This window comes from Deferribacter autotrophicus (assembly GCF_008362905.1).
In the GTDB taxonomy this organism is placed as follows: domain Bacteria; phylum Chrysiogenota; class Deferribacteres; order Deferribacterales; family Deferribacteraceae; genus Deferribacter; species Deferribacter autotrophicus.
The window spans coordinates 1-115,343 of the sequence record NZ_VFJB01000005.1 but is presented as its reverse complement, the minus strand read 5'-3'; the positions used below and the strand labels follow the sequence as shown (position 1 = coordinate 115,343).

The window sequence follows — 115,343 nt, the reverse complement described above, 5'->3', positions numbered from 1 at the left end:
AAATGCTTTCAAAAGTTTTCCTTTTCGAAGCATTAAGTAGTGGTGAAAAATTTAAAAACCTTTATTTTAGATTCAAAAAAAATATAAGAGATATGTTATCAAAAGTTTTATCGGAAGAAACAAATAACTACAATGAAACTACCGTTTCAATAATATCAGGTTTTTTGAAAGAATTAATCGAATATTACATACTCTTTTTAAATGAAGACTTGGATACAATTCTAAAACATTTATATGAAGGATTAGAAAAAATAGAAGGGGCCAGGTATGAAAAAATATAAAAAATATCTTATTTTGCCTTTGTTCATATTTTTATCTTTAAACAATATTTATGCCTTAACTTTAGATGAGGCTGTAAATAAAGCCTTAAAAAATAACTTTTACCTGTTATCAAAAGAAAAAGAACTAAACAGTAAGAAATATGAAATAAATGCTGCTGATGCAGCAAAATACCCTTCACTTTTTTTCAATGCTACTTACACATTACTGGATGAAAAAAAGACCCAGCCATTCACAACCCCTTTTTTCTCACAAGAAATAACAATGAGTGAAAAAGAATATTTTGACATTTTCACTGGACTAAAACTAAACCTTTATACAGGGGGATTAATAACTTCTAATATTAAAATTAAAAAGCTTGAGTATGAGTCAGCAAAATCAATGCTAAGTGAAGAACAACTAAATATAATATTCAATACCAAAAAGGCATATCTGGATATACTAAGACTCTATGCGAATAAAAAAATTGCTGAAGATTATATAAAATCATTAACCAGGCACCTTCATGATGTAAAATTGATGTATGACCAGGGACTTGTCCCTTATATCGACATATTACAAACGGAAGTAAAACTGAGTGAAGCAAAGCAAAAACTTACTATAGTAACTAACAATATCAAAGTAGCAAAATCTCATCTTTCAACACTCATGGGTGAAAAACTGAATGATAGTTATCAAGTGGAAAGTATAAGCTATAAAATTCCTGATAAGTTGTTAATTAACCATCTTTACAGTATAGCAGAAAAAAATAGGCCAATTTTACAATCCCTAAAGACTCAGATAAAGTTAGCTGATCAGATGGTAACAGCCACAAAATCACAATTTAAACCAAAAATATATCTTTTAGGCGGGTATAAATATTCCGATATGCTGGAGAATGTTGATCCTAAAGGGAATTTTCTCATTCAGGCTGGTATTTCTTTCAATCTTGACTGGAATAAACCTTTCAAAGAAACAGAAGCGAAAAAAGAAATTAAATATGCCATCATAAAAAATAAAGAAGATATAAAACTCAAAGTGCTTCTTGAAGTTAAAAAAGCAATTGAAGATTTGAACAGTGCCGAGGATAATCTCAAAGTGGCTAAAGATGCGGTGGCAAAAGCAAAAGAATACCACAGAATTTTAAACTTAAAATATAAAGAGGGGTTAGCAAATAACTCTGATCTTCTTGATGCAGAAGCTATGCTTACCGAGGCTTTGATGAGAGAAAAAAATGCATATTACGATATTATTGAAAAATACTTTGCTATAGAAAAAGCAATTGGAAAAGAGTTGAGGTGAGGAAAATGGGGAAAAAAGCAAAAATAGCACTTTTACTTTTAGTTGTAGGTCTAATCGTATTTGTTTATTTCGCATACCGATATCTTACTTTTATAAAAGAGTTTGCTACCACTGATGCTATGTTTGTAAAGAGTAACAAAATTACAAATGTAAGTTTTAAAAGAGTAGGAGGAAAAATCATAAAACTTTATTTTACCGAAGGAGATACTGTAAAAAAAGGGGATTTACTGGCGGAAATTGACCCAACAGATTATATCGTCAAACTTGAAGGTATTACTAAAAAAATTGAAAGTCTTGAGAAGAAAAAAGAGCAACTTGATATTCAAATTGATAGGATATCAAAAGAACTTATCATAAAAAAACAGAGTGCACAGAAAAATGTAGAATACATTGGAAAAGAGATAAAATCAATAAAATTCAACATCGCGGAAATTGAAACAAATATCAAACAGTTAACAAGAGATTACAATAGATATAAAACTCTGTATGAACAAAAAGCCGTATCAAAACGCTCTTTTGAAGATATTGAAACAAATTTGCAAGGCTTAAAGCAAAAAAAGAAATCCTTAGAAAGCAAACTTGAAGGATTGATTAAACAAAAAGATATAGCAAACAACAACATTAAAATCATCGAAGAAGGATTTAAACAGATAGAAGAGCTAAAAAAGATGAGAGAATCTTTGATAAAACAGATTGAAGCGGCAAAACAGGAGAAAAAAGATACCAAAAATCTCATAGAATATTGTAAATTGTATGCTCCTTTTGATGGTGTTATAGGTAAAAAGTATGTTGAAGTGGGTACTGTCATTAATAGCGGTTTTCCGATTTACTCCATCGTAGATACAAAAGATTTATATATTGAAGTGCTCCTTGAAGAAACCAAAATGAAAGGTGTAAAAATAGGCTCTCCTGCCACCTTCAGAGTGGATGCTTACCCAGATATAGAATTCAAAGGTGAAGTTGAATCAATTTATCCTGCTTCAGCTGCTACATATGCTCTTGTCCCTAGAGATATCTCCGCAGGAGAATTTACAAAAGTTGCTCAACGTATCCCTGTAAAAATTAAAATTACAGAGGGAGACCTGTCATTTTTAAAAGTAGGCATGGGTGGTGAAATAAGAATCAAAAGAATCTATTAATATCGGATGTGTTGATGGCTACTGAGCAATTACCTCTTTACGAAAGAATTGATAATGTAAGTAGAGCAATCATAACATTTATCGTAATGACCGGTACTTTTATGGCAATTCTTGACACCACAATTGTGGATGTGGTCGTCCCAAAAATGATGTCCCCCTTAAAAACCGATCTTTACGGTGTCCAATGGGTCATCACATCATACATGGCAGCAGCTGCCACAGGTCTTTTGCTAATCGAATCACTCACAAAGGTTCTTGGGCTTAGAAATCTATTTCTAATAGGTATAACACTTTTTACCCTTTCAAGCGCCGCTTGCGGAATGGCATCAGATTTAGCACAGATGATTATTTCAAGATCTCTTCAAGGACTTGGAGAAGCCTTCATCGTAGCCACTGCTCAAACAATCATGTTTTCAATTTTTCCCCCAGAGAAAAAAGGGATCGCGATGGGTATATTCGGTATGGGGGTAAGTTTTGCTCCGGCTCTTGGACCCACAGCCGGTGGCTATTTGACAGAACATTTTAACTGGCGTTATGTTTTTTATGTAAATTTACCCGTCGGACTTCTAGTGGTTGTTCTTGGTCTCTTTATACTACCTAAGGTTTTAGAAAAAAGGGAAAAATTACATTTTAACTTTGTCAGCTATACATTTTTTGCTATTTTCACAATCCCACTGCTAATTATGCTGTCAAAAGGGCAGCAAAAGGGTTGGTTTCAGTCTCCATTTATTGTTAAACTACTGTTTATATCAATCTTTGGTTTAATAATGTTTGCCATATCCGAAATACTTTCAAAAAGAAAACTTATCGACTACACAATTTTTAAAATCAAAGAGTATGCTGTAGCGATACTGATTTACGCTTTCACCCTTGGTTTATCAATCTATCAAATCTTCTATCTTATACCTTTGTATTACGAAAACTTAAAAAGTTACACTACCCTACAAACCGGGCTACATATGCTCGCTTTCGCCATTTTTATAGGTTTTACATCATTTTTTGCAGGCGCCTTATCTGATAAATATGGAGAAAAAAATATTCTTCTAATTAATGCATTCTTATATTTTACCACTTCCATTATTCTTATTCCTAAACTGAATTATTACACACCTTCAATCAAAACAATATTACTTACCATACCATTAGGATTTTCTTTAGGCACCTTTTTCGCACCCGTATCTACCTTAGCTATGAGAAAACTGGGACCAAAAACCCAAATGGGAGTAAGTTTTTTACATTATATAAGGTTTATGGGAGGTTCATTTGGTACAGCTATTGCAACCAATACACTCCAATCAAAAATATCTTTCCACTATGACGAAATAAGTGCCATTCAAAATTATTCATACATATCAAACTATCTATATCAAGCTAAAACTTATTTAACTCAAATAATGCCGGAACACGTAGCTGAGCTAAAAAGCTATGCACTTTTTGGAAAAGTGCAATACCTTATGAGTTCTTCCCATGCTTTCCAAGATACTTTTAGACATGCAGGATACTTTGGTATCCTTGGGCTATCTTTTCTGGTTTTTCTGTTCATACCAAATAAAAAGAAAGATTAATCTTTAGTTGTAAGAAAAATACCTGAAAAAACAAGAAAAATGGATACTATTTGATATAAATAAAGCTTTTCTTTCAAAAAAATTATAGACATTATAGTTCCAAAAACAGGCATTAGATGAACAAAATTTCCACCTTTGTTGGCACCTATCTCCCTAATACCTCTGTTCCAGCAGATAAAAGCAAGAACAGATGCAAAAATACCAACGTAGAAGATTACAATTACATTTTTATAATCCAATGCAAAACTTTTCTCTGAAAAGAGATAAATTGGAAAAAGCAAAATTAACCCTAAAATAATGATTACTTCTAAAAATACGAGAGGATTTAATCTTTTGTCAAGATTCCTCAGTAATACCGAATAAAGAGCCCATGAAAAAGCTGCAAGTAATACCAATAAATCCCCAGGATTAAACTTTAGTGATAAAAGTCTGCTAATATCCCCCTTAACAATAATTATCGCAACCCCAGTCAATGAAATAAATGCTCCCAGTAATTGATATCTACTTGCTCGTAATCCTTGCAAAACAAATGAAACAAGAAATATCATTATCGGAACAAATGAATTTATTAGCAGAGCATTTATAGCAGTCGTATAATGCATTGCTTTGTATATCAATGTGTTGAAAAGAGTTACTCCTAAAAATCCAAAGAGTAACAAAAACTTAATATTTTCCTTTATCAACTCCATTTGTTCTAAAATTTTCTTATAAGTAAAAGGAAGAAGGATTAAAAAAGCAACAACCCAGCGCCAGAAAACAAGAGCAACTGGAGGGATGGAAGCAGCAGCCCATTTACTTAAAACAAAATTGCCTGCCCAAAATAATGCACTTAACGTAAGTAATAAATAGGGCATAATTTATTTTGCGGAATCTACGTATTCTACAATCTTTTCAGCCAATACCTTCACCGTATGCTCAAATTTATCCACATCTTTTTCAAGCAGTGTCATCCTAAAGCCTGGAAGAGGAGTAAAAAAGGATGTAAGAGGTACAACACAGATTCCAGTGGAAGCTAAAAGATAGTAAACAAAACGTTTATCGTTTTCTATAGGTTCACTAGTAATCTTTTCCACATACTCTTTAACAGCTTTATTTTCAATCGGTAGTGTTTGTCTGTTATTCAATACTGCTTCAATAAATACCACAGACATGTAAAATGCACCGTTAGTCCTGTTTACCACAATATAAGGGACGTCTTTCAATATATTGTAAGCAATATTTGAAAGTTTCTCATAATGTCTCAATCTGTCTTTAAGATAACTTTTATACTCTGGATGTGTCATTATCTTAGGTATCGCCATCTGAGGAAATGTTGTAGAACACACTTCTGCCATTTTTTGCTGTAAAATCGCATTAATATACCTTTCAAAAGCCGGATCATTTTTAGCATTATAAACCTCTATCCAGCCACATCTAGCACCAGGCCAAGGTAATTCTTTTGAAATCCCTTTCATACACATTCCTGGCACATCACCAATAATTTCTGCCAAAGAAACCGTACTTTTACCATTATATACCATGTTATTATAAATTTCATCAAACACCAGAAACAAATCATAGGTTTTAGCTATTTCAACAATTCTTCTCAAAGTTTCCTCATCGTATACATACCCCGTTGGGTTATCTGGATTTATTACAAGAATACCCACAATGGATTTATGACTTTTGACCTTCCTCTCAAGTTCATTCAAATCAGGTGCCCAGTTATTGTAAGGATTCATCCTATAAGTATTTGGAGGAAATGATGCATGCAAAACTTCAGCCAGAAGGTGAGTAGAATATGTAGGCTCTGGCATAATAATCCTGGCATCTACTCTAATGGCACTATAACTTCTTGCAATCGCATCACCTAAGCCATTAAAAAAGATAATATCTTCTTTTGTTATTTGAACTCCACCCTTTTTATTAACCTGAGCAGCAATAAACTCCCTTGTTTCATCCACACCTTTTGTAGGGCTATAACCATAGCTTTTATCATTTTCAATTATCTCTTTTAATATCTCTTTCATCCAATCTGGTAGCTTCTCGCCTTTCAAAATAGGATCACCAATATTTTCCCAGTAAATCTCCATACCACTTTTTTGAAGTTCATTTGCAATATTCACGATATTTCTTATTTCATATGTCAAGCCATTGCCACTCTTAGCGATATCAAAGCGCATCTACCAACCTCTTAATGTTTATTCAAATTTTACTTTTTTTATCAAATTTAAAAAAAATTACAACTCATATTTATATTTTTTGGAAATAAATCACTTACTAAGCTTTGAATTTATTTTATTTACATATTCATAATAAGCTAGACTTCTACCTCTTTTTTCCATAAGGATATTAAATCTTAGCTGTTTTTCGGTGAGCTTACGTTTTAGTACTCCCCTCTCCTCATCATCAAAACAGTATTCTAATAAATCTTCGATTTGTTTAATTTCTCGTTGCATCTGCAACTCTTCTGGTAAAACACCTGCATTCTTCAAAATTTTATAGGAAGCTCGCAGCTCTTCAGGTACAAAACTTAGATCCTCAATTTCTATCTTTTTCCCTTTACAACTGAGATTATCTAATTCACCTTTTTCAATAGCTTCTTTGATTTTTTGTTCAGCTAAAAAAGTAATAATATCCATCCTTAATAACCAATAAAGTAAATATTTTTATTTTTATCATCCATTTCCACATTATTAATCAAACGAAACATTTTATTTTCATACTTTAAAACCAAAAACTTACTAAATTTTTCTTTGTTTTTAAGATAATAACTATTCAAATTCATCACATCATAAATTTTTTTGCAAATTATAAACATACAAGACTTTCTTTCGGCTTTTAAAAAACTATGAATAAACTTATCAAAATTAGTATAAACATAAAAATTAGACAGTATCAATATAAATATATTAAAAATAGTCCACATATACATAATAGTTAAAATTAAAGCTGAAAATGAACCATAAAGCACATTGTAAATAGACTTATTAATGAGTATAAAATAAAATTTACTAAACACTCCCATAAAAATCAAAGATATTGCAGAAACCAGCATTAAATTTTTAAATCTAGCTTCTCTTTTTAATATAACAAACAAAAGTAAAGTTAAAAATATCCAAATTACAGCATAATAAATCAGTTTAAAATAAAACTGCTGCAAAACTCCTAAATTAATATAATCTGAAACAAAATTAAAAACAAAAGAAGATAATGTCTCGATAAGAATTAATAATACTAAAACTAAAACAAGAAAAAAAATACTTAAAAATGATACAGTCCATTTACTTTTTACTTTCTTTCTATCTATCTCAAAGACATAAATAACTGTATCAAAAAATCCTCTTATAAATATTGTCGAGAATATTATTGCTGTAAAAAAACTAAAACTACCATAACCTAATATTGTCTTACCAAACTGAGATAAAGATAAACCTAAATTATCAATGACCTTGATACTTACTAACCTTTGCAATTCTGACACTAATAATTCATAATATTTTGTCTTAATAAATAAAATATTTAACAACAACATTATAATCATTAAAGCGGGAAACAAAGATAGAATTAAATATATAGCTAATGAAGAAGCATAAATCGAAAGTTTTTTTTCTTTAAAGTACATTAAAGAAAAAATAAAAGCAAAAATAAACTTCAAAGCATATTCTCCATTTTAAAAAATCATATTAATACTACTGCTTTATTTCCTTAATTTTAAAGCTTCCTATATATTTAATCCACTAATATTAGTTACAACACTATAATTCTACAATACTGTTTTATTTGATTTTTACTTAAATATATTTTATATACTATCAAAATTATATCGAGATGCAAACAAAATGATTGGCAGATTATTTAAAATAATTAAAAACAAAAAACAAACATTTGTTGACCCTTTATCTGGCTATATAAATAATTTGGTAAGTAGTATTAACAATGATGAAATTTTTAAGAAAGATATTCATGAGGCTACCTTTTGTGTCATTGATACTGAAACAACAGGTCTTGAAATTAAAACGGCAAAATTGATTAATGTTGCTGCAGTAAAAGTTGTAGATTTTAAAATTAAAGACTTTTACAATGTTTTTATAAATCCTGAAATGGACATTCCTGAAGATTCAATTCAATGGCATGGAATAACTAATGAGATGGTAAAAGATAAACCCATCATCGCTGAAGTACTGCCAGAATTTTTGAAATTTATTTCAGATTCAGTTATTGTGGGACATCATGTAAATTTCGACCTAAAAATGATTAATAAAGAATTGCAAGAAGCTTTTAATGCTGAAATAAAAAACATATGGATAGATACAATGCTTCTTTTTTCGAAAAATATCTTAAACAGGGATGAGCTTGTAAGTCTCGATTATCTTTTAAGGCTTTACAATGTGAAATGTCAGGGGCGCCATACTGCATTGGGTGATGCTCTCGCTACAGCTGAAGTGTTTAATAAACTTGTGATAAAAATAAAACATAAATTTCAAACTGTGGGAGACTTATATCAATCACAATTTAAGGTATTATCAAATCAATAATTATTAACCACGTAAATTCTCTAGCTCTTTTTCAGAAAATGGCTCAACATATATTGTCTTATAATTTTTATAAATAACAAACCCCTCTGGTGTTCCCTTCGGTTTTTTAACATATTTCCGTAAGGTATAATCCACAGGCACCCTTTTTTCATTTTTATACTTTGAAAAAGCTGCAGTAATACGAGCAGCAGTAATTATATCCTCCTCATCAACAGGGCTTTCTTTTCTCAAAATCAAATGTGCAGAAGGTATTTCATGAGCATGGAACCAATAATCATCGGGATTAGCAACCTTAAAAACAACATAATGATTTGAACGACTATTTTTACCTAAAAAAAACAGAGTATCATCTTTTTTAAAGGTAAGATATGGAATGCTTCCAACCTCCTTAACTTTATTACTTTTTAAAACAAAAAGCTCTTCATAAAGTTTATTAATCTCATCCATACTCATATTTTCCAAATTAAACATTTCCTCGTCATAGTAAGATATCATTCTTTTTACTTCATCAATCCTATTTGAAAGTTTTTCTAACGACCTTTTCAATTTTTCAGCACGACCATATAAATTTTCAATTTTTTTTAAAACAGATTCACCCGGATCAATATAATATTTAACCTGTTCAACACCATTCTCATTAAATTTATCAAGTAGTACCTCTCCCGTTTTGCCTTTTATTTTAGAAAGATTGTTTTTTAAAAGCTCTGCTTCTTCATGATATTTTTCATAATTCCTAGCTTCTTTTAAATCTTTGTATAAGTTCATTAACAACTTTTCATAACTTGCTTTCTTCTTTACATAGAAATTTTTTATTTTCAAAAACTTATGATCACTACGATTATTGACTTTCTTTAAAGAAACAAGATATTGATCTAATAAATCAATTTTAATTTTCTCTTTATATGACAATATCTTAAAAGGTATAAGTTTATTCTGCCCATCTAGGTAAAAAGAATCATCAGAATTAAGCGAATTTAAAATAAAATCTTTAGCCTTTTCACAATTACCAAAATTATTATAAATTTCAGCTGCATGTTTTGCTGTTATTCTATAAAATCCTTCAAGTTGCTCAAAATCATCACATTCTCTAATATTAAGTAAGTTATATTTTTTATTACTTTTAAAAGGTATATACTCATTTCCTAGATTAATTTCCCTATCACCGTCAATATTGTTATCATTCCACCTAAAAATTATTTTCCCTTTCTCATCCAATAAAAAAACATTCGATATTTTACCCACTACCTCAAAAATCAATTTCATCTGTATCAATTTACCACTTGGCTTCCTTTTTACCAAACTTAACGTTAATAACCTATCAAATCCTCGCTGCTTGATTTCAACAATTTTTGCATTTGAAATATGTTGAAGCCTATTTCTACCTTTTTTCAAATCTTTTGATACAAAGATATAAGAATTTAATAATAAATCAAAAATCAGGAAAAAGCTTCTGTTTTTATAAAGACTTAAAATAAACCTATCATTATCATACTCACACCAGTTAATGCGTGCATCAATCAACTGGGGCTTAAAAAAGTTAATTAATTTATATAAAGATAAACCGTCCATTTAGCTCTATTGTTTCAAAAATCTCTCAAATGCTTTTTTATCATTAGCCTTTAAATAGGCTTCTTCAGGAGACACAATCTTTTTCATTAATAAATCCATAATTGATTGATCCATCAATTGCATGCCATCAGCCTTCCCTGTTTGAATAACAGAAGGTATTTGGAAAGTTTTACCTTCCCTAATTAAATTAGCCACAGCACTATTGACAAACAAAATCTCCAAAGCAGCTACTCTTCCCGGCTTATCACATCTTTTCAAAAGTTGCTGAGCAACAACCCCTTTTAGTGATTCTGAGAGCATGGTTCTTATTTGTGCTTGTTGCCCTGCTGGAAATGCATCAATTATTCTATCCACTGTTTTAGCTGCAGAATTAGTATGCAAAGTTCCAAAAACTAAGTGCCCGGTTTCAGCTGCTGTTATTGCAAGCTCAATGGTCTCAAGATCTCTCATCTCGCCTACTAAAATTACATCTGGATCTTCCCTCAACGCAGCCCTTAATGCAGAGGCAAATGAGTTTGTATGGTTCCCAACTTCTCTCTGATTGATAAGACAACCTTTTTTCTCATGCACAAATTCTATTGGATCTTCTATAGTAAGAATATGATCCTTTCTTGTTCTGTTTATATAATCTATAATTGCAGCCAAAGTTGTTGACTTACCACTCCCAGTAGGTCCTGTTACGAGAACTAACCCTCTTGATAAATCAGCAAATTTCAATATCTGAGGTGGAAGGCCAAGCTCCTCAACAGACAAAATCTTAGCTGGAATCTGTCTAAAAACAGCTGCAATCCCTCTTTTTTGAAAAAAATAATTTGCCCTAAATCTTGCAACACCTTTTATTTCATATGCGAAATCTAAATCACCTTTTTCCAAAAAGAGCTTTTTCTTTTCTTCATCTATAATCTCAAATAGTAGTGCTCTTAATATTTCATCGGTCAACTCCTGATATTTAATCTCCACTAGCTCTCCATGAATACGAATCATAGGTTTACAACCTGAACTCAAATGAAGATCACTACCACCTTGTTCAATTAAATATTTAAAAAAAGCATCAATTTTAGCCATTTTTTAAACCCGAAAGTTTTTTTAACTCAGCTTTTGTATAATAACCTTCTAATTCTTCAAATAAATAACCTAAATTATTACATTTATCACATCCTTTATTATCACAATCGCATCTTTTTGGAATATAACCAATAAAATAAAATTTTCTATCATCACAGATGTAATCAACCGTTGTAAAAGTTTTATTATAATTATTTTTTATATCAAGAACAAAATTACTGTATCCAGGAACATAAGTTTTAGATGAAAACAAAAAGTTTTTAGAAAAAACATTTTTATCCAAACAAATTAAAATATCATCATTTATCAATCCAAATCTTGTTACTACAATTAAATCATTATCAATTTCACAGAAATATGACCTATCAATGGGAAATACTGTAATCATCTCACAACTTTCATTGCTGAACTTTTCAAAACATATATCATACCCTTCTTTTACAAAATATTTTTTAATATTATCAATCAATTCACCGTTTGAATTATAGGTAAAAAGTTCTTTTTTTAAGCCAAAACCAAAGGCAAAAACCTTTATATGATTTTCTTTTCTAATAAAATCTAGTCTATAGAAAGAAGTTTTCTTTAGTTTTTTTAACCAGTCTTTTAAAAAAACATCTAACTCACTTTCATCTTTTATAATCTTTTCTAAAAGCTCTTTAATTTTTCTACCATTGGCTAAAGACACCTGAACTTTTTTCTGCTTTAGTTTTTCCAATTCATTAATAAGCTCACTGTTAAATGGATCATCCGTGACAATGGCTAAAATATCCCCTGTTTCATAAAGGGGGATAAAATTGAATTTCTTGAGTAAAGTTGGTGGAAAAGTTTTAATATAATTTTTATCAAGAATCTTTTCATTTAAAATCACAAACGGAATATCTAACTGTTTACTTAAAATATATTCAATATCATCATAAGATACCTTACCAAGCTCAACAAGAGCTTCCCCCAATCTTAAATCACGTGATTTCTGATAATCTAACCCTTCTTTTAAGTCTTTTTCATTTATCAACCCATATTCAACTAATAATTCACCTATATTTTTTTTAGTCATCGAAATCCTCTAATTCATCTGCAATTTTATCTAACTCATAATTGTAAAACATATTTAATTCACTAGTAAATTCTTCAATAATATCCTTGTAATTAGCATTCACCATGTCCACAGCTTTCTTTAAGGTATTTTTATTAATATTATAAAATGTCGCTACCGTATTTAAAGTAAAATCCGTATCAGCAATACTCAAAGTAGTAAAATATTCACATACTGCTGCTAACAAATTACTATTTGAAAATACAGCTTTCTCTTTATGCAAACTACCTAGCAACTCTAAACCTTTTTCTATTTCAAATCTAAAGTATCCCCTTATGCACATCCCTTCAGTGAGAATGGTTGCAGCTCTTAAATACAGTTTATTATCTATTGACTGTAAAAATGGGAATAGAATATTCTTTTTAATATCTCGCATATTTTCTTCAATGTCGGTAAACTCATCGTAAGCATCGAGAAGAACAAAACTATCAGGGTATTTACTTAAAGCTTTGATTATAATCTTTTTGGCTGACTTAAAATCTTTATTTACAACATAACCATAAGCATAATCTACAAAAGACTGCTCATCAAGGTCAGTTTCTTTTAATATTTTCTCAAAGATAAATCTTGCATGAGCTATATCTCCAACAAAGGCATAGCAACTTCCCAACTGTCTCAGCACTTCTTTCTTATACTTCTGATACTTTAAATAATTTTTTAATAACTTAATTGCATCATAATATCGATTTTCAATAATCAAAATGTTCCCAAAATTAAGCAAAGCATTACTATTTTTTACATTATATTTAAGAGCTAAATTATAATATCTTTTCGAAAGCTTGTAATTGCCTGTTTGAAATTTCAAGACTCCTAAAAGCTCATAAATTTTAGACTTATCTACAGCTGAGATATCTCTACGCTTTAAATAATTTTTCAGCAACAATTCAGCTCTATTAAATTCTTCGCTTTGCATTAAAAAATGTACTTTTTTCTTGTAAAAATATTTAACTTTCTCTTTCATAATTATACTCTACAACATACCTCAAAAATTGACAATCTTTATTTCTATAAACAAACCACAAAAATTTAAATTTATGCTATAATAAAAAAAGAAAGGAGGTAAAAAGATGGCTACAAAAGTGGGAGAAACATATTATTGCTCTATATGTGGCAACAAAGTAAAAATCGTTGAAGCAGGTGAAGGTACACTGGTATGCTGCGGCCAAGAAATGAAAAAAGTTTAGTCATTCTAAAATCTAATTTTCTATTTGTTAATGACATATCTGACTTAAATAAATATCTTTGTTGTTAAAATAAGTTATATTTTTTAACTTTTTTACTTGACATTAGCAAAATATTTTATATATTAACATTCAGATATTTTAAGGACCCTCCTCCCCCCTCCTTAAAATATATTTTTTGCCAGCCACATGGCTGGCTTTTTTAATATCTACTTGTTAATTTTTTCGCTTTAGATTATATTAAACAATAAATCAATTTAGGATAATTTATGTATAGACCTAGCTTTATAGTGTACAGAATATGTGTAAATATTGTGGCAATTGGATTCGCTGCCATAATTTTTAAACATATTGTTATCAACTCATTTTTATCTTTAATCATCGCAGGAGTTCTTTTAACCATTTTAAATATTATATTAAAACCTATTATACTTATAGTTACCTTACCTATTCAGATATTATCTTTTGGATTTTTTTATCTTATCACCAATGCATTTATCTTAAAATTGACATCAGTAATAATTGGTGGTTTCTTTATTGATGGCTTTTGGCCTGCTGTAGGTGGAAGTATAATAATAGGGATTGTAAACTTTGTTTTTGATATTTTTGTCACAAACTCAGAAATAAGGTTTTTTGAATGGAAATAAAAGAGATACAAGAGGACCTTGAAAAGTTTGAAAGTCTAATAAAGTCATTTAATTTTGAATACGCTAATTTTTTTGCGGGTAATATGAAATTCCCTCCTGTTGTAAGAGAAAGAGAAATTAACAAAATTATTAGAAAATACAACTTATCCCAGATAACAAATCCTACGCTTCGTTTCAAATTTAACAATTTAGTTGCTAGATTTTTGACTTACAGGGAAAAATGGAACAGAAAAATGATGGAAAAGGAAGGTATTAAAAGAACTTTTGTAAAAAGAGGCTCTTTAGATGCTGAGATTCAAAAAAACAAAATTGAACTAAACATAAATAAAAAAATTGATAAAGAACTTGAAAAACTTTCAGATTCCTATAATAAAGATAAGATCAAAAAGGTGATAAATAAGAAAGTGAAAGAGATGCAAGCAAAAGGTTTTAATGATTTTGATATAAAAATAAATATTGTTAATGGAAAACCAAAATTATTGATAAGGCCGAAATTATGAAAAAGAAATTGTTTAAGATTACTTTTTTAAATGATAAAAAAGAAATTCTTACAATTCATGCAAGCAAAGTTAATACCTCTTCGTTTTTGGGGCTCATAGAAGTATCAGATATTGTTTTCCTTGATACTTCAGAGATTTTGTTCACCCCAAATGATGATAAAATAAGAAGTGAATTTAAAGACGTAGAAAGAACCTTTATCCCGATAAACTATATCGTCAGAATTGATGAAATTATTTTAGAGAAAGAAACACCCATTATTAGGCTCTATAAAAACGATTCATGAAATTAATAGAAAAATATATTATTAAAGAATTAATACCAATATTTATCCTTGGTAATTTTTTTTTCATTTTTCTTTTATTGCTAGACAAACTAATTTCATTATCTGATTTAATATTTACAAAGAATGTTCCTTTTTTCTTCATTATCGAATTAATAATTTTCTATATCCCCTCTTTCCTTGTTATTACAATCCCCACATCTACTTTATTAGCATCTTTGATAGTTTATGGACGACTTTCTGATGATTCTGAACTGATTGCTATCAAATCTTTTGGTGCAAATAAAATTTCACTTTATAAACCCACCATCATTTTCGGTACATTGTCTTTAATATTAGCTATTTTAATGAGCACATATCTCATGCCACTCGGTAATGAATTCGCAATAAAAAAACTTTTCGAAGTCTCAAAGTTTGTCTCAATAAAAGATTTTAAAGAACATGAACTATATACAGAAATACCAGGTTTTATTCTTTATGCTGACAAAAAAATAAATCATAATAAATACAGTGGACTTATAATTATCAACAAAGACAAAAATGTAGTAATAACTTCTAAATTAGGTACTATTACAAACACAAATGATGGAAATTTAATTTTTAACTTAAAGAAAGGATCTCTATTAAATATGAGTAAAACTACTCCCTCAAAAATAGAGTTTAGCAATTTTCTTATAAATATTCCTATAATTGCGAAAAATAAAATAGATATTAAGTCAGAGAGACTGATGACTTTGAAAGAATTAAAGAGTAACTTTAAAAAAAATACGCTTTATAAATTTGAATATTCAAAACGGTTTGCACTCCCTTTTGCCTCCATAATTATGGCTTTTTTCGGAGCCATTTTAGGTTCATTTTTTCATAGAAGTGGAAAAACTTTTGGACTTTTTATGTCTATCTTAGTAGTTCTTGTTTACAACTCATTATTTATCTTTTCCCAAAACATGATTAATACCATGCCTCCGTTTCTAGCTGCTTGGATTGCAAATATAATTTTTTGCTTATTATCAATTTTAGCATTGAAAAAGGTTTAAAATGAAAAAATTTAATAAATATGTCCTAAAAATATACATATTAAATCTGATTTCAGTGCTTGCCCTAATATTAATTTTATATACTTTTTTCCAGATAATCCAGCACACAAAATACATATCAAAATATAATACATCTCTATTTGATATAATAATATTTGATCTTTTAAAAATCCCTTATTCTATATATCAAGTTTTTCCTGTAGCCGGAGCAACAGCTGTTGTAATTACCATATTGAGACTAATTAAAAACAATGAACTTATTGCATATCTCAGTCTCGGCGGTAAAATCAAAGAATTAGCCTCATTAATTGTAATTTTAAATTTATTTTTTACTGGAATTTTAATCTAGTTCTTCAGGATACAATGCTTGACCTTTTTGATACAGGAAAACTCAGCTTCGCATCTGCAACATCATTACCTCTATCAAACGACGGATTTAAGAGATTCTTTGATAAATTTGAGGAATATAAGTCATTTTTGACATAACAATTTATAAAATTAAAGACAACAATATTGTAAAAGTAACAAAGGCTGACAAAGCAATTTATAATGGTAATAATGCTTGGACATTTTACAATTATCAATCTTTTGATACAACTGATATTCCAAAGCTTGATAAATCATCTACAAGTTTGATAACTGTAAACGACACATTGACTCAACTAATAAAACTACCATCAGATGAACCCAAAAAACTCACTTTTAAAGAACTAAATAAAATTATTAAAACTTATGAATCGAAAGGGCTTAATGCTGATAAATATAAACTCATCTATTACAGCAAAATATCTGTACCATTAATTTTGATTGTTATGGTCATTTTTTTAATTCCTTTATCTATTGATATTTCGAGAAATTATCAGTACATAAAAATAGCTTCTAAGTCTTTGACTTTTAGTGTGTTATTTTGGATATTACAATCAATATGTCTTTCATTAGGGAAAAATGGAGTTTTAACCCCCATATTAGCAAACTTTACTTCACATTTAATTTTCACATTTTTTGGTTTATATCTAATTACAAAAAAAGAAAAAGGCTTATAAGGCTGTTTATTATAATTGAACATTACAACAGTTTTTGTACTTTTTATCCTTTAATTTCAATAAAGTTACGAACATTGATTCAATATAACTAAACTAAAACAAAAAGTATTTGATTTTTTTATTACTTCAAATAATAATGATGGCCTGAAAACTTATCGGAGGTCTAAATGCCAAAAGTAATTATCGATATCGAAAAATGCAAAGGTTGTGGTCTCTGTATCACTGTATGCCCAAAAGAGATTTTGAGTTATTCAGGGAAATTTAATACCTCAGGTTATAATTACGTAACATGTATAGATGAAAACAAATGCATTGCTTGTAAAAGTTGTGCACTGATTTGTCCTGATGTTGTATTTACGATTTTAAAAGAAGAAAAGGTTAAGGGGTAACATATGAGTAATAAAATATTAATGAAAGGTAACGAAGCAATTGCAGAAGCTGCAGTAAGAGCTGGACTTGCGGGTTATTTTGGTTATCCCATCACTCCCCAAAATGAAATTACAGCATATATGTCATGGAGAATGCCTGAGCTTGGCAGAGCTTTCGTTCAGGCAGAAAGTGAACTTGCTGCCATAAATATGGTGTATGGTGCTGGTGCCACAGGAGTCAGAGTAATGACTACATCTTCAAGTCCAGGTATTGCACTTATGCAGGAAGGAATTTCCTACATGTGTGGTGCAGAAGTACCTGCTGTAATTGTTAATATTACAAGAGGTGGCCCAGGTCTTGGTAATATAGGTCCAAGCCAATGTGACTACAACCAAGCCACAAGGGGCGGAGGTAATGGTGATTATAAACTAGTTGTTTATGCACCCCATACAGTCCAGGAAGCTATAGATATGGTCTATAAATCTTTCGATATCGCTGAAAAATACAGAAACCCTGTACTTATCCTTGGTGATGGCGCCCTTGGTCAAATGGCAGAAGCGGTAGTCTTACCGGAAATGAAAGAAATCATTGATGAGGACAAAGGGTGGGAGTTGAATGGTGCAAAAGGTAGGCCTCCACGTTCAGTCAAATCTCTGCGCCTTGCTGAAGGAAAACTAAAAGAACATAACTGGCATTTGAAAGACAAATATAACGAAATTGAAAAAAATGAAATAATGTATGAATACAACGAAGATAATTACGATGTTCTTGTTGTCGCTTTTGGAACTGCTGCTAGAGTGGCAAAATCTGCCATAAAAGAATTAAGAGAAAAAGGGATAAATGCAGGACTCTTTAGACCCATCACTTTATGGCCATACCCTTATCAAGCTCTTAGAGCAGCATCAAAAAATGCAAAAAAAATTCTTGTGGCTGAAATGAATACAGGACAGATGCTCTTTGATGTGAAACTTGCTGTTTGTGATGATGAAAGAATTGATTTTCTTGGCAAACCTGGTGGAGAAGTTTTTTCACCAGATGAAATTGTAAATAAAGTAAAAAATATGGTGGGTGATTAAAATGAAAGTAGTATTTGAAAGACCTGAAAGTTTGCTTGATAACAAAACAATATACTGTCCAGGTTGTAATCACGGTATTATACATAGAATCGTTGCTGAATGTATTGATGAATTGGGGATTAGAGAACAAACTGTTGGTGTTGCTCCTGTAGGGTGTGCTGTTCTTTTATATGACTATTTCAATTTTGACATCGTAGAAGCTCCTCACGGCAGAGCTCCTGCAATGGCTACTGCAATGAAAAGGGTTAGACCAAATTTAACAATATTTACTTATCAGGGTGATGGAGACCTTGCTTCCATAGGAATGGCTGAAATCATGCATGCTGCAAATAGAGGAGATAGTCTCACTGTGGTATTTGTAAACAATGCAAATTATGGTATGACTGGTGGGCAGATGGCACCCACAACACTCCCAGGACAAAAAACTACTACTACACCTGCAGGTAGAAATACAAAACAGCATGGATTCCCTTTTAGAATGGCTGAAATTATCGGATCGTTGCCTGCTGTTGCTTTTTCATGCAGAACATCTGTTACAAATCCTAAAAATATCATGAAAACAAAAAAAGCCATAAAAAAAGCTTTCCAAAATCAACTAGAAAATAAAGGTTTTTCCTTTGTAGAAGTGTTATCCACTTGTCCAACAAATTGGGGGATGAGTCCTATTGAGGCATTAAAATGGGTAGATGAAACAATGACAGCCTTTTACCCCCTTGGCACTTTTAAAGATATAGATGAAGAGGTGTAAAATGTTTTTCGATTGTATTATGGCAGGATTTGGAGGACAGGGAATTTTAAGTGCAGGTATGATTCTTGCTCAACTAGCTGTAAGAAAAGACTTAAATGTAACATGGTGGCCTTCTTACGGTGCAGAGCAAAGGGGCGGCACTGCTAACTGCACTGTTATAATTTCAGATGAAGAAATTGGTTCTCCTATTGTTTCAAAACCAAGTTATGGGTTTATAATGAACAGACCCTCTTTAGATAAATTTCAACCAAGATTTAAAGAAGGTGCAAATGTTATTCTTGATACCTCCCTTGTAGATACAGATCTAATCAATAGAAATGATATAAACTTTTATGGAGTGAAAGCCACAGAAATAGCAAATAAACTCGGTAACACAAAAGTAGCAAACATGGTAATGATAGGTTCACTGCTTGCAATATCAAATCTTTTTGAACTTAAAGATGCTGAAGATGTTTTGTACTATGCCATACCTAAAAAATACCATTCATTGCTTCCTATAAATAGAGAAGCTCTAAAATCAGGATATACTGAGGTTGCTAAACTTTAGAGGTTGGCAATGTATAAGCGTTTGCATGCAGTAGTTTTTGGAAAAGTTCAGGGTGTAGGGTATAGAGCCTTTATTTATGACAAGGCTCTATCCCTTGGTCTGAAAGGATTTGTTAAAAATCTTCCCGATGGAACAGTGGAAATTGAAGCAGAGGGTGATGAAATATATCTTTTTCAATTGTTAGATAAAGCTAAAAAAGGTACTCCCCTTACAAATGTAACTAATGTTGATTTTAAGATATATGATGATTTAAAAGGTTATACCACCTTTAAAATAGCATACTAACTTTAACCGAGCTAAAACTCATTATAAAAAATACTAGTCAGTTGTACTTAAATATTAAATACATGTATTGACGGAGGTTAATGTGATTGAAACTATTTATTCTGAATTTAATTTTAACAGAAAACATATTGATAACCTTATAAAACTTTACAAAGATGGAAACTCTGTTCCCTTTATCGCAAGATACAGAAAAGAGATGACCGGTGGTATGGATGAAAATGTAATCAGAGAAATAATAGAACGATACGAATATATTGAGAAGCTTGAGCAGAGAAAACAGGAAGTCATAGAACACATCAAAGAAAAAAACAAACTCACCGAAGAATTAAAAACGAAAATTTTGCAGGCTAAGACACTCAAGGAAGTGGAAGACCTTTACGCTCCTTATAAATCGAAAAGAAAAACAAAAGCAGATATTGCAAGAGAATTGAAGTTAGAACCTCTCGCAAATTTTATAAAAAATGAATCCAATACTGATAATATAATTACTGAAGCAAAAAAATATATTAGTGACAAAGTGCAAACAGAAAAAGACGCCATAGATAAAGCTCTTGATATAATAATTGAAGAAATTGCACATAATATTGAAATAAAAAACAGACTCAGAGAATTTTTCTGGAAGCATGGCAGTATTTTAAGTGAAAAGAGAAAAAAAGATATTACAGAAAGAACTAACTATGAAGATTACTATAATTACAAAGAGTCTTTAAAAACTATTCCACCACATAGAATTCTTGCCATATTTAGGGGTGAAAAGGAAAATATACTTAAGGTTAAACTTGATATTGACGCTGAGTTGTGTGAGCAAATCATTAAATCAATTTTAGTAGAAAATAAGTGGATTGTGAATGAATTGGTTGATGATAGCATAAAGAAAGCATTTAAAAGAATGCTTTTACCATCATTAGAACTGGAAATCAGAAAAGAATTGAAAGAAAAGGCAGAAGATAAAGCAATAAAAGTCTTTGCCGAGAATTTAAGAAATCTACTACTGACCCCTCCTGTTAAAGGGAAAAAAATCCTTGGAATTGACCCTGCCTACAGAACAGGGTGTAAATATGCCTGTGTGGATGAAACCGGTAAATTATTAAGCTATGGAGTAATTTACCCTACCGAACCACAGAATGACTATGAAAACAGCAAAAAAACAATTTTGAAAGAGATAACAACTCATAATATAGATATCATTGCTATTGGTAATGGAACTGCAAGCAGGGAAACAGAAGAATTTATTTCAAAAGTCATTGAAGAAGAAAACCTGCCGATTGTTTACACTATTGTAAATGAAGCTGGTGCAAGTGTTTATTCTGCAAGTGAGGTAGCAAATAAAGAATTCCCTGACCTTGATCTTACAATCAGAGGAGCAATTTCCATAGCAAGAAGAGTTATTGACCCTCTGGCAGAACTTGTAAAAATAGAACCAAAATCCATTGGTGTAGGTATGTATCAGCATGACGTAAATGAAAAAAGATTAAGTGGAAAATTATTTGAGGTTGTGGAGGACGTTGTAAATAATGTTGGAGTAAACCTTAACACAGCCAGCGTTTCCCTTTTGAAATATGTATCTGGGATAAATGAAGGAGTTGCCGAAAAGATTGTAGCCTATAGAGAAGCAAATGGTAAATTTAAAACCAGAAAGGAACTTTTGAATGTGGATGGAATTGGTGAAAAAATCTTTGAGCAGGCAGCTGGTTTTTTAAAAATTTATGATGGAAACGAACCTCTTGATTCCCTTTTCATCCACCCTGAAAATTATGATAATGTTTATCAACTGTTATCAGAACTGCATCTATCCATTGAAAACGCAAATTTGATAAAGTTAACTTTAAAGGGTAAAGATTTGAAAGAGCTTGGGGAAAAATGTGGCATTGGTGAATTAACATTGAAAGATATTATTGAAAATCTTGAAAAGCCTGACAGAGACATAAGAGATAATGTGGACCCTCTAATTTTTAAGCAATCTGCTCTCACAATTGATAATCTTAAGGAGGGTATGACTGTAAAAGGGAAAATTACAAATGTGGTAGATTTTGGTGCTTTTGTAGATATTGGTTTAAAAAATGATGCACTAATACATATTTCAGAGCTTGCAGACAGATTTGTCAAACATCCCCTAGAAGTGGTAAAAGTAGGACAAACTGTATCTGCTAAAATCATAAGTATTGACAAAGAAAGAGGACGCATAGGACTTTCTTTGAAAAAATAAAACTTTTAATATTAATATGAAAAAAATATTTGATTTTATCATTAAACAAAATTAACATAAGCAAATGGAAGATCACACGAAACCTGTTAAAATTGCAGAAGATATTTACTGGGTGGGTCATAAAATCGAAAATGACCCATTCCAGTGCCATGTCTATTTAATAAAAAATGGTAAAGAATCCATTTTGATTGATCCAGGTTCAAACCTTACTTTTAAAGATACACTTTATAAAATTGAACAGATAATCCCTTTTTCTCATATAAAATATTTTATCTGTCATCATCAGGATCCAGACATAACAGCTGCTTTAGAAACAATAAAACATATTTTAAACAGAGACGATGCTCAAATAATAAGTCACTGGCGTGCAATTGAACTTATCAAGCATTACAATCTTAACATACCTTTTATATGCGTTGAAAGGAATAACTGGGAATTAAATGCCAATGGAAGAAAATTAAAGTTTATTTTTACACCATATCTACATTTCCCCGGTGCTTTCTGCACATACGATGTAAAATCAAAAATTCTTTTTTCTAGTGACTTATTCGGTGGCTTTACAGACGAATGGAAAATCTTTGCTGAAGATGAAAGCTATTATGATTCCATAGCTGCATTTCACGCACATTACATGCCTTCAAAAGAGATTCTAATTCATTCATTGAAAAAAATTGAAGAGTTAGACATTGAAATGATTGCTCCACAACACGGTTCAATCATTAAAAAGCATCTTATACAACCTATAATAAAAAGGCTTAAAAACCTTGATTGCGGAATTTTTCTTCTTACACAAACAAGTACTGAGATAGAAAAACTTAGAAAATTAAACAAAATGCTAAGTGCATTCTTACAAACAATGGCCACTTATAAAGATTTTAGCGAATTGATAAAAAAATTCTCAAAAGAAATAAATGATATTTTACTTATAAAATCTATAGAATTTTATACATATTTTTTAAACAAGTATTATTATTTTAACCATCATACTCCTCTCATGTGGGAAGAAATATGTATTGATAACCACATATTAAAATATCTTGGTAAAAGCAAGTCTGAATATTTAAAGCAAAATCCTTATATAATATTATTTGATAACTCATTGATGATGCCAATCTTTGATTCAGAAAACAATGTTATTATTGCTTTTATTCAAATAAAATTTGATGAAAGTTTCTCTTTAGATTTAGAAACTAAAGAAATATTGCAAAAAATATCCAACTTTTTTACCATAGCTTTCGAAAGAGAATTTATAAGAAGAAAAATCCTTATTGAAAAAGAAAAATACTATGAAATTTCTATAAAAGATCCTTTAACAAACTGCTACACAAGACACTATCTACACGAAGCTGTAAAAAGATTTATTGCTCTACAGGACAGAGGAGAGATTAAAGCTTTAGGAATCACTTTTATTGATATTGACGATTTCAAACGCATTAATGACACCTATGGTCATGATGTTGGCGATATGGTTCTTATGAAAGTTGGTAATATTCTACTTGAAGAAGTAAGAACTGGTGATATACCAGTGAGATATGGTGGTGAAGAGTTTTTAATAATGGCAATCTGCGATGATGTTTCTAAACTTTATACAATTGCCAAAAGAATAAGAGAAAAAATTAAAAATATAAAATGGCCACCTCCTTTAGATAAAGAGAAAATAACAGCAAGTTTTGGAATTGCCCTAAGAGAAAAAGGTGAAGAATTTAAAAAAACCTTAAAGAGAGCTGATATTCAATTATACAAAGCAAAACAATCTGGGAAAAACAAAATCTGTGTAGACTCTTCAACTTGATGTTTAAAAGAATTAATAATAATTCATGTTACGAACCAAAAAGATTCTTACTAATCGTAAATAGTAACAAAAACATCACACATCAGAGTGCTGGCACACAGTACGCCAAGAATAGTTATGTAAAAGAAGTTTTCATAGTTAACGTCATTAGCTTTTTGTAAGTTTTTTTAACGATTCCTTCAGAATTTCTTCAAAATTTTTATTTTGATAATCAATTTCTTTCAGTACCGCTGTACACTCTTGCTTTTTATACCCCAAATTCATTAGAGCACTTATTACATCATCAACAACACTATTATCAACAACTTGATATTCTTCAATATCACCCAACTTATCTTTTAATTCCAAAACAATTCGTTCTGCGGTCTTCCTTCCAATTCCTGGTATTGTAGAAAGCCTTACAGCATCTCTTGATAAAATACATTCTTTCAATTTTTCAGTATCAAAACCTGACAAAATAGCAAGTGCCAGTTTAGGCCCAATCTTGGAAACTTTATTTAGCAAATTAAAAATTTTTTTCTCCCCTTCTGTTAAAAAACCGTATAAAAAAATTCCATTATCCTTCACAAATTGTTGAATAAGAATTAATACTTCACTTCCTTCAGAAGGGAGACTTGAATATGTAGTTAAAGATACATAAATCTGATACCCTATTCCACAACTTTCAACTACAATATAATCCGGTTTTTTAACAGTGAGAATACCCTTAATATAATTTATCATAAAGTTTCCCGTTTAAAAACACACCTAAGCATATAGCACAAGCAAGAGCATCTGACGCATCATTTAAAACACCATCAAGAGTGATACCAAGCTGCATCTCTACCATCTTTTTAACCTGATTCTTATCTGCCTTACCATACCCAACTACTGCCTTTTTAATCTGCAAAGCTGTAAACTGATGAACATTCACACCTTTGCTAAGCAATGTAGCAATAATAGCTCCCCTTGCAACACCTAAACTTATAGCTGTCTTAACATTTACAGAATAAAAGCTATCTTCTAGAGCTGCATATTCTGGTTTATATTTTAAAACAAAATCTTCTATTTTGTTTACAAGATTTTTTATCTTATCAACGGGTTCAATACCCTGTTTATTCTTTATTACAGAATAATCTATACAGTTTAACTTATTATCTTTATTCTCTAATATACCTATACCTGTCTTATTTAGGCCGGGATCAATTCCAAATATTATCAAATAATTATGCCCCCATCTCCTCCATTACTTTATCTTCTATGTCAAAATTAGCATATACTTCCTGGACATCGTCCAAATCTTCAAGAGCTTCAATTAAAGCCAGCAATTTTTTAGCATCTTCCCCTTCAACTTTCACTGTATTTTTAGGTCTCATAGTTAGCTCAGCATATTCAATGGCAATCCCTTTCTCTTCCAGAGCTTTCTTAACATTGTAATATTCAGATGGTTCAGTAACTACTTCATAATTTTCATTCTCTACCTTCAAATCTTCTGCCCCAGCCTCAAGAACAATATCCATCAATGTATCTTCATCTATAATATCTTTCTTAATCCCAATAATACCTTTCTTCTCAAAAAGCCAAGATACACATCCAGCCTCACCTAAGCTTCCACCTTTTTTTGTGAGAGTACTTCTAACCTCTGCCACTGTTCTATTTTTATTGTCTGTTAAAGCCTGAACCATTATAGCCACACCACCTGGGCCGTATCCCTCATAAATTACATCTTCATAATTTGCTTCATTACCTTCACCAGTTCCTTTTTTGATTGCCCTTTCAACATTCTCTTTTGGCATATTTGCAGCCTTTGCCTTTTCAAGTGCTACTCTCAATCTTGGATTCATTTCTGGGTCACTACCGCCCATTTTGGCTGCAACGGTAAGTTCTCTTGCTATTTTAGTAAAAATTTTACCTTTCTTTGCATCCTGTGCTGCTTTTCTATGTTTTATATTAGCCCATTTACTATGACCTGCCATTAAAACCTCCTAAATTTTAGTGCGCTTGTATATAAATTAATTCTATCATATTTTCAATAAAAAGATTACTGGCGTCATCCCATTTTTTTCAAAGTCTTAAATTTATGAGTTTATGGAAAAACATTTTTCGGGTTCAAGTTCCCATAAAACCGCCACGGATGGCGGTTTTAGAGGAACTTGCCTCGGAGCAAAACTGGACGTTTTGCAAGAATGAGAAAAATGTTTTTCCATAAACACTTCAATATAATTTTCTGATACATCTATATAATTTAAAACAATTTCCAAAAAAATGGGGTGACTCCAGATTTTTATAATATAGCATTAACCTTATCCTTAACCTATTTTAAACTCTTAACTTTGAGCCGTAAACCTTAACCTTTTTCTACTTCCCCATTTCCCAACTTCTCTATTTCACCCTTCTTTCACAAAATGGGGTAACATCAGATATCAATTTATTAGCTTTTTTCAGCAAAACATAAATAAAGTTAGCCCTCATATAAAGGGCTAACTCAGATTATTAAACGGTATCACTCAGCATTTTTTTATTACCTTTTCTACTCATATATCTATTTAGTGCATGCAAGTAAGCTCTTGCACTGGCCACGACTATATCTGTGGAATAACCTTTTCCTGTTATTTCAACACCAGAATCTTCAAATTCAACACTAACTACCACTTCACCCTGAGCGTCTTTTCCGGCAGTCACAGCATTTATCCTGTATTTTTTAAGCCTACCTTGTATACCAGCTATCCGCTCAATTGCTTTAAAAGCTGCATCCACAGGTCCGTCACCGATTGATGCATCAACAATAACGTTGCCATCATCTTTTAAAAGCTCCACTGTTGCAGTAGGTATGGCATTAACACCACTCACTATTGTAAGATTTTCCAAAGAATAATATTCTTTCACCTTGCTCATCTGATTTTCCACGATTGCTTCTAAGTCCTCATCATATACCTCTTTCTTCTTATCAGCCAGCTCCTTAAATTTTGCAAAAGCTATCTCTAGCTGCTCTCTTGAAAGCTCATAGCCCAGTGATCTCAGCCTTTCCATAAAAGCATGACGGCCAGAGTGTTTACCAAGTACCAGTTTATTAGAAGGAAATCCCACACTCTCTGGAGTCATTATTTCATAGGTTGTTCTTTCTTTCAACACACCATCCTGATGAATACCAGCTTCATGAGCAAAGGCATTTTTCCCAACAATTGCTTTATTTGGCTGCACATCAACACCTGTAATTGAAGTCAAAAGTCTGCTAGTCCTATAAATCTCTTTTGTATTTATATCAGTATGAACATAATTAAATTCATCCTTCCTTACATTCAAAGCCATAACTATTTCCTCTAAAGATGCATTTCCAGCTCTTTCACCTATACCGTTAATTGTACATTCCACTTGTCTCGCACCTGCTGCAACAGCTGCAATGGAGTTTGCGACAGCAAGACCAAGGTCATTATGACAATGAACGCTTATAATGGCCTTATCAATATTTGGAACTTTATTTAAAAGAGTACTTATAATCTTTTCAAATTCCATAGGCACAGTATAACCAACTGTATCAGGAATATTTACAGTTGTTGCCCCAGCATCAATTACCACTTCTACTATTTTACAAAGAAAATCGAGATTTGTTCTTGTAGCATCTTCTGCACTGAATTCCACATCATCACACAAATTTCTAGCAAATTTTACAGCATCTCTCGCAATTTCAATTACTTCATCAGGGTCCTTTTTAAGCTTATACTTCATATGAATATCCGATGTTGCAATAAAGGTATGGATACGCGGTCTTTTTGCCTCCTTCAAGGCTTCCCAGCCCACTTCAATATCCTTTCTGTTTGCTCTACAAAGTCCAGCAACTGCAGGATTTTTAACTGTTTCAGCAACCCGCTTAACTGCCTCAAAATCTCCAGGCGAGGATATAGGAAAACCTGCTTCAATGACATCCACCCCTAACTTTTCAAGCTGAATAGCCATCTTTACTTTTTCATCAACATTCATGCTAAAACCAGGTGCCTGTTCACCATCTCTTAATGTGGTGTCGAAGATTATCAACTTCTCACTCATTTTATAACCCCCTAGCGTAGTTAATCTAAAAAAAAAGGCCTCAGCCCTGAAGGCTGAGGCCTTTATATGCTAATCTGCACGGCCTTCTTTGACCTCCAGGGCCCGATACTTCAAAAATTTTAATAGTTGGAGGAGAAGACCAGAAAAAGTGTATCCAATAAAGAAAACAAACAGAAATATTTCTGGATACATTCCAATAACAAATATAAAAAGAGCAAACCCTACCAATAAGCTAAAAGGTTTTATACCATGTAACTCAAGCTTTTTAAAACTGTAATACTTCACATTACTCACCATCAAAAATGCAAGCAGATATATAAACAAAACAAAACTTAATGGGATTGATATACCTTCAGGTTTACCAAAAACCTCTTTCACAAAAAGAACACTAGATGCAATTACACCAGCTGCTGCAGGTATTGGCAATCCTATAAAGTATCTATTATCAATCTTTTTGGTCATAACATTAAACCTTGCTAATCTCAAAGCTCCGCAAGCAACAAAAAGAAAAGAAGCCATCCACCCAACTCTACCATAAGGCGTTAAAACCCATTTATATATCAATAATGCTGGAGCAAGGCCGAATGCTACTAAATCGCTCAATGAGTCCATTTGAATACCAAATTCGCTTGTTGCATGAAGCATCCTTGCAACTTTCCCATCAAGCCCATCAAATACAAAGGCAAAAATTATAGCATAAGCTGCTAATACAAAATTGCCATTAATACTCGCAATAATAGAGTAGAAACCAGAAAATAAGCTCAATAATGTTATAAAGTTTGGTAGTAAATATTCACGTTTAATCATTTATTTTCAAACCTCGCAATTATAGATTCGCCAGCCTTAACCTTGTCATTTAAATCCACAACAATATGTGCATTAACAGGTAAATAAAGATCCACTCTTGAAGAAAATTTAATAATGCCTAATCTCTCACCTATCAATGCTTTATCCCCGGGCTTCAAATATGACACTGTTCTGCGTGCCACAAGACCTGCAACCTGTTTTATTATCACTTCGCCATATTCAGTAATCATCTTTATAATATTTTGTTCATTTTCTATAGAACTTTCAGGCTTATTTGCTGCTAAAAACTTTCCTGGTTTATGCTCAACACTAACAACCTCACCTGTAAGAGGAACCCTGTTAACATGCACATCAAACACATTCATAAATATTGATATTTTTTTAAATTCTTGTCCATCTACTTTCTCTTCACTAATATCAACAACCTTTCCATCCGCAGGAGAAACCACAATCCCTTCAAAAGGTGGAATATCCCTTTCAGGATCTCTAAAAAACCACACAAACAGCGCAAGCAAAATAATTATCATTAACAGAAGCAGTTGCTTAGGGATAATTAATACCACCAAAAAAGCAACAACAGCTGTTAAAATAAATGGAAAACCTTCTTTTGCTATCAACTAAAACTCCTTTTTTCGGTTATTATAATTCACAGATTAAATATTAGCAATAGAAAAAAATGGGGGCAAAAGCCCCACCTTAATTTTTCTCTGTATCAACTATTTTACTTTTACCAAGCCAACTCATCATTTCTCTAAGTTTCTTACCCACAATCTCAATCTGATGATTTTCATCAGCCTTTGTCAAGGCATTGAACACTGGTCTTCCTGCTTTATTTTCCAACAGCCATTCCTTTGCAAACTGGCCACTCTGAATCTCATAAAGAACCTGCTTCATATTTTCTTTCACTTCAGGTGAAATAACTTTTGGACCTCTTGTTAAATCTCCATACTGAGCCGTATTACTGATGGAATATCTCATATTTGAAATTCCACCTTCATAAAGTAAGTCAACAATAAGTTTTACTTCGTGAAGACACTCAAAATAAGCCATTTCAGGTGCATAACCAGCTTCTACCAATGTTTCAAAACCATATTTAATAAGCTGAGTTAAACCACCACATAGCACAGCCTGCTCACCAAAAAGGTCAGTTTCAGTCTCCTCTTTAAATGTGGTCTGTAAAATCCCAGCTCTTGCACCACCAATTGCAGCAGCATAAGAAAGAGCAACTTCTAAAGAATCATCGCTATAATCCTGAGCAACAGCAACGAGACACGGAACACCACCACCTTTTTCATATTCAGCACGTACAAGATGCCCTGGTCCTTTTGGTGCTATCATAATTACATTTATATATTCAGGAGGAACAATCTGCCCAAAATGAATATTAAAACCGTGCGCAAAAGCTATATAATCTCCCTCTTTAAGATAAGGAGCAATTTTCTCTCTGTATAGATCACCCTGAGTTTCATCAGGAGTAAGAATCATAATAACATCAGCCCATTTTGCGGCTTCTTCCACTTCCATCACTTTTAAACCAGCTTTTTCAGCCTTCTCCCAGCTCTTACTCCCCTTTCTCAAACCAACAGCCACATCTACACCGCTATCTTTGAGATTGTTGGAATGACCATACCCTTGGCTTCCATAACCAATTACTGCTACTTTTTTGTTTTTAATTAAATCAAGATTTACATCTTTTTCATAAAATACCTTCATCCTTCCACCTCTTAAATATTTTTATATTTTATGATGTTTTGCTATAATCAGGCGTTGCTTTACTACCTCTTGCTATAGCAACAAAGCCCGTTTTTATTACTTCAATAATTCCATAAGGCTCTAACACCTTTAAAAATGCTTTATTTTTATCATCTGTCCCAGTTATTTCAACAATAAGTGATTCACCTGTAATGTCAACAACTTTCCCCCTAAAAGTATTAACAATGTTAAAAATATCAGGTCTTGTTTTAGAGGTTGCATGAACTTTCACAAGCATCATCTCACGTTCTATGTGATCCATAGGGGTTACATCGCGAACTTTTATCACATTTATTAGTTTTCTCAATTGCTTGATTATCTGCTCTATTATTCTCTCATCACCACTCGTTACAATTGTCATTACTGAAAATCTTGGGTCATGAGTTGTATTTACAGATAAACTCTCAATATTATATCCTCTACCACTAAAAAGACCTGCAACTCTCGATAAAACACCGAATTTGTTTTCCACTAACACCGATATAATATGCCTCATATTAGTCCCCCAATATCATTTCATTTAAAGCAGCACCGGCAGGCACCATAGGGAAAACATTTTCTTCTCTATCAACTACAAAATCCATAAGAACAGGTAAATCCTTAATCTTCATAGCTTCCCTTAAAATTGGTTCTACATCTTCTGGTTTTTCAGCTCTAAACGCTGGACATCCATAACTTTCTGCAAGCTTGAGAAAATCAGGCTGACATTCCAAACAAGAATATGAATATCTGTTATTATAAAAGAGACTCTGCCACTGTCTAATCATCCCTAGAAATTTATTATTTAAAATTGCAACCTTAACACCTACTCTATACTGAACAGCTGTACAAATTTCTTGCACGTTCATAAGAAAACTACCATCTCCTGCTATATCAAATACTTCCTTTTCTGGCCTACCAATTTTTGCTCCAATAGCCGCAGGAAAACCAAACCCCATTGTTCCAAGACCACCGGAAGATATAAATTGACGATGATCTTTAAATTTGTAGAATTGTCCTGCCCACATTTGGTTCTGTCCAACTTCAGTACAGATAATAGCATCACCCTTTGTCACTTCATATATCTTCTCAACCACAAATTGTGGTTTAATAACTCTATTACTCCTTTTATAACTAAAAGGATGCTCACTATCCCATGCTTTTATCTGCTTCAACCAGGACTCTCTCTCTTTTGCACGTCTATCCCAATTGTAATCACCTAGATATTTAGACATCTGGTCCAATACTACCTTACAATCTCCCACAATCGGTATATCTATAACCACATTTTTACTAATGGATGCCGGATCGATATCAATATGAGCAATTTTTGCATTTGGAGCAAAACCATCCAATCTACCTGTTGATCTATCAGAAAAACGAGTACCTATAGCAATAATAAAATCTGTTTCTGTCATTGCCATATTTGAAGCGTAATTACCATGCATACCAAGCCAGCCAATAAAATTGGGATGATCACCTGGAAAACCGCCAAGCCCCATAAATGATGAAATCACGGGCAAATTAATTTTTTCCACAAACTCCACAAGCTCTTTAGTGGCACCACTAATCCTAACACCACCCCCCATATAAACCACAGGTTTTTTTGCAGATTCCAATGCTTTTAATAACTTTTTAATTTGCATTGGATGTCCTTCATAGTTTGGATTATAACCGAGCAATTCTACTTTTTCAGGATATTTAAACTTCGTTTTTGCTGCTACAACATCTTTAGGTAAATCTATAACTACCGGCCCAGGTCTCCCTGTCCTTGCAATATGAAAAGCTTCTTTAATTGAAGGAGCAAGTTCTTTTATATCTTTTATTAAATAGCTATGCTTCACGATAGGTCTAGTAATTCCTATAATATCTGCTTCCTGAAAAGCATCCCCACCAATCAAAGATGTAGGTACCTGACCAGTAAAAACCACTAATGGAACAGAATCCAGATACGCGTTAGTAATGCCTGTTACAAGATTTGTAGCTCCTGGCCCACTAGTAGCCATACAAACACCCACTTTACCTGTTGCCCTGGCATACCCGTCCGCAGCATGAATCCCGCCCTGTTCATGTCTTGGTAAAATATGTCTAATATCAGTATCAAATAATGTATCATAAATACCCAGTAAAACCCCACCTGGATATCCGAAAATTACATCTACATTTTCTTTTTTTAAACATTCAACTAATATTTCGGCACCTGTCATCATAATTTTCTCCTACTGCAATTTTTTAAAAATAGCTCCTTCAGCGGCACTACTAACATTTAAAGCATACTTATACAGATAACCTGTTTTAATTTTAGGCTCAGGTTTAACCCATTTCTTTTTTCTCTCTTCCAGTTCTGTATCTGAAACAAGTAGTTCAATCTTTCTCTCTCTTATATTGATATAAATTTCATCGCCCTCCTGAATCAAAGCAATGACTCCGCCTTCGGCGGCCTCAGGAGAGATATGCCCGATACAGGGTCCCCTGGTGCCACCAGAAAACCTCCCATCCGTAATGAGAGCAACTTTATTTAACCCTAAACCTGCAATGGCTGCTGTAGGTGCAAGCATTTCCCTCATACCAGGACCACCTTTAGACCCTTCATAACGTATTACCACCACATCACCATTTTGAATTTTTCCACCCATAATGGCATCCATAGCCTCTTCTTCAGAATCGAAAACTTTTGCTTTGCCTGTAAATTCTAACATTTCAGGATCCACAGCAGATTGTTTCACCACGCAACCATCAGGAGCAATATTTCCTTTCAATACTGCTATTCCACCCTCTTTATGATATGGATTATCTATCGGCCTAATCACATCCTCATTAAAAACAATTGCAGACTTTGCAATTTCCTTTACTGTCTTCCCCGATACGGTAAGATTATCTTCAACTAACATTTCAAGTCTTTTCAAAACTGCAGGTATTCCTCCTGCATAATCTAAGTCTTCCATGAAAAACTCGCCACCTGGTCTCAAATTGCTAATATGAGGAACTTTTTTGCTTAACTCATCAAACAACTCCAAATTAAGTTTCACACCAGCTTCATGTGCAATTGCAGGTAGATGCAATGTAGTATTTGTAGAACCTCCAAGGGCCAAATCCACAATAACTGCATTCCTAAAAGCCTTCTCATTCATAATATCCCTTGGCCGTATATTATTCCTTACAAGCTCACATATTTGCACACCACTATCAAAGGCAATATGCTTTTTCTTTGACATTATAGCTAAAGCCGTCCCACAACCTGGCAAACTCATTCCCATGGTTTCTGTAAGACAAGCCATCGTATTTGCAGTATAAAGTCCTTGGCATGACCCTGCCGAAGGACAAGCACATTGCTCTAAATTACTCATCTCAAAATCATCAATTTCACCTTTTTTATATTTTGCCATCGCCTCAAATGTATCTCTTACAAAAGACCTTCTTTGCCCTCTCCAGTGTCCACTTAACATTGGTCCGGCAGTTACAAAAATTGAAGGAATATTTAGACGAGCAGCTGCCATTAACATGCCAGGAGTAATTTTATCACAGTTTGTCAAAAAAACTACACCATCAAGCTGATGAGCTTCCACCACGCACTCTATTATATCAGCAATTGCATCTCTACTGGGTAAAGAATAATGCATCCCTTTGTGCCCCATTGCAATACCATCACAAATCCCTGGTACTGAGAACAAAAATGCATATCCCCCACCAGTATGAATACCTTTTTCAATAAATCGCTCCAAATCTCTCATCCCTGAATGGCCAGGAATTAAATCAGTAAAACTAGAACAAACCCCTATAAAAGGTCTGTTCATTGAGCTTTTTGGCACTCCACTTCCATGTAAAAGTGCCCTATGTGGAGCTCTTTCCAACCCTTTTTTTACATTATCACTTCTCATAAAGATCTCCTGTTAAATCTTACTTAAAATTGTTCAATAATTATCACACTAAAACTTTATTTTCAATTATTTTTTTCTGGTGTCACCCCATTTTTTGCAAATAAGGAAATGTAAGGTAGTAGGGGTAGTAAAAGTTGTAGGAGTTGTAGCAATAAAGAACAGCTAGTGAATCGGTAAATCGTTTTAAGTTTTAAGTTTTAACGTTCCAACGTTCTAACGCCTTAACATGTAAACGTTCCAACGTTGAACTTTGAACGTTGAACGTTGAACTTTGAACCTTGAACGTTGAACTTTGAACCTTGAACATTGAACTCCCCCCCATTTCCCTACTTTCCTATCTCACTAATCCCCATAAAAATGGGGTGACACCAGTATTTTATTTTATTTTTAACGCCATCATTGTAATATCATCTTTTTGTTTTGTATCGTTTGTAAACTCAAGTAATGATTCATAAATATATGCTATCAAATCGTTTGGAGATGTTCCACAATTATTTATAATAACTTTTTCAAGTCTCTCATAGCCAAAAAACTCACCTTTTTCATTCTCTGCTTCTGTAATCCCATCGGTATAGAGAAAAATCATATCATTTGGTTGAAATTGAGTCTCAGATTGAGAATATTTATAATCTTTCAATACTCCCAATAAAAGATCACCCTCTGTTAATTCAAATGATTGAGATTCTCTACATATAACGGGTTTAGGATGACCTGCATTTGTGTATATTATCTTTTGATTCTTAAAGTCTACTCTCAAATAAACCAGAGTTATTATAAATTCTAATTTTTCCAAATCCTCATAAATTTCACTATTCAGTTTAGTAATTATATCTTTTGGCTCACAATCTGGATTAGTGGCTATAATACTTTTCAATAAAGTCCTAACCTCTGACATTATAAGGGCGGAAGCAACATTATGTCCAGAAACATCCGCTATAACAATATCTAATATATTATCAGAAATCTCGAAATAATCATAATAATCCCCACCAACAAATTCATAAGTGTAACAAACACCTGCAAATTCTACATTTGGTATATCAGGTGGTTTATCAGGCAATAATGAACTTTGAATTGTTCTAGCAATTTCCAATTCTTTCGAAATTTCTCTCATTTTTATCAATTCTCTTGTTTGTTCATGGCTTTTAATAGAAAAAGCAATTTGATGAGCAACACTTTCTAGCAATGCAATAAACTCGTTTGTATACATCCCTTTATAAATTTTTGAAAAAAATGAAATAACCCCTTTAACCTCTCCTTCAATAATTAGTGGTAAATGACAAAAAGATATAAAACCGGCTTCTTTAATATCAATAACTTTTTCATTTAGAGCAATCAAATCGATATCATTAATAGCAATAGGTTTTTTCTCTTCAATTGACTTCCCTAAAAAAGTATCTTTTACTTCTTCAACAGTTCTATCTAAATCCAAGTTCTGAGCCAGTTGACCAGCGTAAGCTGTCATCTTTAACACATTCCCTTTCATGACTCTTAAAACAACCAAATCAAATTTAAAAGTTTTCTTTAACAAGTTTAAAGACTTGATAATTTTTTGATTCAAACCACCAGTACTTGAAAATATCTTAGAAATTTCTAGTAATACATTTAGCTCAGACACCCTTTTTATTAACGTATCTTTAGATTCACTAATAGAATATGAAACCAAATCTTTAAAAATATCAATAACTTTATCCTCACCTTTACCAAGCATCTCAAGATAAGACTCCACTACTAATTTTGAAGCACTTGGTCCAACTACTTCCGAAATAATCTTTTCAGTGTAATCCCTTAAGTCAGCAATATCAGCTAGGGTTAGCTCACCAACACCTTTTCCTCTCATTTCAAGATGAGATTTTAATTTTTCTTCAGCAATCTTTTCCCCAATAAATTTAGAAAGGAGCGAATGTATATCCTCATAACTCAAATCAACAATAGTTTTCTTTTTTACTTTCAATAGTTCTCTTAAATAAAATTCTTTTTCGAATATAAGAGATGTTTCAATTTCAGTTTCTGTTTGTTTAGTGTAAAGAGAAACTATTACTATAGCCGTAATATTAAAAAACATACTCCAAAAAAATGAATGAGACCATATATCTAAACTATCCAAACCAAATAAAGAGTAAGGTCTTAAAAAAGAGAGACCAAACAGTCCATCAAACATAATTTTTTCAGATAAAATACCAGCATTCACCATATCTGGAACAATCAAAGTATAAAACCATATTAAAAAACCTGTTATTATACCTGCAATAGCACCTTTTTCATTAACCTTACTCCAAAACATTCCTAAAAATACTGTAGGAGCAAACTGGCTTACTGCAGCAAAAGATGTTAACCCTATACTGACAAGAGAAAAATGAGCCCCAATATATTTATAGTAAAAAAAACTAACTAACACTATCAAAACAACGAGTAATCTTTTAAAAAAGATAAGAATGTATGTTAAATTAATCTTTACTAGTTTTTTTACAAATAAAGGTACCAAAATATTATTTACCACCATATGTGTAATACTGACTGAAGAAACAATAATCATACCAGAACCAGCAGCCAATCCACCTAAATAAACTAACAAAGCAAACAAATATTTGTGATTTGAAACAAAAATATTAATAATATAGTAATCTGGATCTCCTGTGTTGTTAAATATCAAAATTCCTGCAAAGGCGATAGGTACAACGAATAAATTAATCAAGAAAAGATAAAGAGGAAACATATACATAGCTTTATCAACATGTTCACTATCCATATTCTCAACAACAGTAACATGGAATTGTCTAGGTAAAAACATTACTGCAAACATACTCATAATCAACATTGTAAACCATTGAAAATAACTGGATGGAGAATCTTTAATAGTTATGAGATCATCAAATTTGTTTGAAATTAAAAAATTAGAATTATCGGCCATTTTATTAAAAATATCTTCAAAACCATTAAACATAAAAAAAGTTATATAAATTCCTGCAACCAAAAAAATTGCAAGTTTTACAATTGACTCAAAGGCAATAATACTTATTAAACCAGGGTGTTTCCTTGCTTCAGTTACATGACGAGTTCCAAAAACAGCACCAATTAAACCTATTGTTAAAGAAAAATAAAAAGAAAAATCTTTTACTAAACTTTGATCATACCTTAAATTTGCTTTCGTAATAATGGCATAAGTTTCATTAATTGCTTTCAACTGCAATGCAATATATGGAATGATCCCAAAAATACAAAATAATGATACAATAACACCTAAATACTTTGATTTTCCGTATCTAAAACTGATAAAGTCAGCAATTGAAGTAATATTATGTTCTTCAGAAATTCTTATTACATGTTTAAGAAAGATCCACCATGTAAAAACAACCAATGTTGGCCCAATATATATAGTTATAAAATCTAGACCAGTAGTTGCTGCTTTACCTATAGAGCCATAATATGTCCATGTAGTGCAAAAAACACCTAAAGTTAAAGAGTAAATATATGGATTAGAAATAAGTTTTTTATTTTTTTTAAAGATTTTTTCCCCATAATAAGCAATCAAAAAAAGTAAACCAAAATAACCAAACGTAATTAAGAGAATAGTATTCATTTCATCTTTTTCTCATTTTCAAGGATTTTACAAAAATAAATACAACTATTATCGAAATAAGCCATCCCAGAAAAAAATATAAATAAATTAAAGGTATCCCTCTCACAAAAATTCTTTTATCAAATATTGTGATGAATGGATAATTAATAAAGGTACATCCAAGCACAAAAAGAAATACCCAGACCGCAGTTATCCTACTCATAATAAAATTATATCATTGAAATACGTTTTATCAACAAAAATATACGACCGGTATCACGTCATTTTCAACACAATAAGTTGTGCAATAACCACCGAAAAACCTCTTTTAGACAAAACTTAGAGTTACACTCTAAAAAGTGAAAATGAGTGTGAAAATGTGAATATAAGTGAGATTGATAATAAAATAAAATTATTTCAAATATGTAAGGACAACCTCTGCGGTTGTCCTTACATTAAAATGCTTTCTCTTAACAAATTTACTCAACAAGTTTTTTTATCTTATCCAGAATATCATCAAAATTAAAGCTATATATCTCAAATACCTGACCTTTAAATGGTATATAAAAGTCACCTTCTTTGTCTTTGTAAATATCAAAAGAAAACTCATCATTTGATGTTTTTACTTTTAAATAACCCACTTTCTTAGCACTATCAGGTAATTTATTATCATCAGCAAATGTGTTTGCTTCCAGTTTTGAAATTAATTTTTTTAATTCATCAACCTTTTCTTTCGCCACTTCCTTCCCATTTAAAACAAATATCTCTCCATTTTTCTCAACTTTCAAAGACTCATTATCAAATTTTAAATCGTATAAAACCACCTCATCATTAAATGAATAAACGGTTTTATCCTTTATTTGATTTACTGTAAGGGGTAAATAGTTTGTAAACGACGCATCTACAAGGAGTATTTTTTCATCACCATCAAGCTTTACATACTGCAATCTGTAAGATTTGTCTTTCTTTCCCAAAACTATTTTATAATTCTTATCTTTACCATTAAGCTCTATGTATTCACCTTTATCCAAACCGTACTGTTTCTCTTCCCCTTTTTCTATGGTCGTAACCACTTCTGTATCTTTAAGTTTATCAACCAGATTATTAATAAGTGTAGAATTGACAGGCCATTCTTCAGGTTTTTCTAAAAACCATTTTTTATTTTTCTTTTTCAGTACAATATCAAGGTCATCGCTTTTATAATGTATTTTCTCAATATTTATATCTTTATCAATCAGATACTCTGTTTTAACCTCATTTTTTTTACCTGTGGCAAAATAGAAAACAACTAGAATTAATGCAATTAACGGGAATAAAATATCCTTTCTTCTCACAGTCTAACCCTCCTTTTCCCAAAAATTCTGATTATAACAAAGCCAATAATAATGACAAACAATGGAGGGGCAAAAAGTATTACGTATTTTAACAATACTGCATTTGCAGGATTATCTATCTTTATTGGATGAAATCTTACAACTTTGCCTCTCAACTCAAGTAATTCAGGGTCAGAAAGCAGAAAATCCACTAAATTTTGCATAAATTTCAAATTATCCCCTGATACGATGTAATCATCCTTAAACATTTCCCCATCAGCAATTAAAATGAGCTTACCTTCCCCTTCTTTTCTGAAATTGTCTTTATATTCATTCAAAGGTTTTTTAAATTCACTAACAAACTTACCTTCCAACATAAAAGCAAGAGGGATTTTTGAATATTTAAAATCATTCAAATCGTATTGCCTATCAAGAGAAACATTGTATGGTTCTTTTTCAAAACCCGCTTTTTCCGATGAAAACATTATCGGTGTAACAATCAAGTGATCTTTTTTATCTATTTTTATCTCCGTAGGAAATATCATATTTACAGCAGACAGCCCTTTTGTAATCATTAACTCTCTATTAAAATTGATTACTTCAGGGAAAAATGGATATTTAACAGCAGTAGTAATAATAAACCCACCAGCATTACGAGAAACATTTATTAGTGTAGCATTTGCATCAAAAACCAGATTGTCGGTCAAATTAACACCATTTTTACTAAAAAACTTCTCGAGCCCTGTCTCCTTTTTAAAAGCATAACCGGATTGAACTGCTCCATCCACTTTATCAACAGCCAAAATCACACTTTTACCTGAAAAAAGAAATTCTTCTATCGGATAAACCTCTTCAGGTTTTAACTCTTCAATAGGAGAAACAAGTATTGCCACATCATACTTTTTATCAATTAATTTGCCTTTTTCGATTTTTACGCTTTCTACTTTATAGTTTTTACTTAAAGCCTCAAAAACTGTTCTCATATTTGAGTATGGATTTGCACTCTTACCGGCATCAATAATTGCAACATACTTTTCCTTTTCACTGCTCATTCTTTTTATCAATGAGGTAAGCTCATATTCAGGTACCCTGATATTTGCAATAACAGGTATCGTTTCCGTTTTATCTTCATAAATGAGAACCGCCCCCATATAAATTTTCTTTATCTGAAGGCTATCACTTTCAATGGCATTTACCTGAACAGGTGGTATTCCATAAAGGTTTGCAGCCTTTTCTATTATTTGAGGAGCATCCTGAATAATATCGATTTTCACCTTGTCAGCTGCCACCGACTTGTATTCATTTAATACATCAAGAAAAAACCTTACAGACGTATTATAGGGGGAAGGAATATCATCACTCACAATTACTTTCACATTTAATGGGCTTCTCAATCTGAATAAAATTTTCTTTGTGGCCTCAGAAACTGTATAAACCTTATTCTCCGTTAAATCTATTTTGTAATAATATCTTACAGCTATCAAGTTTAAAAAAATCACAATTATAATCACCGAAACAAGATTAATCCATCTTCTTACACGCATCTTCCACCTCTCTAGTCGAGCCTAGACTCTATCACATCATTTGCAATATGAAGAAAAAAAGCTATCCCGGTCAAATAATATACCACATCCTGCAACGTAATAACCCCCATAGTAAACTTTTTAAAATGACTTGCTGACGACAAATATAATACCACATTTTGATAAACAGGAGGTAAAAATATGGCAACTCTTTGAAGAAGATAAAAACAGAAAATAAGTGAAAATGATACTATAAATGCGACTATCTGATTGTACGTTATGGCAGAAGCAAAAATCCCTATGGAAACATAAAAAGCTGATAACAAAATAATACCAATATATGTTGCTACCATCTGCCCTACATCAGGGTTACCTATCAGCATTAAAATTATAGGATAAAAAAGTGTCATACCTATAAAGAAAAGCACCGTTATTAAGGATGAAGAAAATTTACCAAATATAAACTGAGAATCTTTAACCGGATTTGTAAGAATAAGCTCAATGGTGCCTTGCTTTCTCTCCTCAGCAATACTTCTCATTGTAATTGCAGGGATAAAGAACATCAATAAAAATGGTACAACTCCCACAAAATCTCTTAACTCAGCCTGTCCAATGAGAAATAGGGTGCTCGAAAAAAACCATCCAGTGATAATTAAAAAGAAAAAACCAAGAACATAAGCCGTTGGATGAAAAAATGTTTGTTTTAAATCTTTTACAGTGATGGCTCTTATTGCCATTTTACCCCTCCACCATTGTAAGCTTTCTGAAAGTCGTTTCAAGGTCATCAAATTCAACTTTCAGTTCTAAAATAAGAATTCCATTGTCAAAACAGTATCTTGAAAGTTCCTTCCTAATGTCATCATCTGTTTTTATTTCAAATCTGTTAGTACCTACTGTCTTCACAACCCCAAACCTTTCAAAAAACTTCTCATTCACATCTCTGTCTACTTCCACAACAACCCTTCTGTTTTTTCCTTGCAAATTCTCAATTTTATCATCAGCCACTATTTCCCCTTTATTAATGATTATCACCCTTTCGCAGGTTTGCTCCACCTCCTGCATTATATGAGTGGATAAAATCACAGTTTTTTCTTTTCCAAGTTCCTTTATCAAATTCCTAATTTCAACAATCTGGTTCGGGTCAAGTCCAGTAGTGGGCTCATCAAGAATTAAAATCTCTGGATCTCCAAGTATTGCCTGAGCAAGCCCCACCCTCTGTTTATAACCCTTCGACAACGTATCAATCTTTCTATTTAGAACATCTTCAATTTTTGTAAGGCTTACAACTTTTTTTATCTCTTCTTTACTATTACCCACCTTCTTTAAATCTGCAAAAAATTTCAAATAATCATAAACTGATAAGTCATTATAAATAGGGTTATTTTCTGGTAAATATCCTATTTTTCTTTTAACATTCATATTATCTACAGAAACATTTTCGCCATCAACTTTTACTTCTCCAGAGGTGGGACTCAAAAAACCAGTGATTATCTGCATTGTGGTGGTTTTACCTGCACCGTTTGGCCCAAGAAAGCCTACAATTTCACCTTTTTCCACATTAAAACTTACACCTTTCAAAGCCTTCACTTCACCATAATGCTTTTCAAGTTTTACAACTTCTATCATGCTTCATCCCTCCATTTTCCCAGAAAAAAATGATAATTTCACAAACAAAAAGTTCACCAAAATTTCTCGAAAGTATCAGGTAAATTTAAATTTGTTTTTAAATTATAATAGTAAACTTGCCCAAGAGAAATACCACCATCATTAGGTGGAACTTTTCTATGAATATATATCTCAAAACCATTTTTTCTCAATAAATCCTTAACCTTTGAAAGTAGCAACAGGTTTTGAAAAACACCACCTGTAAGTGTTACTTTATTTACACCGGAAAACTCTCTGATTTTTTCACACCCTTCTCTTATTATTTCAGCTACACTGTTGTGAAACTTTGCTGCAATCACCTCTTTTTCAACACCAATTAATAAATCTCTGCAAATCCCAGACACAATCCCACCAAAATCTATCTCTCCATCTTCATTAAAATAAAATGGATAACTCCTTTTCTCAGGGGGTCTTTTTTCAGCAAGCGATTCAAGCAACATAGCAGTATGCCCTTCAAACTCATTTTCAACACGCCCAGTTATAAGTGATCCTATCCCTTCAAAAAATCTACCCATACTTGAAGTTTCAATTGTATTAATTCCTCTTTCTATAACTTTGACAAAAAAATCTAACTCATTTATAGTCATATCCCATTTTTTAATAAGCAAATCCTGCATATCTTCCAGCAATCTATACTGATTTAAATACGAAAGTATCATTAAAAACGGCTTTTTCGAAGAAGCATCTCCAACCTGTCTTGCATATTTCAAGTGAAAAACCCTTTCAATCTTATCATCCTTAAAAACAAAAAACTCAGATCCCCAAACCTTTTTATCACATCCAAGTCCAAGCCCATCAAAGGACACACCAATACAGTTATCTTCAATCCCATTTTCAGCCATGCATGAAAAAAAATGCGCAATATGATGTTGCAATTTCAAAACTTTTAAGCCAAGTTCTTCTGCATATATCGACGAATAATAATCAGGATGAAGATCCCTTATTACCACTTTCACATTGGCATCAAAAAGATTTTGTAATTTATGCACAACCTCTTTAAAGAATTCACAACATTTAACATTATCAAGATCTCCAATATACTGAGATGGAAAAATATAATTTTTTTTACCAAGGCTAACACTGTTTTTCAGATGAGCACCAACTCCAAGAACATCTTCTTTAAAATTGTTTTTCAACATAATAGGATATGGTGCAAACCCTCGCCCCCTTCTTAAAACATATATTTCATTTTCAACGAGAGCTGCTACAGAATCATCCACTCTGTTGTGAATTGGCCTATTATGATGTAAAAATCCGCCATTTACAAAAAACAGTGTCTTCTCAGCATCTCTCTCATCTATAACTATAGGCTCATCCTTTTGATTTCCACTAGTGGCTACAATAAAATCAGTCTTTGTAAAATGCATAATCAACTGGTGCAACGGTGTATAGGCAAGCATAATACCTATTTTATCATTCATAGGATTAATATATTTTGACAATGGGTGATCTTTCCAGTTTATTAATATTATAGGTGCTTCTGGAGAGTTCAAAAATCTACTATATACACCTTCACAATTTAGCTTGTATTTTTTTAATGTATCCACATCTTTTACCATCACAGCAAAGGGTTTTTCATTCCTTTTTTTACACTTTCTAAGATAAAGTACAGCATCATCATTTGTTGCATCACAAATTAGGTGATACCCCCCTAGCCCTTTAACAGCCAAAAGAGCCCCTTCATCTATCCTCTTTGCTGCCTCTTTTACCGCAGTAATACCCTTTAAATTATCCATATAAACATCAGGACCACACAACAAACAACAGTTTGGCTGTGCATGAAATCTTCTATTATCAGGCTGATTATATTCCTTTCTACAGTCATCACACATTTCAAAGACTTTCATAGTCGTATTTACCCTGTCATAAGGGATCTTCTCAATTATGGAATACCTTGGACCGCAGTTTGTACAATTTATAAAAGGATAAAGAAATCTCCTATCATTTGTATCAAACAGCTCTCTTTTACAATCATCACAAATTGCTGCATCTGGAGACACAAAGGTAATATCATTTCTTTTTTCAGAATGAAGAATTTTAAAACCATGAAAATGTTTTTCTTCAATTTCTTCGTAGTTTATTTCCACAATATGGGATAAAAGGGGTGCTTCTTTTCTGATTTTATTTATAAACAATTTCAGCAGTTCTTCATTATCAACATTTGCCTCAATTTCCACACCCTTAGTGGAATTTTTCACACAACCTGAAATCCCAAGTTCATTTGCAAGACGGTAAATAAAAGGTCTAAATCCAACTCCCTGAACAATACCTTGAATATTTATATAATAGGTTTTCATTTCTTCCAAAAATGTGGTGTAAAAATCACAAGAACAGTATAAATCTCAAGCCTTCCAATCATCATGGCAAAACTTAAAACCCATTTAGAAAAATCTGAATAAAATGCATAATTTTCAGTGGGGCCAATCCTTCCAAATCCTGGGCCAATATTCCCTACTGTAGCAAGCGCAGACGATAAAGAAGTAACTATATCAATATCTTCCAGAGATATAATAAGCGCTACAGCAAGCACAATGGCAATATAGAGAAAGAAAAAACCGGAAATGGCATACACAATATCCTTCTTTACCACATTGCCACTGAGTCTCAAAGTAAAAATTCCTTTTGGTCTAATAAGGTATTTCATTTCAATTAATGCCTGTTTGAATAAAGTATATATCCTAATAATTTTTATTCCACCCCCTGTTGATCCTGAACAACCACCAATAAACATCAGTAAGAACAGAACCGTGCGGGACATGGCAGGCCATTTTTCATAATCATAAGTTGCATAACCTGTAGTAGTAAGAATAGTGGCCGCTTGAAAAGAGCCATATCTCAAACCACTCCAAATATCACTAAAATGATTTTTAGCTAAATCGTATGTTAGCAGAATAGTTGCTGTAAAAAAAATAAACAAATAAACCTTTAATTCGCTATCTTTTAAAACACTCTTAAAGTTTCCCGTTAATAATCTATAATGCAATGTAAAGTTGATACCAGCAAGAACCATAAATATTGTTATAACATAATCGATATAAACCGAGTTGAAATGCGCTATACTTGCATTTTTTGTAGAAAAGCCTCCAGTAGCCATTGTCCCAAAGGTATGGGTAAGTGCATCAAAAAGATTCATTCCTCCCAAAAGAAGTAATATAGTCTCAAGTGCAGAAAAACCAACGTAAATAAACCATAATAATTTTGCCGTTTCCCCAATTCTCGGCGTTATTTTATCCACAGTAGGCCCAGGTGCTTCTGCCTTTATAAGTTGTAAACCACCTATCCCTAAAAGAGGCAGAATAGCCACAGTCAATACCACAATACCCATACCACCGAGCCAATGTGTCAAAGATCTCCAAAAAAGCATAGATTTTGGTAATCCTTCAATATTTGTAAGAATAGACGCTCCGGTAGTGGTAAAACCTGACATAGTTTCAAAAAAAGCATCAGTAAAAGAAGGAATCGCTCCAGAGATGTAAAATGGTATCGCACCGTCCACAGAAACAAGAAGCCAACTTGCCGAAACTAGAAGAAAACCATCACGAGTCGAGAGAGATTTTTTCATATCACTTTTTGTGATAAAAAATACTATTAATGATAGAGCAAGGGTCATTATTATCGTTATATTAAAAGAATAAAAGCAGCCATACTCCTTATAATACAACGCCCAAAGAGCAGGGAAAATCATAAAAAGTGCAACAACTATCAATAAAACAGAAATAATGTTTATAACTGTTTTTATATGCATATCAGCTAGAAATTAACTCTTCTATTTTATCTACAACATTCTTTAATGCAAAAATGATTATGTTATCACCAGCTAAAATTTTAGAATTACCATCAGGTATAAAATTATCACTCCCCCTGTTAATAGCTACAATTAATGCACCCTTTGGTAAATCGATATCTTTTAACACTTTATTAGCCAAGACACTATTTTCCTTTACAGTAATTTCCATCGCTTCAGCCTTACCATCAAAAATTGAATAAACAGACTTTACTTTACCTTTTCGAATGAATTTTAAAATTGCATTTACTGAGCTAATCTTTGTACTAACAGTTGCATCAATTCCCATCCCTGATGCAAGTGAAAGATAATTTGTTTTATTTACTATGGCAATCGACCTTTTAACACCAATCTTTTTTGCATAAATGGAAGTTAAAATATTCAGCTCTTCGTTACCAGTTGCTGAAATAAGTAAATCATAATTTCTAATATTTTCTTCTTCATAAACATTCTTATCGGTAATATCAGCATTTATAACAAGTAAACTTTCATATTTTTCACTGAGCTCTTTGCATCTATCATAATCTTTTTCCAAAATCATTATATTCTTGCCCAGCGTCAATAAATCCTTTGCAACAAGCTCACCAATTCTACCACCACCCACAATTACCACATCTTTAATCCGTTTTCTCTTAATACCTAGCTTTTTAAAAAGCATTTCAAGATTTTTATCATCACCAACGATATATAAATTATCCCCTTCTTTAATCTTCGTTTCACCAAAAGGTATTAAAATATCCTCATTACGCAAAATACCTGCTACAATAAAATTAAATTTATATTTCTTTCTCAATTCAATTAAGGACATTCCTATCAAGTCTGATTCGTCATCTATATAAACATCTCTAAGCTGAATAGATGTTCCCTCAAACGTAAAAACATCACTGACAGCCCCATGAACAATACTGTTAACAATGCTTTTACTAGCTTCAATCTCAGGGTTAACCAGAAAATCAATGCCACTACCTGATTTATTAAAAAAATTCTTTCTTGAATAATCTAAATTTCTTACACGAGCAATTTTTAGTGGAACATTAAATTCATTTGCCACAATAAAACAGGATATAAGATTTACCTCATCTGAATCAGTAGCAGAAATAAATATATCGCAGTTTTCAATCCCTGCTTCTTCTAGAATATCTATATTATTCCCTGCACCTTTGATAACAATACAATCGAGATGGGCAGAAGTATACTTTACTTTCTCACTATCCTTATCAATCAATACTACATTCTTTTTTTCTGATATCAAATGACTAGCAAGATTGTATCCAACCTCGCCTGCACCAACAATTATGACATTTTTCATGCTGACAACTATAATAAAATGAAATAAAAAATCAAACTTTTTATAACATCAACTTGAATTTTATGATGTTTTATATGAAGATACATATATGAGCATATATTACAAACTGCATGAATATTTCATAGAAAAAATCAATGAAAACGAATTTAAGTGGTATCAACCGGTTGATGAACTCATTTTCAAAGGTAATGCTTTTGTTTTTTCTAAAATAAACTCTATCATTTTATCATCTTATGAAGACATTTTGGAATCAACAGACATCAAACTGTCAGATTTATCCTGGTGGAATAAAACAAAATATTATGCCATTTTATCCGATTCAGGAAATATAACCTTTTATTATGTTAAAAATAATTTGAAAGTTACCGGCAATGAAGAAGAATATTTAAGAAAAAACCTTGGTTGCACATCAAAATTCAGATAATTTCAACAAACCTGTCACTCTGAATTTACTTCAGCTTTTAAATCAATAAATATAAGAGAAACGCGTCATTGCGATCCTTCCGTAGCCGAGAAACAACCTCTTTATAACTGGAATCATCCCAATTTTTACAAATAACCCTATTCATACAAATAGAGGAATACATTTTTAGGGTTCAAATGCCCATAAAACCGTCACGGATGACGGTTTTAGAGGCATTTGCCTCACAGCAAAAATGGATGTTTTGTGAGATTGAGAAAAATGTATTTCCTCTATTTCTTGTAGATTACCAGTTTATTCTCCACTATAACACAAAACTCTATATCAACAATTACCACTATTCACTTTTTACTGTTCACTTATTCTTATTTTGTACCCTCTTTCAAAAGTCTGAAAAAATAGCTGTCTGTCGACAAAAACAGTTTGGTTTTATCATCAAAAGTTTGTTCATAAACTTCTAGTTTCTTTAAAAAATCATAAAAATCAGGGTCCTGGCTAAATGCTTCGGCGTAAATTTTTATAACTTTTGCATCCGTATCACCTTTGATTTTTTGAACTTTTCTGTAAGCCTCAGCTAAAATAATCGTTCTCTCTTTTTCTGTCCTTGCTCTTATCTTTTGAGCTTCTTCACGACCTTCCGATCTATACTGCTTAGCAATTCTTTCTCGTTCTGCTTTCATTCTGGCATAAACAGCTTTTTCATTTTCAGGTGGCAAATCAGCCCTTTTAATTCGTATATCAATAATTTCAATTCCAAAATCTTTAGCTTTAATTCTTGACGCCTTTGTTACATTTCTCATAATTTCATTTCTATTATCTGATACCACATCAATAAGATTATGTTTGCCAAGCTCGATTCTCATTTCTGAGTAAATAATATCATCAATTCTTGCCAAAGCACTTCTTACATCCCTAAAAGCTAGATAAAATTTAAGAGGTTCAACTATTTTCCATCTACAATAATTATCAACAACTAGTGTTTTTTTATCTTTTGTCAAAATTTCAGAGGGTGGAGCATCATATTCCATAAGTTTTTTACTAAAGAAAATAATCTGTTGAGCAAAAGGTATTCTAAAGTAAACTCCTGGTTCTTTTACTGTTTTCTTCGGTTTCCCAAGCTCAGTCACTATAGCATATTCTGTAATATCCACCACGAAAAAGAAACTTTTATACCCAATTATAATCATAAGTAATGCAATTAACAAAAAAGAAGCCTTTTTCATTTTCTCCCCTCCTCTTTGAACTTCTCAAAACCAATAAACGGTGAGAAATTCTTAATTTGTGAATCAAATATATATTTCTCCCCCTTAGAAAAAATCTTATTAATCGTATCTAAATAAAGTCTTTTTCTAGTGATTTCAGGTGCTAGTTTGTAACTTTTCAAAGTTTCAAGAAACCTATACGCATCCCCTTTTGCCATTTCAATTTTTTCTTTTTGATAAGCCTCAGCTCTCAAAATCATGGATGCAGCCTTAGCCCTTGCTTTAGGTATAATCTCATTTGCATAAGCTTCAGCCTCATTTATATACCTGTTTTTATCTTCCCTTGCACTTGCAACATCTTTAAAATACTTAAGTACTTGACTAGGGGGCTCCACATCCTGCAATTGAACAGCAACAATTTTAACACCCACACCATAGTCATCTAAAAGCCTTTGCAAAATTTTCTGAGTTTCAATTTGAATCCTATTTTTACCTGTAGTTAAAATCTCATCAATTCTTTCCTTACCTGCCACTTCCCTAATAGTTGATTCTGCCGCATCCTTAATAGTCTTAGGAACATCAATGACATTATAGAGATATTTTGCTATATCATAAATTTTATACTGAACAATAAAATCGATATTTACAATATTTTCATCTCCAGTCAGCATCAAGGACTCTTCTTTGACAGTTCTGTAAGTTCCACTTTTCATTGTTCTAAAGCCAATCTCAATTCTATGAACCTTTGTAACTTCTGCTTTATCGATGGTCTCAATGGGATAAGGAAAATGATAGTGTGGACCTGGTCCCACAATCTTGATAATTTGCCCAAATCTTTTAACCACTGCTTGCTCATTTGGTTTAACAATAAATATCCCTGACAACAACCAAACCAATAAAATTAGCACCAAAATAGCAATTACTACTGTCCCTTTAAATCTAAAGTTAGGTAATTTTAATTCTAGCTTTTCATCCCCCCAGGGATTTTTATTCTGTGTCATAATTCCTCCATTATCTAAACAACGAATGTTACTAATATAACCTCATTTCATTTTATTACAATTGTTAATTGAAACTTTTTTATTTATCTGTTAAACTTGTATATGTTTGAAGTTTATTTCTTAAGTATTATTACATTGTTAGTCTTAAAAACCTATAATCATCTGGAGGATGCCTATGAATGTTAGCAGTCCCAAAAACATCAGAAATGTAGCCTTTATTTCCCATGGTGGTGCCGGAAAAACCAGTCTTGTTGAAACTATTCTTTTCAACGCAAAAGCTACCAATAGAATTGGTAGTGTGGATAATGGCACCACTATAATGGACTTTGATCCTGTAGAAATAGAAAAGAAAATTTCAATCAACGCTAAAGTTGCAACTATCGAATGGAAAAAACATTTATTAAACATTTTAGATACACCTGGTTATGCAAATTTCCTCCACGAAACTAAAGTAGCACTTTCAGCTGTAGGTGGCGCTGTAGTAATTGCTAGTGCAATCACAGGCGTTAAAGCAGAAACCGAAAGGGTATGGAAATTTGCAGAAGAATTTGATCTCGCAAAAATAATCTTTGTTAACAAAATGGATAAAGAAAGAGCTGACTTTTTTAGAGCCTTAGGCGATATAGAGCAGTCTTTTGGCGTCACTCCACTTCCAATATTTTTGCCCATTGGTAAAGAAAATTCATTCAAAGGTATTGTGGACCTTGTAAAAATGAAGGCTTATATTTATCCTGATGAGCCTACCGCAGAATTTAAAGAAGCTGAAATTCCAGCTGAAATGATGGATGAAGTAGAAAATTACAGGACAAAACTGGTGGAAGCTGTGAGTGAAACGGATGACGAACTAATAGAGAAATACCTTGAAGGAGAAGAATTAACAGAAGAGGAAATCAAAAAAGGTTTAAGAGAAGGAACAATTGCTAAAAGATTTATTCCTGTTTTATGCGGTTCTGCTGTAAAAAATATTGGCAGCAAATTTTTATTAGAAGCCATTATTGACTACCTTCCATCTCCACTCGAAAGAGAATATAAAATTGCCATTGATGAAAAAACAGGCGAAGAAGTGCCAGTAAGGCCAGAAGATGAAAATTTCATGGCATTTGTTTTTAAAACATTTATTGATCCATTTGCTGGTAAATTAACTATTTTTAGAGTTTATTCTGGAGAACTTACTACCGATTCAGAAATATATAACTCTAACAAAGGAGAATATGAAAAAGTTAATCAACTCTATTTACTTCAAGGTAAAAATTTTATAAAAACAGACAAATTAATTGCTGGTCAAATTGCCATGATTAATAAACTGAAATATACAACAACATTTGACACACTTTGTGGGAAAAAATGCACTCTTAAATTCAAACCTGTAGAAGTGCCAGAACCTGTCATCTCTTTTTCATTACAGCCAAAATCTAAAGATGATGAGGATAAAGTAAGTAATGGTCTTCATAGATTAATGGAAGAAGATATTGGTATCAGAGTTGGAAGGGATGAGCAAACAAATGAACTATTATTAAGCGGTATGGGACAAATGCATATAGAAGTGGTCGTTGAAAAACTGAAAGAAAAATTCAAAGTGGATGTAGAGTTAAAAACACCAAAAGTACCTTATAAAGAGACTATAAAATTCAGTGCAAAAGGACAAGGAAAATATAAGAAACAGACTGGTGGTAGAGGACAATATGGTGATGTATGGATAGAATTGCAACCTTTAGAAAGAGGTGCAGGATTTGAATTTGAAGATAAAATTGTAGGTGGTGTAGTACCAAAACAGTACATCCCAGCAGTAGAAAAAGGGATACGTGAAGCAGCTCAAGAAGGGATTCTTGCTGGTTACCCAATGGTAGATTTCAAAGCAATCCTATATGATGGTTCATACCACTCCGTAGACTCTTCAGAACTTGCCTTTAAAATTGCAGCATCCATGGCATTTAAAAAAGTGGCATTGGAAGCTAAACCTGTTCTTCTAGAGCCAATTATGAATATTGATGTTTTTGTACCGGAAGATGCTGTGGGAACCGTTTTAGGTGATTTAAATGCTAGAAGGGGGCGTATTATCAATGTAGAGCCACAAATAACTGGACAGCATATTAGAGCACAGGTACCTATGGCAGAAATATTGAAATATGCTCCTGATTTAAGAAGTATGACCGGGGGTAGAGGTATGTTTACCATGGAATTTAGCCACTACGAAGAAGTACCAACCCATATAGCTGAAAAAATAATTGCACAGGCTAAAGCTGAAAAAGAGAAAGAATAAGTTGCAAATGACAAAAATAAATCTGCTCAAATATTTTGATAAATCCTTTTCTGAGATTTATCAAATTGAGCATGGGGAAATCGAAGAAACACCTTCAAAGAAGTCACCAAAAAGGGTCAGAATCCATCTTCTGACCCTTTCTTATTTATTAGCATTTATATTGCTCATCTTGGCAGGATTCTTTACATATAAACTTTTTCACAAACCAAATAAAACAATTACACAAAAACCAATAAAAACCGAAACACCAACTCAAATAAAAACAGATAAAAAAACTGTAAAACCCTCTGAAAAGAAATATGTAAAAATAGCAGAAATAAAAATTTTAGATGAAACAAATAATGGCATTACTCCAAAACAACAACCTGACCTTTCTAAGAAAAATGAAATAAAACACAAAACAAATACCCATAAACCCTCAAAACCTTCTACCAATAATGAAGTTAAAAAAGAAAAACCCAAAAAGATAACTTATTATTATAAATTAACTTTTTATAAAGTAGATTCTACTAATTTTAATAAACTCAAATCTTTTGCTCAAAAATACAATCTCCACCTAAAACAATTAAAAAAATACAAAGTTATAAAAACTATCTGGAGAGTGTATGCCATTTCGCCAGGCGCATCCCAATATATTGCAGGTAAACCTGTGAAATATCTCAAATATTTTGGAAATAAAAATAAAGCAATTCAATATGTAAAAAGCAAAAAATTAAAAGCAGTAATAAAGAAGGATAAAATCATTTATTATTTATACGATTTAAGTTTGTATCCCTTAAAAGATGTAAATATGATTGCAAAACTCAAAAAAAGTTTAAAACTAAAAAATATCAAAACCACAAAAATATTAAATAATACCAAATAATAATTAAAGTCATTACACTTTAACCTTTAAATAAACAAAGAATCCCATAAAATAGTTTTATACCTTTATAAAACCGTATCTTTATTTATTACTCAATATTCAACATTTATAACTCTTAACACTATATTCAATATTTTTTAACCATACCCCTTGAAATTTTTTCAAATATCACTTATTGTTAACGCCTGTAAAAACTATTGTGGAGGATAAAATGAAAAAGCTTTTAAGTATTATATTGTTAGGGATGTTATTAATTTTGCCAAATTTTGTTTATGCAAAAGTAATCAAAGTTGGTATTACTCAGATTGTTGAGCATCCTGCCCTTGATGCATGTAGAAAGGGGATAATCGATAAGCTTAAAGAACTTGGATATATTGAAGGGAAAAACATAGAATACGACATTCAGATTGCTCAGGGTAATATCGCTACAGCTAACCAGATTGCAAAAAAGTTTGTGGGGGACAAGAAAGATATCATTATCGCAATTGCAACACCTACTGCACTTGCTGTAGCAAATGCTACAAAGAAAATTCCGATTGTAATTTCAGCTATAACTGACCCTGTTGGTGCAAAACTTGTAAAATCATTAGAAAGACCCGGCACCAACGTAACCGGAACAACAGACATGAGTCCTGTCAAAGAACAGTTAAACCTTTTCAATGAACTAAATATTAAAGTAAAAAATATTGGAGTAATTTATAACGCAGGAGAAGCAAACAGTAGAACACTCGTAAAACTCACAAAAAAATACTCAAAGGAATACGGTTGGAATGTGGTAGAAGCTACTGTTACTAACAGTAGTGGCGTTCTTATGGCTGCCAAATCTCTTGTTGGAAGAGTAGATGGTATATACATCCCTACTGACAACACTGTGGTTTCTGCCCTTGAAGCCGTGCTTCAAGTAGCTTATGATAATAAAATCCCTGTAATAACAGGAGATACTGACTCAGTGGAAAGAGGGGCTTTAGCTTCCTTAGGTATGAATTATTATAAACTCGGTCTGCAAACTGGTGAAATTGTTTATAAAATTATTCACGGTGCAAATCCAGCAACAACCCCTGTTGAAACTTTAAAAGACTTAGAACTTTTCATTAACTTAAAAGCAGCCAAAAAAATGGGTGTTAATGTCCCTGAAGAAATGATAAAAAAAGCTACAAAGGTTATAAAATAGAAAATGAGTTTTTACGCGTTTTTAGGTGCAATTGAACAGGGGGTTGTTTTTGCTATAATGGCTCTGGGGGTATATCTTACCTTCAGAGTCCTTGACTTTCCTGATCTATCAGTGGATGGAACATTTCCTTTAGGAGCTGCTGTTTCAGCCACTTTAATTGTCAAAGGTGTAAACCCTTATATTTCCGTAGTGGTGGCTACTTTTGCCGGAGCAGTTGCCGGAGCTATTACAGCTTTATTAAATACAAAATTGAAAATTCTGCACCTTTTAGCAGGCATTCTAACAATGATTGCTCTCTACTCCATAAATTTGAGGATTATGGGACAACCAACCATAGCTCTTTTGGGATACGATACAATCTTCACCCCTTTTGAAAATATGTTCGGTCTAGAAAAATATATTTTAACCCCTATTATATTTTCAATTATCCTTGCCATAATCACGGCAATACTTATTTGGTTTTTACACACCGATATGGGACTTGCTATGAGAGCTACTGGAGATAATCCTAAAATGGTAAAAGCACAAGGAGCTAACACCGACAGAATGGTTCTTTTTGGTGTTGCAACTTCCAACGCTTTAGTAGCACTGTCAGGAGCTCTTGTAGCACAAAGTCAAGGTTCTGCTGATGTAAATATGGGAATAGGTACTATTGTGGCAGGTCTTGCTTCTGTTATTTTAGGTGAGGCTATAATTGAAGACAGAACTGTTTTAAGGGCTATCTTTGCTGTTATTATAGGATCACTTCTTTACAGGTTTGCCATAGCAATTGCCCTAAGCTTTAGAATCGGCTCATTTCAAATGAGTCCTTCCGACCTTAACCTTATTACAGCAATTTTAGTAACAATAGCATTAGTCTTCCCTGGAATAAGAAAAAAGATGGGTATTAAAATATGATTGAATTAAAAAATGTGACAAAAATATTTCACAAAGGAACAGTAAACGAAAACCTCGCCATCAATAATATTTCCTTAAAAATAAACAAAGGAGATTTCGTTACGGTTATCGGAAGTAATGGAGCAGGTAAATCAACACTGTTAAACCTCATTGCAGGTTACCTCTTTCCGGACGAAGGCTCCATTATAATTGATGGTGAAGATGTTACTAAAATTAGTGATTATAAAAGAGCGTATTATATCGGTAAGGTATTTCAGGATCCTTTAAGTGGAACTGCAGCTTCTCTTACCATAGAAGAAAATCTTGCTATTGCCAAAAAAAGAGGACAGAAACGCTGGTTTTCAAAAGGAGTAAAAAATAAAGATAGAGAATTTTTTAAAGAAAGACTAAAAATTTTGGGGCTAGGTCTTGAAAACAGGCTTAAAGATCGTGTTGGTTTGCTTTCAGGTGGACAAAGACAATCTCTTACACTTCTTATGGCTACACTCGTAAAACCAAAAATACTTTTGTTAGATGAACACACAGCTGCATTAGACCCAAAAACAGCTACAAAAATTATTGAGCTAACCGAGTACTTTATAAAAGAATACAATTTAACAGCTATGATGGTCACTCACAATATGAGGCAAGCATTAAAACTTGGAAATAGAACCATTATGATGGATAAAGGTGAAGTGATATTGGATATTTCAGGTGAAGAGCGTAAAAAACTTGATGTGAAAGACCTTATTGATATGTTCAGCAAAGTCAGAGGCGAAGGAATCTCTGATGATAAAATGTTATTAATATAAATTAAACAAGGTAGGGACTACAAATGTAGTCCCACCTAAATTCAACATATTTAAATATTAAATAAATCGGTACTCAGATATCTTTCCCCCGTATCAGCCACTATAAACACTATATTCTTTCCTTTATTTTCTTTTAAACTTGCCAATTTAAAAGCCGCTGCAAAATTTGCCCCAGATGAGATACCTGCCATTATCCCTTCTTCTTTAAAAAGTCTTCTTGCAAATTCTATCGCCTCTTCATCTTCTATAGAAACCACTTCATCCACCACATTCAAGTCTAAGTTCTTTGGAATAAAACCAGCACCAATCCCCTGAATTTTATGAGGTGCAGGAGTAAAATCACTTTTTTCCAGAAAACTTTTAATTGCAGGACTTTTTGCAGGTTCCACAGCCACACTTTTTACAGGTTTAAAAGAAACTCGTTTTAAAAATCTTGAAACACCAGAAATGGTTCCGCCCGTCCCAACACCTGCTACAAAAATATCTACATTTCCATTAAGTGCATAAAATATTTCTGGCCCCGTAGTTGCCTCATGAATTTTTGGGTTTGCCGGATTTTCAAACTGAGATGGGGTAAAATATCTATCAGGCTCATTTTTCACAAGTTCATCCACTTTATCAATGGCTCCTTTCATCCCTTTTTCTGCTGGGGTCAAAATGAGCTCAGCTCCGTACATCTTCATTATAGCCCTTCTTTCCACACTCATGGATTCAGGCATAGCAAGCTTTACCTTAAACCCAAGAGATGCCCCTACCATAGCAAGAGCAATCCCAGTGTTTCCACTTGTAGGCTCAATTATTTCCATTCCTTCTTTCAATTTTCCCTTTTGAATGGCATCCATTATCATTGAATATCCAATCCTATCTTTCACAGAAAAAGCTGGATTTCTGCTCTCTACCTTTGCAAACAATCTACCTTCAAGACTTTTATTTACTCTTTTTAACTCAACAAGTGGTGTATTACCCACTGTAAAAAAATATCTATCAAAATATTTCATAATACTACTCCTTTCAAATTTTTGATAACGCCTGATCTAAATCCTCTATAATATCTTCCACATTTTCAATCCCTACAGACAATCTAATGAAATCATCTGTAACTCCTGTGGCCAGTCTCTGCTCAGGAGTTAATTGCTGGTGCGTGGTACTTGCAGGATGTATCACAAGAGATCTTGCATCCCCTATATTTGCAAGGTGTGATATCATCTTCACAGAATTGATAAATTTAATCCCTGCTTCATATCCACCTTTTACACCAAAACCTATGATAGCACCAAAATTCCCTTTCAAATACTTCTTTGCATTCTCATGATCTTCATGACTTTCAAGTCCAGGATAATTTACCCAGCTAACCTTTGGATGATTTTCGAGAAATTTCGCAACTTCAACTGCATTTTCACAATGTTTTTTCATTCTTAAAGGTAAAGTTTCCAGCCCTTCAATTATCATAAATGCATTAAATGGGCTTATACATGCACCCATATCCCTTAAAAGCTGTAATCGTATTTTAATAACAAATGAAATGCCTTTAGCCACAGCTTTATCATGATTTCCAAAAGTATCCCAGTAAACCAATCCATGGTAAGACTCATCTGGATTTGTAAACTCTGGAAATTTTCCATTCGCCCAGTTAAAATCCCCTTTCTCTACAATAGCTCCACCAATACTTGTTCCATTACCTGTCATAAATTTTGTAAGAGAGTAGACAACAATATCTGCACCATATTCAAAGGGGTTAAAAATGTAAGGAGCAACAGTATTATCCACAATTAAGGGCACACCTAATTCGTGAGCATACTCTGCAATTTTTTCGAAATCGTTCACATTGTTTTTAGGATTCCCAATACTCTCGAGATAAAATGCCTTTGTATTTTCATCAGCTGCTTTTTTAAAATTCTCAGGATCTGACGAATCCACGAATCTCACTTCCCTACCCAGCTTTTTCAAAGTATAATTAAAAAGATTAAATGTCCCCCCATATAGGTATGAACCAGATACAATATTATCTCCCAATCCTGTGATATTCAGTATCGCATAACTTATAGCAGCCTGACCAGAAGATACTGCAAGAGCAGCGGTACCACCATGAAGTGCCGCAAGACGTTGTTCAAGGACATCTTGGGTCGGATTCATAAGCCTTGTATAGATGTTTCCAAATTCTTTCAGCGCAAAAAGATTTGCAGCATGCTCAGTACTCTTAAAAACATAAGATGTCGTTTGATAAATAGGGACAGCTCTTGCACCTGTGTTATCAGGTGTATAACCGTGATGTAACAGTAAACTTTCAACTCTTTTCATTTCTTCCTCCTGCACTTATATTATAAAGTTTAAACTTCCATATATTTTTTCTGCCTTATTCAATATATCCTTTAACGTAACATTTTTTAGTATTGAGAGAATCTCCTCATTTAGCTCATCGAAAATTCTCAACATATCACAACCCTGGCTATCTATAAATTTCTTGCAATCAAATATAACCAACTCCCTTTCTGTTATGTTAATTATATCATAAAGAGAAATTTCTTCAGGTTGCTTTACAAGGAAAAATCCACCATGAGCCCCCTTTTTGGAATCAACAAGGCCATGGATTTTTAACTCTGAAAGCGTGAGTTCAAGAAATCTACGAGGGATTCCATATTTTTTAGCAATAGTTGCCCCTTTTAAATATTCATTTTCCCGCCTTGCTAGCTCAATCAGAGCAACAATAGCATAAATGGTTTTTGAAGTTACATTCATAACAAGCTCCTTTCAAAGGTATAATAGATAAAACTGATTAAACTGTCAACACAAAAATCATGTTTTTTATGTTTTTAATTTCACCTTGCATAACATAAATTATTTTATTATTAATATTTTTATGAATAAAAAAGACGCTTTACGTTTTTTTAAAAATGTCTTTCTTTCTACAGCAGATGACGAAATTATTGAAAAACTCACATATATTTCATCCATTAAAAAAATTTCAAAAAAAGAAATACTTTTTATGGAAGAGGAAAAAGGCTCAAATGTTTATTTTTTAGTTTCTGGAGCAATAAAACTTTATAAAACAAATGATGAAGGGAAAACAGTCATAATACATCTTGTCAAACCAGGTGATATATTTGCTGAAATTCTATTGTATCTTAAAAAAACTTATCCAGTAACTGCTGAAGCATTAGAAGATTCTACCGTACTTGCTATAGATGCTGAAAAACTATTCGACCAGTTGAAAGCAAATCCTGATTTCTCAATGAAATTAATAGGAGCTTTGGCAAAAAGAATAAAAGAACTTTTAAGCAAAATAGAAAACCTCACCCTCGATGATGTAAAAAAACGGTTTTTAAACTACATTTACACTCTAAGCAAACAGAAAAAAACAGACACCATTACACTTCCAGCTCCAAAAGGTGATATAGCACTTATGCTTGGTATTAGAGCCGAAACATTTTCAAGATTATTAAAAAAATTACAGGATGAAGGCATCATCTTTATTGACGGGAAAAACATCAAAATCTTAAAAGAAGTAAATTAATCATTCATAATAATACGGCCGATTATAAAATCTTAAAGATTACATAAATTATTGGAAGTATGTAGACCATAAACTTAACCACCCTCTCCCATCTACCCACCATTTTCTTCCTAACAAAAAGGATATACACCAAAGGAAGAAAAATCGTAAAACCTCTAAACCCCATCGATAAAAAACTCCAATCCAATATCTTAGAGCCAGCACCAAAAATAACAATCACAAAAGCACAAACAATAACAAAAAATGTAGCCATTCTCATACCAATAAGAGAATCTACTTTTTTTACCAAATCATTAAACATGTTTGTTGAAACACCAAGTGTTAAGCCAGCAGCTGTGCCTAAAACTATTATAAGCAGTGACGCATTCAACACTGCTGCCATAAATTTTGGAAAATAAATCTCTATAAAATATGGAAGTGCCTTTGCGCTCAAATCACTTACCTCAGGATGATAAACCCTCAGATACAACCCAATAGCAACGCCAATAAATCCTATAGGAGGAATTAAAGCAGCACTAATAAAAGCACCCTGTCTTGCTTCTTTTACGCTCCTTGCTGAAAAGATTGCCTGAAGATACGTTTGCGTCGATATAACACCAATAATCATAGATAACAAATCCATTACACCTCTTTTATACCCATAATCTTGAAACCAAAACCAATGTCTACCAGACGGTAACCCATCAAAAACCGACTTTAAAAAATTACTCTTTAACAAAACAATCAAAAACGAAAGAATCATCATAGAATACAGAATTACTATCTTAAATCTTCCAATAACAGCAGAACTTATAATTCCCCCGCTCACAATCATTATTATTAATAAGATAAATGTAACGAACAAACTTATTTGAAATGAAAAGCCAAAAACGGCAGATATTATTGCCCCTGCCGCAAGAAATTGAGCAACTATATGTATAAACATCCCAAATGAACTCAAAAAGCTTGTATATCTTCTTACACCATCACCAAAATACCTACCAATATATTCTGAAACAGTAACAACCTCACTCTCCCTTAGAGGTTTTGAAAAAAATAACCCTAATAACAAACAAGCAATCCCACTCCCTAATGTAAATAAGCATGCAGGAATCCCGTAGATAAAAGCCATCTGCACAGTCCCTACAGTTGAAGCTCCCCCTACAAGAGTTCCTATTATCAATGCCGAAACATCTATACTACTAAAAGACCTTCCCCCCAGAGAAAAATCATTTTTCGATTTTACTTTTTTTGAATATTTAACAGAATAAAAAGAAATAACAATTAATGTAAAAATAAACAAAATTTTATATAGCAGCATTACTAACAAATTTCCCTACATTTTGCTTCAAAAACCTTTAAATCTTTATCAGAAAAGAGACACATAACAACTATTTTTATACTCTTAGCTTCTTTCTCACAAAAATCTTTAACAGCCTTTAAAATAATCTCAGCTGCTTCATCTAATGGGTATCCGAAAATGCCGGTAGAGATAGCAGGCAATGCAATTGATGAGATACCTTTTTCTTCTCCCTTTTTCAGCGAATTATACACAGCATTATAAAGATTCTTTTCCGGTTCTGGATCAATCCCATATCTTGGACCTACTGCATGAACAACATATTTTGCATACAATTTCCCGCCATTAGTCACAACTGCATCCCCAAGAGGACAATAACCTATTTTATCACATTCTTGCTGTATTTTCTCTCCGCCAGCCTTTCTAATTGCACCTGCTACACCTCCACCCATTTTTAATGCAGAATTTGCCGCATTTACAATTGCATCTACTTTTTCCTTTGTAATATCACCCTGTTTTATTATTATCAAAACTTCATTCACTTTTCTTTCCACCCCGACACCTCCACTTATGATTTTAACAAATAATACAAAATACCACCTGATAAATATTACTAACACAAACTATTAGTTTAATAAATAGAAAATTTTATGCACTTCTAATTGATTTTAATGCTTGACTTTTTAGAAATATTGTTCTAATTTTTATACAATTAGGGATGCTTATGAAAATAGGTTTAATTCAGAATTATGTAAAACTTGGAGATATTGAAAATAATAAAAGCTTATTTTTCAGTGAAATAGCAGCTCTACTAAAAGAGTCACCTGACTTTATTATTTTACCTGAGATGTGGTTAACAGGTTTTGATTATGAAAACATTTTTAAATTCTCAGAAAATACCTTTAATATTATAAAAGAGTTACAAAATATTCTTTCTGATGATACACTGATTGTTTCATCTCTACCTGAACAATCCAATTCTAAAGTTTTCAATACAATTTTTGTGTTTAATAAATCTAAAATCATTGCTAAATATAGAAAAAATTTCCTTTTTTCTCCATTAAGAGAAGATATCTATTTTGAAAAGGGTAATGATATAACTGTATTTGAAAATAAAGGAACAAAAATTGGACTACATACTTGCTATGAAATTAGATTCCCAGAACTTTTTAGATTATCAACGTATAATGGAGCTGAGCTTTTCTTTGTACCAGCAATCTGGCCCGCAGGAAAAAAGCATCATTGGCTCACTTTAATCAAAGCAAGAGCCATTGAAAACCAAGCGTTTATAGTAGGTTGTAATGCAAACAAAATAAGCACAAAGAACAAAGAAGTAGCTTGTGGATACTCCGTCGTAATAGATCCTTGGGGGAATGAGGTTTTTATCGCTGATGAAGAACCCTTAAGCACAACTGTTTCATTAGATATGTCAAAGGTAAAAGAGGTACGAGATACTATACCTAGCCTAAAAGATGCAATGGAAGTTTTCGAAATAAACAAAAAACCCTACAAAGGGTAAAAGGAGGAGTAATATGTCTGAATTGGAAAAACGTATACGCAAGAAAAGTCTTCTTTCAAGAGTTATGAAACCTGAGGATACTATTAAGTTTTTCAAAGAAGCGGGAGCCGGGGAGAAGGTGCTTGATCTTGGATGGTCAGGTTTTACTCCTGTTGGTTATCCAAAAGTAGTGCCAATTGCTCTCGCTGACTACGTAGAACAAAATGGACTTCAAGGGAAATGGAAATTCAATCTTTTCATAGTCGCATCTGTTGGGGTAGAGACAGAGGACAGATGGGCTCAACTTGATATGATTGACAGAAGATGGCCTTATCAAACAGGTAAAAACATTCAAAAGGCAATCAATGCCGGAAAAATTCGCTTTGGTTCAAAACACCTTTCAATGTTTGCTCAAGACCTTAAATATGGATTTTATACAAAAGATAGAGGCGGTAAACTTGACTTCGCACTAATCGAAGCATCTGCAATCACAGAGGATGGTGGAATCGTACTTGCTGGTTCTGTTGGTTCTGCACCAGAAATTATTGATATTGCAGATAAAATAATCGTAGAGATTAATACTGGTGTCCCAAGTTTTGAAGGTATGCATGATATTCTTTCCACTGATTTACCTCCATACAGAAAACCTTACCTCATAACAAAAGTTAATGATAGAATTGGTTACACTTATGTTCCATGTGACCATGATAAAATTATAGCAATTGTCGAATCAAAAATGCCTGATAACGGCCGCGCTCTTACACCTCCAGATGAGCTTTCAAAGACAATCGCCGGCCACATTATGGAATTCTTTAAACATGAAGTTAAAATGGGAAGACTTCCTAAAAACCTTCTTCCACTCCAATCTGGTGTTGGTAATATTGCTAATGCTATTGTAGGTGGGTTTGTGGATGGTGACTTTGAAAACCTTATGGTTTGGACTGAAGTTCTTCAGGATACAATGCTTGACCTTTTTGATACAGGAAAACTCAGCTTCGCATCTGCAACATCATTATCTCTATCAAACGACGGATTTAAGAGATTCTTTGATAAATTTGAGGAATATAAGTCAAAAATAGTTTTAAGACCTCAGCAAATTTCTAATAACCCAGAACTTATTAGAAGATTAGGTTGTATTGGTATGAATACACCTGTCGAGTTTGATATTTATGCCCATGCTAACTCCGAATGTGTTGCAGGTGTAAGGATGATCAACGGGCTAGGTGGTTCTGGCGATTTTGAAAGAAATGCTTACCTGTCAATTATGCACGCACCATCATGCCGTGCGACAAAAACTGATGAATTCGGTATATCAACAGTAGTACCAAAAGCATCTCACATTGACCATACAGAGCATGACATTGATGTACTTGTTACAGAGCAAGGGCTTGCAGACCTCAGAGGACTCGCACCAAAAGACAGAGCTCGCGAGATCATCAATAAATGTGCTCACCCTGCTTATAAAGATTATCTTCTTGATTATCTTGAAAGAGCAGAAAAGCAAACAGGTTATGCTCATGAGCCACATCTGCTTGATGAATGCTTCAAAATGCATATAAGTCTTCAGCAAAATGGCACCATGAGATTCTGGGAAGTTAAATAATTTATCACTTAATCGAAAAAGCCTGACACACAAGTGTCGGGCTTTTTTTACATAAAATTGTAAGGATCAATATCTATCTTCATTAAAATATTTCCCTTCTTAAAGGAATGGAATTTTTCCAATGCTATTTTACAAGCATTGTGTAACTCTTTCAAAGTGTTTGATTTAATAATACACTGATATCTAAATTTATTTCTTATTTTAAAAATAGGTGCTTTTGCAGGCCCTAAAACTTGCACATCCAGTTCGTTTTTTATAACATTAGTTACTTCAAATGCTGTTATTTCGCATCTTTCCTTATTGGAATGCTCAAAAAGAATTCTACATAATTTTTTATAAGGGGGATAACCATAAGCTTCTCTTTTTGATAGTTCAAAATTATAAAAGGAATTCGTATCATTTAAAAAATTAAAAAAAGGATTTTCAGTGTTGAAGGTTTGAATCAAAATTTTTCCTGGCTTATCAAACCTCCCTGCCCTTCCACCTACCTGATGTACAAGCTGATAACACCGCTCAAAACTTCTAAAATCAGGCATAGACAATAACCTGTCCACATCCACAATGCCTACCAATGTAACATCTTTAAAATTAAACCCTTTGGCAATAATCTGTGTCCCAAGGAGAATTTGATATTCTTTGTTTTCAAATAACTTCAATTTCTTCTCAAGAGCAGTATGTGATGTGATTTCACTTGTATCAAGCTTTAAGACTGAAACATTAAAAAGCTCCTCCACCACCTTCTGCACATGTTCTATTCCATAACTGTATTCATATAAAGAATCTGAACCACAAGCAGGACAAATATAATTGTCAAAGGATTCTCCACAATAATGACAAACAAACTTTCTTTGTCTTTGATAAAATGTTAGCCCTACTGTGCAGTTAGGACACATAACATGTGAACCACAATCATTGCAAATCATGTTATGGGCATAACCCTTTTTATTTAAAAAAAGAATAACTTGCTCACCTCTTTTCAGCCGCTCTCCAATCTCATCGCAAAGCTTTAAAGATAGAACCTTCCCAATCATTTCATCTTTGTTTAATTTTACAACCTCAATTAATGGCATAAAACTATTATTATATCTCTCACCGAGGTGATAATAATTATACTTACCTATTCTACAATTATAAAAAGACTCCACGGAAGGTGTTGCAGAACCTAAAATTATAGGAATGTTCAATTGTTTAGCATAAAGAACAGCCATATCTCTTAAATGCATATATGGAGATTCATCCTGCTTTAAAGTATTCTCATGTTCCTCATCCACAATTATCAAACCTATATTATCTGCTGGTATAAAAAGAGCACTCCTTGTACCAAGAAGAATATTAGAGTAACCAAGAGCAAATCGCCAAAAAATTTCTTGTCGCTTTTTAAAAGCTAATTTACTGTGATAAACATCTACATTAAAACCAAGTCTCTCGCTAATACGTTTTGTAAGTTGCGACGTCAGAGCTATCTCTGGCAATAGATAAAGAACCTGCTTCCCTTCTGATATGATTTTTTCAATCAACTTAATATAAATTTCAGTTTTTCCACTTCCTGTTACACCGTGAATATAATGTACATCAAACTTGCTGATTTTTTTAACTATACCATTGAAAATTTCCTGTTGTTTTTCATTTAATACGAAGGATTTTTTATTAATAATTTTTTGCTCATTTTTTATTTCTATATCAGAAAAGAAAATTTTCTTTGAAATTAAACTGTTTAAAACAACGCCAACATCATTACAATAATATCTTGCAATAGAAAATATTAGCTTTATGAAATTATCATTTATTTTAAAATCATCGTCTAAAACTTCTAAAATATCTTTATAAGAGATATTCTCATTAGGAATATCATCATCCAAAACAATTCCATACTCCACTCTATTACGCAAACTAACCTTAACTCTCTTTCCTCTAGGAATGAAGATTTCAGATCTATAAGTTAAAATTCCATTTTTAGGAATAGGTAATAATACTTTATAATAATTATAATGTGCACTCATAATAACCTCATAAAAATCTTAAATTATCCACAACTTGAAATCAACAGTGAATTCACATTTATCTTCATACATTGACATAAAAAATAAAATAATCTAGAATTAAAGAAAATTTCATGGAGGTGTATTTATATGAAGAAAGTATCTGTGGTATTAGCTATTCTTGCGTTTGCTGTAACAGTTATTGCAGGACAAGGCCCTGAAGTAATTGATTTATCAAAATCATTTAATGTTCCTAAGACAACAAAAAAAGCAGTTAAGTTTCCTCACTGGTTCCATCAGACAAAAAACGAATGTACAGAATGTCACCTCAGTGCTGATGGAGGCAAAGACTTAAAAAGCGCAAAAACAGGAAAAAAACTTACTGCTGGTGTTGTAAAGGGCACTGCTAACAAAGTTCATAAAGAATTTTGCTGGCCATGCCACAAGGCTAAAAAAGTTCCAAAAGGTAAATCTTGTAATAAATGTCACAAGTAAGAGGCTAAAGCCTCTTACTCTTTAACAGATTTTAACACTTTATCAATATTTGATAATTGTGTTTCTATATTTTTATCGTTCACCCATTTATTTGCTTCTCTTAAAAATTCTACAGCTGACTTTAAATATTCTTTATTTCCCTCTTCATTATATTTTTTAATAGACTTTATGGCTCTTAACACAATATTTGCACAGAAACTTCTTATCTGCCTTGCTTTATCAATTTTCACAGCAAGACGCATTATAAAAGCAACAAAAATAACAAAGGGTATCCAATAATATAATTTAAAAGGTAATGTTATCAAAATAAACAGTAAAGCTGCAACAAGTGTAGCACTAAAAGCCACAGCTAATCCAGGTGCACCTATAAAATAAACAGGAACATTCTTTCCATCTTCATACTTGTAATATCTAAAAGGACTGAAACTACCACCCCTATTGTATCTTTTTTCAATTTTCAATGCTAATTCTTCCAACTCTTTAACTATCTCTACCTTTTCCATATTACCTCTTTATTAAATTTTTATTAACAATCATAACCATCATTATGTATCTTATCAGTTCAATATTCGATGGCACTGAAACTGCATTCTTGCAAATAAGTTTTTAAAGTCATAAGAGTAGTAGGAGTTATAAAGGTTATAAAGGTTATAAAGGTAAAATATACCCCAACTATAACACCTTTAATACCCATACTACTTACTACCCTTAATACAATTAGTTCTGAGTTTTCCTACCCCAGTAAACAAATTTTATTTCTCCAACATCATTTCATTGCATATATTTTCGATTCATCTATCATATATATTATGATTTACATTTTATTAGTGTTCTTACTATCTTCAACCAACCTCTTTGCTGAAAATCTTGTTTTAAAAATTAAAAACCAATTTAATATTCCCGAAAATTATATAGTAAATAGTTTAAAAAAAGCAAGTATAGATGAGAAAAGCTTAACCCTCATAAAAATGCCAAAAGAAAATCTACCATTTAATCAATACAAGAAACTACTTCTTACAAAAAAAAGAATAGTAGAAGGTAAAAAGTTCTTAAAAAAATATAATTCATGGTTAGTAAAAAGCGAAAAAATTTTTAAGGTTGATAAAAACATTATCACTGCAATAATTGGTATAGAATCTTTTTATGGGAAACATAGATTTAATCATAAAACTCTCAATGTACTATATACTCTCTCCACCTATTTTAAAAAAAGAGCCGATTATTTTACTAACGAATTGGGAAATTTTTTAAGTTTCTGCTTTAAGAATAAGTTGCATGTTGAATCAATATTATCATCCTATGCTGGCGCCATAGGAATTCCTCAATTCATGCCATCAAATGTTATAAAATATGGAATTGATTTTAATAAAAATGGTAAAATTGATATTATCAAAGAAATCCCTGATGCCATAGGAAGCGTGGCTAACTATCTACATAAATTTGGATGGAATTATAAAAAGCCAACTGCTATAAAGGTTAACAACGCAAAGAAATCTCTCTTAAATAGGTGGATGACTGTTAAAATCTTAAAACGAAAAGGAGTTAGTTTTCCATTTCAACTTAAACCAAACTATAAAGCCAAAATCATCAAAATTGATAACAGTTATTGGGCAGTATTTAATAATTTTTATGTTTTGAGAAAGTATAACCCAAGTAATAATTATGTTTTAACAGTGCTTATCCTTTCTAAAAAGATAAGGTGAGATGGCCTGTAAGCCGGATTCTGTATCCGCCTTAGGCGGATGGTGGTCATTCCTCTGGGCCTATCGTTGCCGATAGGCTCTAGCGGCTTACCCGTGAGCATCGGGCGGGCCACCCTCAAACGCTCACCTATTTAGCCTTGCACCGGGTAGGGTTTGCCGTGCCTCCATCTGTCACCAGATGGAGCGGTGGGCTCTTACCCCACCTTTTCACCCTTACCGAGCACCTAAAACAAAAATGTTTTAGGTACTCGGCGGTCTCTTTTCTGTGGCACTTTCCCTGCCTCACGACAGGTCGGCGTTACCGACTACCCTGCCCTGTGGTGTCCGGACTTTCCTCTCCACCAAAAGGTGGAGCGACCACCCGGCCATCTCACCAATTAAAAATATACCTTTCAATTAATTTGTTCAACCCAAAAACAATGCTTTGAGTTAAAAAAACATTCTACACATTTTGGATATTTTTTGCAAAATCTTTTACAATGCTCAACAATCAATGCATGAAAATTTTTATAAAGCTTTACATCTCCTCTGAAATGTTTATGAACATGCTCTTGACATTCATCATAATTTGAAAATTTTCCAATACCTAACCTTTCAAAAAGCTTTAATGTGTATGCATCTACAACAAAAATCTTAAAATCAAGAGCATAAAGCAAAATTGAATCGGCTGTTTCTTTCCCAATCCCCTTCAAAGTAAGCAATTTTTCTCTCGCTTCTTTCAAACCACATTTTTTTAAATTAAGAATATCACCTTTAAGTTCCTTTATGATAAACTCACTGAGAATTTTTAATCTTTCACACTTCTGATTATAAAATCCTGCAGGTCTTATTAATTCCTTTAAATAATTTTCATCACTTTCAAAAATCCCATAAGGATTTAGCAAATCAGCTTCTTTTAAGTTTTTAATTGCTTTTTCTACATTATTCCAGTTTGTATTTTGCGTAAGTATAGCACCAACAGCCACTTCAAAAGGAGTATCTGCAGGCCACCATTTCAAATCGCCATAATTGTGAAACAGTAATTCATACAATCTATTTAACACCACTTGAACTTTTCCCCTCTTTTGATAAATTAAATGTATGTTTGACTTATCACAGCTTATAAATGAAATCAACGAGTTAAAATCAGAAACATATCTTAATTACTCAAAAAAAGTAGAAATTGCACACAAAATGTTAATTTCTGAAAAAAATAAATCGATAAGACTTAAAAATATAAGAAAAAAAGTTGAATTGAAATTACCAAATGCAAGCTATAAAAAGAAAAAAGTTCTCAAAGCCTTAATACCAAGGTTAGATAGAAAAATCTCCATAAGTAATAAAAAAATAATTCAACTTAACAATATCTTCCACAAATACTTAGATGAATTTAAAAAACACAGAGAAATATTAGGGCTGACTGATCATTCCTTCTTAAACGAATTCTATAAAGATTAATCAGAAAATACCGATATCTAGAAAAAAGGGAATTACAATGGATGTAAAGTTTATACCTTCAATAACTATTCCAGTAATCAACAATAAAACAAGTACAAACAAAACACTTTCAACCAGTAAATTGCGCCTTAAAGGAAAAATTTTGAATATAAGATCTGCAAGAAAAGAGGAACCAGGAAAATATGTTATCACAATCATTGTTAATGATTATATTCAAAACTATTCAGAACTAAGCAAAAAAAATGCTTTAATAATCATCGATTAAAAGGAGGCCGGCCTCCTACCGGCAAAACTCAGTCCATCGCTGGCGTGGTTGTTCCACTACCTGAAGTTAGTTAAGCAAGATATATGCCAATTATACGTAAAATTTCAAAATAGATACACCTGCACCAATAAATACAGTGCCAATTATTTTATAAATAGTAATTTTTTCTTTAAAAAATACATACCCCCAAAAAATACCAAAAATCGTATTAACCTGTCTTAGAGCTGTTGCATAGGAAACATTTACCATTTTTAAGCCATATCTATAAGTTAAAAATGAGAAAAAAAGTACCCCACCCCCAAGAAAAATTTTCCAGACATTTTTCTTAAAATAATCCGCAGAATTACCTTTCACATAATTACGATTAAAGATAAACATATACAGAGTCATGAAAAATGTAAGAGTATATACATACAGAATAAAATTCCCACTACTCACTCCAAGTTTATCAATAATTGCACCCAAAGAATAAGCAAAAGCAGCTAAAAGAGCATATATTATCCCCTTATTTCTTGATATTTTTATATTCTTAATATTACCAATTATAACTACACCAAAAATTATAAAGATTATTCCAATAAAAGAAACAATATCAATTTTCTCCTTCAAAAATAAAACAGCCCATAGCGTAACAAATAAAGGAGAAACAGTAGTTACAGGGTATAATTTACTTATATCATCATAATTATATGCTGTAGATAAAAAAAGGTGATAAAACGTAAAAAATGTCGATGCAATGAATGCAACAAATATAGTAATTTTATCTAAATACAAATAACGTCTAAAAAAAATAACATATGCAAATGAAAAAATGATAAAATTAGCTAAGTGCATATAAAAATTATAAAAATATTTATTATCAGACTTTTTAAGCAATATATTCCATAATGAATGAAAAAGTGCGCTTACTAAAACTAAAGTATAACCAAACATTGCTTTTTATTATTTAATATCACCATTATAGTCAAATGTTATTTTAAAGTTACATAACAAAATAATAGTTATAGATATTTTCAATACACCACTCATATCTTATTGGTATAACAGTTATTTTAATTTCGCATTTTCACCATACATTGCATATTGTATACAATTTTTATATTGACATTATCTATAAAGAGTGATAAAAATAAAAAGTGTTTTATAATAAACGATGATTAAACCTGAGGAGGTACTTATGAGCAAACTTAAGGAAAAATTAGCCAAAAAGATTGAAGAGCACAGACCTAGAACTACCAGGCTTGTAAAAGAATTTGGCGACACAAAAGTATGCGACGTTACTATTTCTCAAGTTATTGGTGGGATGAGAGGGATTAAATGTCTTGTTACAGATATTTCTTACCTTGACCCATATGAAGGAATTAGGTTTCGCGGATATACTATTCCAGAAGTAATGGAGAAGCTTCCAAAGCCAGCAGGTTGCGAAATGCCTTATGTTGAAGGGCATTTTTATCTTCTTTTAACTGGGGAAATCCCAACAGAAGAAGAAGTACAAGAAGTAATCAATGAATTCAAAGCAAGAAAGCAAGTTCCTCAGTATGTATTTGATCTTCTTAGAACAATGCCAAGAGACACTCACCCAATGACAATGTTCTCTGCTGCTATTCTCTCACTTCAGAGAGAGTCCAAGTTCGCTAAAGCTTACGCAGAAGGTAAAATGAATAAATTCAACTACTGGGAATATATGTATGAAGACGTAATGGATCTTCTTGCTAAATTGCCAGAAATTGGTGCTTACATCTACAGGATGAAGTATAAAGGAGATACACCAATCCCATCAAACCCAGACCTTGATTTCGGTGGCGATTTCGCTCACATGATGGGAATTGATAAGCCTTACGATGACGTTATGAGAATGTACTTCATACTTCACTCTGACCATGAAAGTGGTAACGTTTCTGCACATACAACACACCTTGTTGCATCAGCTCTCTCAGATGCTTACTACTCACTTTCAGCAGGATTAAATGGTCTTGCTGGACCATTACACGGTCTTGCTAACCAAGAAGTTCTCAAGTGGATTCAAGATCTTCGTGCAAGATATGGTGATAAAATGCCTACTAAAGAAGATCTTGAAAAATTCTGCTGGGATACTCTTAACAGCGGTCAAGTTATACCTGGTTACGGTCACGCTGTTCTTAGAAAAACTGACCCAAGATACACAGCTCAGAGAGAATTTGCTCTTAAGCACTTACCAGATGATGAGTTGTTCCAAATCGTTAGCATGCTTTATGAAGTGGTACCTGGTGTTCTTGAAAAACATGGTAAGGCTAAAAACCCATGGCCAAACGTTGATGCTCACTCCGGTGTTATTCAGTGGTATTACGGTGTTAGAGAATACGATTTCTACACAGTACTCTTTGGTATCGGTAGAGCTCTTGGTGTTCTTGCTAACATCACATGGGACAGAGCTCTTGGTTACCCAATTGAAAGACCAAAATCTGTTACAACAGATATGCTTGAAGAAATTGCTGGAATTAAAAAGTAATAATACAAAAGGTGCCCGAATGGGCACCTTTTTTTATTTTTTAACTGAAAAATCTTAATCAATTAATGTCCCTAAAAAATAAAAAGTAAATAAACCGTAGAGATTGACCATCTTAACACCTCTACTCACAGAAATTACATCCACCAACCTTGAACCTAAGGATGTTTGCACAATAGATAAATAAATACGGTGAATGCATAACTATATGCTTAACATATTGATAATAATGAGATTGCTTCGCTAACGCTCGCAATGACATGGACTTGCCTGTCATTGCGAGGAGCAGTAGCGACGAAGCAATCTTTAATTTATCAATGAGTTATAAGAATATTGAGCCACTTTTGTGCAATATCCTCAACCCGTGGAATAAGGCTTATGCTGACATTTTCTGGAAGAATGGGTATAAGTTCCATGCTTGATAAGTAAAATTTTGAAGCGTCATATTCCACGGGTTGAACATTGAACTTTGAACATTAAATTATTGAAGTATCATACCATCATAAGAAGCAATCGTATGTGAAAAGTGTTTTCTAGCCTTTATTACTATCTCATCTATATAACAATCAATATAATCTGGATTATGATGAAATAATACTAAATTTTTAGATTTGCTTTTCTTTGCAAATTTAGCCCCATATTCAAAAGTAGAATGCCCCCAACCTGTTTTATCGATACCATCCCTCTCTCCTAAAAAATCGCCTGGAGTATAGGTGGTATCATAAATCAAATAATTTACACCACTTGCAGCTTCAATTAAAATATCATCCTTTTCGGTCCCATGTTCAAAGTCAGTAGCATAAAGACACTTAAATTTTGAATTTCCAATTAAAAACATACTTGCTCCATTTGGATGATTACCAGGAAAAGGGATAATTTCATATCTACCAAACGAATACTTACTATTATAATCAATTTTTATTATTGATAAATTACAGTTCAATTTTTCATGCGATACTGGGAAAAAAGGTTCCTTAAATAAATACCTTATGAAATCTGAAGTATCCAAATCATCTTTATCATCAATATAAATAAAAATATCTATATTTTCTTTATAAAAATATGAGAAAAGAGGTAGCCCCATAATATGATCCCAATGAAGATGTGATAGAAATATATGAATCCGTTTAAAATCTTTGATAGTATTAATTTTATAAATACCAGTCCCTGCATCAAAAATAATAGCAGTATCATCAACTCTTGCAAACAGAGATGGTGTACACCCTCCATATTTTACATATTCATAACCTGATACAGGAATTGTACCTCTGCTTCCAAGAATTGTTAACATTCTTTAATCCTTTTAATAAGTGTTGCTTTATTCCCTTTTTCATTATAAACAATTTCATCAAAATACATCTTGGCAATTAGAATGCCTCGTCCATGTAATTTTAATAAATCATCATCATCAAACTGATTTGAAATACTTTTTGTATCAAAACCTTGCCCCATATCTTTTATTACAACTTTAAAAATTTCAGAATTTATTTCCATCATCAAACTAACATATCTATCTTTAAATCTATCATCTAATAATCTTTGTTTCAAAAATTCTAAATAAGTACCATTTTCAGTTTCTTCAAACTTCTTATCTCCGCTTATCTCAAGATTTCCGTGCTCAATGGCATTTGTCAATATTTCTGAAATACCTATTCTCAATTTCTGAATATCTGATATTTTAAAAAAATAAATTAATTCTCTAGTTAAATTATACACAATTTTATCAATATTAAAAATATCGTTGTGTATGATACACTCTTTTTTAATAAAAGTTGGTTTTGCAGCAATATTAAATGTTTCTAAAATTCCTCCATGATAAATTACATCAACCAAACCCCGTAAGCAAACATCATTAAAATCTTTTGATAGCTGATAGCATGATGTTGTGCTACCACATTTTGTAAGGTCCCCAACTAAAACTAATGGCACTCCAATTTTTAAATTAGATAAATTTTCATCAAATTCATCAGTCATAATCATTATCCAGCTATGATCCGCATTATTCAATTTATCTATGGAATCAATATCTATAAATTCAAAACATTCATTTTCACAAAACTCTTTAATTTTTTCTTTATTGTATTTGAATTTGTTGAAATAAACGCCTATCTTTTTCATAGAATTAGTATATCAAAAAATAAATTTTTTGTAAACAATACACCTTTGCAAACTCAATTTTACTTGATAAATACTTGTATTTTTAATAATTTAATATAATGTACCATTGATTAAGGAGGTGAAAATGATAGATAAAAAAATCTTTCGTCAATACGACATCAGAGGTATTTTTCCAGACAACTTCAACAAAGAAACAATCAAGCAAATTACTAACACTTTCGCTTATCAGTTAATAAAAAAAGTTAAAAAAGAAAATCCTACTGTTACCATAGGAAGAGATGTTAGATTATCATCTGATGAACTCTTTGAAGGAGCAAAAGAAGGTTTACTTGATGCCGGTGTAAATGTAATCGATTTGGGAAGATGCCCTACCCCAGTTACCTACTTTAGTGCATTTCATTTAAACTCCGATGGGTTTATCATGATTACAGGAAGTCACAACCCCCCTGAATACAACGGAATGAAATTTGGCATAGGAAAAGAGACTTACCACTCTGAACTGATAACATCTATCTATGATGATATTATTAAATACGGTTACAGAAAATCTGCAAATAAAGGTAATTTTTCTTCATACGATATCGTTTCTACTTATATAGAATGGATGAATAACCATTTCTCAGAATTAAAAGAGAAAATTTCAAAACTTCAAAGGAAAATAAAAATTGTTATAGATGCTGGAAACGGCGTAGCTTCAAAAGTTGCTCCAAAAATATTTAAAAATTTAGGTGTAGAAGTAGTAGAACTTTACTGTGAAGAGGACGGAACCTTCCCAAATCATCACCCTGACCCCACTGTTGAAGAAAACCTTGTTGATCTTATTAATACTGTAAAAACAGAGAAGGCTGATTTTGGAATAGGATATGATGGTGACGCAGATAGAATCGGTGTAGTAGATGAAAAAGGAAGTATTATCTGGGGTGATATGCTTTTAATCATTTATGCTAAAGAATTGAAAAAATACTACTCAAAACCAAAAGTTATTGCAGATGTGAAAGCTTCTCAAGTGCTGTTTGATTACCTTGAAGAAATAGGTGCTGAACCAATCATGTGGAAAACAGGCCACTCATTAATTAAAGATAAATTAAAAGAAACCAACGCTGAATTAGCTGGTGAAATGAGTGGTCATATCTTCTTCAATGACAAATATTTTGGGTATGATGATGCCATCTATTCTTCAGTAAGATTTTTAGAAGCATACGTTAACAGACTTATCGACAATGAAATAAAAGTCTGCTCAGACTTATTAAAAGATATACCAAAAGTTTATAACACTCCCGAAATAAGATTTGATTGCCCTGAAGAGAAAAAATTTGAGATAGTGAACAAATTAACAGAACTATTCAAACAATACAAAAATGAAGGAAAATATGGCATTAAAAATATTATAGATACTGACGGTATAAGGGTAGTTTTTGATGAAGGATGGGGATTATTAAGAGCAAGTAATACACAACCTGTATTAGTGATGAGATTCGAAGCAGCCACTAAAGAAAAAATGTTAGAATATCAGAAAATAATTGAATCAGAGTTGAATAAACTTATATAAAAAAAGCGGCCAATGGCCGCTTTTTTGTTTAACTAAATTTAATATTAAGATAATATTAAGCTACACTATTTTTAAGAGCTTGCAATCTTTTTGCAAGTCTTGAAACTCTTCTTGCTGCCTGGTTTTTATGAATAACACCTTTTGATTGAACTTTATAAATTACTTTTACCACTTCATTAAAACGCTTTTCAGCTTCTTCAAAATTTCCTGACTCTACTGCTGTAAGAAATTTTTTAGTAAAAGTTTTCATCATTGATTTGTAAGACTTATTTCTCAATCTTCTTCTTTCATTTTGTCTAATTCTTTTCTTTGCAGATAATGTATGCGCCATCCTTCACCTCATATTTTTTTAAACAAGTGGGAGTAATAACAAAAAACTAAACTTTAGTCAAGCAGTTTATACACAATTTAAAAAGAAGGTGGTGTCCCTACCCAAAAAGCTTTAGCATGCTTATTTGTTTTATTTTTAATCTTATGAGGTAAATTCGAACTAAAGTATATCGATTCACCTTCATGCAACACATACTCAGTATTACCGATAATTACAGTAATTTCACCTTCTAACACATACCCAAACTCTTCACCAACATGATTGTAAAAATTTGAGCCAGTTTCAGAGTTTGGTCCCATTTCTAAAATTAATGGTTCTAACTTTCTATTAACCAACTTGTTTGCAAGAAAATAAATATCAATATTTTTGTTATGTAAAACCTTATAATCATCGTAACTAAACTTATAAACGACATTTCTTTCATCTTCAAACAGTTCACTTATAGTAATCCCCAAAGCAAAACATATTTTTTTCAATGATGCAATGGACGGTGAATTTTTACCATTTTCAATCTGACTAATAAAACTTTTTGTAAACCCTGTCTTTTGAGACACATCCTCAAGGGTCATGCCCAATCTCTTTCTTATTTCTCTTAATTTTGCACCATAACTCATTTTATCACCTTGCCTTTTTTTATTTTTTCAATTATATATTAAATTTATAATAAAAAGTCAAGAGGTTAGTTAAATAATATGCTGTATATTTTAAGCGTGATATCAACGGTTTTTGTTACTTTAGTTTATTTTTCTTTAAAATCTAAAAATATTTCTTATATCCCAGATATAATTATAACCTCTTATTTATTTATACTGACTTTTTTTATAATTAAGAAATTAAAAGAAACAGAATCAGAACTTAAAAATAAAATCGAAGCCTTAAATACAACCACTAACGAATTAAAAACATCTAATGAAGAGTTACAAGCTTTAAATTTACAACTTTTAAAATCAAAAAAAGAATACGAAAAACTCGCAAATTATCACAACAATATACTAATAAATATGAACCATGAACTAAAAACTCCTTTAAATTCTATTATTGGATTTACCACTTTGCTAATAAACGATTATGAGAGTCTTAGTAAAGAGGATATTATCAATTCTTTAAAGCTGATAGATGAATCAGCAAAACGTCTTAATCTTATGTTGTCAAATATTATTAATTTATCAAAACAGCCTAGCGGAGATATTGAAAGTGAAAAAAAATGCGGCTCATGCAAATATGTTATAGAATCATTAATATCTACAATAAAAGGATTAATAAAAAGCAATATGAAAGTAGTTTTTAATTATAATCTACCTGACACCTTACCAGATGTCATTTATGACGAAAAAATTGTTAATAATATTTTGTTAAATATCGCTTTAGCCTCAGTCATTAGCACAGAAAAAGGTGTCATAGAACTCCAAATTCAAAGTGACCCAGATTTTCTCATCATAGAAATAACTGATACAGGAAAACCTTTTAATCTGGATAAAGTTAAAAATTATTTCTTAACAAAATCAACGGATATAAATACAAATGAACCAGAATACAAACTTTTTCTATCTAAGCAATTAGCAATAAATAATAATATAGATTTAATACTTGAAAATACACAATTTGGTAATAAATATATCTTAAAGTTAAAAAGGTGCTAAATGGAAAACGTTAAGAAAAGACTTAAATTAAAGCCTGTTCTTGGCAAAAATGTTTTTATTGCTCAAGATGCAACAATTATTGGTGATGTTGAACTTGGAGATGAATCAAGCATATGGTTTCATGTAACAATTAGAGCAGATGTAAATTTTATAAAAATAGGAAAATTTTCAAATATTCAAGACAATTCAGTTATTCATGTCACACTTAACAAATACCCTACTATTATTGGTGATTACGTAACTATTGGTCATAGCGCCACATTACATGGTTGTACTATAAAGAATAATTGCTTAATAGGAATTGGCGCTATAATAATGGACAACAGTATTATTAATGAAAACAGTATTGTAGCTGCTGGAACTCTTATCCCACCAAATAAAACTTTCCCTCCTAATGTATTAATAAAAGGTTATCCTGGAAAAGTTGTAAAAGAACTTTCTGAAGAAGAAATTAAAAGTATTACTGATTATGCTTTAAGATATAAAAAATATAAAGATATTTATTTAGCTAATTTCTAAATATAAAGTTATTTTTGTAAATTACGTAACTTTTGCACATCCAGCTTTTTCATTCTTACACTTAAAATCTTTGAAGAACCTCTATCAATACTTTCAGCATAATGAGGAATCTTAGAGCTAAAAGCAATAGAGTCCCCTTCCTCAAGTTCAATAATATCATTATTTAGATACAACCTTATCTTACCGTCTAGAATATACATAAATTCATAACCTTCATGACTAAAAAGTTTCTTATGAGTATCACCAGGCTTTATTGTAACTACAAATGTTTCAAAAAGATCATTATTTTTAATATGAGCAAGCTCCTCATAAAGATATCCATGCTTTGCACCTTCTCTAAAAACAAACTTGCGATCCTTCTTTTTAACAACATAATAATCTTTATAATTTATTTCTTCATCAAAAAAGTAAGTCATTTTTACATTTAACACTTTAGCAATCTTTGCCAATGTAGTAATTGGTGGAGTAACTACATTATTTTCAATTTGAGAAATAAGAGCTTTTGAAAAACCTGTAAAATTTGCTACATCCTGTAATGTCATACCACGTTCTGTTCTTAACTTTCTTATTCTTTCACCAATATTAATATCAAATTCTTCCATGACGCACCGTTAAAACCTATTTTAATTTGTTTAGTTTTACTTAATTATCTTAAACTTGTCAACAAAAAATTAATTCTCAAACCTAGTTTAAAGAGTGTTTTGATATTTCATTATCTTATGTTATAATAATTAAAAAATAAAGGAAGACAAATAATTTAATGTTTAACAAAAAAGAATTCATAAAAGAAGAAACTTTTTTAAACCAAAAAGTCTTATTTGTAAATTTAAAAAAATTAAATAGTGATGCAAAAATAGAAAAGCTCCCTTTTACAATAAGAATTCTTTTAGAAAATTTATTAAGAAATTTTGATGGAAATATTGTTAACAATGATCATATTGAATATCTATTAAATTATGATCCATTATGTAAAGAAAAAATTGAAATTCCTTATTTTCCCTCTAGAATTTTAATGCAAGATTTTACCGGAGTTCCATTTGTGGTTGATCTTGCAGCCATGAGGGATGCTGCAAAAGAGCTCGGTAAAAATCCTGAAACCATTAATCCTGTGGTTCCTGTAGATCTAATAATAGATCATTCCGTTCAAATTGATTATTTTGGAACAAAGGATTCGTTAAATTTAAATGTAAAAAAGGAGTACGAAAGAAATAGTGAAAGATACCAAGTATTGAAATGGGCACAAGTTAGTTTTAATAATTTCAGTGTTATTCCTCCAAATAATGGAATTTGCCATCAGGTTAATCTCGAATATCTATCTAAACCTATAAGATTATCTAAAACAAATGGTGAACTTTTCGCTTTTCCCGATACCGTAATAGGTACCGATTCTCACACACCTATGGTAAATGGTATAGGTGTTTTATCGTGGGGTGTGGGAGGAATTGAAGCTGAAGCAGTAATGCTTGGGCAACCCTACTATATGAGTATACCGCAAGTAATAGGGATAAATCTTATTGGTAAGGTCAATCCAGGTGTCACTGCTACAGATTTAGTCCTCAATATTACCGAGTTTTTAAGAAAATATGGTGTAGTTGAGAAGTTTGTAGAGTTTTTTGGTGAAGGCATGAAAGAGCTCTCTGTTCCTGATAGAGCAACCATTTCTAATATGAGTCCCGAAAATGGTTCTACGGTTACATACTTTCCAATGGATGAAAAGACTGCAGAATACCTTGTTTTAACAAACAGAGAAAACGAAGCAAAAATCATGATAAATTATACAAAGCAGAATTTACTATTCGCTGAAAATTGGGATAATGTAATTTACTCTAATGTTTTAGAATTTGATCTTTCCAATGTGAACCCCTCCATTGCAGGACCATCAAGACCTCATGATAAAATATTTTTATCTGACGTAAAAAACAAATTTATGAACATCTTAAATGGCAAAAAAAAGAAAGTTGAAATTACTTTAAGAGGAGAAAAGCTTACTATTGAAGACGGTTCCATTGTCATAGCGGCTATTACGTCCTGTACCAACACATCAAACCCAAAAGTAATGCTTGGGGCAGTACTTCTTGCCAAAAAAGCTGTAGAATATGGACTTCAAGTCAAACCCTTTGTTAAAGCCTCTTTAGCTCCTGGCTCAAAAGTAGTCACAGATTATCTTAAAAAATCCGGACTTCTACCGTATCTGGAAGCACTCAAATTCCACATCACAGCTTATGGTTGCACCACCTGTATTGGTAACAGTGGACCATTAATAAAAGAAGTTGAAGACGCAATAGATACAGGAGGACTAACTGTAGCTTCTGTTTTATCAGGTAATAGGAATTTTGAAGCAAGAATCCATAACAAAGTTAGAACAAACTTTTTGGCTTCCCCCATTCTTGTTGTGGCGTATGCCATTGCAGGAAGAATCGACATTAACTTTGAGGATGAACCTTTAGGATACGATCCAAACGGCAGACCAGTATTTCTTCAAGATATTTGGCCATCCAATGAAGAAATAGATAATTTAATCTCTCAGGTAATCACTTCAAATGACTATAAAAAAGAATATAAAAAAGTATTTGAAGGTGATATAAATTGGCAAAATCTACGAGTTAAATTTTCCTCCACCTTTCAATGGAATGAAAATTCCACTTATATTAAAAAACCTCCATATTTCGATAACTTTACACTAGCAGTTGATGAGCCGAGTGATATAAAAAATGCAAGAATACTTCTATTGCTGGGTGATTCTGTTACTACAGATCACATTTCTCCAGCCGGTGCTATCAGAAAAGATTATCCTGCAGGTAAATATTTAAAAGAAAATGGGGTTACCGTAGATAAATTTAACACCTACGGCTCCAGAAGGGGTAACCATGAAGTTATGATTAGAGGCACTTTTGGCAATGTTAGAATTAAAAATAAACTGGTTGCACCAAAAGAAGGAAGTTTCACAATAAAATTTCCAGAAAATAAAGAGATGTTTATATACGATGCCGCAATGAAATATATGGAAGAAAACATTCCTTTAGTTGTGTTTGCTGGTAAAGAATACGGGACTGGCTCATCAAGGGATTGGGCAGCCAAAGGTACAGTGTTGCTTGGAATAAAAGCTATAATAGCAGAGTCTTTTGAAAGAATACATAGAAGTAATTTAATCGGTATGGGTGTGTTGCCTATTCAATTTTTACCGGGAGATAATTATGAAAAATTAGGAATAAAAGGGGATGAAACAATAAGTATTATCGGAATAAATAATCTTTATCCACAAAAAAAAGTTAAAATTGTTGCAGAAAAACCGGATAAAAACAGAATTGAGTTTGAATGTGTAGTAAGGCTCGATACGGAAATTGAAGTAAAATATTTCAAACATGGTGGGATATTACCATATGTTTTAAGAAAATTTATAAATTAAAAAAGGAGGACTTATGTTTACGTTAAAAAGAGATGATGCAGTTTTAGTAGTTGTGGATATTCAAGAAAAACTTGTTAAAGTTATGCCTGAAAAAGTTTATGAAAAAATTAAAAAAAATGTAAAAATTCTTCTTGAAGCTGCCAAAATATTAAATATCCCTGTTATTTATACCCAACAATACACAAAAGGACTAGGTGAAACTGTAAGTGAACTAAAGCAGTATTTAGACGATAGCCACGTGGAAAAACTCACCTTTTCTTGTTGTAAAGAGCAAACTTTTTTAGACAAATTAAAAGCTACAGGTAAGAAGAGTGTTATTCTTACCGGAATGGAAGCTCATATTTGTGTGCTACAAACAGCTATAGATCTCATTGAAAACCAATATAACGTTTTTACGGTAGCTGATGCAGTTTGTTCAAGACTTAAAGACAATTGGAAATTCGGTTTAGAATATATGAGAGATGCTGGTGCTAAAATAACTGTAGTTGAAACTGTTCTGTTTCAACTGCTAGAGCGTTCTGACGCTAATGAATTTAAAGAAGTTCAAAAACTAATCAAATAAAAAAGCCAGGTTTTACCTGGCTTTTTTAATCAGCTATAACTTCTTCTATAATTTGGTTTAACATCAGTGTCTACAGGTAACGTTTTCTTCCTTGGTATTATTAAAAAATATTATAAACCACGATGTTACAATCTATACCAAATTACTTTTCTTCAGGCAAAGTTCTAACTTTCACAAAATGTTTGCTAAACAAATCTTTTGCCAAAGACCTGATATCATCAATACTCACACTTTCTATATTTTTTTCATAATCCAAATAATAATCTTTAATTTCATGAGTAAAAGAATAGCCTATATCATTTGCCTCAGAACTCGCCTTTTCCCTTTGAAATAATAGCTGTGCAACAAGTCTTTTTTTGGCTTTGTCTACATCCTTTTCAAATATTTTTCCATTTTTCAAATCATTAATAACATTCCAGAGTTCTTTTTCACTTTCTTCTAATTTATCAGGCAAACAGGTCAAATAAAATGTAAAGCTACCATCATACTTAAGCCCCATATAGCCACCATACACGGATGTAACCAACTGCTTTTCATATTTAAGTCTTTGATTTAGCAGAGAAAACTCACCACCTGAAAGCACTTCCGTTAAGACCTCAGCTGCATAAATTCTCTTATCTGTTAGAGGGAAAGCTTTAAAACTAAGCGCCATATATACCTGAGAAACTTTTTTATAAAAATCTTTTTCAATATTTCTATCAAGCTTTACAGGATTAAACGTCTTCTGTTTTCCCGCTTTTACCGGCTTTCTCAAATTAAAATATCTATTAGCTAATTTTTCTACTTTATCTTTAGAAATATCACCCACAACCACAAGAGTCATATTTTTAGGATGATAAAAATGGTTGTAATAATCAAATAGTGTATTTTGATTAAATGACTCGATGTTTTCTTCGGTTCCAATAACTTCCATTGAATATGTCGTACCTTTGTATAAATAATTTGATAAGGCTACCCACATATCATAAGTAGGAGAATCATACTTTCTTCTAATCTCCTGGATAACTACGGGCTTCTCCTTTTCTATCTCATCAGGTAAAAATTTTGCTTTAAAAACCATCTCACTAATCACATCAAATGCCAACTCCGCATTTTTTGAAGGAATTGTAATATAATAAAATGTATAATCTTTACTTGTAGCAGCATTCATCAATCCACCATGAGATTCAACTATCTCATCAATTTGCGATGGTTTATATTTTTCAGTCCCTTTAAAAACCATATGTTCCAAAAAATGTGCAATGCCGTTATTATCTTTGTATTCATTTCTCGAACCTGTTTTCATCCATAATTGCACAGACACAATTTTTATATCCTTCATATATTTGTAAGCTACAGTAACACCGTTTTGTAATTTAAAAATATCAACAGCCAAAGCACTCCCTCCATAAATAATCGTAAATATTAAAATATATAAAATATTTTTCATATTTCACCTCTACCAACATCAGAAAACCAATTTTGTTTTATGATAAATATTTTATATATTAGTTCAACAAAAATTTACAATTGTTACTTTTAAATTCTAATTTTATAGAATATAAATATACTATGTGCATTTATGCATTTGCTGTAAACCCAAATAAAAATTATAAATTTATTTTAGTAGGAAACAGAGACGAATTCTACGACCGGAAAGCTTTGCCAGCTCATTTTTGGAAAGAATACCTCAATCTTTTAGCAGGTAAAGATTTAAAAGAACAAGGTACTTGGCTAGGTATCACAAAAACAGGGAAAATCGCCTTTTTAACAAATTACAGAAATCCTACTTTAATAAAACACAATGCACCTTCAAGAGGGTTTATTGTAAAAAATTTTCTAACTTCTGATGTGCCCATTCAAAAATATGCCACTGAACTTTACTCAAGAAAAGATATTTACAACGGTTTCAATCTTGTATTCGGCACTATCAATGACTTATATTATTACTCAAATATCGGTGGATTAAATAAAATTAACGAAGGGACACATACTCTAGGTAATGCCTTTCTCGATACTAAATGGCCTAAATGTAAAAAATTAGAAAATTATCTGAATACGATACTATACTCTGATAAAATAGACTTAAACACCATATTCAACTATTTGGAAGATGAAACTAAAGCAGATGATAGTGAGCTACCAGACACTAAAATTGGCTACGAAAAAGAAAAACTATTATCTTCTATTTTTGTAAAATCAGATACTTACGGAACTATTTTTTCTTATTTCATTTATGTGAATAAAGACAATCAGGTCTTTTTTGCAGAAAAAGACCAACTCTCTAATAAAATTACAACCTATAAATTCACTATAAACAAATATAGCCCCTGAAATCAGGGGCTATTAAAAATCATTTTAAACTTTCACACTCTTGCAATTTAAATTCATTTACAATTTGCTGCAATTTTTTAGCTAACTCTTTCAACATCTCTGCTTGGTTGTGATTTTCTTGAGCAATAGAGGTATTTTCTTGTGCAATCGTAGCAATCTCAGCCATATTATTTAAGATTTCCTGGCTCGTAGCTGATTGCTGATCCACAGCAGATGCCACTGCAGTTATTTTATCAGCCACATCCAAAACACCATTAATAATTTCTTCAAGGCTCATCTTAAGGTTACCCACAAGCATAGAACCTTCTTCTGCCAATCTAGCACCCTTATCCATATGTACTACAGATGATTTTACTTCAGATTGAATTGATTTAATCATTTCGTCTATTTCTCCGGTAGCTTTAGCCGTTCTTTCTGCCAATTTTCTCACTTCATCAGCAACTACCGCAAACCCCCTACCATGTTCACCTGCTCTTGCAGCTTCAATGGCTGCATTGAGGGCAAGCAAATTTGTTTGATCTGCAATATCTGAAATAACCTGTAAAATCTCACCTATTTGTTCAGATGATTTGCCAAGCTCTTTCATCTTTTCGGCAGATGTTATTACCGTCTCAGAAAGATTTGTAATACCCTCCACTGTTTCATCAATTACCTGCCTACCAGTTTCTGCCGCACCCTTTATCCCTTCTATTTCATTACTCACTTCTTCTAGATTCTGAGAAATTTCAGTAATTGTCGCTGTCATCTCTTGCATAGCTACTTCTACAGAAGATATCCTTTCAGCTTGAGTATCGGCACCTGAAGTCATTTGATTACTCGATGCAGCCAGAACCTCAGCTGACTGCCCCACATCCTTAGTTGAAGCATTAACTTCACATAACGCTTTATTCATTTGATCAATCATATTATTTACATTAATTATAATCCTACCAATCTCATTTTTACGCTTCACTGCTAACTTTTGCGTCAAATCCCCTGATGCAATTTTCTGAAACAATCCCTCAAGTTCATCAATTGGATTAATAACATTGATTTTAAACACAAGTCTTAAAACAACTAGTAACACCAAAACAACAATTATACTAACAATGGAAAAATTTAATATAGCTGACTTTACTATATGCCCCAAAAACTCATCTTCATAACTTCCACCAGCAATAATCCAGTCTCTGGGAGCATAATAAGTGTAAGCCACTATTTTATACTTACCTTCCCATTTATAACGAATAACTCCATTTTTATTTTTAATCATTTCTTTAGCAAAATCATATTTATAAACACTTTTCCCTTCAAATTTTTTCGATGGATGTACAACAAGAAGCCCTTTTGAATTCATTATGTAATAATAGCCAGTCTTACCTATTTTTAACGTCTTAATACTTTTCTTAATATCATTTAAAATTTCATCCTGTACTTTATTAGCAATTTCCATTAATTCATTTTCTGGAATTGTTAAAACAATTATCCAATCAAGTTGTGGAAGGTATCTAAAAGCCGCATAAACTTTTGGATGATTCGGATCTGTACTCCTTTCATAAACAATCACCCCATTCTTTTCCTCTAACATTTGATCAATATGTTTTTTCCCTTTCAAATTTGTCCCCTGTTTTGTGGGGTGAACTACCAACGTACCATTAGAATCCAAAGCATATGCATAACCGCTTGTACCGATTCTTGTTTGCAATATCTCTGTAGATAACTGAAATTTAATTACTGTAGGGGTCATCCCCACAGAAGTATATGTAGAATAAAGCTTTGTAATCGTACTTTTTAACGCTTGAGCTCTTTCGGTCAAATCAAATAAAGCATTTTCTTCTATCTCCTCTTTAATTTCTTGTGTTGTCTTGTCTGTAGAGTTTAGAAAATCTTTGATAGTCTTAACTTCAGCAGATAATTGTTCACTAATTTCGTGTGTGAAATGTTCTTTGACATTGTTAATTACAAAATATCCAGTAATGAAAAATCCTAATACAAGAATCAACACCAAAAAAATAAAAATTTTTGTAGATATATTCATATCAGCCCAAAACCTTTTTGAAATCTGCTCTTTTGACATCAATCACCCCATAAACCCACTGTTTATATATTTATTAATCGTTTAATAAATTAAAAAACTTTAGTACTTTTTTTTAATAATGGAAATCCCATTTCTTCTCTTGATTTTAGATATTTTTCAGCACACATTTTGGCAAGATTTCTTACCCTTGCAATATATCCTGTCCTTTCTGTAACAGATATGGCATTTCTTGCATCAAGCAAGTTAAATGTATGACTACACTTAAGACAGTAATCGTAAGCTGGAAGAGGAAGATTTTTCTCAGCTAATCTAATACACTCTTTTTCATACATATTGAATAAAGTAAAGAGCATATCAGTGTCAGCTTCTTCGAAATTGTATTTAGAAAACTCCACTTCATTTCTGTGATATACATCCCCATAGGTTACATTTTCATTCCATTTTAAATCAAATACAGAATCAACCTTTTGAAGATACATTGCAATCCTCTCTAAACCATAAGTAATTTCACCAGAAACAGGATCAAGATCTATCCCACCAGCTTGTTGAAAATAAGTAAACTGAGTAATTTCCATACCATCAAGCCACACTTCCCAACCAAGCCCCCAGGCTCCAAGTGTAGGTGATTCCCAGTCATCTTCTACAAATCTGATATCGTGCTCCAAAGGCTCTATCCCTAAATATCTCAAACTATCAAGATATATTTCCTGAATATTATCGGGAGACGGTTTTAATATTACTTGAAATTGATAATAATGCTGTAATCTATTGGGATTTTCACCATATCTACCATCTGTTGGTCTTCTACTAGGCTCTACATAAGCCACATTCCAAGGCTCAGGTCCAAGACATCTTAAAAATGTAGCAGGATTAAAAGTCCCTGCTCCTACCTCTATATCGTACGGCTGATAAATAATACACCCTCTTTCAGCCCAAAATTGTTGAAGTTTTAAAATTACATCCTGAAAATACATACGACTAACCTCCAAAAAATAATGATAATGCTTACAGAAAATTCATTGAAAAATCAACATAAAATAGAGATACTAACATAATCTCAAAATCCTTTTAAACCATATTAACCTATTTTTGTAACGTTTTTTGCTTCCTTAAAAACCTCCATGAATAGCGATTCAAGGGCAGAATAATACAAAATCTTTCCTCAATATGAAAGACAAAACATTTAACAGTTTCACATATATCATTTTAAAAGTATATCAAAAAGTTGTGTACCTAAACAGAAAAAACTAAGTAACATTAAGAAATAAAAACAAGCAAATAATAATCTGGCGTCACCTCATTTTTTACAAATAATCCTATTGAGGAAATACATTTTTCTCAACTTATTTCAGATTAACTAATTGATAACCATAAAAATAATTCTCCTGCTTATAAAAAATTTGGGTGATATCAAAAGGATAGTAAACTTACTAAAAAAAATAAAATAATGTGAGCCAGTTATATAATAAACTGGCTCACAACTTTAAAATACTTATCTGTTTTTTCTTCTTGCGTTAGCAATAAGAGGAAGTGAATTTAGTTTTATGAAACCTGTAGCATCGGATTGATTATACGCTCCCAAATCATCATCCATAGACACAAGCAGTTGATCGTAAAGAGAGTACTTTGACTCTCTACTTACAATCGTAATATTTCCCTTATACAATTCAACTGTTACTTTACCTGTAACATATTTTTGAGACTCTTCTACAAATGCTCTCAAACAATCCATCTCACTACTAAACCAGTATCCAGCATACACTAAATATGCAAATCTTGGCATCAAAGTATCTTTTAAATTTATCAAACTTCCCTCAAGGGTAAGCCCTTCAAGATCTCTATGAGCAGCCATTAAAATAGTGCCACCAGGGGTTTCATATACTCCTCTTGACTTCATCCCCACAAATCTACTCTCCACTATATCGACTCTACCCACACCATGTTTACCACCTAATTCGTTAAGCTTTTTAAGTAAATTTGCAGCACTTAACCTCTCTCCATTTACCGCAACAGGAACACCCTTTTCAAATTCTATTTCCACTTCCTCAGGTGTTTCAGGTGCATCTTTAGGATCAACAGATAGTTCAAACATATCTTTTGGTGGCCTCATAGCAGGATCTTCCAATATACCGGCCTCAAAGCTTATATGCATCAAGTTTTCATCGGAACTCCAAGGCTTATCCTTGGTAGCCTTTACAGGAATCCCGTATTCAGCAGCAAAATCCATTGCTTCCTGACGTCCCTTAATTTTATTAAAAAATTCAGGTATTCTCCATGGAGCAATCACTTTCAAATCCGGAGCAAGAGCAGCCACTGAAAGCTCAAATCTTACCTGATCATTCCCCTTTCCGGTTGCACCATGTGCTACGAATTTTGCACCTGTTTTCCTTGCTATTTCTACCATCCCTTTTGCAATAACAGGTCTCGCAAGAGATGTTCCAAGCAGATATCTTCCTTCGTATACAGCATTGAATTTTATAGAGGTAAATACAAAGTCTCTAACAAACTCCTCTTTCAAATCAAGAATGTAAAACTCTTTAGCTCCAGATTTGTATGCTTTTTCCTCTAGAGCTTCCAAATCATCTCTTTGTCCCAAATCAGCAACATAAGCTACTACATCATACCCTTGCAAATCCAACCATTTCAAAATAACTGATGTATCAAGCCCTCCTGAATACGCTAAAACAACCTTATCTCTACTCATTCTATAATTCCTCCTTTAACTATTATACTTAGCCATTTTTAGGCATTATTATCAAACTGCTCAAATAACCACTTCATAATAGCTTTTTGGGCATGTAATCTATTCTCTGCTTCATCAAAAACTATTGAAAACTCAGACTCAAAGACATCTTCCGTAACTTCTTCACCCAGATGAGCAGGTAAACAGTGCATAAAATATGTTTTTTTACCCGTTGCAGCCATTAAATCCGAATTAACCTGGTATTTCATAAAAACTTTTTTACGCTCTTCAGCCTCATCTTCAAACCCCATACTTGCCCATACATCGGTATATATGAAATCAGCATTTTTTACTGCTTCATAAGGGTCAAAGGTTATCTCAACGATAGAACCTGTTTCGCTAGCTATTTCTTTTGCTTTAGCCACAACTTCCGATAAGCATTGATACTGCTCTGGTGTTGCAATAGATATATCAATACCAAATTTCGCACAGCCAAGCATTAATGAATGGGCCATATTATTACCGTCCCCTACATAAGCCAACTTAACTTTCTCATATTTACCCATTTTTTCATAAATAGTCATAATATCAGCCATCACCTGGCATGGATGAAATTCATTTGTTAATCCGTTTATAACAGGGACAGAAGCATATTTTGCAAACTCCTCTATCCTGCTATGCTCAAAAGTCCTTATCATCACCATATCTACATATCTTGATAGTGTCCTTGCAGTATCTTTAACACTTTCGCCTCTGCCAAGTTGAATATCGTTTTTACTTAAAAACAGAGGATATCCTCCCATTTCCACTACACCAACTTCAAAAGAAACTCTTGTCCTCGTAGAAGATTTTTCAAAGATTAAAGCAACTTTTTTATTTTCAATATATCTTCTAAAAATTCCATTTTTTCGTTCTTCTTTTAATCTCAAAGCATCAGAAATAATATTTTTCAATTCTTCTGAGCTAAAATCCATTAATGTCAAAAAATCTCTTTTCACTTTTACCCCCACAATCTTTCTACAACTCTTTTTAGTTTATCAATACACTCATCAATTTCTTCATAACTTACAATTAATGAAGGATACAACCTAACAACATTATCACCAGCAGGAACACAAAGTAAATATACCTTATAACATTCATTTATAAAATCAGTATTACTTACACCCTTTAAAGAAACTCCAAGCAATAGTCCTTCACCTCTTACTTCACCTTTATTATAAAATAACTCCTTTAATTTTAATCTAAAATAAGCACCTTTTTTCTTAACATTTTCTAATAATTCATCATCAACAAGTTCTAAGACTTTTTTTCCTACAGCACAAGCCAAATAATTCCCACCAAAGGTCGAAGCATGGGTCCCAGGAGTAAAATATTCTGCAAACCTTTCCTTTGCTATCATTGCACCAATAGGAACACCATTTCCAAGCCCTTTTGCAAGTGTCATAACATCTGGTTCAACACCATATAATTGATAAGCAAATAAATAACCTGTTCTCCCTATACCTGTTTGCACCTCATCAAAAATTAACAACATATCCATCTTATCACACAATTCTCTCACTTTTTGTAAATAAGCCCTATTTGCAGCTATAAGACCACCCTCACCCTGAATTGGCTCTAACATCACAGCCACGACATCTTCATTTTTAACAACCTCATAAAGAGCATCATAATCATTAAAAGGAACAGACACAAAAAAATCCAGTATTGGTTCAAAACCTTTTTTTACTTTATCCTGCCCTGTAGCAGAAAGTGCAGCAAATGTACGCCCATGAAAAGAATTTATCATTGTAACAATCTTGTATTTTACGCCATCATATTTTTTATTCCCATAGATTCTTGCAAGTTTTATAGCTGCCTCATTGGCTTCTGCTCCTGAATTACAAAAAAATACTTTACCACCGAAACTTCTTTTAGAAATCAGCTCTGCTAGTTCTTCCTGAACCGGTATTCTATAAAGATTTGATGTATGTAACAATTTCTTTGCTTGCTCACAAATAACTTTACTAATCTCACTGTTTCCATGTCCAAGATTTGTAACGGCTATACCTGAAGCAAAATCAAGGTATTTATTTCCTTTTTTATCAAAAAGATATGAACCTTCACCTTTCACAAATTCAAGTTCGTACCTGTTATAAGTGTTCATTACGTAGCTCATCTAACACCTCCAGCAAAACCTATATAATATAAAAGGTGAAAATTATAAAGTTTTTTATGTTAACCATTAAATGTTTTTTCAAATAATTGTTGAATTAATAATTTAATTTGCTAGAATCCCGAAATGAGCAATTGGAAAGAGGTATAAATGGTTGCTGAAAATATAGTTTTTTACAGTACAGAAGAAATAATAAATAAATTCATAAACGATTTAAGGTTTGAGCTAATTTATAAAGAAAGTCTCTTCCTGTTAGAAATTAAAAACACTACCTTTCTACCAACTCTTAATTCTTTTAAAATACTCAATTCTTCAGCCATTACTGGGATAAAAACCATAGCCTTTTACCATAAAATACCTAACATTAACGAAATTCATTTAATAAAAAGCCCATTTATAATTATTTCTAGAAAGCTTCCTGATACTATTCAGTTACCCACTATATTTATTAAAAGAATTAATTTATTAACAAAACATTTAATGCTTGCTTACAAATTGTCAGCAGAAACAAAGCTCCCTGTCAATGTAGTAATATCTCCCTCTATTTTAAACAACATCACTAAAGAGACTGAAATAGAACCAGAACACACAGTTATCAAACCTTACTTAACTATGAATAATTTGGAGTTACCAAATAGAGAAGAACTTTTGGAGCACTTTCAACTAGCAGAAACCATATTGAACCAAGAATTTAAAAATCATGGAATCTCAGATACTGTCTCATTTTACAATCATAATTTTGAATTTTTACCTTATTTGATACCTCATATAAAAAATAATTATCTAATAAATCTTGAAAATCTGAAAAATATCCACATCTTTCAAAACGAACTACAATTTTTTGAAAACTTGATACATAGTTTTGGTCTTAAAATTCATTTTAATATATTATCAACTAATAGAGAAGTAACTGTAAAACAATACTTTTGCCCAGGTTGCCCCTTTGTCAGTATTAAGGAATTGCTAAACAACGATTTATTTGTATTTAGCAGCATCAGATGTGACGTAATATATGACGTTTTTAATCTGAAACATTTATCATTTTCAGAATATTATGGGCTTACTTTAAAACCTCTGCAAAAAGATACACTCTTTATAGGAAACATTTCTGAAATAAACCATAACCTTGTTAACAGTCTAAAACCACATCAAAGAGTAATTCTTTTTCAAGACACGAATGATGATATTTGTGTATCAATACCAAAAATTAAAAAATTAAAAAAATTACCTTCATCCAGCTTTATTTTTCCCTATTCATGCGAAAATATCCCAAAGCAAAAATCTTTAACCATCAAAGAGAAAAAATGTAAATGTCTTTTATCAAACAAACCACCAGTATGTATAGAAAAATCGAGTTGTCCTGCATTGTTTGAAAAAGACAACAAAAAAATATCCATTAATGATTCACTTTGTGTTGGATGTGCATACTGTAAATCTTTTTGTCCATATGGAGCGATAAAATGAATGTTATAATAACTTTTTATTACCTAAACAAAAATCTTTTTTCAGAAATTTTACCAATCTTGATTGAAACATTTGAAAATGCGGATTATCTTATTGAAACTTACGGACTAAACAATACAACCCCTTCTTTACCTCACTCTTTTTCATTAAAATTACAAGGAAGTAATAAGAAAGAATTTAAATCTTTCATAATTGATATGGATAACACATTAACAGATAACACATTAAATCCATCGACTTTAAAAATAAATCTACTTAATAACAACTTACACTATTGGAGTATAGCCGGTAGTTTAGTAAAATCGTTCCCAGATGCATCACCTGCTTTTTTTACAGGTTATCTTACAGATAAAAATAAAAAAGACGAACTGTTACTTTTTAATAGTTCAAAACCTCTTTCAAGCCTAATGAAACTTCATCAAATATAATTGCCTGAAACTTGTATATATCAATATCACTCTTTTTCCACTCATCAAATGGTAATCCAGCTTTCATACATGTATATGATAAAAATTCATATTTATCCCATCCATGTTGCACTGCCACCTGTGGTAACAAAACACCTCTAAAAAAACCTTTAACAACATAAAGTCCGTCTTTTCCTACAACAATTTCTTCAATATCTCTTACTCTTTGCATCGGGGTCAAAACAGAAATTTCTATATCAATCTTTTCAAGCTCATCCCGTCTTAAAGGTGCAAATCTGGGATCGCTAAAAGCAGCCTCTATCGCCATATCCCTAACGTTGAAAACAATATTTATGTCATTTCTAAAATTACCTATACAACCCCTTAAATTCTTATTTTCATCATGTAAAGACACAAAACAGCCTGACTGAAAATTTAATTCATCAGGGATATCTTTAGGCTCAAAAAGTTTTCCTTTAAACTTCTCTTCAATACTCTTTCTTGCTACCATTAATAAATATTTTTTTGATTCTTCACTCAAACTATTCATAACAAACCTCCTGTGGAAAACCTGTTGAGTTTTAACAATATATTTTCTCCTAAACAATAAGAAGTTACATTTTTGCGTTTTTTTAATTTATATATCAGATAGTTACATATTTTACCTTAAAATTCAATATTAAATTGTCAATATTTTTTTATTAAGAAGATATTGTGGAATCTTTGTGTATAAAGCAAGATATTTTTTTATACAACTTCCTAATTTCCATCCATTTCTTTACTCGATGAATTTTTAGTCAAAAGACAAACCTGGTTTTTTCCTTTATTTTTTGCTTGATACATAGCCTTATCTACCATATCTAAAAGTTCATAAATTTTTTCAGAACTTTCAGGATAACCCACAGCCCCAATACTCACTGTAATATTAAAACTTTTCCCTTTATCTGTAAAAATCGGTTTCATAGCAATTGTTTCCTTTAGTCTTTCAGCTAGTTTCATCCCATTCTCTATGGGAGTTTCCACAAGGCATATCATGAATTCATCACCGCCATATCTGCAAGCAAAATCTGTTCTTCTTATGTTTTTCTTTATCTCTTCAGCAATAAAAAGAATAACATATGTTCCATATTTATGCCCATATGTATCGTTTATCCTTTTCAGATCATCAGAATCTAGCATCATAAGTGTAAAATTCTTATTATACCTTACAGACCTATAATATTCGTCTTCAAACTTTTTAAAGAACCCTTTTTGATTTAATAAACCTGTCAAATCATCAGTAATAGATAATTCATTTATTTTATCCAATAAACTTAATATTAAAAACCTTGCAGTCAGAGCAGATACAATCAATGAAATATAAATAAAACTGAAATCCGAAAGAAGAGGAACATTCAAAAACAATAAGTCAAACCCATATAATCCAAAAACAAACAAAAGCTTTAGATAATAAAATTTTGACTGAAAAAACAAAAACACAACAGCTAAACATTGTAAATACAGAAATGTACTCTTTGAAAAATATGATAAAAATCCCAACAGTATAACAAATATTATGTGGAATATATATTCATCATCCTCATCAATGTACTGTATTGCAACAATACAGAACAATAAATATAGTGTAGTAATTATTATCTGCTTATTATTTACATTATTACTCACTTCAAATATTAAGATAAAAACTGTAAATAATAAGAATAAAATATTTCTACGCACATAATTAATCATAATTAATTTTTACCACATCCATACAAAAAAATAAATCGAATATAACACCACTTTTAAAAACCCATCTTTTAAACATCGTTTTAATTTCTTCAATACATACTTACTCAACCCATAAAATTATCATTTCCCATAGTTATTATCGAATAACCTTATATGTATATTGTATACAATTCAATTGACAAACAGAAATAATTATGTTAGGTTTATGCTAAATTTAACATCGTTTGTATCTTAAAATAAAAAAGGGGTGTAAGATGCCAAGAAAAGATCTGTATGTGTATCCCAAAAAAGTCTCTTATCGTAAACACACCGGAATGGTAGCATGGTTGCTACACAGAATAACCGGTGTAATCTTAGGTCTTTACCTAATTTTCCATATTCTCGGCAAAGCAGGTGTAGCTGAGTGGTTTACCAGCATTACTGCAAATGCCGGAGTAAGAGCTGTTGTATTTTTAACATTTATCTATCATGCCTTTAACGGTTTTAGAATTGTTCTGATCGACTTTGGAAATGGAGCAGAAAAGGGTGTTTTTGCAAAACAGTTTATGGTGGTTATTTTCTTAGTAATAGTAGTATTCATCATAGGCGCTATACCTATATTTTCATAAGGAGGATTTGGTATGAAATATTATAAGTTCATGGGTTCAAGTGACAGAGGTGTTTTTGAATGGTTAATGCAAAGGATATCCGGTGTTATCCTTATCCTTGTTATCTTTATACACTTCTTCTCTATGATTAAAAGCGGTGAGTGGGGGCTTAAAAAAATCGTTCTCGGACCTCTTTTTGCATTTGGTATTTTCCACACTTTGAATGGTTTCAAAATGATTACAGATGATTACGTTTCAAGCCCTATTTGGAGAGCTATAATTCTTGCTATCTATTGGATAGTTGGTATTACTTTGGCCATTCTCGCTTTAAGTGTTGTTGCATCTTTATAAAAAATTTTATGTGAGGGGTAAAAGATATGTCTGTGAAAGTAGAATATCATAAGTTTGATGTTGTAATAGTTGGTGCAGGTGGTGCAGGTCTTAACGCTGCACAAGTTGCTTCCCAATATTGTAGAACTGCAGTTATTTCAGAAGTATATCCAACAAGAAGCCATACAATTTCAGCTCAGGGTGGTATTTCTGCTGCCCTTGGTAACTTAGAAGAAGATCATTGGCATTGGCATATGTTTGACACGGTTAAAGGTTCAGATTATCTTGCTGACCAAGACGCATGTGAATATATGACCAAGTTAGCTCCAGAAATGATCATAGAACTTGAGCACATCGGTCTTCCATTCAGTAGGACACCTGAAGGTAAAATTGCTCAAAGACCTTTTGGTGGTCATACTGCTGAATTTGGTAAAAGACCAGTTAAAAGAGCATGCTACGCTGCAGACCGTACAGGTCATGCTATGCTTCAAACTTTATATGAAAAATCTATAGCTCAAGGTACACATTTCTTCAGTGAATTTTATGCTCTTGAGCTTTTGACTAATGAAGGTGCTGTAAATGGTGTCCTTTGCTGGGATATCCAAAATGGAGGATTTCACATTTTCCATGCTAAAGCTATAGTATTCGCTACTGGAGGTAGTTGTAGAGTTTATAAAACAAATTCAAATGCTCATATAAACACTGGTGATGGTTTAGCTCTTGCTATGAGAGCTGGATTCACATGGAGTGATGCAGAATTTGTTCAGTTCCATCCAACAGGCATTTACGGAGCAGGAAACCTTATCACAGAAGGTGTACGTGGTGAAGGTGGATATCTTTTAAACGCAAATGGCGAAAGATTCATGGAAAAATATGCACCAACAATTAAAGATCTTGCTCCAAGAGACATTGTATCTCGTTCTATGATGAGAGAAATATTAGCTGGACGTGGTGTTGGACCTAAAAAAGATCATATTTTATTAAAAATAGACCATATAGGCGCTGATGCCATTATGGAAAAATTACCAGGTATTCATGAACTAGCTCTTGTATTTGCTGGTGTTGACTGTACAAAAGAACCAATTCCTGTTGTTCCAACAGCTCACTATCAAAACGGTGGTATCCCAACTAATTACTTAACACAAGTTGTTCTTGGAACCATGGATAAACCTGAAGAAACTGTTCCAGGATTTTTTGCAGCTGGTGAATGTGCTGCTGCTTCTGTACATGGTGCAAACAGATTGGGTACAAACTCACTTCTTGACCTTGTAGTATTTGGTAGAACTGCTGGAGAACAAGCTGCAAAATGGGCTAAAGAAAACCCACTTGTACCACTCAAAGAAAACGCTGGTGACTTTGGCGTTAAACTTCTACAAAAATTTGCTAATGCAAACGGAAAATATACATTTGGACCTATTTACGATGAATTAATTGAAACTATGCAAATGAATGTTAGTGTGTTTAGAACAGAAGAATCACTTACAAAAGCAATCGAAAAAATTGAAGAATTACAGAATAAAATGGATGATTTTAAAGTAAATGATAAATCTAACATTTACAACCTTGAATTAATTGAGGCTCTTGAACTTAACAATATGCTTCTTGTTGCTAAAGCTATAGCAAAAGCTGCATTAGAAAGAAAAGAATCTCGTGGTGGTCATTATAGAGATGACTATCCAGATAGAGACGATGAAAACTTCCTTAAACATACAGAGGTTTATTCTGATCCTGAAGGTCGTGATGTTGAAATTAAATACCGTCCAGTAAGGATGAAACCATTAACAGTGGATCCATTCCCACCAAAACCAAGAGTATATTAATAGGGGGCGATGATTATGAGCAAATATGTAACCTTTGAAATATTTAGATACGACCCTGAAAAAGATAAAGAACCATATTACAAAAGTTATAAAGTTGAAATACGTAGACCAGGAATGCTTATCCTTGAAGGTCTCAACCAGATTAAATGGGAACAAGACCCTACATTAGCATTCAGAAGATCCTGTAGAGAAGGTGTTTGTGGTTCTGATGGTATTAATGTTAACGGTGTTAATATGCTTTCATGTATTACTAAGATTGAAGATCTTGGTTCAGACCATCTTGTAATCCAACCTTTGCCAGGTATGCCTGTTATGAGAGACCTTGTTGTAGATGTAACTGACTTCTTTAATAAATTTATCACTGTAAAACCTTATTTAATCAGAAAATCTCCAACACCTGATAAAGAATATTATCAATCACCTGAAGATAGGAAAAAACTTGACGGACTTTATGAATGTATCCTTTGCGGTTGTTGTTCATCATCATGTCCGTCTTATTGGGCAGATAAAGACTACCTCGGTCCAAATGCGTTCTTAAGAGCTTGGAGATATTTAGCTGACTCAAGGGATGAAGGTGCTGATGAAAGATTGCCAATCTTAAATGATAAGCATGGTGTATGGAGATGTCATACAATCTACAACTGCGTTGAGGCATGTCCAAAAGAACTTAATCCAACAAAAGCTATTGTCGAAATCAGAAGAATGTTAATGAATAGAAACTATTAAAAAAGCGGGCTTTAAGCCCGCTTTTTTTTATTCACTTTTAATTTTATTTTTAATCTTTAAAATTCTATTATTCTCAAAAGCAAAGTTTTCAATATCTGTTAAGAATCTTCCTGGATATTTATTAGAATAATATTCAGCAGGTTTGATTCCAAAAATTACATCAAACAAATCGTTATCATAGATCTTTTCTAAAAAGATATTAAATTCTTTTATCTCATCCAATGTATAATTTTTAGGAACAAATTCTTGCACAAACTCTTTTAACAATAATTCATTCTCAAGCATAGCTCTTCGAGATGCTAAAAAGATACACTTTTTATATTCCACACTGTTTTTAATATCCATATTTCTCCTCATAAAAAAAAAGCCCGGATACTTAGTTCTCACTGAAAAAGTGAGAACTAAGTATTAGTAATGAATTTCTGTTTTTAAAATAATTTTCCATCAAAAAGTTAAATAACAATACTTCACATCTAAAACTGCAAATATGGTAATTTGATTTTATTTCATCCCCAAAATTAGTTTTCGTATGAAAACTAATTTACCAAAATAATAATCTCTATTTTTATCCTCTTTTCAGGAATTTAAAGGGGGTTTACCCCCTTTAAGTCCGAAGGATTTTCTTTAAAAAAATAGTGATAAATAATTTATTATAAATTAGTTGCCACTTTTTCAGTGGCAACTAATTACCGGGCTACTTTTTATAAAACAGCTTTAGCTATCTCTCGTCCAGCAGCAAGAGCCTTTTTATTTAGCTCTTCAGTACCTTTTGGTACCTTACTTAAAACTGCTTTTTCAAGAGATTCAAAAGATACAATATTAGAAATTTCATTTAGAGCACCCAATGTTACGATGTTAGCCACAAGAGATTTACCTACTTTTTCTGCAGCTGTCTTAATTATTGGCAAAGTATATACTTTAAAGTTACCTTCTGGAGGATTTTTAACCATAAGCTCATCAATAATTACAATGCCACCTTCCTTCACTGCTGATGAAAATTTATCAGCAGCCTCTTGAGTCAGAGCAACAAGGATATCAGCATCAATAACTTTTACATAATTAATCTCTTCTTCACTAATAACAACTTCAGCCCTTGCTGCACCACCTCTTGCCTCAGGACCGTAAGACTTTGTTTGAACAGCATTTTTACCATCATATACAGCAGCAATCCCTAGGATTGCGCCAGAGGTAATCATACCCTGTCCACCAGATCCACTTAATCTTATGTCTATTCTTGCCATTGTTACTCTCCTTTATTTAATCCAACTGTAGCATCATAGCTTTCAACATATTCTGGTTTCTCTTCTTTATGAAGTACACCGATTACAAGTTTATCTGCTAACTCTTCAGGACTCATCTTATCAGCTTTAGCCTTTTGAACAGCCTTATCCTTCATCCACAATAACATAGAAGTAGGAGATTTAAATTTATTTTTCCTACCAAATCCTGTTGGACAAGCATTGATTATTTCTACCACACTCAATCCTTTATGCAAAAGTGCTTCTTTAATCATCTTTTCGCAATGAGTCGCATGGTAAGCAGTACTTCTAGCAACAAAAGATGCTCCAGCACCAATTGCAAGATTTACAACATCAAAATTGTTTTCTGGCATACCGTATGGTGCAGTAGTAGCCCATGCTCCCTTTGGAGTTGTTGGTGAATACTGAGCACCTGTCATACCGTAGATATTGTTATTGAACACTAATACAGTGATATCAATGTTTCTTCTACAAGCATGGATAAAATGGTTACCACCAATGGCAGTCATATCTCCATCGCCACCAAGCGCTATAACTTTCAATTTAGGATTGGCAATCTTAACACCCGTTGCAAAAGCAATGGAACGACCATGAGTTGTATGTAAGGTATTGAAATCTACATAACCTGGTAATCTACTACAACAACCAATCCCTGATGCAACAACTATTTCATTTTTATCCCAACCAAGGCTGTCAATTGCCCTGATAAATGATTTTAAAACAATACCATAAGTACAACCGGGACACCATATATGAGGAAGCTTCTCATTTCTTAAAAATCTACTGTAATCGTAAGCCATTTAAGCAAACCTCCTAATTTTCTCTAAGATCTCAGAAGGCAATATTGGATCAAGCATTAAGCTGTACAAGCCTTCCACTTCACAACGACCTTTAGCAACCCTTTCAACCTCAAATTTCATCTGTCCAAGGTTCATTTCAGGAACTACAATACCTTTAACATTATTAGCACTAATAAGTTTATCAAGGTGCTTATCTGGGAATGGCCAAATAGTAAGCGGTCTTACAAGTCCTACTTTAATACCTTGCTCTCTTGCTTGAAGAACAGCATCCTTAGCAGATCTTGCAGTCACACCAATTGCAAAAACAAGAATATCTGCATCATCGCAGTAAAATTCTTCAACCTTAACTATATCATCATAATTTTTCTCTAATTTTTCGATCAATCTTTTTGTATTTTTTGTATGAAGCACAGGATCATTAGTTGGAAAACCTGTTTCATCGTGATGCAAACCAGTTACATGATATCTGTATCCGGAACCAAATGCAGGCATTGGGTTAATATCTTTATCCATATCATAAGGCAAATATTCTTCTGGTGGACAATCAGGCTGAAGTCTGTCAATAACTTCAAGCTCACCAGGTTCAGGAATAACAAGGGATTCCATCATCTGCCCAATAATAGCATCTGTAAGAACCAGCACTGGACATCTGTATTTTTCAGCCAAATTAAAAGCTCTAACTGTCTCATTAAATTGCTCTTGTACTGATGCAGGAGTTACAGCAATTATTGGGTGATCACCATGTGTCCCCCACTTTGCCTGCATAACATCAGACTGGCTTGGACCAGTAGGCATACCTGTGGATGGACCTCCTCTCATTACATCCACAATAACAACAGGAATTTCACAAAGTGCTGCAAAACCAAGGTTCTCCTGTTTTAATGAAAAACCAGGACCACTTGTAGCAGTCAAAGCCTTAGCACCTGCAAGGGAAGCACCAATTACAGATGCCATCGCTGCAATTTCATCTTCCATCTGTATAAATCTACCACCTACCTGTGGTAATCTCTCAGCCATTCTTTCTGCAATTTCTGTTGAAGGTGTAATGGGATAACCACCATAGAAACGGCAACCAGCATACAATGCACCTTCAGCTACAGCATGATTACCCATCATAAATTGTACATTTTTAGCCACTTTTAAAGCCTCCTAAGTTATTCTTCTTTCTTATAAACGACGATTGCAAAATCTGGACATCTTAATTCACACTGCATACAAGCAATACATTTATCAAGATCTTTCACAGCAACCTTAAAATCTTTCATTTCTAAGCAACCTGTAGGACAAAGCTCAACACAAATCTCACAACCTTTGCACCATTTAGTATTGATTTCTATTCTTTCAGCTTTTGCCATTTACCTCTCCTTGTTCTAATTACTTAAAACTTTAGCAACAGTTTCACCTATTTCAGCAGGGCTCACTACAACATGAACACCTGCTTCACTCAATGCGTCCATCTTCTCTTTAGCTGTACCTTTGCTACCAGAAATGATAGCACCGGCATGCCCCATTCTCTTACCTTTTGGAGCAGTCTGACCAGCGATAAACGCTACAACAGGTTTTGTAATATTTTCTTTGATATATTTAGCAGCTTGAATTTCAAGATCGCCACCAATCTCACCAATCATTACAATAGCTTTAGTTTCTGGATCTTCTTCAAACATCTGAAGCAACTCTTTATAACTTAGACCAATAATAGGATCACCACCGATACCAACAGCGGTAGAAATTCCTAATCCTTTCTTTACAATTTGATTACTTGCTTCATATGTAAGAGTACCAGATTTAGAAATAAGTCCTACTGGACCTTTCTTGAAAATAAACCCAGGCATAATGCCTATTTTACACTCTTCAGGGGTAATAATTCCAGGACAGTTAGGACCAATCATTTTCACATTTCTATGTTTCAAATATTCTTTTGCATACATCATATCTTTAACAGGCGTACCTTCAGTAATTGCAACAATTAGCTCAATTCCAGCATCAGCTGCTTCCATTATTGCATCAGCTACAAATGCCGGTGGCACAAACACAAGTGATACGGTTGCACCAGTTGCTTTAACTGCTTCTTCAACTGTATTAAATACTGGAACTCCCAAATGAGTAATACCGCCTTTACCAGGAGTAACTCCCCCAACAATCTGAGTACCATATGCCATACATTGCTCAGCGTGGAAAGATCCCTCTTTACCTGTAATCCCCTGAACGATAACTTTTGTATCTTTATTTACTAATATGCTCATGCCAACCCCCTTTCTGCTGCTTCAACAGCTTTTTTAGCACCATCTTTAAGGTCTGTAGCAGGTATAAGCTGCTTAATACCGGAATTCTTGAGGATTTCAGCAGCCTCTTCAGCATTTGTCCCATCTAATCTAACAACAACAGGCACATCTACTTTAGTAACTTTTGTTGCTTCAATAATACCGTTAGCAACTCTGTCACATCTTACTATTCCACCGAAAATATTCACAAAAATGGATTTAACATTTGGATCTCTCAAAATTAATTCAAAACCTTTTGCTACAGTTTCAGCACTAGCGCCACCACCTACATCAAGGAAGTTTGCAGGCTGACCACCTTCATGTTTAATAATATCCATTGTAGCCATAGCAAGTCCAGCACCATTCACCATACAACCAACGTTACCATCCAACTTCACATAGCTTAAACCGTATTTTGCAGCTTCTATTTCAGTAGGTTCTTCTTCAGTCAAATCTCTCATAGCAAGAATTTCAGGCTGTCTGTAAAGCGCGTTATCATCAAACCCCATTTTAGCATCAAGTGCGATAAATTTACCTTCTTTTGTCAATACAAGTGGATTTATTTCAATTAAGTTAGCATCATAGTCCATATACACATTGTAAATAGCTTGAGCAAAACTGATAAACTTGTTCACCAATTCCCTTGGTAATCCAAGACCAAACGCAAGTTTTCTACCGTGAAATCCTTGGAAACCTATTGTAGGATTAATAGCTACTTTTATAATCTTTTCAGGACTTCTTGCAGCAACCTCTTCAATTTCAACACCACCCTCAGCAGAAGCCATCATAACGGGCATCTCAAGAGACCTATCTAAAACCATTCCTAAATAGAACTCCTTTTCAATATTGACCCCTTCTTCAATATATACTCTATGAACAATCTTCCCTTCAGGACCAGTTTGATGAGTAACAAGCTTATTTCCGAGCATCTGTTTTGCAATAAGCCCAACTTCTTCAGTGGATTTTGCAAGTTTGACACCACCAGCTTTTCCTCTTCCACCTGCATGAATCTGAGCCTTTACAACCCAGATGTCCAAATCTCCTCCTAGCTGTTGAGCAGCCTTAACGGCATTCTCAGGCTTGAATGCCACAAAACCTCTTGGGGTTGGTACACCGTATTTTCTGAAAATTTCTTTGGCTTGGTGCTCATGAATATTCATAGCTCACCTTCCTTTGTTTTTTTTTATCGAACGGTTGTTCAGTAATACTCCCCTCCACCTTATTTTTCAAGCATTTTTTTAAGGTGAGCTATTTTTAAAACGGGGTGTTAAACACCCCGTAATCTTATAAGAAACCAAGCCTTTTCATATCCTCAATAAGTTTCTTAACAGCGTTCACAGAGTTATCGAGCATTGCCTGCTCTTCATCATTAAGGGATAGCTCTATAACCTTTTCCACACCATTTGCACCCAATATAACTGGCACACCAAGATACATACCATTCACACCATACTCACCGTCTAACCATGCACAAACAGGAAGAACTCTCTTCTGATCTCTAAGAACCGCTTCAGCCATAGCAATGGCACTTGATGCAGGAGAGTAGAAAGCAGAACCTTTCTTAAGAAGTGCTACTACTTCACCGCCAGCCTTCCTTGTCCTTTCAACGATTGCATCCATTACTTCTTTAGCTTTTGCAGCATCACCATATTTTCTTTCAAGAAGTTCCATTACAGGAATACCATTTACATTTGCATATCTTACAAGTGGAACCATTGTATCACCATGGCCACCAAGAACCAATGCATTGATATCCTTCACTGATACCCCAAGCTCCCACGCGATGAATGAAGCAAAACGTGATGAGTCAAGAACACCAGCCTGACCGTATACCCTATTGTGAGGAAAACCTGTTACTTCTCTCATCAATGTTACCATTGCATCAAGAGGGTTTGAAATAACGATTACATGTGAATCTGGTGCATACTGCTTGATATTTTCAGCAACAGTTTTGATAATATTTGCATTTGTTGTGAGCAAATCATCTCTGCTCATTCCTGGCTTTCTTGGAAGACCAGCAGTAACAATACAAATATCTGCACCTTCGATATCTTTATAATCGTTAGTACCTTTAACCTCTACATCAAAACCATCAACTCTAGAAGCTTCAGCGATATCAAGACATTTACCTTGAGGCATATCTTCAACGATGTCATACATTACAACATCGCCAAGTTCTCTTAAAGCACAAAGTTGAGCCAAAACACCACCAATCTGACCACCACCTATTAATGCTATCTTTGGTCTTTTAAATGTTGCCATATAAGCCCCCTTTTAAATTTTATTTCGGCATAAAGCCGTTTATATACAATACAACCGGGCGTTTATACCCGGTTAATATTTCTATAGATTATCAATAATTTCATTAAATGTTGCACTTGGTCTCATTGCTGCAGAAATTTTTTCTTTATCTGGATGATAATATCCTCCAATATCTAAAGGCTTTCCTTCAGCATCCATAATTTCTCTAAGAATCTTTTCCTCATTATCTTTCATAGCTTTAGCAACTTTTGTAAAAACTTCCTTTAATTCAGCATCTTCATTCTGCTCTGCCAAAGCTTCAGCCCAATACATAGCAAAATAGAAGTGCTCACCTCTGTTATCTAACTGTCCAACCTTTCTACCAGGCCATTTCTGATTTTCAAGAAGAGTACCAACCGCCTTATCTATAGCATCAGCCATTACCTTTGCCTTGCTATTTTTATACTGGTTATAAATATGCTCTAAAGAAGCACCAAGAGCTGTAAATTCACCAAGAGAATCCCATCTTAAATGTCCTTCTTTTAAAAACTGCTGAACATGTTTTGGAGCAGAACCACCAGCACCAGTTTCAAACAATCCTCCACCTGCAAGAAGAGGAACGATTGAAAGCATCTTAGCACTGGTACCAAGCTCTAAGATTGGGAATAGGTCTGTAAGATAATCTCTCAATACATTACCAGTAACAGAAATAGTATTAAGCCCTTTTCTAACTCTCTCAAGAGTAAATTTCATCGCTTCTCTTGGTGGCATAATATGATACTCTATATCGCTCAAATCATATTCTTTAAGATACTCTTCTACCTTCTTTATAAGCTGGGCGTCATGAGCTCTATTCTTATCAAGCCAGAACACAATCGGCTCTCCGCTTAACTTGGCTCTATTTACTGCAAGTTTTACCCAGTCTTTAATTGCAACATCTTTAGTCTGACAAGCTCTCCAAATATCACCTTTCTCAACCTGATGTTCAAAAAGAACATTGCCATTAGCATCAACAACTCTCATGGTCCCATCATCTGGAGCAATGAAAGTTTTATCATGAGACCCATACTCTTCGGCTTTCATAGCCATTAAACCGACATTAGAAACACTTCCCATTGTAGATCTGTCAAAAGCACCATTCTTCTTACAATCTTCAATCACTTCAGCATACATTGTAGCATAGCATCTGTCAGGGATCATAGCTTTTGTATCATGCAACTGCCCATCAGGACCCCACATTTTACCACCGTCTCTAACAACCACAGGCATAGATGCGTCAATAATAATGTCATTAGGTACATGAAGGTTTGTAATTCCTCTATCTGAATCAACCATAGCAAGAGCAGGATTTTTCTTATAAACATCCTGAATAGCATCTTCTATCTCTTTTCTCTTGTCATCAGGAAGCTTTTGTAGTTTCTTATACACATCGCTTAATCCATTGTTAGGATTAACACCTATTTCTTCAAAAACATCAGCATACTTTTCAAAAACATCTTTAAAATAAACAGTAACTGCATGACCGAAAAGCACCGGGTCGGAAACTTTCATCATTGTAGCTTTCAGGTGAAGAGATAAAAGAACATCTTTTTCTTTTGCATCCTTTATTTGCTCTTCATAAAATTCACGCAGTTTTTTGGCACTCATAAAAGTACCGTCAAAAACCTCACCTTCAAGCAAATGAAGCTCTTTTAGAACTTTAACATTACCATCTTTATCAACAAACTCTATCTTCACATCAGTTTCTTTTTCAATTGTCACTGATTTTTCATTTTCATAAAAATCACCACCATCCATATGTGAAACATGACATTTAGAATTCTCGGGCCAATCTTTTAAAGGAAGCCCCATTGATGTAGGATATTTTTGAGCATACTTTTTAACAGCCAAAGGTGCTCTTCTATCAGAATTGCCTTGTCTCAAAACGGGGTTAACAGCACTACCCAACACTTTAGCATATCTTTCCTGAATTTTCTTCTCTTCATCAGTTTCAGGCTCTTCAGGATAATCAGGCACTTTATACCCTTGTTTCTGAAGCTCTTCTATTGCCTCTTTGAGCTGAGGAATTGAAGCGCTGATGTTAGGCAACTTGATAATGTTAGCTTCAGGCTTATTAACAAGCTCACCAAGATATGCCAAATCATCTGAAACTTTCTGCTCATCAGTTAAATAATCCGGAAATGTTGCAAGAATCCTCCCGGCAACAGAAATATCCCTCACTTCAACATCAATATCAGCATGTTTCAAAAATGCTTTTACGATAGGTAAAAGAGAAAAAGTAGCTAAAAATGGTGCTTCATCCGTTTCGGTCCAAATAATTGTTGGTTTCTTTTCTGCCATAACCACTCCTCACAATTCTTATTTTAAACGTACCTTTGTATGCATCAATTACAAAGGCACCAAGATAATACACAGTTTTACTTTATTTCCTGTATACTGTATACAAATATACATAATTTGCTTAACAAAGTCAAGAAATATTGAATATTTTAATATTAGAACAGTATTTATTTTTATGAATCAAAGAATTTTAAAACTAATATATATTTTCCTCAATATTTAAAGCATATCTTCAAAAAAAACCTTATTTTAAATAACCCTACAACGATTTTAATTAAAAATTCATTTTGCTTAAATTTTAATATTATGATTTATTAATTTGATGATTGGTTCATTAATAACTTATCAACTGATACAGCTTTCATATTTTTAGCTATGTGTTATAGATTTTTTTAATAACAAATTAAAAAAAAGATGTCCGGGAATTATTTTTCCCTTCCCGGACAATAAATTATATTGAATATTAAGCGTAATCTAACTTGAAATCGCCCATCTTATGAAATTCTAAATATCTATATACTTCGTCCTTCTTAGGCTCTAACTTTTCTTTTATTATCTCAAAATACTCTTCAGGTGTTGGCAATTTACCTTTTAAAGCCGCTACTGCAGCAAGCTCTGCAGAACCAAGGTAAACTCTAGCACCATCCCCCATTCTGTTATCAAAGTTTCTCGTTGAAGTAGAAATTACAGTTGACTTGGAGCGAACCCTAGCCTGGTTACCCATACAGAGCGAACATCCAGGGATCTCTGTTCTTGCACCGATTGCAGAGTAAATTGAGTAATACCCTTCTTCCATCAATTGAGCTTTATCCATCTTTGTTGGTGGAGTTAACCAAATTCTTGTAGGTGCTTCTTTGCAACCTTCCCAAATCTTACCTGCGGCTCTAAAATGTCCTATATTTGTCATACAAGAACCGATGAATACCTCATCAATTTTATCACCGGCCACTTCGCTCAAAAGTTTCACATCATCTGGATCATTTGGACATGCTACGATAGGCTCTGTAATTTCAGATAGATCAATTTCAATTACTGCAGCATATTCTGCATTTTCATCTCTTTCGAGAAGAACAGGGTTTTCAAGCCACTTTTCGCATGCCTCTATTCTTCTCTTTAAAGTATCTGCATCCTGATATCCTTCTTCAATCATCCTCTTCATCAATGCGATATTACTACGTAAGAAATTAGCAACACTTTCTTCTGAAAGCTTAATTGTAGCACCTGCCGCTGACCTTTCTGCTGAAGCATCTGTCAATTCAAATGCCTGCTCCACAGTTAAATTTGGAAGACCTTCCATTTCAAGAATTCTACCATTGAATATATTTTTCTTACCTTTCTTCTCTACTGTTAAAAGCCCTTGTTTGATTGCAAAATATGGAATAGCGTTTACAACATCTCTTAAAGTAATCCCAGGATTCAATTCACCCTTGAATTTAACCAGCACAGATTCAGGCATATCAAGAGGCATAAAACCTAACGCACCAGCAAATGCCACGAGCCCTGAACCTGCAGGAAAAGATAAACCGATAGGAAATCTTGTGTGAGAATCACCACCAGTACCAACGGTATCAGGAAGCAACAATCTATTTAACCAAGAATGGATTACACCATCTCCAGGTTTAAGTGCAACACCACCTCTCTCAATAATAAATTGTGGAAGAGTATGATGCATTTTAACATCAGCAGGTTTTGGATAAGCTGCTGTATGACAGAATGACTGCATAAACAGCTCAGTTTGAAATTTCAAACAAGCAAGCTCTTTTAACTCATCAGCAGTCATCGGACCTGTGGTATCCTGAGAACCTACAGTTGTCATCTTTGGCTCACAAGCTGTTCCTGGTAACACACCTGGTAAGCCACAAGCTTTACCCACAATCTTTTGAGCAAGTGTGTATCCCTGATTTGGCTTAGGTGTAGGATTATCAGGCTTAATAAACAGATCACTTTCACCAAGCCCTAATACTTCTCTCGCCTTATTTGTAAGTGAGCGACCGATGATAAGATTTAATCTACCACCAGCTCTAAACTCATCCCTCAATGTAGGTGGTTTAATTTCAAATGTGGATAAAACTTCGCCACTCTCACTTCTTATTTCACCTTTTTTCGTATCAATGATTACAACATCACCAGTCTTCAATTTTGTCACATCGCACATAATTGGAAGACCACCGGAATCCTGGGTGGTATTGAAGAAAATAGGAGCAATCAAACCACCTATTACAATTCCGCCTCTTCTTTTATTTGGTACATAAGGGATATCTTCCCCAATATGCCACATCAAAGAGTTACAAGCGGACTTTCTTGAAGAGCCTGTACCAACCACGTCCCCAACAAATGCCACTTTATACCCTTCTTCACGAAACTGCTTAATGGTTTCTATCCCTCCTGGAAATCTTGTCTCACCCATACTGAGAGCATGCAATGGAATATCTGGCCTACTCCAAGCGTGTTTTGCAGGAGAAAAGTCATCAGTGTTGATTTCTCCATCAACCTTAAAAACCTTAACCTTAATTTCATCAGGAAACTCTGGCTTATTTGTAAACCACTCACCATTAGCCCAAGATTCTAACACTTCTTTTGCATACTTATTGTCTTTTGACATCTCAACAATTTTATCAAAAGCATCATACACTAAAATAGTGTTTTTAAGAGCTTCAGCCGCTTTAGAAGCAAGCTCATCATCATTTAACAAGTCAATAAGATAACCAACATTATAACCACCAATCATAGTCCCAAGTAAAAATACAGCATCTTCCTTTGAAACAACAGGTGATAATTTTTCACCTTTTGCTACTTTATAAAGCCACTCAGCCTTCACTTTAGCAGCAGGATCCACTCCTGGGGCAACCCTGTCTCTAATCAAATGAAGCAAAAAATCCTTTTTATCTTCAGGAGGATTCTCTAAAAGTTTGCACACTTCTTCTGTCAACTCAGGTGATAATGGCAAAGGCGGAATCCCCAATGCTTCACGCTCTTTTACATGTTCCATATACTTATCAAGCATAATTCACCCCTCACAAAAAATTTTGTATACTGTATACTATCTTTTTAATGTTTTGTCAATTTACTAAAACATATTTTTATATTCAATTATTGTTTAAAGCATATCAGATAATTCTTTAATTTTCACAACAAAACCTCTTATAATATAACGGCTTTTTAAAGCTATTAAAAATAGAACGCTATTTAAATGTATACAATATACAGTTGACTTTAAAGGGATTTTATGGCATAAAAAAAGCGTATTATCTTACAAAATCTCATATGTGAGGGTGATTATGGAGTTAAAAGAGGCAGTATTAGAGCTAATCAGGAGAGTTGCAACCGATTTACCCCCCGATATTGAAGAAGCTTTAAAAAAAGCTTATGAAAGAGAGGACGAGGGGACACCTGCAAAAAGTGTTTTTAAAACAATCCTCGAAAATGTAGAGCTTGCTAGAAAAAATTCCACACCAATCTGTCAGGATACCGGATCTTTGATATTCTACATCGATTTTCCTGTTGGCCACGCTGAAAAAACTTATCGTGAAGCCATTGAATGGGCTGCTGCAGAAGCCACAAAAAGACAATACCTTCGTCCAAATGCTGTGGATCCAATTACCGGGAAAAACTCAGGTAACAATATTGGTAAAAATGCCCCTTATATCCATTTCCATCAGTGGGATAAGGATGAAGTTAGAATCAGACTTATGCTCAAAGGTGGCGGTAGTGAAAACGTTGGTATTCAATACAAACTTCCAGATTCAAATCTGAAAGCCGGTAGAGATTTGCAAGGTGTTAAAAAAGTTATAATCGATGCTGCGGTTAAAGCTCAAGGTTTTGGTTGTGCTCCAGGGACCTTAGGAGTGGGAATTGGCGGCGACAGAGTTACATCCTATGCTCTCTCCAAAGAACAATTCTTCAGAAAATTGAATGAAAGGAATCCAAATCCAGAGATCGCAAAACTTGAAGAAGAACTTTATCAAGAATTGAATGAACTTGGTATTGGTCCTATGGGGTTTGGAGGAAAAACAACTGTCTTGGGTGTTCATATCGATGCTCAGCATAGGCATCCAGCTACTTACTATGTATCAATCTCTTACATGTGCTGGGCTTACAGGAGAAAATTTTTAACCATAAAAGATGGCGAGGTGACTTATGCCGATTAAATTAACTACACCAATAAGTGAAGAAGAAATAAGAAAATTAAAAGTGGGCGATGAAGTCCTTTTATCAGGTACAATCGTAACTGCAAGAGATCAAGCACATAAATTGATGGTGGAAGAAAAACCTGATTTTATCAGAGAATATTTAAAAGATTCTGTAATTTACCACTGTGGGCCTGTTGTTAAGAAAAATGATGATGGTAGTTGGGAATTTGTTGCTGCTGGTCCTACAACATCATCAAGGGAAGAACCTTATCAGGCCGATGTAATCTGTGAATATCAGGTTAGAGGTGTTATTGGTAAAGGTGGTATGGGACCAAGAACTGCTGAAGGCTTGAAGAAGTGTGGTGCAGTTTATTTTCATGCTGTTGGTGGAGCTGGTTCACTTATTGCAAAGAAAGTGATTAAAGTTAAAGAAGTTTTCAAGTTAGAAGAGTTTGGTACACCTGAAGCATTTTGGGTAATCGAAGTAGAAGACTTCCCTGTTGTTGTAACCATGGATTCTCATGGAAACAGCCTTCACAAACAAATCCTTGAAAAATCAGAAGAAAAAGCAAAAGAATTAATGGGTCTTAAATAGATATTCGGGAGCTTACGCTCCCGTTTTTTTCTTGCACATTCACGTGTCTTTTTCAAGGTTCTTTTTGCGTAATCATAAAATAACATTATGACACTCGTCACCAGCGACCGAGCACCTAACTTGAGGCTTCATTCTCACTACAGCCGCACTTTTCGTCATTGCGAGGGTCGTAGACCCGAAGCAATCTTTTGTGCAAACAGCAATGATTGTCGACTCATCCGTCACCAACGAGCGTCAGCGAAGCAATCTCCTGTATGCGAAGGGGTAAAATGGTCGACGAATGAGATTGCTTCGTCGCTTACGCTCCTCGCAATGACAAGGATTTGCCGTCATGTTAAAGTCAAGTAAAAATCCCCACCTTAGGGCCCTTAAAATTCCCCAGTTACCTTTTAGTATTTTTCATAGATTGTAAACTTTTGATTCTATAGCTTTCACCATTGATTCTAAAAATATGAGCATGATGTACGAGTCTATCTATGATAGCAGAAGCTAAAACAACATCACCAAATATATTACCCCACTCTTCGAAAGGCCTATTAGTAGTGATAATTATAGAATTATTTTCATATCTATGTCTGATTATTTCAAAAAATTCATCAACATGGTTTAAAGGTATTTTCTTAAAACCAACCTCATCAATTATCAGTAAATCCACACTTAAAAACTGTTTTAATACACTAAAATAACTACCATCTCCTTTCGATGATACTAATTTTGATACCATGTCATTGGCGTGAATAAATAAAACCTTGTATCCTTTCTTTAAAGCCTCTAATCCTATGGCATTTGCAAGATGTGTTTTGCCAACTCCTGGATTACCCATGAATATTATATTCTTCTTTTCTTCTATAAATCTGCAACTACTTATATCAAGTATTTCTTGCTTATTCAGTTCAGGCTGATAAGTAAAATCATACATAGGTAATGTTTTGGATGAATCCAACTTAGATTTTGAAAATCTTCTCTTAAAAGAATTATTCTGTCTGTTCACTGACTCATCATCAAGTAACAATTCAAGAAAATCCAGGTAACTCAAACTGTTTTCTATTGCATATTGATTTCGGCTTTCTAATGTCTTTGCCATTCCGGATAACTTAAAATTTGTTAGTTTTTTTAAAATATCTTGCATTTATACCCTCCCCCTCATCAATTAACTAATAAATCATATTTACTTAAATCATTCGAAAAACCACCACAGTTAACCGATTCTTTAGATGACGCATCTTTTTGAGTATATAAACCAGTTTCACATATCCTCTTTACTGACAAATAACTAATGGAATTAAACTCATTTGCTCTCTTACATGCCAATTCCACTGTATCTTTATCATAACTCTTCATCAAATTAAAAATTCCTTGCATCATACGGTGATAATGATGGGGCTTTTCTTCCTTTAACCTGTTATAAAATTCAAAGGTGTTTGTACCTATCTCAAGCGATTTTGCTTCATAATCTACAGATTTTAATTTCGGATTATGAGATTCTTTTGTTATGAATTCTCCTACTGATTTAGATATATTGTGAATTGCTATCTCTTCATATTTATCATTGTAAATTTTTAATATATTACCATTGCTGCGAATACTTACTTTGTTGCCTATGTAATTGTAGGGTACTGAGTAGTAATTATATCTGTAAGTAATGTGACCATAGCGGTTTACTATTCTTTCCGATATGTCATAAACCTCGTATCTCTGAGATGGTAAAGGCTGCAATTTACTTTTCTCCTTATCTACAAATTGTTCAAAAGGAATTTTTCTTGTCGTGCCATGTATTTTCTTGTTACATACATTGTCTTGCCACTTTCGTAGAAGACCTTTGACTTTATAATAATCTTTTTCTTGAATTGATTTGAAAAAATTATTCTTCACATATTTAATTCCGCTTTCCACTTTCCCTTTCTCCTGGGGATATCTCACCTTACAAGCAAATGGACTGCTACCGTAATATTCAAGCATTGCAGCATACTCTTTCTGTATTACAGGTTCATAAAAATTTGCTTTCAATACTCCAGATTTTAAATTGTCTATCTTGATTACTCTAGGAATTCCTCCAAAATATTCAAATGCATTAATGTGGCATCTTAAAAATGTTTCTACGTCCTGACTCCTAACTATTTCATAATATTTATATCTGCTATGAGATAGCACCATGCAAAATATCCAGCTCTTTACTTTTTTACCTTTTTCGCTATCATAAAGATAACCTATGTAACCGAAGTCCACTTGGGCTTCTTCGCCTGGTGGGGAAATTAATGGGACATAAATTCCATCCGGGCCTTTTAATTTCCTAACATACTTTTTCACACAACTGTAGCTTACGGATAAACCATGATCACTTATTAGTTTCTGATGGATTAATACTGCTGTTAAACCTTCTGAGAGGTATTCGATTATTTCTTCTTTGTAAGCCTCTAAAACACTTACTCTTGAAAATTTGGGTGTTTCTACTTTACCGTCTTTCACTTTGTCCCTTATCTTTCTCACTGTCTTCCTGTCGATCCCTAATTCCCTGGCTATTTGGGAAATATTTTTGCCTTGCGACAACAATGTCTTTACTGTGTAATACATTTCTACCCCCAGCATTTTATTTCCTCCAACCTGTGTATTTGTTGGAGGATGTTAACATACACAGGTGGGGATTTTTAAGGGCCTTTTACTGGGGAATTATTGTACCTTTAACA

111 protein-coding genes and 1 other RNA gene (1 of these 112 running past the window's edge) are annotated in these 115,343 nt (G+C 32.8%); 48 read left to right on the top strand and 64 right to left on the bottom strand.

Features of this window, described 5'->3' with window-relative positions; translation table 11 throughout:
- The 4 genes in view from FHQ18_RS06480 to FHQ18_RS06465 are tightly spaced (at most 14 nt apart) and all read left to right on the top strand, a layout consistent with a single transcriptional unit that may run on beyond the window.
- Nucleotides 1-281: the final stretch of a TetR/AcrR family transcriptional regulator gene (locus tag FHQ18_RS06480; protein ID WP_149266356.1), read on the top strand. The gene continues 286 nt to the left of window position 1, outside the view; only the last 281 of its 567 coding nucleotides appear in the window; the start codon falls outside the window, past its left edge; its stop codon occupies nucleotides 279-281.
- On the top strand, nucleotides 268-1,560 hold the full coding sequence (locus tag FHQ18_RS06475; RefSeq protein ID WP_149266355.1) for a TolC family protein: 1,293 nt from the start codon (nucleotides 268-270) through the stop codon (nucleotides 1,558-1,560). The genes FHQ18_RS06480 and FHQ18_RS06475 overlap by 14 nt, the downstream gene beginning before the upstream one ends.
- A 5-nt stretch (nucleotides 1,561-1,565) precedes the next feature.
- Nucleotides 1,566-2,699, top strand: coding sequence for an HlyD family secretion protein (locus FHQ18_RS06470; RefSeq protein WP_149266354.1), 1,134 nt, complete (start codon nucleotides 1,566-1,568; stop codon nucleotides 2,697-2,699).
- 14 nt (nucleotides 2,700-2,713) lie between these two features.
- Nucleotides 2,714-4,264 (top strand): DHA2 family efflux MFS transporter permease subunit, encoded by a 1,551-nt coding sequence (locus tag FHQ18_RS06465; protein ID WP_149266353.1) that lies wholly within the window; start codon nucleotides 2,714-2,716, stop codon nucleotides 4,262-4,264.
- Here the strand turns inward: FHQ18_RS06465 and FHQ18_RS06460 are convergent.
- The 4 genes from FHQ18_RS06460 to FHQ18_RS06445 form a co-directional block, all read right to left on the bottom strand.
- Complete coding sequence (locus tag FHQ18_RS06460; protein ID WP_149266352.1) at nucleotides 4,261-5,118, bottom strand: DMT family transporter; 858 nt, start codon at nucleotides 5,116-5,118, stop codon at nucleotides 4,261-4,263. The two genes, FHQ18_RS06465 and FHQ18_RS06460, sit on opposite strands and share 4 nt — an antisense overlap.
- 3 nt (nucleotides 5,119-5,121) lie before the next feature.
- The gene (locus tag FHQ18_RS06455) at nucleotides 5,122-6,426 is read right to left on the bottom strand and encodes a pyridoxal phosphate-dependent aminotransferase (RefSeq protein WP_149266351.1); all 1,305 of its coding nucleotides are present in this window, start codon (nucleotides 6,424-6,426) and stop codon (nucleotides 5,122-5,124) included.
- 90 nt (nucleotides 6,427-6,516) lie between these two features.
- Nucleotides 6,517-6,885, bottom strand: coding sequence for a DnaJ family domain-containing protein (locus FHQ18_RS06450; protein WP_149266350.1), 369 nt, complete (start codon nucleotides 6,883-6,885; stop codon nucleotides 6,517-6,519).
- Between the two features lie 2 nt (nucleotides 6,886-6,887).
- The gene (locus tag FHQ18_RS06445) at nucleotides 6,888-7,901 is read right to left on the bottom strand and encodes a YhjD/YihY/BrkB family envelope integrity protein (RefSeq protein ID WP_149266349.1); all 1,014 of its coding nucleotides are present in this window, start codon (nucleotides 7,899-7,901) and stop codon (nucleotides 6,888-6,890) included.
- Between the two features lie 184 nt (nucleotides 7,902-8,085).
- Here FHQ18_RS06445 and FHQ18_RS06440 point away from each other — a divergent pair, with 184 nt between their 5' ends.
- Nucleotides 8,086-8,781, top strand: coding sequence for a 3'-5' exonuclease (locus FHQ18_RS06440; protein ID WP_149266348.1), 696 nt, complete (start codon nucleotides 8,086-8,088; stop codon nucleotides 8,779-8,781).
- Between the two features lie 3 nt (nucleotides 8,782-8,784).
- On the opposite strand, the gene FHQ18_RS06435 is transcribed toward FHQ18_RS06440, so the two are convergent.
- Genes FHQ18_RS06435 through FHQ18_RS06420 form a run of 4 tightly spaced genes read right to left on the bottom strand, consistent with a single transcriptional unit; the run spans nucleotide 8,785 to nucleotide 13,469 of the window.
- A complete protein-coding gene (locus FHQ18_RS06435; RefSeq protein ID WP_188020360.1) occupies nucleotides 8,785-10,302 on the bottom strand; it encodes an NFACT RNA binding domain-containing protein in 1,518 nt (505 codons plus the stop codon).
- Between the two features lie 54 nt (nucleotides 10,303-10,356).
- Complete coding sequence (locus tag FHQ18_RS06430) at nucleotides 10,357-11,415, bottom strand: type IV pilus twitching motility protein PilT (RefSeq protein WP_149266346.1); 1,059 nt, start codon at nucleotides 11,413-11,415, stop codon at nucleotides 10,357-10,359.
- Entirely contained in the window at nucleotides 11,408-12,469 is a 1,062-nt protein-coding gene (locus FHQ18_RS06425; protein ID WP_149266345.1) for a cyclic di-GMP-binding domain-containing protein, MshE-related, read from the bottom strand. The genes FHQ18_RS06430 and FHQ18_RS06425 overlap by 8 nt, the downstream gene beginning before the upstream one ends.
- A complete protein-coding gene (locus FHQ18_RS06420; protein ID WP_149266344.1) occupies nucleotides 12,462-13,469 on the bottom strand; it encodes a tetratricopeptide repeat protein in 1,008 nt (335 codons plus the stop codon). The genes FHQ18_RS06425 and FHQ18_RS06420 overlap by 8 nt, the downstream gene beginning before the upstream one ends.
- A 106-nt stretch (nucleotides 13,470-13,575) precedes the next feature.
- Between FHQ18_RS06420 and FHQ18_RS06415 the strand changes: the two genes are divergently transcribed.
- The 15 genes from FHQ18_RS06415 (at nucleotide 13,576) to FHQ18_RS06350 (ending at nucleotide 24,217) form a co-directional block, all read left to right on the top strand.
- A complete protein-coding gene (locus FHQ18_RS06415) occupies nucleotides 13,576-13,692 on the top strand; it encodes a desulfoferrodoxin FeS4 iron-binding domain-containing protein (RefSeq protein WP_149266343.1) in 117 nt (38 codons plus the stop codon).
- Between the two features lie 266 nt (nucleotides 13,693-13,958).
- Nucleotides 13,959-14,336 (top strand): phage holin family protein, encoded by a 378-nt coding sequence (locus FHQ18_RS06410; RefSeq protein ID WP_149266342.1) that lies wholly within the window; start codon nucleotides 13,959-13,961, stop codon nucleotides 14,334-14,336.
- Nucleotides 14,327-14,836: a hypothetical protein gene (locus FHQ18_RS06405; RefSeq protein ID WP_149266341.1), complete on the top strand. Its 510-nt coding sequence runs from the start codon at nucleotides 14,327-14,329 to the stop codon at nucleotides 14,834-14,836. Before FHQ18_RS06410 ends, FHQ18_RS06405 begins: the two co-directional genes overlap by 10 nt.
- On the top strand, nucleotides 14,833-15,120 hold the full coding sequence (locus tag FHQ18_RS06400; RefSeq protein WP_149266340.1) for a DUF1820 family protein: 288 nt from the start codon (nucleotides 14,833-14,835) through the stop codon (nucleotides 15,118-15,120). The genes FHQ18_RS06405 and FHQ18_RS06400 overlap by 4 nt, the downstream gene beginning before the upstream one ends.
- Nucleotides 15,117-16,151: an LptF/LptG family permease gene (locus FHQ18_RS06395; protein WP_149266339.1), complete on the top strand. Its 1,035-nt coding sequence runs from the start codon at nucleotides 15,117-15,119 to the stop codon at nucleotides 16,149-16,151. The genes FHQ18_RS06400 and FHQ18_RS06395 overlap by 4 nt, the downstream gene beginning before the upstream one ends.
- A gap of 1 nt (nucleotide 16,152) precedes the next feature.
- Nucleotides 16,153-16,500 (top strand): LptF/LptG family permease, encoded by a 348-nt coding sequence (locus FHQ18_RS06390; RefSeq protein ID WP_149266338.1) that lies wholly within the window; start codon nucleotides 16,153-16,155, stop codon nucleotides 16,498-16,500.
- A gap of 14 nt (nucleotides 16,501-16,514) precedes the next feature.
- Nucleotides 16,515-16,637 (top strand): hypothetical protein, encoded by a 123-nt coding sequence (locus tag FHQ18_RS12845; protein ID WP_281285443.1) that lies wholly within the window; start codon nucleotides 16,515-16,517, stop codon nucleotides 16,635-16,637.
- Nucleotides 16,625-17,194, top strand: a complete 570-nt coding sequence (locus tag FHQ18_RS06385) for an LptF/LptG family permease (protein ID WP_149266337.1) — start codon at nucleotides 16,625-16,627, stop codon at nucleotides 17,192-17,194. Before FHQ18_RS12845 ends, FHQ18_RS06385 begins: the two co-directional genes overlap by 13 nt.
- Before the next feature lie 167 nt (nucleotides 17,195-17,361).
- Complete coding sequence (locus tag FHQ18_RS06380) at nucleotides 17,362-17,583, top strand: ferredoxin family protein (protein ID WP_149266336.1); 222 nt, start codon at nucleotides 17,362-17,364, stop codon at nucleotides 17,581-17,583.
- Nucleotides 17,584-17,586: 3 nt separating this feature from the next.
- Complete coding sequence (locus FHQ18_RS06375) at nucleotides 17,587-18,639, top strand: 3-methyl-2-oxobutanoate dehydrogenase subunit VorB (protein WP_149266335.1); 1,053 nt, start codon at nucleotides 17,587-17,589, stop codon at nucleotides 18,637-18,639.
- A gap of 1 nt (nucleotide 18,640) precedes the next feature.
- Nucleotides 18,641-19,387, top strand: a complete 747-nt coding sequence (locus FHQ18_RS06370) for a thiamine pyrophosphate-dependent enzyme (protein ID WP_149266334.1) — start codon at nucleotides 18,641-18,643, stop codon at nucleotides 19,385-19,387.
- Nucleotide 19,388: 1 nt separating this feature from the next.
- Nucleotides 19,389-19,934: a 2-oxoacid:ferredoxin oxidoreductase subunit gamma family protein gene (locus tag FHQ18_RS06365; protein WP_149266333.1), complete on the top strand. Its 546-nt coding sequence runs from the start codon at nucleotides 19,389-19,391 to the stop codon at nucleotides 19,932-19,934.
- 9 nt (nucleotides 19,935-19,943) lie between these two features.
- Nucleotides 19,944-20,219 (top strand): acylphosphatase, encoded by a 276-nt coding sequence (locus tag FHQ18_RS06360; RefSeq protein ID WP_149266332.1) that lies wholly within the window; start codon nucleotides 19,944-19,946, stop codon nucleotides 20,217-20,219.
- Nucleotides 20,220-20,301: 82 nt separating this feature from the next.
- Nucleotides 20,302-22,425, top strand: coding sequence for a Tex family protein (locus FHQ18_RS06355; protein ID WP_149266331.1), 2,124 nt, complete (start codon nucleotides 20,302-20,304; stop codon nucleotides 22,423-22,425).
- Nucleotides 22,426-22,489: 64 nt separating this feature from the next.
- Nucleotides 22,490-24,217: an oxygen-binding di-iron domain-containing protein gene (locus FHQ18_RS06350; RefSeq protein ID WP_149266330.1), complete on the top strand. Its 1,728-nt coding sequence runs from the start codon at nucleotides 22,490-22,492 to the stop codon at nucleotides 24,215-24,217.
- 147 nt (nucleotides 24,218-24,364) lie between these two features.
- On the opposite strand, the gene ruvA is transcribed toward FHQ18_RS06350, so the two are convergent.
- The 19 genes from ruvA to trkA form a co-directional block, all read right to left on the bottom strand.
- Nucleotides 24,365-24,940 carry a Holliday junction branch migration protein RuvA gene (gene ruvA / locus FHQ18_RS06345; RefSeq protein ID WP_149266329.1) on the bottom strand — a complete coding sequence of 192 codons (576 nt, stop codon included), beginning with the start codon at nucleotides 24,938-24,940 and terminating at the stop codon, nucleotides 24,365-24,367.
- The gene (gene ruvC, locus FHQ18_RS06340; protein ID WP_149266328.1) at nucleotides 24,924-25,418 is read right to left on the bottom strand and encodes a crossover junction endodeoxyribonuclease RuvC; all 495 of its coding nucleotides are present in this window, start codon (nucleotides 25,416-25,418) and stop codon (nucleotides 24,924-24,926) included. The genes ruvA and ruvC overlap by 17 nt, the downstream gene beginning before the upstream one ends.
- Nucleotides 25,419-25,422: 4 nt before the next feature.
- Entirely contained in the window at nucleotides 25,423-26,172 is a 750-nt protein-coding gene (locus FHQ18_RS06335; protein WP_149266327.1) for a YebC/PmpR family DNA-binding transcriptional regulator, read from the bottom strand.
- Between the two features lie 517 nt (nucleotides 26,173-26,689).
- Nucleotides 26,690-28,240 carry a 2-isopropylmalate synthase gene (locus tag FHQ18_RS06330; RefSeq protein ID WP_149266326.1) on the bottom strand — a complete coding sequence of 517 codons (1,551 nt, stop codon included), beginning with the start codon at nucleotides 28,238-28,240 and terminating at the stop codon, nucleotides 26,690-26,692.
- A 69-nt stretch (nucleotides 28,241-28,309) separates the two neighbouring features.
- Nucleotides 28,310-29,047, bottom strand: a complete 738-nt coding sequence (pssA, locus tag FHQ18_RS06325) for a CDP-diacylglycerol--serine O-phosphatidyltransferase (protein ID WP_149266325.1) — start codon at nucleotides 29,045-29,047, stop codon at nucleotides 28,310-28,312.
- Nucleotides 29,044-29,664, bottom strand: coding sequence for a phosphatidylserine decarboxylase family protein (locus tag FHQ18_RS06320; RefSeq protein WP_149266324.1), 621 nt, complete (start codon nucleotides 29,662-29,664; stop codon nucleotides 29,044-29,046). The genes pssA and FHQ18_RS06320 overlap by 4 nt, the downstream gene beginning before the upstream one ends.
- Before the next feature lie 79 nt (nucleotides 29,665-29,743).
- Complete coding sequence (gene ilvC / locus FHQ18_RS06315; protein WP_149266323.1) at nucleotides 29,744-30,760, bottom strand: ketol-acid reductoisomerase; 1,017 nt, start codon at nucleotides 30,758-30,760, stop codon at nucleotides 29,744-29,746.
- Between the two features lie 28 nt (nucleotides 30,761-30,788).
- Nucleotides 30,789-31,295, bottom strand: a complete 507-nt coding sequence (gene ilvN, locus FHQ18_RS06310) for an acetolactate synthase small subunit (RefSeq protein WP_149266322.1) — start codon at nucleotides 31,293-31,295, stop codon at nucleotides 30,789-30,791.
- Between the two features lies 1 nt (nucleotide 31,296).
- Nucleotides 31,297-32,988, bottom strand: coding sequence for a biosynthetic-type acetolactate synthase large subunit (gene ilvB, locus FHQ18_RS06305; RefSeq protein ID WP_149266321.1), 1,692 nt, complete (start codon nucleotides 32,986-32,988; stop codon nucleotides 31,297-31,299).
- Nucleotides 32,989-32,997: 9 nt separating this feature from the next.
- Entirely contained in the window at nucleotides 32,998-34,656 is a 1,659-nt protein-coding gene (gene ilvD, locus FHQ18_RS06300; RefSeq protein WP_149266320.1) for a dihydroxy-acid dehydratase, read from the bottom strand.
- Between the two features lie 376 nt (nucleotides 34,657-35,032).
- Complete coding sequence (locus tag FHQ18_RS06295) at nucleotides 35,033-38,236, bottom strand: SpoIIE family protein phosphatase (RefSeq protein WP_149266319.1); 3,204 nt, start codon at nucleotides 38,234-38,236, stop codon at nucleotides 35,033-35,035.
- Nucleotide 38,237: 1 nt separating this feature from the next.
- Nucleotides 38,238-38,438, bottom strand: coding sequence for a hypothetical protein (locus FHQ18_RS06290; RefSeq protein WP_149266318.1), 201 nt, complete (start codon nucleotides 38,436-38,438; stop codon nucleotides 38,238-38,240).
- A gap of 256 nt (nucleotides 38,439-38,694) precedes the next feature.
- Entirely contained in the window at nucleotides 38,695-39,549 is an 855-nt protein-coding gene (locus FHQ18_RS06285) for a DUF4340 domain-containing protein (protein ID WP_149266317.1), read from the bottom strand.
- Complete coding sequence (locus FHQ18_RS06280) at nucleotides 39,546-41,072, bottom strand: GldG family protein (RefSeq protein WP_149266316.1); 1,527 nt, start codon at nucleotides 41,070-41,072, stop codon at nucleotides 39,546-39,548. The genes FHQ18_RS06285 and FHQ18_RS06280 overlap by 4 nt, the downstream gene beginning before the upstream one ends.
- Before the next feature lie 11 nt (nucleotides 41,073-41,083).
- On the bottom strand, nucleotides 41,084-41,788 hold the full coding sequence (locus tag FHQ18_RS06275; RefSeq protein WP_188020359.1) for an ABC transporter permease subunit: 705 nt from the start codon (nucleotides 41,786-41,788) through the stop codon (nucleotides 41,084-41,086).
- Nucleotide 41,789: 1 nt separating this feature from the next.
- Nucleotides 41,790-42,677: an ATP-binding cassette domain-containing protein gene (locus FHQ18_RS06270; RefSeq protein WP_149266314.1), complete on the bottom strand. Its 888-nt coding sequence runs from the start codon at nucleotides 42,675-42,677 to the stop codon at nucleotides 41,790-41,792.
- 53 nt (nucleotides 42,678-42,730) lie between these two features.
- Entirely contained in the window at nucleotides 42,731-45,013 is a 2,283-nt protein-coding gene (hypF, locus tag FHQ18_RS06265) for a carbamoyltransferase HypF (protein ID WP_149266313.1), read from the bottom strand.
- Complete coding sequence (locus FHQ18_RS06260; RefSeq protein ID WP_149266312.1) at nucleotides 45,010-46,461, bottom strand: TrkH family potassium uptake protein; 1,452 nt, start codon at nucleotides 46,459-46,461, stop codon at nucleotides 45,010-45,012. Before FHQ18_RS06260 ends, hypF begins: the two co-directional genes overlap by 4 nt.
- A gap of 1 nt (nucleotide 46,462) precedes the next feature.
- Nucleotides 46,463-47,809, bottom strand: coding sequence for a Trk system potassium transporter TrkA (trkA, locus tag FHQ18_RS06255; protein ID WP_149266311.1), 1,347 nt, complete (start codon nucleotides 47,807-47,809; stop codon nucleotides 46,463-46,465).
- An 88-nt stretch (nucleotides 47,810-47,897) separates the two neighbouring features.
- Between trkA and FHQ18_RS06250 the strand changes: the two genes are divergently transcribed.
- Entirely contained in the window at nucleotides 47,898-48,233 is a 336-nt protein-coding gene (locus tag FHQ18_RS06250; RefSeq protein WP_149266310.1) for a hypothetical protein, read from the top strand.
- 362 nt (nucleotides 48,234-48,595) lie between these two features.
- Here the strand turns inward: FHQ18_RS06250 and hflC are convergent, their stop codons facing one another.
- Together hflC and hflK are read right to left on the bottom strand one after the other, a co-directional pair.
- On the bottom strand, nucleotides 48,596-49,453 hold the full coding sequence (gene hflC / locus FHQ18_RS06245) for a protease modulator HflC (protein ID WP_149266309.1): 858 nt from the start codon (nucleotides 49,451-49,453) through the stop codon (nucleotides 48,596-48,598).
- Nucleotides 49,450-50,433 carry an FtsH protease activity modulator HflK gene (hflK, locus tag FHQ18_RS06240; RefSeq protein WP_149266308.1) on the bottom strand — a complete coding sequence of 328 codons (984 nt, stop codon included), beginning with the start codon at nucleotides 50,431-50,433 and terminating at the stop codon, nucleotides 49,450-49,452. The genes hflC and hflK overlap by 4 nt, the downstream gene beginning before the upstream one ends.
- 175 nt (nucleotides 50,434-50,608) lie before the next feature.
- On the opposite strand from hflK, the gene fusA reads away from it, so the two are divergent.
- From fusA to FHQ18_RS06215, 5 genes are all read left to right on the top strand, one after another.
- Entirely contained in the window at nucleotides 50,609-52,693 is a 2,085-nt protein-coding gene (fusA, locus tag FHQ18_RS06235) for an elongation factor G (RefSeq protein WP_149266307.1), read from the top strand.
- A gap of 7 nt (nucleotides 52,694-52,700) precedes the next feature.
- Nucleotides 52,701-53,558 (top strand): hypothetical protein, encoded by an 858-nt coding sequence (locus FHQ18_RS06230; protein WP_149266306.1) that lies wholly within the window; start codon nucleotides 52,701-52,703, stop codon nucleotides 53,556-53,558.
- Between the two features lie 211 nt (nucleotides 53,559-53,769).
- On the top strand, nucleotides 53,770-54,729 hold the full coding sequence (locus FHQ18_RS06225) for an ABC transporter substrate-binding protein (RefSeq protein WP_149266305.1): 960 nt from the start codon (nucleotides 53,770-53,772) through the stop codon (nucleotides 54,727-54,729).
- A 3-nt stretch (nucleotides 54,730-54,732) separates the two neighbouring features.
- Complete coding sequence (locus tag FHQ18_RS06220) at nucleotides 54,733-55,626, top strand: ABC transporter permease (protein ID WP_149266304.1); 894 nt, start codon at nucleotides 54,733-54,735, stop codon at nucleotides 55,624-55,626.
- Nucleotides 55,623-56,417 (top strand): ABC transporter ATP-binding protein, encoded by a 795-nt coding sequence (locus FHQ18_RS06215; protein ID WP_149266303.1) that lies wholly within the window; start codon nucleotides 55,623-55,625, stop codon nucleotides 56,415-56,417. Before FHQ18_RS06220 ends, FHQ18_RS06215 begins: the two co-directional genes overlap by 4 nt.
- 50 nt (nucleotides 56,418-56,467) lie before the next feature.
- On the opposite strand, the gene cysK is transcribed toward FHQ18_RS06215, so the two are convergent.
- From cysK to FHQ18_RS06200, 3 genes are read right to left on the bottom strand one after another with little or no spacing between them, the layout of a single operon-like run.
- Nucleotides 56,468-57,415 carry a cysteine synthase A gene (gene cysK / locus FHQ18_RS06210; protein ID WP_149266302.1) on the bottom strand — a complete coding sequence of 316 codons (948 nt, stop codon included), beginning with the start codon at nucleotides 57,413-57,415 and terminating at the stop codon, nucleotides 56,468-56,470.
- A gap of 13 nt (nucleotides 57,416-57,428) precedes the next feature.
- Nucleotides 57,429-58,715: an O-acetylhomoserine aminocarboxypropyltransferase/cysteine synthase family protein gene (locus FHQ18_RS06205; protein WP_149266301.1), complete on the bottom strand. Its 1,287-nt coding sequence runs from the start codon at nucleotides 58,713-58,715 to the stop codon at nucleotides 57,429-57,431.
- Between the two features lie 15 nt (nucleotides 58,716-58,730).
- Entirely contained in the window at nucleotides 58,731-59,153 is a 423-nt protein-coding gene (locus tag FHQ18_RS06200) for an RrF2 family transcriptional regulator (protein ID WP_149266300.1), read from the bottom strand.
- Between the two features lie 121 nt (nucleotides 59,154-59,274).
- On the opposite strand from FHQ18_RS06200, the gene FHQ18_RS06195 reads away from it, so the two are divergent.
- Complete coding sequence (locus tag FHQ18_RS06195) at nucleotides 59,275-59,928, top strand: Crp/Fnr family transcriptional regulator (RefSeq protein ID WP_149266299.1); 654 nt, start codon at nucleotides 59,275-59,277, stop codon at nucleotides 59,926-59,928.
- Nucleotides 59,929-59,950: 22 nt separating this feature from the next.
- Here the strand turns inward: FHQ18_RS06195 and FHQ18_RS06190 are convergent, their stop codons facing one another.
- Entirely contained in the window at nucleotides 59,951-61,228 is a 1,278-nt protein-coding gene (locus tag FHQ18_RS06190) for a sodium:solute symporter family protein (protein ID WP_149266298.1), read from the bottom strand.
- A gap of 2 nt (nucleotides 61,229-61,230) precedes the next feature.
- Entirely contained in the window at nucleotides 61,231-61,761 is a 531-nt protein-coding gene (locus tag FHQ18_RS06185) for a macro domain-containing protein (RefSeq protein ID WP_149266297.1), read from the bottom strand.
- A 170-nt stretch (nucleotides 61,762-61,931) separates the two neighbouring features.
- On the opposite strand from FHQ18_RS06185, the gene FHQ18_RS06180 reads away from it, so the two are divergent.
- Nucleotides 61,932-62,726, top strand: a complete 795-nt coding sequence (locus FHQ18_RS06180) for a nitrilase-related carbon-nitrogen hydrolase (RefSeq protein WP_188020358.1) — start codon at nucleotides 61,932-61,934, stop codon at nucleotides 62,724-62,726.
- Between the two features lie 13 nt (nucleotides 62,727-62,739).
- Nucleotides 62,740-64,308, top strand: a complete 1,569-nt coding sequence (gene scpC, locus FHQ18_RS06175; protein ID WP_149266295.1) for a succinyl-CoA:acetate CoA-transferase ScpC — start codon at nucleotides 62,740-62,742, stop codon at nucleotides 64,306-64,308.
- 47 nt (nucleotides 64,309-64,355) lie between these two features.
- Here scpC and priA read toward each other — a convergent pair whose 3' ends face one another.
- Nucleotides 64,356-66,308 carry a replication restart helicase PriA gene (priA, locus tag FHQ18_RS06170; RefSeq protein WP_149266294.1) on the bottom strand — a complete coding sequence of 651 codons (1,953 nt, stop codon included), beginning with the start codon at nucleotides 66,306-66,308 and terminating at the stop codon, nucleotides 64,356-64,358.
- A 129-nt stretch (nucleotides 66,309-66,437) separates the two neighbouring features.
- On the opposite strand from priA, the gene FHQ18_RS06165 reads away from it, so the two are divergent.
- A complete protein-coding gene (locus FHQ18_RS06165; RefSeq protein WP_149266293.1) occupies nucleotides 66,438-66,782 on the top strand; it encodes a cytochrome c3 family protein in 345 nt (114 codons plus the stop codon).
- Between the two features lie 14 nt (nucleotides 66,783-66,796).
- Here FHQ18_RS06165 and FHQ18_RS06160 read toward each other — a convergent pair whose 3' ends face one another.
- The gene (locus tag FHQ18_RS06160; protein ID WP_149266292.1) at nucleotides 66,797-67,285 is read right to left on the bottom strand and encodes a hypothetical protein; all 489 of its coding nucleotides are present in this window, start codon (nucleotides 67,283-67,285) and stop codon (nucleotides 66,797-66,799) included.
- 306 nt (nucleotides 67,286-67,591) lie between these two features.
- On the opposite strand from FHQ18_RS06160, the gene FHQ18_RS06155 reads away from it, so the two are divergent.
- Nucleotides 67,592-68,485 carry a lytic murein transglycosylase gene (locus FHQ18_RS06155; protein ID WP_149266291.1) on the top strand — a complete coding sequence of 298 codons (894 nt, stop codon included), beginning with the start codon at nucleotides 67,592-67,594 and terminating at the stop codon, nucleotides 68,483-68,485.
- Here the strand turns inward: FHQ18_RS06155 and rnpB are convergent.
- Nucleotides 68,479-68,858: RNase P RNA component class A (rnpB, locus tag FHQ18_RS06150), an RNA gene on the bottom strand. The two genes, FHQ18_RS06155 and rnpB, sit on opposite strands and share 7 nt — an antisense overlap.
- 19 nt (nucleotides 68,859-68,877) lie before the next feature.
- The gene (locus FHQ18_RS06145) at nucleotides 68,878-69,528 is read right to left on the bottom strand and encodes an endonuclease III domain-containing protein (RefSeq protein ID WP_149266290.1); all 651 of its coding nucleotides are present in this window, start codon (nucleotides 69,526-69,528) and stop codon (nucleotides 68,878-68,880) included.
- A 37-nt stretch (nucleotides 69,529-69,565) separates the two neighbouring features.
- Between FHQ18_RS06145 and FHQ18_RS06140 the strand changes: the two genes are divergently transcribed.
- Both FHQ18_RS06140 and FHQ18_RS06135 read left to right on the top strand, forming a co-directional pair.
- Nucleotides 69,566-69,922, top strand: coding sequence for a hypothetical protein (locus tag FHQ18_RS06140; RefSeq protein ID WP_149266289.1), 357 nt, complete (start codon nucleotides 69,566-69,568; stop codon nucleotides 69,920-69,922).
- A 37-nt stretch (nucleotides 69,923-69,959) separates the two neighbouring features.
- Nucleotides 69,960-70,187, top strand: a complete 228-nt coding sequence (locus tag FHQ18_RS06135) for a hypothetical protein (RefSeq protein WP_149266288.1) — start codon at nucleotides 69,960-69,962, stop codon at nucleotides 70,185-70,187.
- Nucleotides 70,188-70,277: 90 nt separating this feature from the next.
- On the opposite strand, the gene FHQ18_RS06130 is transcribed toward FHQ18_RS06135, so the two are convergent.
- Nucleotides 70,278-71,120 carry a DMT family transporter gene (locus FHQ18_RS06130; RefSeq protein ID WP_149266287.1) on the bottom strand — a complete coding sequence of 281 codons (843 nt, stop codon included), beginning with the start codon at nucleotides 71,118-71,120 and terminating at the stop codon, nucleotides 70,278-70,280.
- Between the two features lie 244 nt (nucleotides 71,121-71,364).
- Here FHQ18_RS06130 and FHQ18_RS06125 point away from each other — a divergent pair, with 244 nt between their 5' ends.
- Nucleotides 71,365-72,675: a citrate (Si)-synthase gene (locus FHQ18_RS06125; RefSeq protein ID WP_149266286.1), complete on the top strand. Its 1,311-nt coding sequence runs from the start codon at nucleotides 71,365-71,367 to the stop codon at nucleotides 72,673-72,675.
- Nucleotides 72,676-73,153: 478 nt separating this feature from the next.
- Here the strand turns inward: FHQ18_RS06125 and FHQ18_RS06120 are convergent, their stop codons facing one another.
- Nucleotides 73,154-73,963 carry an MBL fold metallo-hydrolase gene (locus FHQ18_RS06120; RefSeq protein WP_149266285.1) on the bottom strand — a complete coding sequence of 270 codons (810 nt, stop codon included), beginning with the start codon at nucleotides 73,961-73,963 and terminating at the stop codon, nucleotides 73,154-73,156.
- Nucleotides 73,957-74,790 carry an ATP-binding protein gene (locus tag FHQ18_RS06115; protein WP_149266284.1) on the bottom strand — a complete coding sequence of 278 codons (834 nt, stop codon included), beginning with the start codon at nucleotides 74,788-74,790 and terminating at the stop codon, nucleotides 73,957-73,959. Before FHQ18_RS06115 ends, FHQ18_RS06120 begins: the two co-directional genes overlap by 7 nt.
- 124 nt (nucleotides 74,791-74,914) lie before the next feature.
- Here FHQ18_RS06115 and FHQ18_RS06110 point away from each other — a divergent pair, with 124 nt between their 5' ends.
- Nucleotides 74,915-76,339: a phosphomannomutase/phosphoglucomutase gene (locus FHQ18_RS06110; RefSeq protein ID WP_149266283.1), complete on the top strand. Its 1,425-nt coding sequence runs from the start codon at nucleotides 74,915-74,917 to the stop codon at nucleotides 76,337-76,339.
- A gap of 55 nt (nucleotides 76,340-76,394) precedes the next feature.
- On the opposite strand, the gene rpsT is transcribed toward FHQ18_RS06110, so the two are convergent.
- Complete coding sequence (gene rpsT / locus FHQ18_RS06105; protein WP_149266282.1) at nucleotides 76,395-76,670, bottom strand: 30S ribosomal protein S20; 276 nt, start codon at nucleotides 76,668-76,670, stop codon at nucleotides 76,395-76,397.
- 77 nt (nucleotides 76,671-76,747) lie between these two features.
- Nucleotides 76,748-77,284, bottom strand: coding sequence for a helix-turn-helix domain-containing protein (locus FHQ18_RS06100; protein WP_149266281.1), 537 nt, complete (start codon nucleotides 77,282-77,284; stop codon nucleotides 76,748-76,750).
- Between the two features lie 78 nt (nucleotides 77,285-77,362).
- Between FHQ18_RS06100 and FHQ18_RS06095 the strand changes: the two genes are divergently transcribed.
- Nucleotides 77,363-78,310 (top strand): sensor histidine kinase, encoded by a 948-nt coding sequence (locus FHQ18_RS06095; protein WP_149266280.1) that lies wholly within the window; start codon nucleotides 77,363-77,365, stop codon nucleotides 78,308-78,310.
- Nucleotides 78,311-78,829, top strand: a complete 519-nt coding sequence (locus FHQ18_RS06090) for a gamma carbonic anhydrase family protein (RefSeq protein ID WP_149266279.1) — start codon at nucleotides 78,311-78,313, stop codon at nucleotides 78,827-78,829. It begins immediately after the preceding gene.
- Between the two features lie 8 nt (nucleotides 78,830-78,837).
- Here the strand turns inward: FHQ18_RS06090 and FHQ18_RS06085 are convergent, their stop codons facing one another.
- Nucleotides 78,838-79,431: a helix-turn-helix domain-containing protein gene (locus FHQ18_RS06085; RefSeq protein WP_149266278.1), complete on the bottom strand. Its 594-nt coding sequence runs from the start codon at nucleotides 79,429-79,431 to the stop codon at nucleotides 78,838-78,840.
- Nucleotides 79,432-79,589: 158 nt separating this feature from the next.
- On the opposite strand from FHQ18_RS06085, the gene acnA reads away from it, so the two are divergent.
- Nucleotides 79,590-82,235, top strand: coding sequence for an aconitate hydratase AcnA (gene acnA / locus FHQ18_RS06080; protein WP_149266277.1), 2,646 nt, complete (start codon nucleotides 79,590-79,592; stop codon nucleotides 82,233-82,235).
- A 13-nt stretch (nucleotides 82,236-82,248) separates the two neighbouring features.
- Nucleotides 82,249-82,797 (top strand): hydrolase, encoded by a 549-nt coding sequence (locus FHQ18_RS06075; protein ID WP_149266276.1) that lies wholly within the window; start codon nucleotides 82,249-82,251, stop codon nucleotides 82,795-82,797.
- Nucleotides 82,798-82,939: 142 nt separating this feature from the next.
- On the opposite strand, the gene FHQ18_RS06070 is transcribed toward FHQ18_RS06075, so the two are convergent.
- A complete protein-coding gene (locus FHQ18_RS06070; protein ID WP_149266275.1) occupies nucleotides 82,940-84,226 on the bottom strand; it encodes a M16 family metallopeptidase in 1,287 nt (428 codons plus the stop codon).
- Nucleotides 84,227-84,348: 122 nt separating this feature from the next.
- Between FHQ18_RS06070 and FHQ18_RS06065 the strand changes: the two genes are divergently transcribed.
- Nucleotides 84,349-85,110: an NRDE family protein gene (locus FHQ18_RS06065; protein ID WP_149266274.1), complete on the top strand. Its 762-nt coding sequence runs from the start codon at nucleotides 84,349-84,351 to the stop codon at nucleotides 85,108-85,110.
- Between the two features lie 19 nt (nucleotides 85,111-85,129).
- On the opposite strand, the gene FHQ18_RS06060 is transcribed toward FHQ18_RS06065, so the two are convergent.
- From FHQ18_RS06060 to FHQ18_RS06040, 5 genes are all read right to left on the bottom strand, one after another.
- On the bottom strand, nucleotides 85,130-87,166 hold the full coding sequence (locus FHQ18_RS06060; protein WP_149266273.1) for a methyl-accepting chemotaxis protein: 2,037 nt from the start codon (nucleotides 87,164-87,166) through the stop codon (nucleotides 85,130-85,132).
- 50 nt (nucleotides 87,167-87,216) lie between these two features.
- A complete protein-coding gene (gene glyQ / locus FHQ18_RS06055; RefSeq protein ID WP_149266272.1) occupies nucleotides 87,217-88,101 on the bottom strand; it encodes a glycine--tRNA ligase subunit alpha in 885 nt (294 codons plus the stop codon).
- Between the two features lie 518 nt (nucleotides 88,102-88,619).
- Nucleotides 88,620-89,831 carry an argininosuccinate synthase gene (locus FHQ18_RS06050; RefSeq protein ID WP_149266271.1) on the bottom strand — a complete coding sequence of 404 codons (1,212 nt, stop codon included), beginning with the start codon at nucleotides 89,829-89,831 and terminating at the stop codon, nucleotides 88,620-88,622.
- A 38-nt stretch (nucleotides 89,832-89,869) separates the two neighbouring features.
- Nucleotides 89,870-90,808, bottom strand: a complete 939-nt coding sequence (gene argF / locus FHQ18_RS06045) for an ornithine carbamoyltransferase (protein ID WP_149266270.1) — start codon at nucleotides 90,806-90,808, stop codon at nucleotides 89,870-89,872.
- A gap of 2 nt (nucleotides 90,809-90,810) precedes the next feature.
- On the bottom strand, nucleotides 90,811-91,971 hold the full coding sequence (locus FHQ18_RS06040) for an aspartate aminotransferase family protein (protein ID WP_149266269.1): 1,161 nt from the start codon (nucleotides 91,969-91,971) through the stop codon (nucleotides 90,811-90,813).
- A 147-nt stretch (nucleotides 91,972-92,118) separates the two neighbouring features.
- Here FHQ18_RS06040 and FHQ18_RS06035 point away from each other — a divergent pair, with 147 nt between their 5' ends.
- Together FHQ18_RS06035 and FHQ18_RS06030 are read left to right on the top strand one after the other, a co-directional pair.
- Complete coding sequence (locus FHQ18_RS06035; RefSeq protein WP_149266268.1) at nucleotides 92,119-93,432, top strand: ferredoxin family protein; 1,314 nt, start codon at nucleotides 92,119-92,121, stop codon at nucleotides 93,430-93,432.
- Nucleotides 93,429-93,860: a hypothetical protein gene (locus tag FHQ18_RS06030; RefSeq protein ID WP_149266267.1), complete on the top strand. Its 432-nt coding sequence runs from the start codon at nucleotides 93,429-93,431 to the stop codon at nucleotides 93,858-93,860. The genes FHQ18_RS06035 and FHQ18_RS06030 overlap by 4 nt, the downstream gene beginning before the upstream one ends.
- Here FHQ18_RS06030 and amrA read toward each other — a convergent pair.
- Both amrA and FHQ18_RS06020 read right to left on the bottom strand, forming a co-directional pair.
- On the bottom strand, nucleotides 93,811-94,389 hold the full coding sequence (gene amrA / locus FHQ18_RS06025) for an AmmeMemoRadiSam system protein A (RefSeq protein WP_149266266.1): 579 nt from the start codon (nucleotides 94,387-94,389) through the stop codon (nucleotides 93,811-93,813). The genes FHQ18_RS06030 and amrA overlap by 50 nt on opposite strands.
- Nucleotides 94,390-94,598: 209 nt before the next feature.
- Nucleotides 94,599-95,570, bottom strand: a complete 972-nt coding sequence (locus FHQ18_RS06020) for a GGDEF domain-containing protein (RefSeq protein WP_149266265.1) — start codon at nucleotides 95,568-95,570, stop codon at nucleotides 94,599-94,601.
- A 254-nt stretch (nucleotides 95,571-95,824) separates the two neighbouring features.
- Here FHQ18_RS06020 and FHQ18_RS06015 point away from each other — a divergent pair, with 254 nt between their 5' ends.
- The 4 genes from FHQ18_RS06015 to FHQ18_RS06000 are packed head-to-tail and all read left to right on the top strand — an operon-like array spanning nucleotide 95,825 to nucleotide 99,033.
- Nucleotides 95,825-96,178: a succinate dehydrogenase, cytochrome b556 subunit gene (locus FHQ18_RS06015; protein ID WP_149266264.1), complete on the top strand. Its 354-nt coding sequence runs from the start codon at nucleotides 95,825-95,827 to the stop codon at nucleotides 96,176-96,178.
- A 12-nt stretch (nucleotides 96,179-96,190) separates the two neighbouring features.
- On the top strand, nucleotides 96,191-96,508 hold the full coding sequence (locus FHQ18_RS06010; protein WP_149266263.1) for a succinate dehydrogenase, hydrophobic membrane anchor protein: 318 nt from the start codon (nucleotides 96,191-96,193) through the stop codon (nucleotides 96,506-96,508).
- Nucleotides 96,509-96,534: 26 nt separating this feature from the next.
- Nucleotides 96,535-98,307, top strand: a complete 1,773-nt coding sequence (gene sdhA / locus FHQ18_RS06005) for a succinate dehydrogenase flavoprotein subunit (protein WP_149266262.1) — start codon at nucleotides 96,535-96,537, stop codon at nucleotides 98,305-98,307.
- A gap of 15 nt (nucleotides 98,308-98,322) precedes the next feature.
- Nucleotides 98,323-99,033: a succinate dehydrogenase iron-sulfur subunit gene (locus tag FHQ18_RS06000; RefSeq protein WP_149266261.1), complete on the top strand. Its 711-nt coding sequence runs from the start codon at nucleotides 98,323-98,325 to the stop codon at nucleotides 99,031-99,033.
- A gap of 27 nt (nucleotides 99,034-99,060) precedes the next feature.
- On the opposite strand, the gene FHQ18_RS05995 is transcribed toward FHQ18_RS06000, so the two are convergent.
- From FHQ18_RS05995 to acnB, 10 genes are all read right to left on the bottom strand, one after another.
- Nucleotides 99,061-99,378: an FAD assembly factor SdhE gene (locus FHQ18_RS05995; RefSeq protein ID WP_149266260.1), complete on the bottom strand. Its 318-nt coding sequence runs from the start codon at nucleotides 99,376-99,378 to the stop codon at nucleotides 99,061-99,063.
- Nucleotides 99,379-99,734: 356 nt separating this feature from the next.
- Nucleotides 99,735-100,274, bottom strand: a complete 540-nt coding sequence (locus FHQ18_RS05990) for a 2-oxoacid:acceptor oxidoreductase family protein (protein WP_149266259.1) — start codon at nucleotides 100,272-100,274, stop codon at nucleotides 99,735-99,737.
- Between the two features lie 2 nt (nucleotides 100,275-100,276).
- A complete protein-coding gene (locus tag FHQ18_RS05985) occupies nucleotides 100,277-101,092 on the bottom strand; it encodes a 2-oxoacid:ferredoxin oxidoreductase subunit beta (RefSeq protein ID WP_149266258.1) in 816 nt (271 codons plus the stop codon).
- Nucleotides 101,093-102,229, bottom strand: a complete 1,137-nt coding sequence (locus FHQ18_RS05980; RefSeq protein WP_149266257.1) for a 2-oxoacid:acceptor oxidoreductase subunit alpha — start codon at nucleotides 102,227-102,229, stop codon at nucleotides 101,093-101,095.
- Nucleotides 102,230-102,246: 17 nt separating this feature from the next.
- Nucleotides 102,247-102,447 carry a 4Fe-4S binding protein gene (locus FHQ18_RS05975; protein ID WP_149266256.1) on the bottom strand — a complete coding sequence of 67 codons (201 nt, stop codon included), beginning with the start codon at nucleotides 102,445-102,447 and terminating at the stop codon, nucleotides 102,247-102,249.
- Nucleotides 102,448-102,462: 15 nt separating this feature from the next.
- Nucleotides 102,463-103,335, bottom strand: coding sequence for a succinate--CoA ligase subunit alpha (sucD, locus tag FHQ18_RS05970; RefSeq protein WP_149266255.1), 873 nt, complete (start codon nucleotides 103,333-103,335; stop codon nucleotides 102,463-102,465).
- Entirely contained in the window at nucleotides 103,332-104,513 is a 1,182-nt protein-coding gene (gene sucC / locus FHQ18_RS05965) for an ADP-forming succinate--CoA ligase subunit beta (protein ID WP_149266254.1), read from the bottom strand. The genes sucD and sucC overlap by 4 nt, the downstream gene beginning before the upstream one ends.
- A gap of 124 nt (nucleotides 104,514-104,637) precedes the next feature.
- Nucleotides 104,638-105,615, bottom strand: a complete 978-nt coding sequence (gene mdh, locus FHQ18_RS05960) for a malate dehydrogenase (protein ID WP_149266253.1) — start codon at nucleotides 105,613-105,615, stop codon at nucleotides 104,638-104,640.
- A gap of 81 nt (nucleotides 105,616-105,696) precedes the next feature.
- On the bottom strand, nucleotides 105,697-107,934 hold the full coding sequence (locus FHQ18_RS05955; protein ID WP_149266252.1) for an NADP-dependent isocitrate dehydrogenase: 2,238 nt from the start codon (nucleotides 107,932-107,934) through the stop codon (nucleotides 105,697-105,699).
- A 463-nt stretch (nucleotides 107,935-108,397) separates the two neighbouring features.
- Nucleotides 108,398-110,938, bottom strand: coding sequence for a bifunctional aconitate hydratase 2/2-methylisocitrate dehydratase (gene acnB / locus FHQ18_RS05950; RefSeq protein WP_149266251.1), 2,541 nt, complete (start codon nucleotides 110,936-110,938; stop codon nucleotides 108,398-108,400).
- Nucleotides 110,939-111,212: 274 nt separating this feature from the next.
- Between acnB and FHQ18_RS12625 the strand changes: the two genes are divergently transcribed.
- Together FHQ18_RS12625 and FHQ18_RS12620 are read left to right on the top strand one after the other, a co-directional pair.
- Nucleotides 111,213-112,082, top strand: coding sequence for a fumarate hydratase (locus FHQ18_RS12625; protein WP_188020357.1), 870 nt, complete (start codon nucleotides 111,213-111,215; stop codon nucleotides 112,080-112,082).
- The gene (locus tag FHQ18_RS12620) at nucleotides 112,072-112,659 is read left to right on the top strand and encodes a FumA C-terminus/TtdB family hydratase beta subunit (RefSeq protein ID WP_188020356.1); all 588 of its coding nucleotides are present in this window, start codon (nucleotides 112,072-112,074) and stop codon (nucleotides 112,657-112,659) included. Before FHQ18_RS12625 ends, FHQ18_RS12620 begins: the two co-directional genes overlap by 11 nt.
- A 382-nt stretch (nucleotides 112,660-113,041) precedes the next feature.
- Here FHQ18_RS12620 and istB read toward each other — a convergent pair whose 3' ends face one another.
- Together istB and istA are read right to left on the bottom strand one after the other, a co-directional pair.
- The gene (gene istB / locus FHQ18_RS05940) at nucleotides 113,042-113,788 is read right to left on the bottom strand and encodes an IS21-like element helper ATPase IstB (RefSeq protein ID WP_223144591.1); all 747 of its coding nucleotides are present in this window, start codon (nucleotides 113,786-113,788) and stop codon (nucleotides 113,042-113,044) included.
- A gap of 17 nt (nucleotides 113,789-113,805) precedes the next feature.
- On the bottom strand, nucleotides 113,806-115,245 hold the full coding sequence (gene istA / locus FHQ18_RS05935; protein WP_149265869.1) for an IS21 family transposase: 1,440 nt from the start codon (nucleotides 115,243-115,245) through the stop codon (nucleotides 113,806-113,808).
- Between the last annotated feature and the right edge of the window lie 98 nt (nucleotides 115,246-115,343).

What these genes read in the sequence shown, in the direction of transcription:
- amrA (WP_149266266.1), bottom strand. Translation starts at nt 94,389, where the DNA reads ATGAATAGTTTGAGTGAAGAATCAAAAAAATATTTATTAATGGTAGCA.
- FHQ18_RS06430 (WP_149266346.1), bottom strand. Translation starts at nt 11,415, where the DNA reads ATGGCTAAAATTGATGCTTTTTTTAAATATTTAATTGAACAAGGTGGT.
- hflK (WP_149266308.1), bottom strand. Translation starts at nt 50,433, where the DNA reads ATGACACAGAATAAAAATCCCTGGGGGGATGAAAAGCTAGAATTAAAA.
- FHQ18_RS06015 (WP_149266264.1), top strand. Translation starts at nt 95,825, where the DNA reads ATGCCAAGAAAAGATCTGTATGTGTATCCCAAAAAAGTCTCTTATCGT.
- FHQ18_RS05995 (WP_149266260.1), bottom strand. Translation starts at nt 99,378, where the DNA reads ATGGATATTAAAAACAGTGTGGAATATAAAAAGTGTATCTTTTTAGCA.
- trkA (WP_149266311.1), bottom strand. Translation starts at nt 47,809, where the DNA reads ATGAAAAATGTCATAATTGTTGGTGCAGGCGAGGTTGGATACAATCTT.
- priA (WP_149266294.1), bottom strand. Translation starts at nt 66,308, where the DNA reads ATGAGTGCACATTATAATTATTATAAAGTATTATTACCTATTCCTAAA.
- hypF (WP_149266313.1), bottom strand. Translation starts at nt 45,013, where the DNA reads ATGAAAACCTATTATATAAATATTCAAGGTATTGTTCAGGGAGTTGGA.
- FHQ18_RS06030 (WP_149266267.1), top strand. Translation starts at nt 93,429, where the DNA reads ATGAATGTTATAATAACTTTTTATTACCTAAACAAAAATCTTTTTTCA.
- FHQ18_RS06205 (WP_149266301.1), bottom strand. Translation starts at nt 58,715, where the DNA reads ATGAAAAGAGTTGAAAGTTTACTGTTACATCACGGTTATACACCTGAT.
- FHQ18_RS06260 (WP_149266312.1), bottom strand. Translation starts at nt 46,461, where the DNA reads ATGCATATAAAAACAGTTATAAACATTATTTCTGTTTTATTGATAGTT.
- FHQ18_RS06190 (WP_149266298.1), bottom strand. Translation starts at nt 61,228, where the DNA reads ATGCTGCTATATAAAATTTTGTTTATTTTTACATTAATTGTTATTTCT.
- FHQ18_RS06075 (WP_149266276.1), top strand. Translation starts at nt 82,249, where the DNA reads ATGTTTACGTTAAAAAGAGATGATGCAGTTTTAGTAGTTGTGGATATT.
- FHQ18_RS06040 (WP_149266269.1), bottom strand. Translation starts at nt 91,971, where the DNA reads ATGAGCTACGTAATGAACACTTATAACAGGTACGAACTTGAATTTGTG.
- FHQ18_RS06035 (WP_149266268.1), top strand. Translation starts at nt 92,119, where the DNA reads ATGGTTGCTGAAAATATAGTTTTTTACAGTACAGAAGAAATAATAAAT.
- FHQ18_RS06110 (WP_149266283.1), top strand. Translation starts at nt 74,915, where the DNA reads ATGATAGATAAAAAAATCTTTCGTCAATACGACATCAGAGGTATTTTT.
- FHQ18_RS05955 (WP_149266252.1), bottom strand. Translation starts at nt 107,934, where the DNA reads ATGGCAGAAAAGAAACCAACAATTATTTGGACCGAAACGGATGAAGCA.
- FHQ18_RS06425 (WP_149266345.1), bottom strand. Translation starts at nt 12,469, where the DNA reads ATGACTAAAAAAAATATAGGTGAATTATTAGTTGAATATGGGTTGATA.
- FHQ18_RS06155 (WP_149266291.1), top strand. Translation starts at nt 67,592, where the DNA reads ATGATTTACATTTTATTAGTGTTCTTACTATCTTCAACCAACCTCTTT.
- fusA (WP_149266307.1), top strand. Translation starts at nt 50,609, where the DNA reads ATGAATGTTAGCAGTCCCAAAAACATCAGAAATGTAGCCTTTATTTCC.
- FHQ18_RS06420 (WP_149266344.1), bottom strand. Translation starts at nt 13,469, where the DNA reads ATGAAAGAGAAAGTTAAATATTTTTACAAGAAAAAAGTACATTTTTTA.
- FHQ18_RS06085 (WP_149266278.1), bottom strand. Translation starts at nt 79,431, where the DNA reads ATGGAAGAATTTGATATTAATATTGGTGAAAGAATAAGAAAGTTAAGA.
- FHQ18_RS06280 (WP_149266316.1), bottom strand. Translation starts at nt 41,072, where the DNA reads ATGCGTGTAAGAAGATGGATTAATCTTGTTTCGGTGATTATAATTGTG.
- FHQ18_RS06180 (WP_188020358.1), top strand. Translation starts at nt 61,932, where the DNA reads ATGAAAATAGGTTTAATTCAGAATTATGTAAAACTTGGAGATATTGAA.
- FHQ18_RS05990 (WP_149266259.1), bottom strand. Translation starts at nt 100,274, where the DNA reads ATGGCAAGAATAGACATAAGATTAAGTGGATCTGGTGGACAGGGTATG.
- FHQ18_RS06200 (WP_149266300.1), bottom strand. Translation starts at nt 59,153, where the DNA reads ATGAATGTAACTTCAAAAACCATTTATGCTATTGTTGCTCTGATTGAG.
- FHQ18_RS06130 (WP_149266287.1), bottom strand. Translation starts at nt 71,120, where the DNA reads ATGTTTGGTTATACTTTAGTTTTAGTAAGCGCACTTTTTCATTCATTA.
- FHQ18_RS06125 (WP_149266286.1), top strand. Translation starts at nt 71,365, where the DNA reads ATGAGCAAACTTAAGGAAAAATTAGCCAAAAAGATTGAAGAGCACAGA.
- sdhA (WP_149266262.1), top strand. Translation starts at nt 96,535, where the DNA reads ATGTCTGTGAAAGTAGAATATCATAAGTTTGATGTTGTAATAGTTGGT.
- FHQ18_RS05975 (WP_149266256.1), bottom strand. Translation starts at nt 102,447, where the DNA reads ATGGCAAAAGCTGAAAGAATAGAAATCAATACTAAATGGTGCAAAGGT.
- sucC (WP_149266254.1), bottom strand. Translation starts at nt 104,513, where the DNA reads ATGAATATTCATGAGCACCAAGCCAAAGAAATTTTCAGAAAATACGGT.
- cysK (WP_149266302.1), bottom strand. Translation starts at nt 57,415, where the DNA reads ATGAAATATTTTGATAGATATTTTTTTACAGTGGGTAATACACCACTT.
- FHQ18_RS06360 (WP_149266332.1), top strand. Translation starts at nt 19,944, where the DNA reads ATGTATAAGCGTTTGCATGCAGTAGTTTTTGGAAAAGTTCAGGGTGTA.
- FHQ18_RS06330 (WP_149266326.1), bottom strand. Translation starts at nt 28,240, where the DNA reads ATGAGTGAGAAGTTGATAATCTTCGACACCACATTAAGAGATGGTGAA.
- FHQ18_RS06395 (WP_149266339.1), top strand. Translation starts at nt 15,117, where the DNA reads ATGAAATTAATAGAAAAATATATTATTAAAGAATTAATACCAATATTT.
- FHQ18_RS06460 (WP_149266352.1), bottom strand. Translation starts at nt 5,118, where the DNA reads ATGCCCTATTTATTACTTACGTTAAGTGCATTATTTTGGGCAGGCAAT.
- FHQ18_RS06095 (WP_149266280.1), top strand. Translation starts at nt 77,363, where the DNA reads ATGCTGTATATTTTAAGCGTGATATCAACGGTTTTTGTTACTTTAGTT.
- FHQ18_RS06390 (WP_149266338.1), top strand. Translation starts at nt 16,153, where the DNA reads ATGAAAAAATTTAATAAATATGTCCTAAAAATATACATATTAAATCTG.
- FHQ18_RS06275 (WP_188020359.1), bottom strand. Translation starts at nt 41,788, where the DNA reads ATGGCAATAAGAGCCATCACTGTAAAAGATTTAAAACAAACATTTTTT.
- FHQ18_RS06090 (WP_149266279.1), top strand. Translation starts at nt 78,311, where the DNA reads ATGGAAAACGTTAAGAAAAGACTTAAATTAAAGCCTGTTCTTGGCAAA.
- mdh (WP_149266253.1), bottom strand. Translation starts at nt 105,615, where the DNA reads ATGGCAACATTTAAAAGACCAAAGATAGCATTAATAGGTGGTGGTCAG.
- FHQ18_RS06375 (WP_149266335.1), top strand. Translation starts at nt 17,587, where the DNA reads ATGAGTAATAAAATATTAATGAAAGGTAACGAAGCAATTGCAGAAGCT.
- FHQ18_RS06000 (WP_149266261.1), top strand. Translation starts at nt 98,323, where the DNA reads ATGAGCAAATATGTAACCTTTGAAATATTTAGATACGACCCTGAAAAA.
- FHQ18_RS06140 (WP_149266289.1), top strand. Translation starts at nt 69,566, where the DNA reads ATGTTTGACTTATCACAGCTTATAAATGAAATCAACGAGTTAAAATCA.
- FHQ18_RS06440 (WP_149266348.1), top strand. Translation starts at nt 8,086, where the DNA reads ATGATTGGCAGATTATTTAAAATAATTAAAAACAAAAAACAAACATTT.
- FHQ18_RS06165 (WP_149266293.1), top strand. Translation starts at nt 66,438, where the DNA reads ATGAAGAAAGTATCTGTGGTATTAGCTATTCTTGCGTTTGCTGTAACA.
- pssA (WP_149266325.1), bottom strand. Translation starts at nt 29,047, where the DNA reads ATGATTAAACGTGAATATTTACTACCAAACTTTATAACATTATTGAGC.
- FHQ18_RS06065 (WP_149266274.1), top strand. Translation starts at nt 84,349, where the DNA reads ATGTGCATTTATGCATTTGCTGTAAACCCAAATAAAAATTATAAATTT.
- FHQ18_RS06405 (WP_149266341.1), top strand. Translation starts at nt 14,327, where the DNA reads ATGGAAATAAAAGAGATACAAGAGGACCTTGAAAAGTTTGAAAGTCTA.
- rpsT (WP_149266282.1), bottom strand. Translation starts at nt 76,670, where the DNA reads ATGGCGCATACATTATCTGCAAAGAAAAGAATTAGACAAAATGAAAGA.
- FHQ18_RS12625 (WP_188020357.1), top strand. Translation starts at nt 111,213, where the DNA reads ATGGAGTTAAAAGAGGCAGTATTAGAGCTAATCAGGAGAGTTGCAACC.
- ruvA (WP_149266329.1), bottom strand. Translation starts at nt 24,940, where the DNA reads ATGATAAATTATATTAAGGGTATTCTCACTGTTAAAAAACCGGATTAT.
- FHQ18_RS06470 (WP_149266354.1), top strand. Translation starts at nt 1,566, where the DNA reads ATGGGGAAAAAAGCAAAAATAGCACTTTTACTTTTAGTTGTAGGTCTA.
- FHQ18_RS06410 (WP_149266342.1), top strand. Translation starts at nt 13,959, where the DNA reads ATGTATAGACCTAGCTTTATAGTGTACAGAATATGTGTAAATATTGTG.
- glyQ (WP_149266272.1), bottom strand. Translation starts at nt 88,101, where the DNA reads ATGTATTTTCAGGATGTAATTTTAAAACTTCAACAATTTTGGGCTGAA.
- FHQ18_RS06230 (WP_149266306.1), top strand. Translation starts at nt 52,701, where the DNA reads ATGACAAAAATAAATCTGCTCAAATATTTTGATAAATCCTTTTCTGAG.
- FHQ18_RS06415 (WP_149266343.1), top strand. Translation starts at nt 13,576, where the DNA reads ATGGCTACAAAAGTGGGAGAAACATATTATTGCTCTATATGTGGCAAC.
- ilvN (WP_149266322.1), bottom strand. Translation starts at nt 31,295, where the DNA reads ATGAGGCATATTATATCGGTGTTAGTGGAAAACAAATTCGGTGTTTTA.
- FHQ18_RS06100 (WP_149266281.1), bottom strand. Translation starts at nt 77,284, where the DNA reads ATGAGTTATGGTGCAAAATTAAGAGAAATAAGAAAGAGATTGGGCATG.
- FHQ18_RS06010 (WP_149266263.1), top strand. Translation starts at nt 96,191, where the DNA reads ATGAAATATTATAAGTTCATGGGTTCAAGTGACAGAGGTGTTTTTGAA.
- FHQ18_RS06020 (WP_149266265.1), bottom strand. Translation starts at nt 95,570, where the DNA reads ATGATTAATTATGTGCGTAGAAATATTTTATTCTTATTATTTACAGTT.
- acnA (WP_149266277.1), top strand. Translation starts at nt 79,590, where the DNA reads ATGTTTAACAAAAAAGAATTCATAAAAGAAGAAACTTTTTTAAACCAA.
- ilvC (WP_149266323.1), bottom strand. Translation starts at nt 30,760, where the DNA reads ATGAAGGTATTTTATGAAAAAGATGTAAATCTTGATTTAATTAAAAAC.
- hflC (WP_149266309.1), bottom strand. Translation starts at nt 49,453, where the DNA reads ATGAAAAAGGCTTCTTTTTTGTTAATTGCATTACTTATGATTATAATT.
- FHQ18_RS06060 (WP_149266273.1), bottom strand. Translation starts at nt 87,166, where the DNA reads ATGTCAAAAGAGCAGATTTCAAAAAGGTTTTGGGCTGATATGAATATA.
- FHQ18_RS06290 (WP_149266318.1), bottom strand. Translation starts at nt 38,438, where the DNA reads ATGAGTAGGATAACTGCGGTCTGGGTATTTCTTTTTGTGCTTGGATGT.
- ilvD (WP_149266320.1), bottom strand. Translation starts at nt 34,656, where the DNA reads ATGAGAAGTGATAATGTAAAAAAAGGGTTGGAAAGAGCTCCACATAGG.
- FHQ18_RS06370 (WP_149266334.1), top strand. Translation starts at nt 18,641, where the DNA reads ATGAAAGTAGTATTTGAAAGACCTGAAAGTTTGCTTGATAACAAAACA.
- FHQ18_RS06365 (WP_149266333.1), top strand. Translation starts at nt 19,389, where the DNA reads ATGTTTTTCGATTGTATTATGGCAGGATTTGGAGGACAGGGAATTTTA.
- FHQ18_RS06120 (WP_149266285.1), bottom strand. Translation starts at nt 73,963, where the DNA reads ATGTTAACAATTCTTGGAAGCAGAGGTACAATTCCTGTATCAGGTTAT.
- FHQ18_RS06465 (WP_149266353.1), top strand. Translation starts at nt 2,714, where the DNA reads ATGGCTACTGAGCAATTACCTCTTTACGAAAGAATTGATAATGTAAGT.
- acnB (WP_149266251.1), bottom strand. Translation starts at nt 110,938, where the DNA reads ATGCTTGATAAGTATATGGAACATGTAAAAGAGCGTGAAGCATTGGGG.
- scpC (WP_149266295.1), top strand. Translation starts at nt 62,740, where the DNA reads ATGTCTGAATTGGAAAAACGTATACGCAAGAAAAGTCTTCTTTCAAGA.
- FHQ18_RS06195 (WP_149266299.1), top strand. Translation starts at nt 59,275, where the DNA reads ATGAATAAAAAAGACGCTTTACGTTTTTTTAAAAATGTCTTTCTTTCT.
- FHQ18_RS06225 (WP_149266305.1), top strand. Translation starts at nt 53,770, where the DNA reads ATGAAAAAGCTTTTAAGTATTATATTGTTAGGGATGTTATTAATTTTG.
- FHQ18_RS06295 (WP_149266319.1), bottom strand. Translation starts at nt 38,236, where the DNA reads ATGAATACTATTCTCTTAATTACGTTTGGTTATTTTGGTTTACTTTTT.
- FHQ18_RS06160 (WP_149266292.1), bottom strand. Translation starts at nt 67,285, where the DNA reads ATGGAAAAGGTAGAGATAGTTAAAGAGTTGGAAGAATTAGCATTGAAA.
- FHQ18_RS06050 (WP_149266271.1), bottom strand. Translation starts at nt 89,831, where the DNA reads ATGAGTAGAGATAAGGTTGTTTTAGCGTATTCAGGAGGGCTTGATACA.
- istB (WP_223144591.1), bottom strand. Translation starts at nt 113,788, where the DNA reads ATGCAAGATATTTTAAAAAAACTAACAAATTTTAAGTTATCCGGAATG.
- istA (WP_149265869.1), bottom strand. Translation starts at nt 115,245, where the DNA reads ATGCTGGGGGTAGAAATGTATTACACAGTAAAGACATTGTTGTCGCAA.
- FHQ18_RS06400 (WP_149266340.1), top strand. Translation starts at nt 14,833, where the DNA reads ATGAAAAAGAAATTGTTTAAGATTACTTTTTTAAATGATAAAAAAGAA.
- sucD (WP_149266255.1), bottom strand. Translation starts at nt 103,335, where the DNA reads ATGAGCATATTAGTAAATAAAGATACAAAAGTTATCGTTCAGGGGATT.
- FHQ18_RS06220 (WP_149266304.1), top strand. Translation starts at nt 54,733, where the DNA reads ATGAGTTTTTACGCGTTTTTAGGTGCAATTGAACAGGGGGTTGTTTTT.
- FHQ18_RS06335 (WP_149266327.1), bottom strand. Translation starts at nt 26,172, where the DNA reads ATGGCAGGTCATAGTAAATGGGCTAATATAAAACATAGAAAAGCAGCA.
- FHQ18_RS06115 (WP_149266284.1), bottom strand. Translation starts at nt 74,790, where the DNA reads ATGAAAAAGATAGGCGTTTATTTCAACAAATTCAAATACAATAAAGAA.
- FHQ18_RS12620 (WP_188020356.1), top strand. Translation starts at nt 112,072, where the DNA reads ATGCCGATTAAATTAACTACACCAATAAGTGAAGAAGAAATAAGAAAA.
- FHQ18_RS06450 (WP_149266350.1), bottom strand. Translation starts at nt 6,885, where the DNA reads ATGGATATTATTACTTTTTTAGCTGAACAAAAAATCAAAGAAGCTATT.
- FHQ18_RS05985 (WP_149266258.1), bottom strand. Translation starts at nt 101,092, where the DNA reads ATGGCTTACGATTACAGTAGATTTTTAAGAAATGAGAAGCTTCCTCAT.
- FHQ18_RS06215 (WP_149266303.1), top strand. Translation starts at nt 55,623, where the DNA reads ATGATTGAATTAAAAAATGTGACAAAAATATTTCACAAAGGAACAGTA.
- FHQ18_RS06250 (WP_149266310.1), top strand. Translation starts at nt 47,898, where the DNA reads ATGAGCATATATTACAAACTGCATGAATATTTCATAGAAAAAATCAAT.
- FHQ18_RS06070 (WP_149266275.1), bottom strand. Translation starts at nt 84,226, where the DNA reads ATGAAAAATATTTTATATATTTTAATATTTACGATTATTTATGGAGGG.
- FHQ18_RS06475 (WP_149266355.1), top strand. Translation starts at nt 268, where the DNA reads ATGAAAAAATATAAAAAATATCTTATTTTGCCTTTGTTCATATTTTTA.
- FHQ18_RS06270 (WP_149266314.1), bottom strand. Translation starts at nt 42,677, where the DNA reads ATGATAGAAGTTGTAAAACTTGAAAAGCATTATGGTGAAGTGAAGGCT.
- FHQ18_RS06350 (WP_149266330.1), top strand. Translation starts at nt 22,490, where the DNA reads ATGGAAGATCACACGAAACCTGTTAAAATTGCAGAAGATATTTACTGG.
- ilvB (WP_149266321.1), bottom strand. Translation starts at nt 32,988, where the DNA reads ATGATGACAGGTGCCGAAATATTAGTTGAATGTTTAAAAAAAGAAAAT.
- FHQ18_RS12845 (WP_281285443.1), top strand. Translation starts at nt 16,515, where the DNA reads ATGCTTGACCTTTTTGATACAGGAAAACTCAGCTTCGCATCTGCAACA.
- FHQ18_RS06380 (WP_149266336.1), top strand. Translation starts at nt 17,362, where the DNA reads ATGCCAAAAGTAATTATCGATATCGAAAAATGCAAAGGTTGTGGTCTC.
- FHQ18_RS06455 (WP_149266351.1), bottom strand. Translation starts at nt 6,426, where the DNA reads ATGCGCTTTGATATCGCTAAGAGTGGCAATGGCTTGACATATGAAATA.
- FHQ18_RS06135 (WP_149266288.1), top strand. Translation starts at nt 69,960, where the DNA reads ATGGATGTAAAGTTTATACCTTCAATAACTATTCCAGTAATCAACAAT.